This window comes from Streptomyces sp. NPDC033178 (assembly GCF_055577685.1).
In genome coordinates this window covers 171,715-284,373 of the sequence record NZ_JBVIPT010000015.1, presented here as the reverse complement: position 1 = coordinate 284,373, position 112,659 = coordinate 171,715, and the positions used below count along the sequence as shown (strand labels likewise).

The following is a 112,659-nucleotide window of genomic DNA, read 5'->3' as shown; positions in this document are numbered from 1 at the left end:
CGCCAGGCGCAGTTCCGGAGTGGTGGGCAGGTCCGTGAGCAGGGCCCGCTGCAGTGTCTCGGCGATGTCGCGGTTGTGCTCGAAGCGCCGGGCGTTGTCGATGGCGATGCTGGCGCGGCGTGTGAGCTCGATCAGCATGACCGCGTCGTCGGCGTCCCAGCGTTCGCCGGGTGGCGTGAGGATCAGCACCCCCAGCGGTGCCCGCCGCGTCGGCAGCGGGACGCACAGCAGGGGCCGCGTGGGATGCAGCGCCGAGGGTGGCTGGTCGTCGACACCGGGCAGGCCGCCCGGATGGTCGGCGGCGTACTGAGGGCGCCCGCTGCGGGCCGCGACCACGGCGGCGGCCGGACGCGGACTCTGTCGCAGCTCGTCGTCCTCGCCGTCGAACAGCCACACATCGACACTGCGGGCGTACTCCGGCACCAGAAGGCTGGGCAGCCGCCGCACGATCTCGTCGTGGTTGAGCGAAGCGGTGAGTACGGCGCTGGCGTCGGCCAGGAACGTCAGCCTGCGGCGGGCGCTCTCCGCCTCAGTACGGGCCTTCCGCTCGGCGGCGAAGAGCTCACGCTGGGCCCGGCCCGCCGCGTCCAGTTCGGCGTGCAGCGCCAGCACGCCCTGGTTGGTCTGGTGGAGCTCCTCCCGGTGGAAGTCCACCAGCCCTTCCTGCTCGCCGAGCTTCTCCAGGACCAGGGCCGTGTCCTCGTCGGCGCCCAACAGCGCCTCGGCCAGGACCGCGGGATCGTCCGCCGCGGGGCCAACGTCGGAGAGGTCCGCGCCCTCCGGGCATGTGACCGTCATGTGCCACGGCGGCTGCCCGTCGGCGCCGGCGTCGTCGCACGAGGTCACGACGGCCCGCAGGAGACGGTCCCCGGGCGGCACCGAGGGCGTCTCCTCCAGGCGGAGCCGCCACGTGCCGCCCTTCGTGAGGCACTGCCGCAGATGCGCGCTGAGCGCGGTGGTCAGCCGGGTCCGCTCCAGACCGGGCACCCCGTACGCGGCCGTCAGGCGTGCCGTGTCGATACGGGCCCGTGCGGCGTCGGTGACCGTGGTGATGTGCCAGGTACGCATCATGGTGTGCCGTCCGGCGGAACGGGGCTCAGTACGGCGACGGCGGTGTCGTCCCGTACCGGCCGGGCGGAGCTGCTCGCGTCGCGCACCGTCACGGAGGCGATCACAGCCGGGTCGAAGGACGCGAGGCGGGCGTCCGCGGGCGGGGTCCAGCGGCTGGGCAGCCCGTCGCTGTGCAGGACGAGCAGACAGTCCGCTCCCCACCTCGCCCGGTGTTCGGGGATGGTCGTGGGCCGGTGGGCTCCGACTATGCCGGGACGGGACAGCAGGGGCCGCCAGCCCTCACCCGTGCGCAGCCGGGCACCGATGTTCCCGATCCCGGAGAAGGTCAGCTGCCCGGTCTCGCTGTCGAGTTGGGCGACGGCGACCGCGGCACCCCTGGTGGGGCGGAGCTCCGCGTCCAGGTACCGGAGCACTTCGGCCGGCGGCAGATGGCCCGAGCGGCGCAGTGCCTCGACCGCCGCCGACGAGGCGTGAGCGGCGTCGGGGCCGTGGCCCAGTCCGTCGGCCAGCATCAGGGTCGTACGGTGGCCCGCCCGGACCCACGCCCAGGCGTCACCGGAGAACTCCGCGCCGGCGAAGGGGACGTTGACCCCTCCCGCCCGAGCCGTGGCGGCATCTGGTGCGGGCGGGATTGCGTGATCGCGAACGCGGGCGGCACCGATCCGCGCCAGCGCCACCGTGCCCCGCCCCGGCGCGCTGTGGAGGTCGAAGTCGTCGGCGATGCGCCGGCAGGCGCCGAGGCCGGCGCCGAGGGTGGACGCCGTGGAGAAACCGTCACGCAGGGCGGCCGGGACGTCGGCCATGCCGGGGCCGTGGTCGATCGCGGCGATCTGCACCACGGAGGTCGCCTCGTGCCCGGCCGGCAGCACGGGAGGAGGCACGGTCTCTATGAGCAGCTGGCCTCCCTTGGCGTGCTTGAGCAGGTTGGTGGCGAGTTCGGTGGCCACGAGCGCGGCCGCGGCGGTGCGGTTCCTGTCGAGCCCGGCCAGGGCGGCGGCGCCCTCCGCCGCGACCCGCGCGTCGCGCACGCGTGTCGAGTCGTGGACCGGGACGTCCCAGACACGGGGCATCAGGCCTCCTCCCGCTGCCGTGGCGGACGGACGGTCCACGAGGTCACGGTGACCGTGGTGCCGTTCCCGGGGCTGCTGTCGACCGCGAACTCGTGGACCAGCCGCCGGGCGCCGCCCAGACCCATGCCGAGGCCGTCCCCCGAGGTGTAGCCGTCGCTCAGCGCCCGCTCCAGGTCCGCGATGCCCGGGCCCTCGTCGATGAACGCCAGCCGCAGCCCCGGTGCGTGACCGTTCTTCAGGACCGTGGCCTCCACCTCGCCGCCTCCGCCGTGCACCAGTGTGTTGCGGGCCAGCTCGCTCGCCGCGGTGACCAGCTTGGTCTGCTCCACCAGGCCGAAGCCCAGCTGAGCGGCCGTCTGCCGCACATGCTGCCGTACCCACACCAGATCCATGTCCGAGTGGATCGGCAGGCGGGCGTCGACACAGCCGGCTGTCTGCATCACGGACTCTCCCGCCGTGTGCCGCGGGGACGGTGCGACGAGGCCTCCCCGGCCAGGAGGCCCAGGGCGTCCTCCGTGGTGAGCGCGGTGCGCAGACCCGGCAGCGTCAGACCCAGTTCCACCAACGTGATCGCGACCGCGGGCCGCATGCCTGCCACCACGGTCTGCGCGGCGAGGAGCCCCGCCTTGGCCGCGATCTCGGCCAGCACCCGCCCCAGGAACGAGTCGACCATCTCGACCCCCGAGAGGTCGATGACCACACCGGTGGTCGAACTGCTCGCGATGGTCTCGCTGATGTCCTGCTGGAGCTGTTCCGCCGTACTGTCGTGCAGATCGCCCTGGAGGGTCACGAGGAGGACGTCGCCGAGCCTGAGCACCGGGACGGATCCCCACGGAGGTCCGGCGTGCGCGTGGGTCACCGCGTGACCGCCCCAAGGGGCGCCGCGTTCACGATGCCGGAACCCTGCTGGTCGAGCGCGTACGCCAGGGCGTCGGCGAGGCTGGCGCGGGTGAGCACCGTGCCCAGGTCCAGGCCGAGATGGACGATGGTCTGCGCGATGGCCGGCCGGATGCCGGAGACGATGCACTCCGCTCCCATCAGCCGCGCCGCCGCGACCGTCTTCATCAGGTGCTGCGCGACGAGGGAGTCGACGGTCTGCACACCGGTGATGTCCAGGATCGCGAAGCGCGCGTGCTGGTCGACGACGGACTCCAGAAGCGTCTCCATCACCACCTGGCTGCGCGCGCTGTCGAGCGTGCCGATCAGCGGTACGGCGACGATGCCGTCCCAGAGCTTGATCACGGGCGTGGCCGTCTCCAGCAGCTCCATCCGCTGCCGGTCGATGAGGGCCCGGCCCTCGTTCAGCGCCGACTCCATGACCACCAGCCTCAGCGTGCCCATCAGTACGGTCACCGCGGTCGCGCACTCCCGTACGTGCTCGGCGGACGCCTGGGACAGGTCGGCCACGAGGAGGTCCACGACGGGCGGTCGCAGGGCGTCCACCTCGTTCGACACCTGTGCCGAGCCGGCACCGGCGCGCGACCGGGCCGCCGCCGTACGCGTCAACTGCTCGCGCACCACGGTGAATCCGTCCGCCTCGGCGTCCTCGACGCGGCCGGCCGAGGCCACCGCGGCCAGTGCCTCGACCACGGCCTTGCCCGCCTCCACCGCCTCGTCCCTGGACACGGTGAAGACCGTACGGAACAAGGGGGTGTCGGCCCACCGCTGGGCGATCTGCTCGCGGCGGCGCCGCAGGAAGTCCCCGACCTCCCGCGCGGGCGATCCGTGCTGTCCTGCCGTTTCGTGCTCCGGCACCTGTTCCACTCCTCACATGCGTCGAATCGCTCCGAACTTGCCGAAGGCAACGAGAAAGCGATGTAAAGCTTGCCGGATGACAACTGTAGCCGCGGCGCCGTCCGGCACGACACCTCCTACCCTGTGGGCGCCCGCCTAGGGCGCCGACTGCTTTCCGTGCCAGTCGAGACAGACCACCAACGCGTCGTCGTCCGGCTCGGATTCGCCGCGATGCCCCGTCAGTTCCCGCAGGACCGCGCCGGGCACCTCGGAGGCCGGCACCAGGCTCGTGGACGTGACGGCCCGGGCCAGCGCCCGGTCGCCGTAGCGCTCGCCGCCCGGTGCCGCGACCGCGTGGACCCCGTCGCTGACGAGGACGAGCCGGTCGCCGGGCTCGACGGTGAACTCCTGCGCCACATAGTCGGTTTCCTCGAATATGCCCAGCGGGAGCTGCGCCTCCATGCCCACGGTCGTGACGGTCCTGTCGCGCAGACGCAGCATCCGGGGTGAGCCGGCGTCGACGACCCGCAGGCGTCCGGTGGACAGTTCGAGGTCCAGCAGCAGCACGGACAGATGCGCCGCGCCGCGGTAGTGGGCGTACACCGCCTGGTCGGCGAGAGACGCCTGGTCCGCGATGGGGATGCCCGCCCGCCGGGCGTTGCGCAGCGCGTTGATGCCGAGGCTGGTCAGCAGCGAGGCGTCGATGCCCTCGCCCATGCCGTTGGTGATGTAGAGCGTCAGCCGGTCGGCGGTGACGCACCAGTCGAAGTTGTCGCCGAACACGGCGTAGGCGGGCTCCAGTTGGGCGCCGAGTGTGAACTCGGGCCGGGCGCAGGACCGTGCGGGCAGCAGCTGCCACTGCATCTCCGCCGCCAGGGTGAGCCGGTCCCTGCGCCGCGCCAGCAGATAGAGGTCGGTGTCGCGGTCGGCGACGACCACCTCGTGGCCCAGGACCTCGGCCACCTCTGCCAGTTCGGTCCGGCACTCCCCGGCCGCCTCGGCCGAGGGCAGGGTGACGGACAGCACTCCGAGCCGGTCTCCGCGCACGGTGACTGGCAGATGAAGCCGCACGCTCCCGCCGCCGTGGTGCTCCGTGTACGGCTCCTGCGACCCGAAGGCCCTGCCTGCCGGGCTGTCGTGCACCGGCAGCGGGTCCAGGGCGTGCTGCACCGCGGACACGGGCTGCAGCAGGGTCAGTCCGTAGTCGGCGAGGAATAGTTCGGCATCCTGCGCCCCGTACTGGTTGCACAGCACCTCGCGGACCGCGTCCAGCAACTGGTGGGGTGCCGCGGAGCGCAGTGCGCGCTCGGCTGCCACGAATCTGTTCACGATGGTGGATATGCCATTCTTTCCGCGTCGGCGTCGGGTCCGTTTCGTCGGGTACACGACGCCGACGGTCTGTTGTGTGAGTCGGTGACCGGGGGCCGGTCGCCCGAGGCGGCGGGCTGACAGCGTTCGGGAAGCCTGGGAGAGTGTCACCGTGACTTCCTCCTACGCGCGCCCGCGGCCCCAGGAAGTGGCGCGTGTGACCTCAGAGGCGGCGGAGCTGCTGGAAGTCCTGTGGGGGCGTGCCTCGACGGCTCCGGTCTCGGCGTCCCAGCTGCGTGTGCTGTTCATCCTGGAACACCACGAGGGCATCAACCTGCGCACGCTCGCCGACGCCCTGGGTTCCACGCCTCCCTCGACCAGCCGGCTCTGCGACCGCCTCCAGGCCGTGGGGTTCGTCGAACGCAGACCCGGTGCCACGAGCCGTCGCGAACTGCGGCTGTACCTCAGCCGCCGGGGGCGTGCCTTCCTGGTCGACCTGCGCTCCCGCCGTGAGCGGGCTCTGCAGTCCGTGCTGGAGCACATGCCGGCCGCGCAACGGACCGCACTCCTGGAGGGCCTGGTCGCGTTCTGTGCCGCAGCGGCGCAGGAGATCCACGAGGACGACGTCACGGACGCCAGGACGGCCTGACCGCCTGGCGGCACCGGGACCCGTGCGCCCGTACACGGAACCCGTGCGTCTGTACGCGGAACTCGCTCCGCGTGATTGTTCGTTGTCATCCACCGCCCCATCCCGGACCCCCTCCCACGCTGCCGTACTGCTCGCGCTCCCGTTCAGAGCCCGGGCTCGTCCCGCGGCTCGTCCACGAGAGCGAGTGCTTCGTCGACGGTGTCCGACACCGGCACGGTGATGCTGACCCCGGTGAGGTCCAGGATCCGCCGCACGGCCGGCGGCGGCCCGATGATGTGCACGCTCCCCGCGGACTCCCGGGTCTGCTGGTAGGCCCTGATGATGATGTTCATGCCGGACGAGTCCATGAAGGGCACGGCCGAGAGGTCGAGCAGGAAGTGCCGACGGCCGTGCTGGAACTGGTTCGCCAGATGATGCTGCAGCCCTGTCGCGGTGTCGATGTCCAGATGGCCCTCGACCGTGAGCAGGGCGATGCCCTCGCGAGGCAGTGCTACCTCGACGGACAGCGGGTTCTGGGCAATGGACACAGGTACCTCCCGAAGAATTGACGGCTTGGGCCGGTTACCCCCCTGTGCGGATTCGATGCCCGCGGCGGCCGGCCGCACGACGTGATCAGACTCTCGTCGGCGCCGCGGCTACGACACGCGGATGCCGATGATGCAGGTGTCGTCGTCGGTGTCCGACCTGCTGTACGTGAGCAGCCGGTCCAGTTGCTGGTCGAGCGTGGACGGGGCGGCACGGACCATCGTCAGCAGCTGGGTCATGGACTCCTCCATCGAGCGGTCCCGGCGCTCGATCAGACCGTCCGTGTACATCAACAGCGTGTCGTCGACGGCCAGTTGGATCTCGTCCTCCTCGTACGTCACCTGGGGCGCCGCGCCCAGCAGCAACCCCTTGACCAGGGGCAGGGACACCGCCCCCGTGTCGCGCACCAGCACGGGCGGCAGATGACCGGCCCTGGCCCACCGCAACGTACGGTGCTCCGGGTCGTAGAGGCCGCACACCGCGGTGGCGGTCACGGTGCCCGTCAGATGGTGCGCCACGCTGTTGAGCCATGTCAGCAACTGGCCCGGGCCCGCGCCCGTCACGGCCAGCCCCCGCAGCGCGTTCCGCAGGACGACCATGCTGGTCGCCGCCTCCATGCCGTGACCGGCCACGTCACCCACGCACAGGAGCACGAGACCCGACGGCAGGACGACCGCGTCGTACCAGTCGCCGCCCACCAGATGTTCCGTCTCGGCCGGCCGGTAGCGGACCGCCACGTCGATTCCCGGAGCCTGCAACGGATCCTGGGTCGGGGGCATGATGGCGTGCTGAAGCTGCAGCGTGAGGCGGCTGCGTTCGGTCGCCTGCTGCTCGGTGTGGGCGAGTTGGACACGGGTGGCGGCGAGCGCGACCTCCGTCCAGTGCTGGGCCGAGATGTCCTGGTAGGCCCCGCGCACGACGAACAGCCGGCCGTCGGCGTCGAGCACCGGCTCGGCCACCACACGGATGTGACGCGTCACCTCGTCGGGACGCCGGAGCCGGAACGACGCGGACGCCGGTCGCCGGTGATGGAGCACGGTGCGCAGGAAGCGGCCGATGGCGACGGCGTCGTCCGGGTGCGCGTGGACGGGCAGTTCCTCCAGCGGCACGGGCGCGCTCGTCGGAGCCCTGCCGTACAGGGTGAAGAGCTGGCCGTTCCAGGTGATCTCGCCCGTGAGCAGATTCTCCTCGAAGCCGCCGATGCGGCCCAGGCGTTGTGCGTGCTGGAGGATGCTCGCGAGCCGTGCCGTCTCGTCCTCGATGCGCCAGATGAGCAGCACGCTGTTGGCGTGCCGGCTGATGCTGATGTCCGCCACGGCCGACAACGGCACCTGGTCGACGAGAGCCGTGAGGTTCATGCGCTGCGCACGGAACGGCTCGCCCGTGGCGTAGACACGCTCGATCCGCTGGAAGAGTTCGCTCTCCCCGGCGGCCAACGGGTAGGCCTCCAGCAGCATCGCGCCGTTGACGAGCCCGCGCGGCCGGCCCGCGGGATCGAGGAAACGGCTGTTGACGTGATGGATGTGGAAGTCGACGAGCTGCCCGCCGTCGAGGTAGGGCACGAGGACCAGGGCGGGGTCGTGCAGCCCGTCGGCCAGGTCGACCAGTTCGGTGGCGTCGGGGACGACACGCGGCTCGCGGAGGGCTTCGTCGCCGTGCACGAAGGCGTACGTCTCCAGCGTGCGGGCGCACAGTTCCGCCAGGGCCTCGACCTGCCGCACCACCTGGGGCGGTTGCGGTTCCAGTCGGGAGGGCCAGACGATCTCCAGCGCCCCGTGGATGCGGCCTCCGGTGCCGGCGGGAACGGCAGCCCTTCCACCGTCGGGGTACTGGTGCTGGCCGATGGAGGGAAGCCCGGTCTCGGCGAGCGATCCGATCCATTGCCCTGCGCGCTCGGAGAGGCTGGTGCGCGCCACCGTCACCACTGCCGGGGGCACGTGGTGCCAGCGCCCGGCTTCCGCCGGGGAGAACCCGGCACTTCCGGCCAGCGTCAGGGAACCGTCGGAGCGCACGGTCCAGATGGCCACGGCCACCGCGCCGAGCGGGGTCAGCGCGTGCTGCAGCAGGGAGTCGGCAACGGCCTGGGTGTCGGGGGCCGCCAGCGCACCGCTTTCCGCCTCCCGCATCCGTACGGCGGGGGAGTGCGCGTTCGACGACACATCGTCCGTGTCAGCGGTGGTGGACTTCGCGGCGGCCAGGAAGGCGTCGGCCACCTCCGAAAGGCGGTCGCGGGCGGCCTGGTTGATGACCTCGACGGCGAGTTCGAGTGTGCTCACCCCGGCCTGCTCGGTGAGTTCGGCGAGCTGGCGGGCGGCCTGCGCGGGCCCGCACCCCAGCCGCTCCACCAGGATCCCCTTGGCCAGTTCGATCAGGGCACGTCCGTCGGCCTCGGCCTGGGCCGCACGCACCTCGCGGCGCAGGCGTTCCACCGTGGCGGCGAGTCTGCCCACCGGATAGGTCGCGAGAAGGGCGGCCGAATCCTCGGGCGCCTCGTCGGCCGTCTCCTCCGCGGGCTCGTCCGGCGACTCTTCCACGGACTCGTCTGCCGACTCGTCCGGCGGCCGTTCCTCGGCCGGATCAGGACACTGCTCGGTGCGGGTCACGCGGGCAGCCACTGGCGGACGCAGGCGATGAGGTCGTTGGTGTCGACCGGTTTGGTGACGTAGTCGCTGGCCCCCGAGGCGAGGCTCTTCTCCCGGTCGCCGGGCATCGCCTTCGCGGTGACGGCGATGATGGGAAGACCCGCGTACTGAGGCATCTTCCGGATCTCCGCCGTGGCCGTGTAGCCGTCCATCTCCGGCATCATCACGTCCATCAGGACGAGCGAGATGTCCGGGTGCTGGACCAGCTTCTCGATGCCCTTGCGGCCGTTGTCCGCGTGCAGGACGTGGAACCCCTGGAGCTCCAGGATCCCGCTGAGCGCGAAGAGGTTGCGTGCGTCGTCGTCGACCACCAGGACCGTGCGGCCGAGGAAGGCGTCCTCGACGGGGTGCGGTGTCTCGGGCTGCGGTTCCTCGGCGCGGGCCAGGGAGGGTACATCTCCCAGCTCCTCCGCGGAGAGGTGCAGGGCGATGCGCTCGCGCAGTTCGTCGAGGCTCGACAGGAACTCCAGGGCACGCGTGCCCGAACGCGCCTGCAGCGCCTGTTCCTGTGCCAGATCGGCGCGGTGACCGCTGTGGACGAGGACCGGAACGTTCGCGAGCGCGGAGTCGCCGTGCATGGCGTCCAGGAACCGGGTCGCCTCGCCGTCCGGCATGCCGAGTTCCAGAACGACGCAGTGGCACGGTCCCGCGGCCAGCGCGCTCGCCGCCTCCTGTGCCCCGACGGCGGTGATGACGTCGACCGTGCCGCGCGGATCACCGGTGTCCGGGCCATGGGCGACGTCCGCGACCGTGCTCTCGGCGACCAGGGTCAGCAGGCCGCGCTGCCGTTCCTCGACGACCAGCAGACGACGCCTGCGGCTCCGGGGCGGGGCGGCAGGCCCCGAGGGCGGCGCATCCGCCGCCGACTCCTCGGAAGGAGCCGCGGTCAGGGCCTTGTCGGACGACCGGTCGCCGCTCAGGAGGTCCTCGAAGTCGGCGCGCGCCACGGGCAGGAACAGCGTGAACGTACTGCCCTGTCCGGGCGTGCTGGCGACGGTGACGGCACCGCCGAGCAGATGCGCGATCTCCCGTGTGATGGACAGACCGAGGCCGGTGCCACCGTACTTGCGGCTCGTCGTCCCGTCCGCCTGCTGGAAGGCTCCGAAGATCGTCTCCAGATGCTGCTCCGGGATTCCGACCCCCGTGTCCCGCACGCGGAACGCCACGATGGTGCCGCCCCGGAGCACGCCGTCGGGCACCTCGTCGTCGGCCGCCGGTTCGATACGCAGCTCGACACCGCCCTGCTCGGTGAACTTGACCGCGTTCGACAGCAGGTTGCGCAGCACCTGGCGCAACCGGGAGTCGTCGGTGAGGAGGTCGGCGGGTGCGCCGGGCGCGGTGCGCACGGTGAAGTTCAGGCTCTTCTGCGTCGTCATCGGCCGGAAGGTCGCCTCGACGTACTCGAGAAGCTGCCGCAGCGGGACGCGCTCGGGGGCGAGTTCCATCTTTCCGGCCTCGACCTTCGACAGGTCGAGGATGTCGTTGATCAACTGCAGCAGGTCCGATCCCGCGGAGTGGATGATGCCCGCGTACTCGACCTGCTTCGGAGTGAGGTTGCGTGAGGGGTTCTGCGCCAGGAGCTGAGCGAGGATGAGCAGACTGTTCAGCGGGGTCCGCAGCTCGTGGCTCATGTTCGCCAGGAACTCCGACTTGTACTTGGAGGCCAGCGACAACTGCTGGGCGCGGGTCTCCAGTTCCTGCCGGGCCTGTTCGATCTGCAGGTTCTTCGCCTCGATGTCACGGTTCTGCGCGACCAGCAGCGAGGCCTTCTCCTCCAGTTCCTCGTTCGAGCGCTGCAGTTCGTCCTGCTGGACCTGCAACTCCTCCGAACGGGCCTGCAGTTCGGTGGTCAGGCGCTGGGACTCGTCCAGCAGCTCGTCGGTCCGCGCGTTGGCCACGATGGTGTTGACGTTGACGCCGATGGTCTCCATCAGCTGGCCCAGGAAGTCCTGGTGGATCTGCGTGAAGCGGGTGACCGAGGCCAGCTCGATGACTCCGAGCACCTGGTCCTCGACCGTGATCGGCAGCACCACCAGGGCGGTCGGCACCGTCCGGCCGAGCCCCGAGGAGATGGTCACGTATCCCGGCGGCAGCTCGTCCACGGAGATGGTGCGGCGGCTGCGCGCGGCCTGACCGACCAGCGAACGGCCGAATGGGATCCGGACAGGACGCCCGTCGTCGTCGGGCCATCCGTAGGAGCCGACGAGCCGCAGCTCGTGGCCGCGGCCGGCCTCCTCCGCGAGGTAGAACGCGCCGTACTGGGCCGACGCCAGGGGCGCGAGCTCGTCCATGATCAGCTCGGCCACCACGGACAGGTCCCGGTGACCCTGCATCAGGCCGGAGATCCGCGCGAGGTTGGTCTTGAGCCAGTCCTGCTCCTGGTTGGCCCGGGTGGTCTCGCGCAGGGACTCGACCATGGAGTTGATGTTGTCCTTGAGCTCGGCCACCTCGCCGGACGCCTCGACGGTGATCGAGCGCGTCAGGTCGCCCTCGGCTACGGCGCTGGTGACCTCGGCGATCGCGCGTACCTGCCGGGTCAGGTTGCCCGCGAGCTCGTTGACGTTCTCCGTCAGACGCTTCCAGGTGCCGGAGACCCCCTCCACCTCGGCCTGTCCGCCGAGCCGTCCCTCGCTGCCGACCTCGCGGGCCACGCGGGTGACTTCGGCGGCGAACGCGGAGAGCTGGTCGACCATCGTGTTGATCGTCGTCTTGAGTTCCAGGATCTCGCCCCGGGCGTCCACGTCGATCTTCTTGGACAGATCGCCCTTGGCCACCGCCGTCGTCACTAGCGCGATGTTGCGCACCTGGCCGGTGAGGTTGTTCGCCATCGAGTTGACGTTCTCGGTGAGGTCCTTCCACGTGCCCGCCACGTTCGGCACCCGGGCCTGGCCGCCGAGGCGGCCCTCGGTGCCGACCTCGCGGGCCACCCGGGTGACCTCGTCGGCGAAGGCGGACAGCGTGTCGACCATCGTGTTGATGACGTCCGCAAGGGCCGCGACCTCGCCCTTGGCCTCGACCGTGATCTTCTGGGACAGGTCGCCTCGGGCCACGGCGGTGGCGACCTGGGCGATCGAGCGGACCTGGCCCGTCAGGTTGGACGCCATCACGTTGACGTTGTCGGTGAGGTCCTTCCAGGTGCCCGAGACACCGCGGACGGTGGCCTGCCCGCCCAGATTGCCGGCCGTGCCGACCTCGCGGGCCACGCGGGTCACCTCGTCGGCGAACGCCGACAGCTGGTCGACCATCGTGTTGATGGTCTCCTTGAGCGCGAGGATCTCGCCCCGGGCGTCGACGGTGATCTTCTGCGAGAGATCACCCCTGGCCACCGCGGTCGCCACCTGGGCCACGTTGCGGACCTGGGCGGTCAGGTTGCTCGCCATGAAGTTCACGGAGTCGGTCAGGTCGCGCCAGGTGCCCTTGACGCCCTTGACGTCCGCCTGGCCGCCGAGCCGCCCTTCGGTGCCGACTTCGCGGGCCACGCGGGTCACTTCGTCGGCGAACGCGGACAGCTGGTCGACCATCGTGTTGATGGTGTTCTTGAGCTCCAGGATCTCGCCGCGGGCCGGCACGTCGATCTTCTGGGAGAGGTCACCCTTGGCGACCGCCGTCGCCACCTGCGCGATGTCGCGGACCTGGGTGGTGAGATTGCCCGCCATCGCGTTGACCGAGTCGGTGAGATCGGCCCAGGTGCCGGAGACGCCGGGCACTTCCGCCTGTCCGCCGAGTGTCCCCTCGGTGCCCACCTCGCGCGCGACACGGGTCACTTCCGAGGTGAACACGGACAACTGGTCGACCATGCCGTTGAAGACGGTGGCGATGTCGCCCAGCAGGCCCCCGCCGTCGTCCGGCAGTCGTGTGCCGAAGTCTCCGTCCCGTACCGCGGTCAGTCCGGCCAGGAGCCGGCGCAGCTCCGGCTCGCCCGGTGTGCGGCCGACGGGGTCGGTCGTCTGCCTGGTCATGCGCACCCTCGTTCCGTTCAAGACGAGAGTCCCGTGAAAGGGGGGACTCGGAACTTCAGGCCCACTGCCGGACCCCTCCTCGTCGGCGCGGACCCGTGCATTCGGGGCCGCCCGTTGAGGAAGTACGCCGCAGGCTAACGCGAAGGTCATGCCGTGAACAAAGGTCGAGCCAGATTGGTGCCGGGGAGGATGGTCTTCCCTGGGAAGCGCCACATGAGCCGCGCACGACGGAGCCCGCCCTCCGTCTGTCGCGGGGTGAAAATGCTCGCGACAGACGGAGGGCGGGCTCGACGGCCGGCGGTGGGATCAGGCGGTCGGCGGGACGGCTGCTCAGGCCACCGAGGGATCGAGCAGACCGGCGCGCAGCCGCTTGATGATGCGGCTGATCAGTCGCGAAACGTGCATCTGGGAGATGCCGATGACCTCGCCGATCTCCGCCTGGGTCCGCTCCTCGACGAACCGCAGATGGATGATGAGGCGCTCGCGCTCGTCGAGTTCGGCGATGAGTGGGGTCAGGGAGTGGAGGTCGTCCACGAGCTCCAGCGCCCGGTCGTCCTCGCCGATGAAGTCGGCCAGGGCCGTCTCGCCCTGCGAGTCGCCGTCGGAGGTGAGGGCCGCGTCGAGCGATGAGGAGTTGTAGCAGTTCGCCGCCTTGCGGGCCTCGATGACCTCTGCCTCGGGCAGCGACATGAGCTGCGACAGCTCGGCGGTCGTGGGCGTACGCCCCAGACGCGTCCGCAGTTCCTCCGTGGCCTTCGCCAGCTCGACCCGGGCCTCCTGCAGACGGCGCGGCACATGGACGGCCCAGCTCGTGTCGCGGAAGAACCGCTTGATCTCGCCGACGATGTAGGGGACGGCGAAGGACGTGAACTCCACCTCGCGGGTCAGCTCGAACCGGTCGATGGCCTTGATGAGCCCTATGGTGCCGACCTGGACGATGTCCTCCATCGAGTCGCCCCGGCCGCGGAACCGGGAGGCCGCGTACCGGACGAGGGACAGGTTCATCTCGATCAGGGTGTTGCGCGCGTACTGGTATTCGTGCGTGCCTTCCTCCAGCACGGCCAGGCGGTCGAAGAACTGTCGGGACAGATCGCGGGCGTCCTTCGGCTTGATCAGCGACGGTTCGTCGATGAGAGGGAGTGCCGTCTCGTCGACCGCCTGCGTCCGCTGTGCCGTGGCCGTTGCTTCGCCTGCCGTCACGGCTGTCATGCCGTCCACCCCACTCGTCGCCGCTGATGTGTCAAAGCCCGCATGCCCTGCTTGAGGCCGCCCACTCCCTCCGGGAGGAAAGAGAAAGCAACGCCCGGGAGGATCTGGCCGGAAGTCGCCCCTTTGTTCCCTCTCTTGAGGGGGTTTCGGGCGGGCGCCGACCAAGGACGAGGCCTGGCCGGAGCCGTGGTGGGGCGAGGATCTCGCCGCCACGTCGGGTGGTCGATTTCGAGCAGTGGTGTTTTTCCTCGGGAAGCAAGGGCAAGCGGAATTTTGTGCTTCGGACCGGAGGCACGTCCGTGGGAGCGAGTAGGCGTGAGCTCCGGGGGCCTCCGGGCGGCTCGGGCGCCACCACTCCTCCTGCGGCATTCCCCCGCAAGCCAATGTTCAGGAGCGAATCCACATGCCTAGCGATTTGTCTACAAATCGACCTGACAAGCCCGTGAGCACGGAGACGGCCGTCCGGCCGGACTCACCCACCCGGCCGTCCGCCCACTCGGAGCACCCGTCCGCCCACGCGAAGCATTCGCACGACGACGCCCCTGACGCCGCGGCCGCGTTCGCCCGGCTCGCCGAACTGGAGGACGGGCCCGAGCGGGACGCCGTACGCGACGAACTGGTGACTGTATGGCTGCCCATGGCGCACCGGATCGCCGGCCGCTTCCGAGACCGGGGCGAGTCGGTCGAGGACCTGCGCCAGGTCGCGGCCATGGGACTGGTGAAGGCGGTCGACCGGTACGACCCCTCTCGCGGGGCGTTCGAGAGTTACGCCGTGCCCACCATCACCGGTGAGGTGAAACGGCACTTCCGGGACCGGATGTGGGCCTTGCGAGTGCCCCGCCGGGTCCAGGAACTGCGCAACAAGGTGCGGGTGGCCCGTCGGGATCTCACGCTGAATCCCGGATCCCCGGAGCCGACGGTGGCCCAGATCGCGGCGCACACCGGGCTGACCGACGACGAGGTCGGTGCCGGGATGGAGGCGATGGAGAGCTTCAGCACGCTCTCTCTGGACGCCGAACTCGCCTCCGCGGACGACAACTACAGCCTCGCGGACACCCTGGGCGACGTCGATTCCTCGTACGAGCTGGTCGTCGACCGGGAAGCGGCCAGGGAAGGGCTTCGCCGGCTGCCCGAACGCGAGCGGGCCATTCTGTACATGCGCTTCTTCGAGGACATGACGCAGACGCGCATCGCCGACGAGCTCGGCATCTCCCAGATGCACGTCTCACGCCTCATCAGCCGCAGCTGCGCGCGTATCAGGGACGAGGCGATGGGCGGGCAGGAGCCGCGAGCCGGTCACCCCGATGCCGACGGGCGGACCGACACCGACGGACGCACCAGGGCCGCGTGACGCGGAAAGCCGAAGAGGCCGAGGAGGTCGAGGAGTGAGTCCGATGCTGATGCCCCATCCCGCGACCCTGCGCAGGCTCGTGGACGAGTACGAGGCGCTGATCGCCGCCGAGCGCGAGGGCGGCGCCGTGGCGAAACCGGACCAGCGGGCGCAGGACCTTGCCTACACGCTCTGTGTGTCGACCGGCACGCGCGACGTGAGGCGTGCTCTGGAGAGGGCGCGCCGCCATCTCGCGGCCGCCCGGCAGCCCGTGGCGCCGACGGCTCCGCGGGCTCCGGGTACGGGTGGTACCGGCGCGCGTGACGGCGGAGAGACGGTCACCAGGTGAGCCCCGCGGGCCGGTCGCGCAGACGCGCGACCGGCCCGCGGGGTGTGCGGCGACGACTCGGACACGTTTATGGAACGTCAGTGCGACGGCGTATTGTGGCCCCCGGGGTGGCACCGGTGGGCCTGATGGGCAGCACGGACACATCGTTGTCCGTGTCGAGGTCCTGCAGCGGTGGGCCGCCCCGGCCGAGTCGGCCGACGGCCGGCTTCATGCCCGGAGCCCACGAGACCCGGGCCGGGCGGTGGCGGATTGCCCCGGATCCCGGCCCCTACCCCCGAAGACTGTGGGGCGACATGACGACGACGGCCACGGAGGACGCCCCCTTCGTCCATCCCGCGCTCTTCTACCGCGGTGACCAGGAGTACGTGGCCGGGACGGTGCCCTTCCTCCTGGAGGGACTGGCGGCGTCGGAGCCCGTCGCGGTGGCCGCTCCCGTCCCGCGGCTGGAACTGATCGCGGTGGCGCTGGGAGCAGCGGCCGAGGTCGTGCACTTCGTCGACATGACCAGGGCCGGCCGGAATCCCGGCCGCATCATCCCGTCGGTCCTGCGGGCCTTCGCCGACGCCCGGCGCGGCGGCCGTGTGCGCATCATCGGGGAACCGATCTGGTCCGGCCGCACCGCCACGGAGTATCCCGCCTGCGTCCAGCACGAGGCCCTGATCAACGCGGCGTTCCGCGGGCGGGACGTGACCATCCTCTGCCCGTACGACGCACGGTCACTGCCAGACGACGTCCTCGCCGACGCCCACGCCACGCACCCTCTGCTCATCACCGCGGGCCGTCGGTCGGTCAGCGGCGCCTACGACCCGGTGAAGGTGCTCGACCGCTACAACGAACCGCTGCGCTGTCCGCCCGGGGCGGCGACGTTCCGGTTCGACGCCGAAGCCCTGCCCGCCACCCGGGACTTCGCGCTCCAGGAGGCGCGGGAGCGGGGGATGGGAGCCGTCCGCCTGCAGGATCTGGCGCTGGTCGTGGCGGAGTTGACCACGAACAGCGTGGTGCACGCCGGCGGCAGGGGAACGCTGCGCCTGTGGGCGGAGAGCGAGCAGATCGTCTGTGAGGTCCAGGACACCGGCCGGCTGACCGACCCCCTCGTGGGCCGCCGCCCGGCACCCCCCGACCAACTCGGTGGCCGAGGCCTTCTCCTCGTTCACCACCTGTCGGATCTGGTCCGCATGCACACCGATGAGCACGGCACGACGATCCGCAGCTACGTGGCGCGCGCGTAAAGCACGCGGGAAGGCCCTTTCGGCGAAATCGTTGCGAATGCCAGTCCGTCGACAGGGTATTTGCTGCCCGTGGAGTACGACGGCGGCGGATGTCCGGCCGCGGTGCTCCACCCGGGCTCACCCGGGGACGGAACGCACACGGGACGGAAGGAGCGGCGTGGTCACCGACAGAATCTGGTCGTACGCAGGGGACAGCGGGCACACGGAGGGACAGCGGCTCACCGGGTTCACGGTGGTGGCGTCCGACGGCACGATCGGGCGTGTGGACCGGCAGGCCGACGACTCAGGTCTGCGTCATCTGATCGTCGACACCGGAGTCTGGCTGTTCGGCAGCAGCGTGCTGATACCCGTGGGCGTCGTCACCGCCGTCGACGCAGAGGCCCAGGAGGTCAGGGTGGCGTGCACCGAGGAGGAGATCAAGGCCGCGCCGCGGTTCAAGACCGATCGCGAGACGCTGGACCCCGAGTACCTCGCCGGTGTCGGCGACTACTACCGGAGTCTGCCTCCACGACGGGCGACCACGCCCTGACCCGGCACGACGGTCGGGGGATTCGCACCCATGGTCGTGCGATCAGCGGGAAGAGGGATGTGGACGGCCCCGTTCTGGGACCCGGCATCGAGCAAGCAGATCTCAGGGACACGACGGATATGGACCGAATCGACACGACTGCCCTCGCGTCGCCCGGCCGCACGCCCGGTGGGACGTCGATGACGGCGGTTCCGATCACCACCGCGGCGATGGCGCGTGCCCACGTCCGCGCCGTGGTGCTGGAACAGTGGAACTCCCCGTCCCGCAGGGCGACGGAGACCGCTCTCATCGATCTCCTGCTGGTCGTCTCGGAGCTGGCCGCGAACGCCGTCCGGCACGGTGGCGGGCTGGTCGGGGTCGAGGCGACGCCCACGCCTGAGGGCGTGCGGCTGGCCGTGCACGACAACAGTGACGTCGTCCCCGCCGCCGCCTTCGGCTCGGGCGGCCTTCCCCTGGTGCATCTCGGCAACGGCTACGGCTGGCCGCTGATCATCCGGCTGGCGCGGGACATCACCATCGAAAGGCGTCCGGAAGGCGGCAAGACGATCCGCGTCCTGGTGCCGCTGCAGACCATGCCGTAGGGGCACCCGGGGGAAACCTCACCACGGCATGAACACGTGAATGTCCTTGCCCTTCTCGGTCGCCACCACACTCACCTGGTCGCACAGCGTATGGATCAGATGCCATCCCACGCCCCCGTCGTTCCGGCCGGGGCTGAAGGGACGGGGCGCCGGCGGTGTGGTGCTGGTGTCGTGCATCGTCACGTGCACACCGTCGAACGTGCGCCGCATGAACAGCGTGAACGGGCCCGGCGCGTACTGCACCGCGTTGGCGGCCAGCTCCGTGACGACCAACAGGATGTCGTCCCAGCGCTCGGGCTCCGCCGGTGGCGAGGTGCGCGTCAGCGCAAGAAGGAACGCCTCCGCGGCGAGTCGTGAGTCCGTCACATCGGACGGTTCGCCGGCGAATTCGGTGGTCTGGGTGTAAGTCTCCTCAGAAGGCAGTTTGTCGTCCCAACACGGCTCGATCGCCATCACGCCTTCCCCCATCCCACTTCCTGTGGGGCTCTGGCGCTTGCTTTGCTTCCACCGTTGCTGCTTCCCGACGGCAAAGGGACTTACTCGTCCGGTTCCGGTGACGATGGCAGGGACTCCGGAATACGGTGGTCTGCGAGGATTCCGCTGTGGCCGGCGAGTACCACGATCGGCCCGGGTCATGGGTGTCTGATCCGGCCGGGCCGGGGCACTCGGCGAGTGGGAGTGGGAACTGAACCCACTCCGGCAAACCGCAGAGAGGGGAATCCATGCTCGGCATGGCAGCGGCCGTCCTGTTCCTCATCGCGTTCCTGATCAATGCCGCGGAGATCTCGACCAACGACGTCTTCACCTCGACCAATGTGATGCTGATAGGTCTGATCGTGCTGGCCCTGCACCTCGCCGGGGTCGGCAGTGGCCTGGCGACCAGGGGCCGCCGAAGGTGACATACGGAGCACGGTCCCGTATCCCTCAGATCCAGGTGTCGAGCCACATTCTCGAATGCCAGTCGGAATACGGGATCGTCGCACCCGTGTAGATCGGGAAGAAGTAGACGAAGTTCCAGAGGATGAGCAGTACGAGGACACCCGCGCTCATCGCTCCCACGGCCTGGCGTCTCTCACTCGACCCCGGCGGCCCCAGCATCGCGCCCACCAACATCGCGACGGCCAGGCACAGATACGGCACGAAGACGACCGCGTAGAAGGAGAAGACCGTACGGTCCTGGTACAGGAACCAGGGCAGATGGCCGGCACCCACCGCGCACAGGACGGCGCCCGCGCGCCAGTCGCGGCGCAGCGCCCACCGGTAGAGCAGATAGAGCAGCGCGAAGCACGCCGACCACCACAGCAGCGGTGTGCCCAGCGCGAGGACCGCCTGGGAGCAGCCGGACGCGGTGCGGCAGCCGTCCTGTGCGAAGTCCGTCTCGTACGAGTACGCCACCGGCCGTCCGAGGACCAGCCAGCTCCACGGGTTGGACTCGTAGCGGTGCCAGGAGTCCAGCCCCACGTTGAACTCGTAGACCCCGTGCTCGTAGTGCCACAGGCTGCGCAGCGAGGCGGGGATCCACGACCACGGGCCGCCCCGGCCGTCCGCCCAGTGCCGTCCGTAGCCCTTGTCGGACAGGAACCAGCCGGTCCAGGTCATCAGATACGTGACCAGGGCGACCGGCGCGAGGGACAGCACGGACCAGCCGAGGTCCTTGCGCAGCACCGACAGATACGGGCGGCGCGCGCCTGCGACGCGGCGGGAGCCGACATCCCACAGCACGGTCATGACCATGAAGAACGCCAGGACGTAGAGGCCGTTCCACTTGCTCGCGGCCGCCAGGCCCAGAAGTGCGCCGGCCGCGATCCGCCAGGGCCGTATGCCCATCCCCGCATGCTCGCCGGTGTGTTGATGCGGACCCGCGAAGCCGCCCGCGTCCACCGGCAGGGCTTCCGCGAGACGGGCCCGCGCCCGGTCCCGGTCGACCAGCAGGCACCCGAACGCGGCCAGGACGAAGAACATGACGACGAGGTCGAGCAGAGCGATGCGGCTCATCACGAAGTGCAGGCCGTCCACCGCCAGCAGCAGTCCGGCCAGACAGCCCAGTGCCGTCGAACGGAACAGACGGCGGCCTATTCGGCACAGCATCAGCACCGACAACGTGCCGAGCACCGCCGTCATGAAACGCCAGCCGAAGGGGTTCAGGCCGAACATCCACTCACCGAGGGCGATCACCCACTTGCCCATCGGCGGGTGAGCCACGAAGGTCCCGGTGTCGGACAGCGGGATCACCTGGGGGTCCGCCAGGATCTGCGGGTCGGCGATCTTGCGGTCCGGCCACGTCCCTTCGTAGCCGAGCTTCAGCAGTGCCCAGGCGTCCTTGGCGTAGTACGTCTCGTCGAAGGCGACGGACCGTGGCCGGCCGAGGTGCCAGAAGCGGATCGCTCCGGCGAGGACGGCGACGAGGACCGGACCGATCCAGCCCATCGCCTTCGTGACGCGGTGGGTCAGTGCCGGGCTGAGGCCCAGTGCCTCGCCGACGCGCGTGCCGGGCTCCGGGAAGGGCGGGACCAGAAGGTCGCGGGTGTCGGTCCGTGGGCGCCCCGTGTAGCCGAACCGGCGCAGCCGCCTCGCCCAGGGAGGAGGATCCGTCTTCGGGTGGGCGTCGGCGCCCACCTGCGCCGCGATGTCACTGGTCACCGGGTCATCGTAGGGAACGGATGTTCAGCTCATGCGTTTTCGGCCACCCTTGTCCGGTCGCGGAACTCCGTGGCCCAGTAGAGGAGGGCCAGGACGGGGAGTGCGGTGCCGAGGAGGGCCACCGCCGTCCAGCCGCCGGCGTGGAAGGCGAGCGAGCCGAACTGCGAACCGAGGGCGCCGCCGACGAAGAACAGTGCGATGAAGGCACTGTTCAGCCGTGCCCGCGCGTTCGCGTCGAGCTGGTAGACGGTGTGCTGGCCGAGGATCAGCGTGGTCTGCACGGCCATGTCGAGCAGCACGGCGGCCAAGGCGAGCAGGAGGATGTGCCGCCGGCCGAGCCCGGCGACCGCGAAGGCGACGGCCGCGGCGGCGAGCCCGGCGCCGGTCATCGGGCGCACCAGCTTGCGGTCGGCCCAGCGGCCCGCGAAGGGAGCCACGGCCGCCCCGGCCGCTCCGACAAGGGCGAAGACACCGACTCCGACGGGGGAGTAGTGGAAACGCGGGCCCGTGAGGACGTACGAGACGGTGGTCCAGAACGCGCTGAACGCACCGAACATCGCCGCCTGGTAGAGCCCGCGGCGCAGCAACGCCGGGTGGACACGCACCAGTCGGACCGTGGAACGCAGCACCTGGGTGTACGGGATCGCCGTGGTGGCGGCCTGGCGGGGCAGGGCGGCGTGCAGGGCAAGCGCCAGCAGTGCCATCAGGACGGCGGAGCCCAGATAGACGACGCGCCAGCCCGCCACGTCCGAGACCAGGCTGCTGAGGGTGCGGGACAGCAGGATGCCGGTGAGCAGACCGCTCATCACCCGGCCCACGATCCGGCCGCGGGTGTGGTCCGGGGCGAGACTCGCGGCGAAGGGCACGAGGATCTGGGCGACGACCGACGTGCCGCCGCTGATCAGGGAGGCGATCAGCAGCATGGGGAAGCTCGTCGCGAGACCGGCGGCGAGCAGGGCGAGCGTGGTGACCGCCAGCAGCACGGTGATCAGCCGGCGCTTCTCCAGCCGGTCGCCGAGCGGGACGAGCATGAGCATGCCCAGGACGTAGCCGACCTGGGTGAGGGTGATCAGGCCCCCTGCGGCCGCCTCGCCGACGTGGAAGACGTCGCGCAGCGAGGACAACAGGGGCTGGGCGTAGTACAGGTTGGCGACCGTCATGCCGGAGGCGGTGGCCAGGAGCACGACCAGCCATCCCGGCACACCGAGTGCGGCGGTGTCGGTGGACCGGCCCGAAGTGTGGTCGTCGCGCGAACTCTGGAGGACGTTCATGGTTCCGTCAGCGTCCGGGGGCACCTCTGTGCTTCCCTCGCTGCCGCGATGGTTCGAGATGTCAGTCATCTCCTAAGGAGATGACGCCCGGGGGCGATGAACGGACCGGGTCCCGTCAGGTCATGTGCCGCAGCAGCGCGGCGACCGCCGGGGGTGCCTCGCCCCGCGGCCGGACCACCATGACCTTCCAGTTCGGTGCGTGACGGTCGAAGTGGTGGGTCGTCAGGTCGGGGAACCGGTCGGCGATCGAGACGGGCATGACGCAGACACCCAGGTCGTTGCGGACGAGTTCGGAGGCCGCGACGATGTCGTTGACCTCGAAGGTCGGCTCGCGGTCGACGGAGGCCGCCCGGAACGCCTTGTCCACGGCGAGCCGGATCGCCCAGCCGGGAGTGAAGTCCACCAGAGGAAGCCGGGCCGCGTCGGCGAGCGCGACCTTCCCGTCCGTCACGGGAAACGTCCGCCCCGGAGCACTCACCAGCACCATCTCCTCGCGGGACAACAGCCGGGTGACCAGTCCCCGCTGCTGCTGGCGGTCGAGAGCCACCACGGCGAGATCCACCGTGCCCTCGCGCAGCGCCTGTCGGATGTCGACCACGGCCGCCTGCCGCAGCCGCACCACCACACCCGGATGCTCGGCCCGCAGGGCCGCCAGCGGGCGGTGCAGGTCGGCCCAGACCCCCTGCATCGTGCCCACCGTGATCCGCCCGCGTAGCTGCCCCTGTACGACGTCGACGGCAGCCCGCGCCTGGTCCGCGGCCCGTAACGCCGCCCGCGCGGCCGGTACGAAGGCCTCACCGGCCGGGGTCAGGGAGACCCGGTGCGTGGTGCGGTCGAACAACGGGGTGCCCAGCTCGCGTTCGAGCGCGCGCACCGTGCTCGACACGGCGGACTGGACGACGTGCAGCCGCTGCGCCGCCGCGGTGAAGCCGCCCTCCTCGGCCACCGCGATGACGACCTCCATCTGCCGCAGATCCACTGGCTCTCCCGGGGCGTGGTCCAGCTTCTTCAGGCATCTTGATCAGAGATGAGTCTCTTCATCGGTCATCACACCATGAGGTCGCCCTCGACGGAGTGGTCAAAAGAGGAACGTCCGCGAACGCACCTCTGTGCCCGCCGTTCGCGACGGCGGGCACAGAACGGCGGGCACAGAACGGCGGGCACAGAGCTGTGCGACAGAGGGTGCGTCCGGGCGCCCGCTCGGGGCGGCGGCCGGTCCTAGTCGGTCACGTCCGTGACCTTCCAGCGCTGGTTGGAGCCGGAGTTGGGCGTCCACAGCGTGACCGCGGCTCCGTCGTTGGTGGCCTGGCCGCCGACCTCCAGCAGCCGTCCGGTGCCGGCGTTGACAAGGGTCCAGGTGCCGTCGCCGGTCGTCGACATGATCCACTGGGTGGCCTTGTCGCGCGGACCGGAGTCGGCCTCCAGCACCGGGGCACCGTCACGGACCGCCAGACGCTTACCCTCCACCGGGTTGGTGAAGACGTACCGCTGCCGGTTGCCGGTGTCACCGGAGATCTGCCGCAGCTTCCACTCCTGGCCGGCCGCGTCTCCCGCCGAGGTCCTGATGACGAGGCTCGTGCCGTTGTCGGCGACGGTGAGTGCCTTGCCGCTCTGGACGCCGGTCAGCTCGTACGTGTGGCCCTTACGCAGCTCGGCCGCGTCCTTCGCGACACCCGAGACGCCCTTGACGACGAAGGAGGTCACCGACTGGGCGGGCACCGTGAAGGTGGCCTTGCGGTCACTGACCTTGACGGCCCTGTGGCGTTCGAGCTTGCCGTCGGCGCTGGTCACGACCGGGGTGACGGTGGCACTGCGGCTGACCTTGCCGAACTTCGACAGGTCGACGGTGACCGCGCGGGCGTCGGTGGTGCTGTTGACGTGGACGACCGTCGCGCCGTTGCCCTTCTTGGAGACGGCGGCGGCGCTGGAGGTGTCGTCGGTCTTGATCAGCCGGTCACCGGGCTTGATGTAGTGCGTGAAGTTGCGGGCCGTGTCGAACTTCGTGTTCGTGTAGATCGGGCACGACTCGAGGGTGTCCGTCGACGTGCAGCTGAACGGGAGCTGGATGCTGCCCCAGTTGCCGCCCTTGGCCGACTCGCCGCCCGGCTTCATGTTGTCGTAGTCCTCGACGGGCTGCCAGAACACCCAGGCCTTGGGCTCCAGTTCGCGCAGGTCGTCGACGATGCGCTGGGCGAGACCGAGGCCCGGCCGCATGTCCGTGAAGCTCTGGCCGTCGCCCCAGTCGCCCTCGACCTCGCTCTGCCACAGCGGCTTGTCGGCCGCCTTCGCCAGGTCACGCACGGTGGTGCGCTGGCCGGTGCCGTAGGTGTGGACGTTCATCTGGCCGACGAGGTCCCGCACTTCCTGCGGGTAGGTGTTCCAGTTCGTCGAGAAGATGGACGGGTTGGTCTCGTCCATCGCGGAGATCTCCGCCTTGGTCTTCGCCTTCTTCAGCGCCGGGTCCAGGGCCTTGATGACCTTCTGCTGGAGCTCGGGGCCGATGTGCGCCCCTTCCTGGCGGCCGCCGACCGGCTTGCCGTCGGCGCCCAGGCGGGTGCTCCAGTAGCCGGTGTTGGGCTCGTTGAAGGGGTCGATCGTGTCGACCTTGATGCCCTCGGCCTTCTCAAGACGCTTGGTCGCGCCTGCCATGTAGGCGGCGAAGTCGTCGACCGACTCGGTCTTGAGCTGGTCCTCGGTGGCGTTGAATCCGCCGGAGACATAGCCGCTCTTCGTCATGAACCACGGCGGGGAGTTGCTGAACGTCTCCCAGTGGTCGATGTCGTTCTTGATGCGGTCGACCCACCAGCGCTGGGTCGCGTCGGCGTCCTTGTTCCAGTCCGCCGGGTCGTCGGCGCTCCACCAGTCGGTGTCCTCGCGGGTGGTGCCCGCCGGGGCCTTCCACCAGCCCTCGACGGCACCTCCGGCGCGCAGGTAGTCCTCGACGTCCGGGGCGTTGCCACCGCCGATGTTGTAGCGGGCGATGTTCAGCGCCAGGCCGTCGTCCCCGAAGAGGAGCTTGGCGAGCTTCTCGCGTACCTCCTTGGGGTAGTCCCCGGTGGCGTTGGCGAACCAGACCAGGCTGGTGCCCCACCCCTCGAACTTCTCCTGCTCGTACGAGGGGTCGGGCCGCACGGTGACGGCGGCGGTGTCGGCCGCCGTGACCTGTGCGGTGGACGACGGGGCGGAGATGAGGGCGGCCCCGGTGGCCAGTGCGGTGAGGCCGGCGGCTCCGAGGAGCCGTCTGTTGCGGGTGCGGCGTGCCATCGTGTGCTCCCAACTACGGTGTTGGCGCTGCGGTGGACCTCCCGCCCGTCGGGCAGGAGGGATGGCCCTCGAACCAGTGCGGTGCCGTTCGAGGAGTCGGCGGTGGTGCGGGGAGTGGGTCAGCCGGCGGGCTGTCGCACCACGGCGACGTCCCTGGGCCCGAGGACGAGGCGGCCCTCGGTGTCCGTGTCGCCGACCAGCACCTCTCCGGCGAGGCCGGTCAGCGGCACGGTTGTGTCGGTCCGGTTGACCAGGAACAGGAAGCGGCCGTCGGGTCCGCGGCGCACGGTCTGCTCGACCGATCCCTGTGCGTCGGCGGGCAGTTCACTCTGTACGCCGGCCGGGCCGAGCAACTCCGGCAGCAGCCCGGCCAGCCCTTCGACGCCGAGCCGGGTGGAGACGTACGAGGCCGAGCCCTGACCCGCAGCACGGCGGGTGACGGCGGGCATGCCCGCGTATGTACCCGAGCGGTAGTGGGCCAGCACTTCCACCGTCGGGTCGGTGACGGTGATCCGGTCGGTCCACAGGGTGCCCGTGGCGGCGCCGTCCAGGTCGACGCTGTCGCCGTCGAGCAGCGGCCCGAACTCCTCGATACGGATGCCGAGGAGGTCGCGCAGCGCTCCCGGGTGGCCGCCGAGCCAGACGTGGTCGTTCTCGTCGACGACACCGGAGAAGTACGTGGTGACCAGGTGGCCGCCGGTCTCGGTGTACCGCGTGAGCTCCTTGGCCAGCGGCGCCGGGATCACGTGCAGCACGGGCGCGATCAGCACGTCGTAGCGGTCGAGGTCGGCCGTGGTGGTGACGACATCCGCCCGGACGCCGAGGGCGAGCAGGGCGGAGTACCAGTCCAGCGCCTCCTGGCGGTAGTCGAGCAGGGCGGTCGGGTGGGAGTCCTGCTCGCTCGCCCACCACGAGTCCCAGTCGTAGACGATGCCGACCCGGGCGGGCTCGCGCTCGGTGCCCGCGACCGGGGCCAGGGCCTTGAGGGTCCGGCCGAGGGCGGTGACCGCGCGGAAGACCTCGCTGTCGGCGCCGGCGTGCGGCACCATCGCGGAGTGGTACTTCTCGGCGCCGGCCGCGGACTGGCGCCACTGGAAGTAGCACACGGCGTCGGCGCCGTGCGCGACGTGCAGCAGCGAGTCGCGGGCCAGATCACCCGGCCGTTTGGCCACGTTGACGGGCTGCCAGTTGACGGCGCTGGTGGAGTGCTCCATCAGGAACCACGGACGGCCGCTCGCGATTCCGCTGGTGAGGTTCGCGGAGAAGGACAGCTCGTCGCGGTCCTGCGGGCCCGGGTGGACGTAGTGGTCGTTGGAGACGAAGTCGATCTCGCCCGCCCAGTCCGGGTAGTTCATGCCCTTGGTGTTGCCCATCACCATGAAGTTCGTGGTGACCGGCACGCTGGGCGTGACCTCCCGCAGCACGTCCCGCTCCGCGCGCAGGTACTCCTTCAGCGCGTCGGAGGAGAAGCGCTTGAAGTCCAGCTGCTGCGTGGGGTTCGGGTGGGAGGCGGCCAGCCGGGGCGGCAGGATCTGGTCCCAGTCGCTGTAGCGCTGCGACCAGAAGGCCGTGCCCCAGGCGTGGTTGAGGTCGTCGAGGGTGGTGTACCGGTCGCGCAGCCAGTCGCGGAAGGCACGGGCCGCGTCGTCCGAGTAGTCGTAGATGTTGTGGCAGCCCAGCTCGTTGGAGATGTGCCAGGCCACCAGCGCGGGATGGTCCGCGTACCGCTCGGCCATCGTCCGCACCAGACGCAGTGCGTGCTCGCGGAAGACGGGCGAGGTGGGCCGCCAGTGCTGCCGTGCCCCCGGCCACACCGTCTCACCGGAGGCGGTCACCGGAAGGATCTCCGGGTGCGCCGTGGTGAGCCAGGGCGGCGGGGACGCGGTGGCGGTGGCGAGGTCGACCCCGATGCCGTTCGCGTGCAGCAGGCCCATGATCTCGTCGAGCCAGCCGAAGTCCCACTGGTCCCGGGCCGGCTGGATGCGGGCCCAGGAGAAGATCCCCACGGAGACCAGGTTGACGCCGGCCTCACGCATCAGCCGTACGTCCTCCTCCCACACCTCGCGAGGCCACTGCTCGGGGTTGTAGTCGGCGCCGTACGCGAGGCGTGGGGTGGAGTCACCGTCCGGCCCGTTCAGCTGGGACAGGAGGGTGGAGATCATCGTGGTCCTTCCGGGGTGGCACAGGGGTGGGCGGCTTGGGGGCGTGTGCCGAACTAGTCGACGGTGAAGCCCTGTTCCTTGCCGTACTTGATGGAGGCGTCCTGCCAGGACTTCAGGCCGTCGGCGAGCTTGGTGTTGCCGACGTAGGCCTTGCCGACGGTGTCGTTGAAGATCGAGTTGGCGTACTGCTGGAAGGGCAGGTACGACCAGTCGGAGCCGACGTTGGCCGCCGACTCGGCGAAGATCTCGTTGGCCTTCTGGCCGCCGAAGTACTCGAACTCCTTGTTCTGGAACGCGCTGTCCTGGAGCTCGGCGGTGGTCGCCGGGAAGGCGCCCTCCTTGATGCGGGTCGCGACGCCGTCACCGGAGTTCGCGTACTCGACGAAGGCGTAGGCGAGTTCCTTGTTCTTGCCCAGCTCGGGCAGGGCCAGCGAGCTGCCGCCGTTCTCCGCGGTCGCCTTGTCGCCCTTGGTCCAGGCCGGCATCGGCGCCGCGCGCCAGTCACCGGCGGCGTTCGGCACGCCGGTCACGAAGTTGGCGGGCATCCAGGCGCCGGTGGTCAGGGTGGCGATGGTGCCGTCGCCCAGGCCCTTGTACCAGTCGTCGGTCCAGCCGTTGATCGGCGAGACGAGCTTCTCGTCGATCAGCTTCTGCCAGGTGTCCGTGTACTTCTTGGCGCCCGCGTCGTCGAAGTTGACCGACACCTTGGTGCCGTCGACCTTGTAGGGACGCGAACCGGCCTGCCACAGCATGCTGGTGGTGAAACCGGCGTCGCCGGCGTCGTTGGCGATGTAGACCTTGGGGTCGGCCTCGTGCAGCTTGCGGGCCGCCTCGACGTACTCGTCCCAGGTGGTGGGGACGGCGATCTTGTACTTGTCGAAGACCTTCTTGTTGTAGAACATCGCCATCGGGCCGGAGTCCATCGGCAGGCCGTAGACCTTGTCACCCTCGCTCACGGCGTTCCACGGGCCGGGGGTGTACTTGGACTTGAGCTTGTCGGCGCCGAAGGGGGCCAGGTCGCTGAGGCCCTTGGTGAGGGCGTACTGGCTCAGCGCGAAGTACTCGACCTGCGCGACGTCGGGGACGCCCTTCTTGGCCGAGATGGCGTTCGACAGAGCCGTGTAGTGCTTGTCGCCGGACCGCTCGCCGACGAGGTTGATCTTGACCTTGGGGTACTTCTTCTGGAAGTCGGCGGCGACCGACTTCAGCGTGGGCTCCCAGGCCCAGACAGTGACCGAGCCGCCCTTCTTGAGGGCCGCCTGGATGTCGTCGGCGGAGACCGGCTTCTGGCCGGAGCTGTCGTCGTCGGAGCCGCCGCAGGCGGTCGCGCCCAGGGCGAGGACGGAGAGGACGGCGAGGCCGCGCATCAGGCGGCGTGTGGTTCTGCGCATGGAGGTGCTTCCACTTCTTCGTGGGTGGGACAGGGTGAGGGTGAGGAGATGAAGGTGAAAGAGACGGGACTGAGGGGGCCTTGAGGGCGGGTTACTCCTTGACGCTTCCGGCGGCGAGCCCGGACTGCCAGAACCTCTGCAACAGCAGGAACGCGGCGATCAGCGGGATGATGGTGAGCAGCGAACCGGTGATCACCAGGTTGAAGATCACGTCACCGCCGATCGTCTGGGCCTGGTTGTTCCAGGCGTCCAGACCCAGGGTCAGGGGATACCAGTCCGGGTCCTTGAGCATGATCAACGGCAGGAAGTAGTTGTTCCAGGTGGCGACCGTGGTGAACAGCAGAACGGTCACGGTGCCGGGGGCGAGCAGCGGCAGGGCCACCTGGAAGAAGGTGCGGATCTCGCCCGCTCCGTCGATCCGGGCGGCCTCCATCAGTTCGCCCGGGATCGCCTCGGTGGCGAAGACCCACATCAGATACAGGCCGAAGGGCGAGACCAGCGACGGGATGATCACCGCCCACGGGGTGTCGGTGAGCCCCATCTTGCTGAACATCAGGAAGGTCGGCACCGCAAGCGCGGTGCCCGGGACCGCGACGGCACCGATGACCACGGCGAACACGGCGCGCTTGCCGGGGAAGGCGAACTTCGCCAGCGCGTAGCCGCCCAGGATCGCCAGGAGGGTGGCGCCACCGGCACCGAGCACCACGTACAAAAGGGTGTTCAGCAGCCAGCGGACGAAGATGCCGTCGTGGTACGAGAACGTCTCGCTGATGTTGTCCCAGAGGGCGAAGTCGCTGCTGAACCACAGCCCGGACGAGTCGGCGAGCCCTTCCTGGGTCTTGGTGGCGCTGATGACCAGCCACACCAGGGGCACCACGGTGTAGAGCAGGACCAGGCCGGTGAGGACGGTCAGCAGAACGCTGCGCTTGGGGCGCCCGGGAACGTGCCCCCTGCGCGTGCGCAGCCGGGGCGCGCCCTTGGAGCCGCCGGAGTTCGGAGCGGGTGCGGTCTGGGAGGCGGTGGTGACGGAGCTGCTCATGTTCACGCTCCCTTGCGCATGCCGCGGAGCTGCACGACATAAGCGATGACCATGGTGATCAGGCCCATGATGATGGCGACCGCCGCGGAGTAGTTGTGCTGCTGGCCGTTGAAGGACAGCGAGTACGTGTAGAAGTTCGGGGTGAAGTCGGTCGTGATCGCGTTGCGTGCCAGCGGCCGCAGGATGGCCGGCTCGTTGAAGAGCTGGAAGCTGCCGATGATCGAGAAGATCGTCGCGATGACCAGGGCACCGCGGATCGCAGGGAGCTTGATGGCGCTGATGATCCGGAACTGCCCGGCGCCGTCGATCTCCGCGGCCTCGTAGAGCGAGTTGGGGATGACCCGTAGCGCTGAGTAGAAGATCAGCATGTTGTAGCCGATGAACTCCCAGGTGACGATGTTGCCGATCGACGCCAGGACCAGGTCGGACGAGAGCGGGTCGGGCAGGGAGACATCGAAGGCCGAGTTGATGTCGCCCACCAGTCCGTACTTCGTGCCGTACATGAAGCCCCACATCAGGGTGGCGACCACGGCGGGCACCGCGTACGGCAGGAAGATCACGATGCGGAAGAAGTCCTTGCCGTACAGGCGCCCGCTGTCCAGCGCGAGGGCGATCAGCAGGGCGATGCCGAGCATGATCGGAACCTGTACGGCCAGGAAGAGCGAGACCCGTGCGAGCGAGTCCCAGAACTGCTCGTCCTTGAGGGCCTGTGTGTAGTTGTCCAGGCCGACGAAGGTGGTGCCGCCGATCAACTGGTCCCGGAACAGGCTGAGGTAGATCGAGTACACGATCGGGGCCAGGAAGACGAGGGCGAACACGGCCACGAAGGGACCGATGAAACCCCACCCCGTCCAGGAGCGGCGGTCCCGTTTCGCCGGAGGCCGGTCCGGGCGCCGCTTGGCTGCCGCCGGCGGTTGTAGCGTCGTCATGTCGTTCCTCGCTCGTCCCTCTCGCGAACCCGGCGTCGTGCGCCGCTGATGTTTGCGTAAACATCCAGTCCCGAAGCAGGTCGTGGCCTGTTATGTTTACGTAAACATCTGATGGCGGCATGTCTACACTGCCCCGTTGACGGTGGTCAAGGGTCATTTGAGGAAACTGCGGCTCGGACAGCGAGGGAGACGGGTGGACACAGCGGACAACGCCTCGGTGAGCAGGCCGAAGGCGCCGGCACGTGCCGGAAAACGAGCCTCCCGCCGGACGCAGAGCGCGTCCATGGCGGATGTCGCCCGACTGGCGGGCGTCTCCTCGCAGACCGTCTCGCGAGTCTCGAACGGTTACGCGGGTGTGAACGAGGAGACCCGGCAGCAGGTCCTGGCGGCCATGCAGGAACTGGGCTACCGGCCCAACAGCGCCGCCCGGGCGCTCAAGCGCGGCGAGTTCCGCACCATCGGCGTCATCACCTTCGGCCTCTCCACCACGGGCAACGTGCGCACACTGGAGGCGATCGCCACCTCGGCGGCGCACGAGGGGTACGCCGTCACGCTGCTGCCCGTCGCCGTACCCACGCAGGACGAGGTGCGCGGCGCGTTCTCCCGGCTGGGGGAGCTGGCCGTCGACGCCGTCATCGTCATCCTGGAAGTGCACCTGCTCGACGCGGTGGCCCTCACCCTGCCGCCCCACATCCAGGTCGTCGTGGCGGACTCGGACGCCGGTGACCGCTACACCGTGGTCGACACCGACCAGGCCGGCGGGACCCGCGCAGCGGTGCGGTATCTGCTCGACCTCGGCCACGAGACCGTCTGGCACCTGGCCGGGCCCGAGGAGTCCTTCGCGGCCCAGCGCCGCGCCGACGCCTGGCGTGCCGAACTCACCGAGGCGGGCTGCACGGCGCCACCGCTGGTACGCGGCGACTGGTCGGCCGAGTCCGGCTACCGGGCCGGCCTCGAACTCGCCGCACAGCGGGACTGCACGGCGGTGTTCGCGGCCAACGACCAGATGGCGCTGGGCCTGCTGAGGGCCCTGCACGAACAGGGCCGGTACGTGCCCGACGACGTCAGTGTCATCGGCTTCGACGACATCCCCGAGGCGGGTTCCTTCCTGCCTCCCCTGACCACCGTCCACCAGGACTTCGCCGAGGTGGGACGCCGCTGTGTCGAGGGCGTGCTGCGGCAGATGCGCCACGACATGCCGGAGCACGGGACCACGCTCGTGCCTACGCGGCTCGTGGTGCGCGACAGTACGGCGGCTCCGCGGGTGCGGTGAGCGATCCGCGGGGCGGGCTGTGCGTGTGTGCCGTCCGCGGGTTGGCCGTGGCTGGTCGCGTAGTTCCCCGTGCCCCTGTGGGGCGGGACCGTACTGGGCCGGCGAGGAAGGCGTCGCGCGGCCCGGGGGAGCCGTCGGCCGGGGTCAGTTGTCCGGCTGCTCCATGGCATCCACGATCGCGTCCCAGAGACGGGACCTCGCCTCCAGTGCGAGGGCCGCAGTCTCCGCTGCTTCCTTCCAGCGGGCGTCGTCGTCGCGGCAGAGGTCCGCCACCATGGCCATGGCCATGGGTGTGTGCTCCTCGCCGTCCACCTCGATGTGCCGGGCCAGGTAGTCGCAGAAGATCGGGAACCGGTCGGAACCCTCCTTCTTGATCACCTGGTCGAACATGTCCGGGATGAGGTCCTCCCGGGAGAAGGCGAAAGCGGCCGCCTGGCAGTGCAGGGGCCTGTCGAGGATGATCCCGAACGTCGTGGTGACGAACTCGGCCGCGGGGCCGGGTACTTGGGCGACCCGCAGCGCCGCCTGCACGTCGTGGCCCTCCCCGAGCAGTGCGAGGAACGTGTCCAGGCGTGAGGTGTCCGCCCCCGCTTCGGCCATGCCGCCCCGGTAGAGCTCGAAGTGGCTGGTGAAGCCGCCGTCCAGCTCGTCGCTCTCCTCCACCAGCACGATGTCGTTGATGAGGCGTCGGCTCACCTGCGAGCCGCGCGGCACCCAGGGGACGTCCACACACGTCAGCTCCCGCTGGAGGGACTTCAGGAGCGACATGAAGTCCCACACCGCGAAGACGTGGTGCTCCATGAAGGTCGCCATGTCCTCCCGGGTGCTTATCCGCTGGTAAATCGGATGGGCGGTCACTTCTTTTCGGGCCGGTTCGATCTCGGCGCGCACCCGGTCGATTCCCTCGTGGGTCATGCTCCAGTCGTACCTGGACATGGGTCTCCTTCTTGCTCTTTCAGATCCGGCTCATTCGGCTCGACGTACGGCTCTTCACGTCGACTGCGAACGGTGCCCCCGGGAGTGATGGTGCCGCTTTGTTCGATAACCCGGCAAGCGATTTCAGGAATTCACAAATGTTACCGGAAGTACTGCCTGACAAAAGCTGTCAAGGCGGGCAGAAGGGTGACAAAGGGCAGCTTTCCCGGCCGGGCGCAAAAACTCCGTTGAGAGTTGAACATCAAGTCTTCCCTTTCCGTATTCAGAGGCGTGACCAGGAATCCCGTTACCGTCACCGTCGCGTATCGAGTGGTACCGGGCCGCGAGGCCGAGTTCCACTCCTGGGGGTGGGGTGTGCTGCGTGCGACCGCGCAGGAACCGGGCTTTCTCGGCGGTGGCGTACTTGTCGACGGAGAGGCGGAGTGGCATGTGGTCTACCGCTTCACCAGTGAAGGTTCCGCTCTGGCCTGGGACAACTCGGTCGAGCGGGCCGACTGGCAGGCCCGTGGGGAGATGCTGGCCCGTGAGACGGGCCGGCGGACCGTGCAGGGCTCGAAGGCCTGGTTCGAGTCCCTGACCGAAACCCCTTCCGCGACCGCGGCGGCACCACGTCCGCCACCGAAGTGGAAGTTATGGTTCGTGAATATGAGCGCGGTCTTCCCTCCTGTACTCATATTCAATTTGTTGGTGCTTCCTTACCTCGGTGACTTCAACCCTCTCATCCGCACCTTGTTCCTCTGCCTGGCCGTGACGGCCATTGTCACGTGGATTCTCATGCCGCGGCTTCAGCGTTTCTTCAAGAAATGGCTGTACCCGCCGCTGCAGGCAATCCGCGGACGGCACAAACGACGGGCTGCGCAAGGCTGAGAACGACCAAAGGGGGGTGGGCGGGTGAAGACCCTGCTCATCGACAATTATGACTCGTACACATACAACTTGTTCCAGCTGATTGCCGAGGTCAACGGCGAGGAGCCGGTGGTGATCCTCAATGACGCCTCGGCCGACGAGCTTCCGGACCTCCGGGGCTTCGACAACGTCGTGGTGTCCCCGGGACCCGGCCACCCCGCTCACCCGCGCGACTTCGGCATCAGCGCCCCAGTGCTCGCCGAGGCCACGATCCCCGTACTCGGCGTCTGCCTCGGACACCAGGGCATCGCGGCGGGCGAGGGAGCCCGGGTGACGGCCGCACCGGAGCCCCGGCACGGCCATCTCTCCAGAATCCGGCACACGGGCGAGGGCCTGTTCAGCGGACTCCCGCAGGACTTCACCGCGGTCCGCTACCACTCGCTGTCCGTACGGGAACCGCTGCCGGCGAGCCTCAAGGGCACCGCCTGGGCCGAGGACGGCGTCCTGATGGGACTGCGCCACCGCATGCGGCCACTGTGGGGTGTGCAGTTCCACCCCGAGTCGATCCTCACCGAGTACGGCCACCGGCTGTTCCTGAACTTCCGGGGCCTCACGGCGGCGCGCAGTCGCGGGGTCCGCCTGACCAAGTCCCGTACGCGGGAGTCCCGTACCGAAGGCGGCGCCGCCACGGCGTTCGTACCCCGCCCCCGGCGCTCCGCGCCCGTCGGGTACCGGCTGCACACCCGTCGGATCGCGACCGCCGTGGACACCGAGACGGCCTTCACCCGGATGTGCGCCGACGCGCCCAGGGCGTTCTGGCTGGACAGTTCGCGCGTCGAGGAGGGGCAGTCCCGCTTCTCGTTCTTCGGCGACGGCACCGGCCCGCTGGCCGAGTTCGTACGGTACGACGTCGAGTCCGGTGTCTGTGAGGTCGAGCGGCCCGGGCGGCCCCCGCGCAAGGTGCGGGCCAGCGTCTTCGACTATCTGAAGCGGCAGTTGGCGACCCGCCGGGTGGACGCCGGCGAGCTGCCCTTCGACTTCACCGGTGGATACGTCGGCTACTTCGGATACGAACTCAAGGCCGACTGCGGCTCGCCGAACCGGCACCGGGCCGACACCCCGGACGCCTCCTGGCTCTTCGCCGACCGGCTGATCGCGGTCGACCACCAGGACGGCTTCACCTACGCCGTCTGCCTGGCGGAGAACACCCCGCAGGGCGCGCGGGACGCCGCCGACTGGCTCGACAGCGCGGTGGCGCAGCTGAGCTTCGTGTCGGCGGCCGGAACCGCCGCAACCCCGCCGGCCGCCTCCGAGCCGGACCCGCACGCCGCCGAACCCTGGCTGGTGCGCGACCGCGCGACCTATCTCGCCGACATCGAGGCCTGCAAGCGCGAACTGAACGCCGGTACGAGCTACGAGATCTGTCTGACCGACGCCGCCGAATTACCCGCGCCGCCCGACCCGTTGGCCTACTACCGGGTGCTCCGGCGCATCAACCCGGCGCCCTACGCTGCCTTCCTGCAGTTCGGCGACCTGACCGTGGCCGGCGCGTCCCCCGAACGCTTCCTGCGGATCACCCGGGACGGCGTCGCAGAGGCCAAGCCCATCAAGGGCACCGCGCCCCGCGGCGACCGGCCGGAGGAGGACGCCCGGCTGAGGGACTCGCTCGCCGCGGACGCCAAGACCCGTGCCGAGAACCTGATGATCGTCGACCTGCTCCGCAACGACCTGGGCCGGGTCTGCGAGACCGGCACGGTCCGGGTGCCGCGCCTCATGGCCACCGAGACCTACGCCACCGTGCACCAACTGGTCTCCACCGTCGAGGGCCGCCTCCGCGCAGGTACCGAAGCCGTGGACTGCGTACGCGCCTGCTTCCCCGGTGGCTCGATGACCGGGGCGCCCAAGCTGCGCACGATGGAGATCATCGACTCACTGGAGACCGCCGCCCGCGGGGTCTACTCCGGAGCCATCGGCTATCTCGGCTGCAGCGGCGGAGCCGACCTCAACATCGTCATCCGCACCGCCGTCTTCACCGGCGGCCGGATGCACCTGGGAGCGGGCGGCGCCATCGTCCTCGGCTCCGATCCCGAAGCGGAGTACGACGAGATGCTGCTGAAGACCGCCGCGCAGTTACGCGCCCTCCGCGAGTCCACGACCGCCGAGCCGGTCTCCCTGCAGGAGCAGATCCGATGACGCCCACGACCTCCGCCCCGAGCCCCACCGACACGGCCGGTGTCGCCGAGACCGAGGCCGGGAACCTGGCCTCCGGGCTGGCCGCACTGGCCGAGGGCCAGGGCTGGACCGAACGGCCCGCCTTCCACCAGGGCCACCGGGCCTGGACCCACGGCGAGGTGCACGACCTCGCCGCCCGCGCGGCCAGCGTGCTCGCCGACCACGGTGTCTGCCCCGGAGACCGGGTTCTCCTGGCGTTGCCCGACTCCCTCGCCTGGGTCACGGCCTTCCTGGCCGCCGCCCGGCTCGGCGCGGTCGCGGTCCTCGTCAATCCCGAACTGCCCGCGGCCGACCACGAGTTCATGGCCGAGGACGCCGGAGCCGCCCTGTGCGTGACCGGGCCGGGACTGGAGGAGCGGTTCGCCGGCCGGACCCGGCTCGGCGCCGACCAGCTCGTCGCGCTCACCCGCAGCACACCCCCGACCACCGGCGCCCACGCGGCCGGACCGCGCACCCCGCTCTACATCCAGTACACCTCCGGAACGACCGGCACCCCCAAGGGAGTTGTGCACTGCCACGGCGACCCGGCGACGTACCACGAGCTCATCGGCGACCGGCTGCTTCGGATCACCCCGGACGACGTGACCCTGTCGGTGTCGAAGCTGTTCTTCGCGTACGGCTTCGGCAACGCCTTCGCTTTCCCGCTCTTCTCGGGGTCCTCCGCCGTACTGGTCGACCGGCGCCCCTCGCCCGCCGCGGTGGACGAACTCGTCGCCCGCCACCGGGTGACCCTGCTCTACTCCGTCCCTTCGGCGTACGCCGCCCTGGTCGCCGACCGGGCCGACGGACACGCCGCCTGCTTCGCCTCCGTCCGCGCGGCGGTGTCGGCCGGAGAGGGCATGCCCGCCGGACTCGGCGAACGCGTCACCGAACTGCTCGGCGCGCCCGTCCTGGAACAGATCGGCTCCACCGAGGCCGGCCACGCCTTCTGCGCCAACAGTCTCGACGCCAACACCCCCGGCACCGTCGGCCGCCCGGTCCCCGGCTTCGACGTGGAGCTGCGCGACCGAGCCGGACACCCGGTGCCGGACGGCTCGGAGGGCGAACTCTGGGTCAAGGGGCCGACGTTGACACCCGGATACCTGAACCTGGCCGGGGAGACGGACCGCGTCCTCGTCGACGGCTGGCTCAACACCCGGGACCGCGCGCGGCGCGAACCGGACGGCACCTACCGGCACTTGGGCCGCGCCGACGACATGGAGCTGGTCGGCGGCATCACCGTCTCCCCACTGGAGGTGGAGGCCGTGCTGCGCAAGCATCCGGCGGTACGCGAGGTCGCCGTGGCGGCCGTCACCGACGAGCGCGGCGCGACCGCACTGCGGGCCTATGTGGTCATCGGCGTGTCGCCCTCTACGGCTCCCACCTTCGCGGCGAGCCGGTCCGGTCTGGAGGCCGAGCTCATCGGCCTGGCCCGCGAACACCTCGCCGCCTTCAAGGCCCCCAGAACCGTCCACGTCGTGCCGTCGCTGCCCCGCACCCCGACCGGCAAGCTCCGCCGCCACCTCGTCCGCCAGGGCGCGTGGTGACCGTGGCCGTGATCGCGAACACCCCAGAAAGGAAAGGGCACATGCCACAGCCGCAGTCCCTGCTCTCCGATCGTGGGTTCTACCTCGGCCCGATGTTCCAGCAGGCCGCCGCCCGGCACGGAGCCGTCCCGGTCACCCTGGACCGGCCGCTGGACGTCAGCCCCGACCTCGGTCTCGACCTCAGCTACCCGGTCCTTGCCGCCCTGGTCGAGGACCTGTCCGGGCGGCTGTGGGAGGCCGGTGTCCGGCCCTCCGAGCAGGTCGTCGTCCACAAGAGCGACAACGTCGACATCGTCCTGCTGACCTGTGCCGTCTCCCGAATCGGCGCCGTCCCCGTCCTGCTCTCACCGGGCCTGCAGGGCCCCGTCGTCGGGCAGCTCCTGAAGCGGCTCCGCGAGCCCTGGCTGGTCACCGACCGAGCGAAGCTCACCGGACCGCTCAAGGACATCGACGTCGCCCGGCTCGTCCGGCAGACCCTCAGCGTGGACGACGCGCCCGGAGCGGTCCCGCTGGACAAGTACGCCGGCGCCCCGCCGCACGGGCCCGTCCGGCTGCACCCGCGCGAACCCGCGCTCATCACCCACAGCTCGGGCACGACTGGCATCCCCAAGCTCGCCGTGCACTGCCCGAACACCATGTGGAACCGGCTCGTACCGCAGAAGGCCATGGGCTGGCCCACCCGCGGCGAGACGGCCGCGCTGCACATGTCCTTCGTGCACTCGCGCTTCTACCACCTGCTCGGCGTACTGCTGCACTTCGGGAGCCCGCTGCTGTTCATCACCGACCCCGAGCCCGCCGCCGCGGGCCCGCTGCTCGCCCGGCACCGCCCCGGCATCGTCGAGACCCACCCCAACACCTTCGTACTCTGGGAGGAGTTGGCCGACGCGCCCGGCGCGCCGCTGGCCCGCGTCCGCTCGTACGGCAGCACCTTCGACGCGATCCACCCGCGCACCGTGCAGCGGCTGCTCGGCGCGTCGAACCGGCGCTCGCCCTGGCTGATGCAGCTGTACGGGCAGAGCGAGACGGGCCCGGTCGCCTTCCAGTGGTACACCCGCCGCAGCGCGGCCAGGGCGGACGGCCGCCGCGTCGGCATCGGCATCCCCGGCTTCACCCGGACCCGGATCGCCGACAGCGAGGGACGGCGCACACAGCCGGGGACACCCGGCCGCATCGAGGCGCGCACGAGGGGCCGGATCCTCACCTACCTCGGCGCCCAGGACCAGTACGACCGTCAACTGGGCGACGGCTGGTGGCAGATGGGCGACATGGGCTACCGGAACCGCTGGGGCGCCCTCTATCTGATCGACCGCGAGATCGACCAGATCGACTCCGTGCACAGCAACCTGGAGATCGAGGACACGCTGATGTCCCGCCTCGACGAACTGCGCGAGGTCGTCATCGTGCCCGGCGTCGACCGCGAGCCCGTCCCCGTGGTGTGCGTGCGGGGCGAACAGCCCCTCGACCTCGGGCGCTGGCACGAGGCCACCGTCGACCTGCCGAAGATGGCGGGCCCGCGGCAGTGGCGGTTCGACGAACTGCCGATGACCTCCACCTGGAAGGTCAAGCGGGTGGAGATCACCCGCATGCTCACCGAGAGCGCGACCACCACCACCGAGCATCCCGGCGGCGCCTGACGTGAGCCCTGTCATCGTCGTGGGCGCCGGACCCGTGGGCATGTCGGCCGCACTCGCACTGCGCGCCCACGGACTGCCGGTCACCCTCGTGGAAGCGGACCCGCAGGGTCGCGAACGGCCGGGCAGCCGCGCCCTGTTCGTCCACAAGGAGACCCTGCAACTGCTCGAAGGGATGCGCCCGGGTCTTGCCGCCCGCATCACGTCGTACGGACGGACCTGGCAGACCAAACGCACCTTGTACCGGGGCCGCGAGGTGTACGCCAGGACGTTCCCGCCGCCTTCCTTCCCGCCCCCGTTCACCAGCCTGCGCCAGGTGGACACCGAGCGGTTCCTGCTCGCCGCCTGCGAAGCGGCCGGGGTGGACTTCGCCTGGGGCGCGCGGGTCACGGGGGTCAAGGTCACCGACTCCTCGGTCGCGGTGAGCAGCGAGGACGGCCGCGGCTGGACGGGCACCCACGTCATCGCCGCCGACGGCGCCCGCTCCGCGGTCCGGCGGGAGCTGGACATCCCCATGGAGGGCACCCGTTCGGAGGGCTTCCACGTCGTGGTGGACGTGTCCGACATCCCGGGAGCCGACCTGCCGCTGGAGCGGGTCTTCCACTACGAGCATCCCGGCGTCGGCGGCCGCAGCGTCATGCGCGTGCCGTTCACCGGGGGCTTCCAGGTCGACCTGCAGTGCCGTGACGACGACGCGCAGGAGTCCTACGGCACCGAGGAGGCGGTACGTCAGTGGCTGCCCGCGGTCGTGGGGGAGGGGTACGCCGACCGGATCCTGTGGGTGTCGACGTACCACTTCCTCCGCAAGGTCGCGGCGGCCTTCACCGACGAGGAGCACCGGGTGCTGCTCGTCGGCGAGGCGGCCCACCTGTTCCCGCCCTTCGGCGCCCGCGGCATGAACAGCGGCATCGCGGACGCGGCGGCGGCGGCGTCGGCCGTGGCCGCCGGCACCACGGAGGCGGTCGCGGAGTTCGCGGTGGCCCGGCGGACGGCGGCCCGGTTCAACAGCGCTGCGGCCGGCGCCGCCCTGGAGCATCTGCGGCCCAGCCGTCGGACCGTACGGGCGAAGCAGTGGGCCGCGGCGGCCCTGGCACCCGTACTGCCCTGGTGCGGGGCCTGGTTGGAACACGCACCGTACGGTCCCAGGCACGGATCACCGGCGAGCGCCGGCCGGAAGTACTGACCGGAGCACCTTCAAGCATGGCGGTACTGACGGACGTACTGAGAGGGGAAAGTATCTTGATGACACAACCGGCAACCGCAGAGGGGCTGTTGGCGTGGATGCCCGGCCGTGGTCTGATCGCCGGCCTGGCGGCCGACACACAGCTGCTGGTCGCGGACTCCTGGCTGGTCCGGGACGGGCAGGTGCGCGGTCTCGACCGGCACCGCGAGCGGTTCCTGCGGTCCTGCGGCGACTGCGGAGGTCCGTCCCTCGATCAACTCGACGAGTTCTGGCGGGACATGACGGCCGCGCTGCCCCGGACGGGATCGTGGTTCCCGCGCGTCGAACTCGTGGCCGGCTCCCTCCAGTTGCGGCTGCTCCTGCGGTACGCGCCGCCGATCGCTCCGGAGGTACGCGTGTGGGCGGCCGGCCAGCCGGACCCGAGAACCGTGCCGCGCCGCAAGGGACCGGATCTGGACGTGCTGGCCCGGGTCCGTCAGCGGGCCAGAGGACAGGGCGCTGAGGAGGCGGTACTGATCGCCCCCTCGGGCCTGGTGCTGGAAGGGGCGACCTCCAGCGTGCTGTGGTGGGAGGACGACACCTTGTGCCTGCCCCCGCAGCAACTGCCGATCCTGGCCGGTGTCACCACGGGCCTCATCCAGGAGCGGGCCGTGCACAGCGGGATCCGGATGGCCCACCGCGAGCGGACCCTTGAGCAGCTCGCCGGGCGGGAGGTGTGGCTCGTGAACGCCCTGCACGGAATTCGGCCGGTGATCGGCTGGGAAGGCCGGCCGATGGAAGCGGGTCAGGACCTCTTCGCCAAGGAATGGCGGGAATGGCTGGACGGCCTGATGGAACCACTGCCTCCTGCCTGATCCGCCAGCTTCCTGATCCGATAAAGAATCCAATTAGGATCAGGCAAATAAGGGAAAGGTTCGCGCCGGACCGAAAGTATTCGGCCCGGCGCGATTACCTGTATCCGCATTCAGTAATTATCGGAGGTCAATTTTCGGGGATCGATCAAGACTTCTTCTGGGCCGGCTGATAAGCGCCAGGAACCATCCGTGTCGCGATGGCGATGCGGTTGTACGCGTTGATGACGGTGGCCGCCCAGATCAGTGCCGCCATCTGTGCCTCGTCGAAGACCTCGGCCGCTTCCGCGTAGACCTCGTCCGGGACGTGCCCGTCGTGCACCAGTGTCACCGCCTCGGTCAACGCCAGCGCGGCGCGCTCCCGTTCGTTGAAGAAGGGCGTCTCCTGCCAGGCGTTCAGCGCGTACACACGCTGCTCGCTCTCGCCCTTCGCGCGGGCGTCCTTCGTGTGCATGTCGATGCAGAACGCGCAGCCGTTGATCTGTGAGGCGCGAATCCGGATGAGTTCAAGGAGTTCCGGCTCGATCTTGGCGTCCTGCGCCGCCAGAACGGCCGCGCCGTGCAGCGCGCCCATCGCTCCGGACACGTCGGGGGTTGTTTTCTTGAGGGCCACACGGGGTGTGGATTCAATCTTGGGCATGGGCCGACTCTATCCGTCTCATGCACTCCATGAAATGGAAACAGCGCGAATGGTCATGTGACGATTTCCCGCAGGGACGGCTATTGTGCGGCCATGACCGGATCCACGGAGCGTCCACTGCTCTTCCTCGATGTCGACGGTCCGCTCATACCCTTCGGGGCGGCATCGGGGCAGTACCCGGACGGGTATCCGACGTATGGGGCGAACCCGGCAGGGCCCGACGAGAATCCACTCCTGGCCAGGATCGACCCCGGACACGGACCCCGCTTGATGGCTCTGCCGTGCGAGCTGGTCTGGGCCACCACCTGGATGGCCGAGGCGAACGAGACCGTCGCCCCGCGGCTCGGTCTCCCCGAACTGACCGTCGTGACCTGGCCGGAGCCGGACGCCGAGGAGGCCGACGGGGAGGCCGAACGGGACGCGCGGCGCGGACTGCACTGGAAGACCCGCGCTCTCGTCGACCGGGCGGCCGGCCGGTCGTTCGTCTGGGTCGACGACGAGATCACCGACACCGATCGGGCCTGGGTCTGCGCACATCATCGCGGGCGCGCTCTGCTGCACCGGGTCGACCCCCGCCGGGGCCTCACCGACGCGGACTTCGACGTCCTCGGCGAGTGGCTGGCCGCCGAAGCCGCCAGGGGTTCCTGACTCCTGGACCACTGACGGGCCTCCCGCCTCCATATGACGCTCCATATGACGGTGCAATCAAAGCGTCGTTCAATGGGGAAAGTCGTGATCACTCACTGCGGGAGCAGCCCATGTCGCCAACGCGGTCCAGTACAGGGGACGGGCATGGTGCACCGGGGCTGCTGCGCAGGCTGGGGGAGTGGTGTGCCCGGCACTTCGTGATCGTCATCGTGGCCTGGCTGGTCGTGCCGGCCGCCCTGCAGGTCCTGGACCGCTCTTTCGGCGGAGACTACTCGGACGACTTCCAGCTTCCCGGGGTCCAGTCGCAACAGGGCCTGGACGTTCTGAAGAAGCACGACCCGGCGGCGGGCGGCTACAGCAGCCAGATCGTGCTGCACGACGACAAGCAGTCGCTGACGTCGGTGAGCTCGCAGATGAGCCAGACGATCACTGCTCTGCAGAAGCTTCCCCATGTCCTCTCGGCACAGAACCCGTTGACGGCCGCCTCCTCCCAGCAGTCGTCGCAGCAGTCCTCGGGACAGTCGCAGCAGCCGAACGTGGGTCCGCTGTCCAGCGACGGGAAGACCGGCTACATCACCATCCGCTTCGACGTACAGCCGTCGACGCTCGGCGACTCGTACCTCGACGGAGTGGACAGCTCGGTCCAGTCCCTGAGGTCGGCGGGGGTGGACGTCGAGTACGGCGGCCCCCTCGGTGAACTCGCCAGGCCCGCCCCCGACGACCGGATCAGCGAGTTGATCGGATTCGCGGTGGCGATCGTCGTCCTGCTCGTCGGCTTCGGCAGTGTGCTCGCGGCGGGCATCCCGCTGCTGACCGCCCTGATCAGCGCCGTGGGAGGGCTGGCCTGCCTGGGGCTTCTCGCTTCGGCCTTCACCTTCGCCACGGTGTCCCCGACGCTGGCCACCATGATCGGCCTGGGCGTCGGCATCGACTACGCGCTGTTCCTCATCACCCGCCACCGGCAGAACCTCATGAACGGCGACGACCCGGTCCGCGCGGCGGGCAGGGCCACCGCCACCAGCGGCCGGGCCGTACTCGTCTCCGGCTGCACGGTGATCATCGCCCTGGCCGGTCTTTCGGTCTCCGGAGTCAGTTTCATCGGCCTGCTGGGCGTGGCCGCGGCCGTGACCGTCGTCTCGGCCGTCGCCGGCGCGCTGACCCTCGTCCCCGCCCTGCTCGGACTCATCGGCCACCGCATCGACCGCTACCGGGTGCGCCGCCCCGTCGCGGAGACGAACGCCGCACCGGGCGAACCCGTCCAGGGCACCTGGCACCGCTACGCCCAGCGTGTGCAGCGCCGCCCCTGGTGGTTCCTGGCAGGCGGAGCCGCCACGGTCCTGGTCCTGGCGATCCCGGTGTTCTCGATCCAGCTCGGCCACATCGGCGACGGCGCGGACCCCAAGTCGTTCACGGACCGACGGGCCTACGACCTCATGTCGGACGCCTTCGGACCCGGTTCCAACGGCCCGTTGACCGTCGTCATCGACCAGACCTCCGTACCGTCCGACCAGCGTTCGTCGCTGGCGACACAGGCGCAGAAGTCCCTCACCGACGTGCAGGGCGCGGCCACGAGCACACAGCTCACGCCCACCCAGGACGGTGACGTGCTCGTGGGCACGGTCTACTCCAAGGAGGCCCCGCAGAGCGCGGACACCACCGACCTGACGAACCGCCTGGTCGACCAGACCCTGCCCCAGGCGGTCTCGGGCACCGACGCCAAGGGCTATGTCACGGGCACCACGGCCGCCCAGGTCGACTTCCGGGACATCGTCGCCGAGCGTCTCCCGCTGATCATCGCGGTGGTGGTCGCCCTGGCCTTCATCATCATCCTGGTGGTCTTCCGCGGACTGCTGGTCGCGCTCAAGGCGGCCGTCCTCAACGTCCTGTCCATCGCCGCCTCGTACGGCGTGGTCGTCGCCGTCTTCCAATGGGGCTGGGGCGGACCGGCGTTGGGCGTGTCGGGCAAGGTGCCCATCGAGAGCTACGTGCCCATGATGATGTTCGCCATCATCTTCGGCCTCAGCATGGACTACGAGATCTTCCTGCTGTCGCGTGTCCACGAGGCCTGGCTGCGCACCGGGGACGCGAAGGCCGGCGTGGCGCACGCCCTGGAGATCACCGCGCGTGTCATCACCTGCGCCGCCCTGATCATGGTGAGCGTCTTCGCCGCGTTCATCGTGATCGACAACATCGTCGTCAAGATGCTCGGGCTCGGCCTGGCCGTGAGCGTGCTGATCGACGCAACTGTCGTACGCCTGCTGCTCGTTCCGGCCGTCATGACCCTGCTCGGGCGGCACGCCTGGTGGACGCCGGGCCGGCTCGACCGGATCCTGCCGCACGTGGATCCGGAAGGGGACCACGGCTGAACGGACGACGGGGTGCCGTCGCGAGCCGTGCGGGCCTCCGCCTGCGCGGAGGCCCGCGGTCGGTCAGCAGGCCGAGTTCGTCTGGGTCAACAGGCCTAGGCGATAGGGGAGTTGGGAGTAGGTGCCGCCGGCCGAGGGGTTCAGACCCTGGTAGAGGAACTGCAGGCGGCAGGGGTTGATCGTCATGGTCTGGTCGTTGCCGGCGCGGATGAGTTCGCCGTGGCTGATGTCCCTGGTCCACGCGCCGGAGGGGAACGTCACGTTGGTGGCGCGGGCGAACGGATTGGCCTCGGTGGCCGCCAGCGGCTGCCACTGACCGGTGAGTCCCTGGGCCGTGAAGGAGCGGTAGTACCGCCTGCCGTCGCTGCCGATGGCCTCCCACAGCAGCAGATAGGTGTTCGTGCCCTGTACGCGGTAGACGGCGCCGCCCTCGAACAGGGCGAACTTGGAGTCCTGGAGCACGAGTTGGGTGTTGCGGAAGCCGCCGGGGAATTCGCCGACGGTGGTCTCGGAGCGGTACACGTGGCCGTTGTCGTCCGCGGAGAACAGGTAGCACATGGCGCTGTCGCAGATGGTCCAGTAGTCGAGCGTGCCCGACGGGGCGGCGTTCTGGAACGTCCTGGGCGCCGACCAGCTCTGCGGGTTGCCGGGGTCCGTGCTCGTGGAGTACGAGGGCGGACCGGTCTGGTAGACGAGGTACCACACGTTCTTCGGCGCGAAGTGGAACACCTGAGGGGCGGCCCGGTAACCGGTGCCGATGTTGGGGTTGGTGTCGAGGTAGGTGAGTGGGGCCGCCGAAGCCCCCGACCAGTCGGTGAAGCTCGTGTAGGCCAGGCTCCAGGACCCGGCCGTGTTCGCGGTCGTCATGAAGACGTGCCACTTGCCGTTCGCCTGGACCACCGTCGGGTCCTTGACGGAGACGACGGGGTGGCTCGCATCGGGCCTGGGCGAGATCAGCTGGCCGCTGGACGACCACCGGAAGCTGCTCGGAAGTTGCGCCGCGACCGCCGATTCCTTCGGAGGCGGAGCGGAGTACGACCGCGTGGGAACGGCGAGCAGTGACATCGCCAGGCCCAGCAGGAGGACCAGGGCCGTACGGCGGGCGTGGTGGATGTGGTGATGGCGCGGGCGTAGACCGTATAAGGGTGCGGACATGCGGGCTCCCAGGGGAGATCGGGGCTCACCGCACGAACACCAGGTGCGCTCTTCGTCCGGAACTGTGGCGTGTGGGGAGAGCCTTGCCGGTACGGGTGATGCGGGTGCTGTCGTGCCCGGTTCGTGGGCCTTGGATGCTAGAGGGCTCACCAGGAGCGTCAATACCTCCCGCATCATTCGCTTCCAGGAGCGCAGCTTTCGGTGCGGTTTCGTGGGGCCTCCAGGACCCGCTCCGGCCCCGGGGCCCACCTCCGTGTCACGCCCCTTCGGGCCGGGGAACGCGAGTCGTGATCAAGTCGAAACATGGTGAACTCGTGAAGGATTGACGGGAGTTGTGAAAGGTGACAAGAATTCGGATCACTCCACTCCGCTGTGTCTGAAGCGAGTGAAGTGGCGCGAGTGACTCGGTCGCGCACGCCCTCGTTGCGTCCGCCCGCGTCGGTCACGTGCGCTCAGCCACCTCCCACACATTTCGATCCACAGAGGCCCATCTTGTCGCGTTCGCAACAACCCAGGATTCCGGCTGCCCTCGCAGCGTCCGCATTCCTCGCAGTCGCCGCCGTGCCCGTGTTCGGGGCAGGCGTCGCAAGCGCCACGCCCGGCGGGACGTGCCAGTCGGCCACCGTCCAGTACCGCATCGTCGGCGCCGACGGAGGTGTCGTGGGCGCGGACTGGACCTCACAGGGCGGATTCCGTTCCTGGGACACCGTCCCCGGGCCCGTCGAGGTCCGGCTGGCCCCCGGACAGAAGGTCGCGGAGGGCTGCAAGTACCCCGTCTCCCTCGCCGAATACACCACCGAGGGGCCGAACTGGGCCACTTCCGGTCGCCAGACCATGGTGGACAAGGCCACCGTCTACCTCACCGCCGATGACGTGGCCGGCGACGACGACGCGAAGCGGACCTGGCAGAAGCTGGCCGTGAAGCTGCCCGACTGCTACGGCCAGATCGACCTGTACGGCGACGACATCGCCTACGACGGCAAGACGGGCGAGGGGCACGGCCCCGCCCCCTACCAGCCCGACGGCGTCAACACTCCGTACCACCTCATAGCGGCGTGGAACGGAGGCGAGAAGGAGTGCGCCGACAGCCCGCCGGACTCGCCCAGCCCGACCCCGACCCCTTCGGAGCCGACCCCGTCGACTCCCGCGGACAGCACTCCGCCCGCGGAGGAGACGACTCCGCCGACCACCCCCAAGCCCTCCGCGACGCCCCCCACGACACCGGACGTACCGCCGCTGTCCTCGAAGCCGCCCGCCACCCCGGAGCCGTCGCCCAGCGACAGCACGCCGCCGCTGGCGGAGACGGGTGCAGGCGCGCCGGTCGGTCTGATCGCCGGTGGTGCTGCCGTGGTGATCGCCCTGGGCGCCGGTGCGGTGTTCGCGGCCCGCTCGCGTCGCTCATGACGGACGTGCACGGGATCGTCCTCGTGCCGTAGCGCACACCTACGGCTCCGCCTCCCGGCCGACACCATCCGTGCCGGCCGGGAGGCGGAGCTGTTGCCCCGGGGGGTCACGTCACGTTCAGGGAGCGATGCCCACGCCGTTGATCCGGCTCCAGGACTTCTCCTGGGCGGCGCTCATGGCGGGCCAACGCAGCCCGCCCGGACGGGGGTTGACCCGTGTGGCGTATGAACCGGGGAAGAAACTCGGGTCGTAAAAGCAGCCGGTGCCGTACCTTTTGTCGAACGCACCGCAGGACGCCGCGAGCGACTTCGGCGTCGGCTTCTTTCCGGTGCGTACCCAAGAGTCCAGAGTGGAGATCGAGTTGGCGTACTCGGAATTGCTCAGCCCGCTGTGTTCGCTTTCCCGGGTGAAGGACTGCACGAGCCTCTTCTCCCGGTGCGCGCCCCGAAGGCTGTCGCGATAGGCCGCCTCGTGCTCGACGAATGCCGTCGGATCGTCGATGGCGTGGAGTGTGAGGACGGGAATCGCGACCTTGCCCGTGAGGTCGCTGTCGTACGACAGATCGCGAACGGCGGTCGGATCCGCGGAGAACCGTTCGACACCCGCGTTGAGCGCCTTGTCGTCGTGGGACCCGGAATAGCGAACGCCCTTGTTGCTGAACGGATTACGCCCGCCGAGCCGGTTGTGCACGATGTCGCGGAACGTGAACGTCGCGAAGCGCAGATGTGATTCCAGGGTGCGCTCCGGAATGCCCGTGACCGCGAGGATGTCGTCCAGATTGCGCTGCTGCGGCCCGGTCCGCTCCTCGGCGGGGGAGGCGAATCCCGTGCATTCCTCCAGGCGGGCGCGCAGCCCCGCGCTCGTCATGGTCGAGGTCGTCCGCAGCCCCTCCCACAGCGGGTACTGGGGCTCGGTGGGGCGAGGGTGGTTCTGGCAGTAGTACTGGTAGACCACCCGCAGGTCCACGCGGTAGTCGTAACCGCGCGAGCCGCCGCCCAGCACGCCGTTGGTGAGCAGGGCGCCGTCGTAGGGGCCGTGCTTCTTCGCGCCGTACGTCTCCACGACCTTCGCGGCGACGTTGCCGCCCCAGGACTGACCGTGCACGTATGTCCGCTTCGGCCTGTCGAACTTCTCGACGAACAGGCGGCGCAGATTCTCCGTGTCCGCGGCGGCCATTCGCGTTCCGTAACCGCCCCGGCGATACGACGAACCGGCCCACGCATAGCCTTCGTCCACCATCACCGACCAGCGTTCCAGGTCGCCGATGCTGCGGTCCGGGTCGGAGTCCGCGCCGAGGTCGGGGCCCCCGTGCGCGTGCATCACGAGCGAGCCGTTCCATTCCTTCGGGACGGCGATCGCGTAATAGGCGCCGTTGGAATCCTGCCCGGTGTAACAAGTGGCCTTTCCGGTCAGAGTGGTTGGGCACTCCACGGAAGCCGGCCCGCCCGCGGTTGAGGAGGGGGCGGAGACGGCCGACGTCGGTCCGGCGAGTGTGCCGACGAGAATTCCCGCAAGGCCCGCGGCCATCGCTGCACGGCGGCGTCGAAGTCCTTTGGCCCCGTTGCGGATGTCACGGATACCCGACGTTCCGAGTCTCGGCCGGTCCATGGGCGTACTCCTTCTCCTCATCGGCGCACCGTTGCGCGGCGGGGCCGATGCTAAGGAGAGGCCGGGCGAAAACCCATGGCTTGATCATTGCGTTCATAGTGTTCATCCGGCGGTGACCGCAGGCTCGCCGGGCAGCCGCGGCTCACCCGCGGTCGGGACCGCCCAATGGGTTCAGGAGAGCCAGTCCGTGTAGCGGGTGGGCGCGATGTGGGCGTCCTTCGGGGCGATGAGGACGGCACCGCGGACGGCCGCGAACATGCCCGCGCTGTCGTCGGTCGTGACCGTGCGGCCGTCCGGGTGGGCGTCCAGCGTGATCCTGCCGAGCTCGTCGAGCCGGTAGACGTCGGGGCCCGCGACATTGCGGATGCCTCGCAAGGGGGTGCCCGCGGCGACCTCGGCGACCGCGGCGGCGACGTCCTTGGCCGCGATCGGCTGGATCGGTGTGGCGGGCAGGCGGACGGTGTCGCCGTCGGTGGTCCAGGACAGGACCGCGTCGACGAACTCCATGAACTGAGTAGCCCGGACGATCGAGTAGGGGACCGGCCCGGCCTTGAGCACGTCCTCCTGGAGGGCCTTGGCCCGGTAGTAGTCCAGCTCGGGCACCTGGTCCACACCGACGATCGAGAGGATGACGAAGTGCTGGACATCGCTCTTCCGGGCGGCCGCGAGGAGGTTGTCCATCGAGGTCTGGAAGAACGCCGGTGAGGCCTCGTCGAAGGTCGGGGAGTTCGTCAGGTTGACGACGGTGCCGGCGCCCTCCATGGCCTGGTCCAGGCCCTTGCCCGTGATGACGTCGACTCCGGTGGACTGGGAGTGGGGCACCGCGTCGTGCCCGGCGTCGTTCAGTTTCGTGACGACCTGCGAACCGATCAGTCCGGTACCGCCGATCACTGCGAACTTCATGACACGGCCTTTCCGTCTGGGGTCTGTCGCTTGGCATACCAATCCCTCCCGATTCGGGAGGGACCGTACAAACGGTAGAGGAAGGATCCAGCAGCCGCTCGGCATCCGGTGAGCGCCGACGGCCGACCGCGGCGGGTCAGCGCAGATGCTTCTCGAAGAAGTCCATCGTCGTCTCCATCGAGGCCGGCCACTGCGGGGCGAACGTGTGGTGCTCGCCCTTGTACTTCACCAGCTCGACGTCCTTGCCCGCCTTCTCGAACGCGGCGGTGGTCCGCTCCGACCAGACGATGGGGCAGCTCTCGTCGGCCGTGCCGTGGTGGATGAGCAGCGGTTCGGACACCCGGTCGACGTAGGTGATCGGGGAGGCTTCCCTCCAGAACTTGGGGTTCTCCTCAGGGGTGCCGTGCGTCTTGTCGATCTCGGCGACGACCGGGTCGCCGTCGCCTCGCTGGAAGTGGTCGATGTTCTCGTCCGGACGCGAGCTCACGGGGGCGAACACCACGGCGGCGTCGACCAGACCGGGCGCGACCACCAGCGTGTTGTACACGACGCCGCCGCCCATCGACCGCCCCAGCAGGCCGATCCGTTCGCCGTCGATCTCCGGACGTCCCGACGAGCGCAGCGCCATCACGGCGCCGATGGTGTCCTCGGTGTAGCCGAGGCGCAGATTGACGTCATTGTCCGGGTCGTCGTCGGAGCCCGCGTGGTTGCGGTAGTCGGTGTGCAGGACGACATAGCCGCTCCGGGCCAGCAGCTCCTGCTCCCGGGCCAGTCCGCGGCCGCTGGTGTAGACGGCCGGGTCGATGTACCCGTGCGCCAGTACCAGGGCCGGGAAAGGCCCCTTGCCCCTGGGAATGTTCATGATTCCCGAGATCGTCAGCCCGTTGGCCTCGTACGTGACCGCGTACTGGGTGTAGGCGTCGGTCCGCACGCGTACGTTCCCGAGCTTGAGGTCGGAGCCCCGGTGCTCGCGCTCGATCAGCCCCGGGATCGACACGGGGTTGGCCGGAGTCGGAGTCGGGGTGGGCGTCGCGCTGGGGGTCTTGGTGGAAGCCCGGGCCGAGGTCGGCGGACTCGTGGGCCCGGCGTCGCCGTCGCCGCCCCCGGTGCAGCCGACAGCGGCCACCAGCACCAGCCCCGCGGCACCACAGGCCATGCTTCGAAACCGCATACGGCCAGTATCCCCGGATCCGCCGCTTCGAGGGGTGCCTTAGGAGTTCTCGACGGGAGCGGACCGAGTCCCGGCAGGGTTTGGCGGGGCCGCCGGGGAGGGCGATGCCCGGCGGCCGTCCATCAGCCCGGGACGGCGCCCGCGCCGCTGGAAGTGACCTGGTTCCCTGTGCCGGAGAAGATGACCCCGGGTTCGGAGGGCGCCTGGTTCAGGACCCACAGACCGATCAGGGTGGCGAGCGTGAAGACGACCGCGATCAGGACCGCGAGCACGAACCGGCGACGCCGCTCGCGGCGCATCCAGTCGCCGCGGGCCGTGCGGTAGGCGTCGGGGGCCGCGTGCACCCCGCCGGCCAGCGCCTCCAGGGCCTCGCGCAGCTCTTGTTCCGTACGGTCCGGCTCGTGTTCCGTACGGTCCGGAGAGGTGTCGTTCATCGCCGGGCCTCCATCGCCTGGGTCAGGGCGGCGATGCCGCGTGCGGTGTGTGTCTTGACCGATCCGCAGGAGATCCCCATCGCGGCGGCTATCTCGCTCTCCTTCAGGCCGAGCCAGTGGCGCAGCACGAGCGCTTCGCGCTGCCGGGCGGGCAGTTGCTGAAGTGCGTCGATCAGTACGCGCTGGTCGTCGTGGAGCAGTGCGGTGCTCTCGGCGGAGGCCACGACGTCGCTCGGCGGTTTCTCGACGTGCTTGCGCGCGACCTGGAGGTGGCGTATCCGCATCCGGGTCAGATTGCAGACCGTGGACCGCAGATAGGCCTCCGCGGCCTCGGCGTCCCGCAGCCGGCGCCACTTCCGGTAGATCTGGTAGTACGCCTCGGCCACGACGTTCTCCGGGTCGTCGGCGCCGAGCAGCACGGCCAGGCGCAGCATCGAGGAGTAGTGCACCTCGAAGAGCCGGGCCAGGGCGGCCTCCCGTTCCAGGTCGACAGGATCGGCGACCGCGGGGGAGAGGGGCGACTCCCCGGGTGCCCCTTCGCGTACGCCGTCGGGGCGGGGCTCCTCGTCGAGCCCGGGACGGTCCGCGCCCGGCGGCCGGGCAGTCGCCGCGCGGGGAACGCGTGGCTCGGGGAGGGCTGCCGATGCGGCCTGCGCCACCGTCGCATGGGTGTGGTGTCTGCGTCTCACGGGTTGGCAGCTCCCGTCTCGGGCCGGCGCCTGACGGTCAGGCGTGACGGTAGGTCGGTGACATCGGCGCCGCGCGGGACGCCGAGCCGTTCGAGGGCCGCGGTGCCGACCAGGGCGACGGCCAGGTTGAGGACCAGGGCTGCGAGCCCGGCGTAGATCTCCAGCGGCCGGTCGGCGGAACCGAAGGCCACGATCGACGAGAACCCCTCGCGCACCACCAGGAACGTGCCGGCCGTCATGCCCACGGCCCACCCGGCGAGCAGCGCCCGCGGATGCAGCCGGCCGGTGAACAGCCCGACGGCCACGGCGGGGAAGATCTGCAGAATCCATACGCCGCCGAGCAGTTGGAGATTGATCGCGTCCTGGTCGCGCAGCCCGAACACGAAGGCCACCGCCCCCACCTTCGCGGTGAGCGAGACCGCCTTGGCGATCCGCACCTGCCGTTTGGGCGTGGCGGTCGGCTGCACGTACTCGACGTACACATTGCGTACGAAGCAGGTGGCGGCGGCGATCGACATCACGGCGGCCGGGACGAGCGCCCCCACGACGATCGCGCCGAACACCAGCCCGGCCAGCGGCCCCGGCATCAACCGGTCGACCAGCATCGGCACGGCCGCCTCGGCGCCTCCCTCCGGGGCCTGTACGCCCGCGGCGAGGGCCGCGACGCCGAGGAAGCCGAAGAGTGCGAGCAGGCCCGTCCAGGCGGGCAGGGCCACGGCGACCTTGCGCAGGGTGCGCGGGCTGTCGGCGGCGAATCCGGCGGTGAGCACGTGCGGGTACATCAGCAGGGCCAGCGCCGAGCCCAGGGCGAGGGTGGCGTAGGCGGGCTGCTGCTCGGGGGAGAGGAGCAGGGCGGAGTGCGCCGTGTCCGTACCGCCGAGCCGTTGCGCGGCCCGGTCGAAGAGCGGGCCGGGGCCGCCGAGCCGGTCGAGGACCAGCCAGCAGACCGCGGTGAGCGAGACGAAGACGGCCACCGCCTTGAGAGCGGAGATGACCGCCGGCGCGCGCAGCCCGTGCCGGTACGTCGCCACCGCGAGACCCGCGAAGAGCGCCACCATCACCAGATCGCCCGCCGCGCCGCGCGGATAGACGCCCCCGGCGGTGAGCACCGCTCGTATCCCCAGCAACTGCAGCGCCAGATACGGCATCGTCGCAAGGATCCCCGTGAGCGCGACGACCAGGGCCAGCGGCGGCGAACCGTACCGCCCACGGACGAAGTCGCCCACTGTCACATAGCCGTGGCGGCGGGCCACCGTCCACAGGCGGGTCAGCAGGACGAAGGCGAGCGGACAGACGATCACCGTGTACGGGACCGCGAAGAAGGCGGGCGCCCCGTTGCCGTACGCCAGGCCGGGGACGGCCGTGAACGTGTACGCGGTGAAGATCGTGCCGCCCAGCAGCAGCCAGGTCCACACCGGACCCAGGCTCCGGTCGGCCAGCGCCCAGCCCTCCAGGGACGGCAGCCGGTCGGTGGGGCGCAGCCGGCGCGCCGTGACGGCGAGCAGCGACGCTCCGCCGATCACGGCGAGAAACGTCGCGGTCATGGCGACATCCGCCATGGGTCACCGTCCTTGGTGTGCCTGTGCCCTTGCCGGAGAGTTGCGCGGACACCCCACTCGGAGGACAGGGAACCGGCGGGAAATCTTCTGGAAATTCGCTGTCAACCACTTCCGGCCGGTGGGCAACTCTTGCACAGACCGACAAGCACGGGGAGAGGAGCGCAGGTCATGGCACCCACGGGTCATCACCGGCTACGGCGCGTCGCGATCGCCGTACTGCTCCTCGCACCCGCCGCGGGTCTGCTGTGGGTCCCCTGGTACGCCGGCGAGAGCCCACGGCTCGCCGGGACGCCGTTCTTCTACTGGTACCAGCTCGCCTGGGTGCCGGGCTGCTGCCTGTGCCTCCTGGCCGCGTACGCGCTGACCAGGCACGACCGCCACGACCCCTAGGCGTACGTACGACCGCCACGACCCCTGGTTCGTACGTACTCCGCAGTCCGCACCGCCGACCCGTACGCATCCGTACCACCACACATCACCGTAGAGGTGAGGAGCCGCCATGCCCACGTCAGTCATGCCCGAATCCGGTCGCCCGGCGCCACAAGAGCCGCCGCCCGCACGTTCCCGGATGACTCCGCGGTCGATGCTGCTGTGGGCCGCGGTCGCCCTGCTCGGCGCGATCGGCTGGGGTGTCCTCGCGCTGGCCCGCGGTGAGCAGATCTCCGCGGTCTGGCTGGTGGTGGCCGCCCTCGGCTCGTACGCCATCGCCTACCGCTTCTACTCCCGCTTCGTCGCGCGGCGCGTACTGAAGCCCGACGACCGGCGGGCCACCCCCGCCGAGCGCCTGGAGGACGGAGTCGACTTCCAGCCGACCGACCGCCGGGTATTGCTCGGCCACCACTTCGCGGCGATCGCCGGCGCCGGGCCGCTGGTGGGACCGGTACTCGCGGCCCAGATGGGGTATCTGCCGGGCACCCTGTGGATCGTCGCCGGAGTGATCTTCGCCGGGGCGGTGCAGGACATGGTCGTGCTGTTCCTGTCCATGCGGCGGGACGGCAAGTCGCTGGGACAGATGGCCCGGGAGGAGATCGACAGGGCGGGTGGGGCCGCAGCTCTGATCGCCGTCTTCGCCATCATGATCATCCTGCTCGGGGTGCTGGCCCTCGTCGTGGTCAACGCGCTCGCCCACTCCCCGTGGGGCACCTTCTCCGTCGCCATGACCATCCCCATCGCCCTGTTCATGGGCTTCTGGCTGCACCGCATCCGGCCGGGCCGGGTCGTCGAGACCAGCCTGATCGGAGTGGCGCTGCTGCTTCTCGCCATCGTCGGCGGCAGCTGGGTCCAGGAGTCCTCGCTCGCCGACACCTTCACCCTCAGCCCGACGACCCTCGTCTTCTGCCTCGTCGGCTACGGCTTCGTCGCCTCAGTGCTGCCCGTGTGGATGCTGCTCGCACCGCGCGACTACCTCTCCACCTTCATGAAGATCGGCACCATCGCGCTGCTCGCGGTCGGCGTGATCGTGGCCGCGCCCGTGCTGCGGACCGACGCGGTCAGCGACTTCGCCTCCTCGGGCACGGGCCCGGTCTTCGCCGGATCCCTCTTCCCGTTCCTGTTCATCACCATCGCGTGCGGCGCGCTCTCCGGCTTCCACGCACTGGTCGCCTCCGGGACCACCCCGAAGCTGATCCAGAAGGAGTCCCAGGTCCGCATGATCGGCTACGGCGCCATGCTGATGGAGTCGTTCGTCGCGATCATGGCGCTGATCGCCGCGGCCACCCTGGAACCCGGCCTGTACTACGCGATGAACGCGCCCGCCGGGCTGCTCGGCACCACTGCCGAGTCCGCCTCCCAGGCAGTGGCGGGCCTCGGCTTCACCATCACCCCCGACCAACTGACGCAGGCGGCCAAGGCGGTGGAGGAACAGACCCTCATCGCCCGCTCGGGCGGAGCACCGACCCTCGCGGTCGGCATGTCGGAGATCTTCTCCGGCGTCTTCGGCGGCAGCTCGATGAAGGCCTTCTGGTACCACTTCGCGATCATGTTCGAGGCACTGTTCATCCTGACCACGGTCGACGCCGGCACTCGCGTCGGACGCTTCATGCTCCAGGACATGCTCGGCAACGTCTGGAAGCCGATCGGCCGGGTCAACTGGAAGCCGGGCATCTGGCTGTGCAGCGCACTCGTCGTGGCGGCCTGGGGCTACTTCCTCCACTCCGGCGCCACCGACCCGCTCGGCGGAATCAACCAGCTCTTCCCGCTCTTCGGCATCGCCAACCAGCTCCTTGCCGCCATCGCCCTCACCGTCTGCACGACAGTCCTCATCAAATCCGGGCGGCTGCGCTTTGCCTGGGTCACCGGGGTCCCGCTGGCCTGGGTGGTCGCGATCACCTTCACCGCCGGCTGGCAGAAGATCTTCTCCGCCGACCCGCGCGTCGGCTTCTTCGCCCAGCGCGAGCGGTACGCCGACGGCATCGACGCCGGTCAGGTCCTGCCGCCCGCCAAGACCCTCGACGACATGCACACCGTGGTCACCAACTCCACGGTCGACGGCGTCCTGATCGCCCTGTTCCTGCTCCTGGTCGCCGTGGTGATCGCCAACGCGGCCGTGGTCTGCGTACGCGCCGTACGGTCCCCCGTCCCGCTGCCGACGACCGAGACGCCGTACGTCGAGTCCCGCATCGAACTCCCGGAGCAGTCCGCCGAACCGCTGGCGGGAGCCCGGACATGAGCGTCCGGCGATGGGCACGGGCCGTGCGCTGGTACCTGCGCGAGCTGACGGGGGAGGCGGAGTACGACCGCCACTGCGAGCGCCATCTGCGTCAGCACCCACTCGCCCCGGTGCCGACACCACGTGAGTACCAGGCACTGCGAGCGCGGCACCTGGAGGACCATCCGCAGAGCCGCTGCTGCTGACTCGGAGCGCGGAGGGGCCGCGGCGGCCCGGCGTGCCAAGGACGCCGGGCCGCTCTTCCGGCTGCCGGTTCCACTCCCGGGCCGCCGAGGGCCGCTACTCCGTACGCAGAGCCACAGCCGTACGGGCCCTGGCCGCCCACCCTGCCGGGAGCAGGGCGCCCAGCATCGCGATCGCGATACCGGCCAGACCCAGCAGCACCAACTGCCAAGGCACGTACACATCGAGGACCGAGGGCGGCAGGTTGGTCCCGGCCGCATGCCCCATCACCGGCAGCACGATGCCGTGCAGCGCGAACCCGGCGGGCACGCCGACCAGACCGCCGAGCACACCGATCCCGGCCACCGAGGCGAGTACGAGGCCCACGGTCTGCCGCGGCGACATGCCGAGCGCCTTGCAGACACCGAGGTCGTGGACGCGCTCCCGGGTGTCGATGACAACGGAGTTGAGCACACCGAGACCGGCCACGGAGACCAGCATGAGGGTGAGCAGGGCCGCCATCGACTGCAGGATGAGGACGAAGTTGTCCTGTTCCGAAGGGGAGTTGGCCATGGCGTCGCCGCCCAGCGGCCGCACCACCTCGGCGAGCCTGTCGGCGTAGTCGGCGGGAGAGACACCCGGCTCCACCTCGACGAGGAACGTCCGGGGCTCGGCCGCGGGGAAGTCGGCCATGCTCGCGTGGAGTTGCATGCCGTCGTCCTCCGTGTCGAAGGCCTCACCGACGATCCGCAGGGTCCGGGTAGCTCCCTGGTGGGTCACCCGGACGGTGTCACCGACCTTGGTGCCGGTCCGTTCCAGGAAGCCCGTGGCCACCACGACCTGCCCCGCGCCGTCGATCCAGTGCCCGCTGATCATCTCGTAGCTGCCCGAGCGGGAATCTCCCTGGTAGAGGCAGATCGTGACCGAGCCGGTGCCCCCGGCCACGGTGGCTTCCTCCTGGGTCGTGGCGTAGTACGAAGCGGTGCCTTCCTGTGCTTCGACGGCGGCGCGTATCCGTGCCGGATCGGCGGGCTGGGCCTCGGACCTGCCCTCGGCCGGGGCTCCGGGCCCGCCCTCGGTCGGCGGGGGTCCGGGGGCGCCGGGCGGTCCGCCGGCGAACACGGTGACCGCGGCGCGGTCCTCGGGATCCTGCGCCTCGCCGACCGCCGTGAGGGACGAGGTGAGGCCCACCGCGAAGGTCGCCGCGACCGTACCGAAGGCCACCGCGAGCAGCATCGCGACCGTGCGGACCGGATGCGCGAAGGGGCTCGCGAGGCCGTACGTCACCGCCCTCGGCAGCGGCAGCCGACCCGCCACCCGGTGCGCCCACTGGCCGCGACCCGTCCGCGGGGCCCGGCCCACCGCGATGGCCTCGACCGTACGCAGCCGCCCGGCCCGCAGCGCGGGAACCAGCGCGGCGACCCCGACGACCACCAACGCGGCGACCGGCACCACGACGTCCACCCACCAGGCCACCGTCAGTGAGGCGGTCCCGTACGCCTGCTCGGTGTCGTCGAGGAGCGGCACGGCCAGCAGGTTCCCCAGCATGACGCCCAGCGCGATACCGACGGCTGCCGGGATCAGCGCCTGGGCCACGTATGCCCGTACGACCTCACGCGGCGTGAAGCCGATGGCCTTGAGGATGCCGATCCTGCGCAGGCTGGAGCCGACCGCGCCGCTGGTCACACTGCCGACGATGATCACCGACATCACGATGCCGAGCACACCGAAGGCGATGAGGAAGGGGATGGTCGGGGCGGCACCCTGGTCGGCGGCACGCTTGGTCTCCAGATAGGACTGGCTGCCCAGCAGCGCATCGGACGGCACGGCCGCGGCGAGCCTCTTCCGGCCGTCGGTGATCTGCTTCTCCGTCCCGGCCGAGTCGAAGCGGTACAGCATCTGACTGGTGAGCGGGTTGTCCGCCGACGCCAGCGCCCTCGTCTGCGAGGGAGTCGCCCAGGCGTCGGCGGTCTTGCTGACCGACAGGGCGAAACCGACGACCGTCAGGGTCGAACTGCCCTCCGAGTCCGAGGACTTGAGAGTGGAGCCGAGCTTGAAGGCGGGGCCCGAGAACGACGCGTTGAGCACGATCTCGCCCGCCTTCGCCGCCCACCGGCCGGACTTGAGGTCCAGATCGTCCACGTCCGCCTTCGGACCGGACCGCCCGACGAGCGTCAGTTTCGGCATCCGCCGGCCCTCCGAGTCCTCCGGCTGGATCGTCGTGGAGGGGTACGGACCCGCGCTCGCGGTGACGCCCGTCTGCTCCCGGGTGGCCTTGAGCTGCGCCGCACTCGCCCTGGCCGGATCGAACTGGGCGGTCAGATGGGCGCCCCGCTGCTTCGCGAAGGCGTGGTCGAAGGGCGCGTTCGCGGCGACGATGAGCGACCCGGCGACCACCGCCGAGGCCACGGCCATCATCGTGGCCACGGCGATCACCACGGTCTGCACCCGGCGCCGCCCCACACCGGAACGTATGACCCGGCCGAGCGCACCGCCGCCGAAGCGGGTCATCGGACGGCCCCCGCCCGGGTGTCGAGGGCGAGATGACCGTCGACCAGGTGGATCGTCCGGCTCGCACATGCCTCGGCGAGCGCGAGGTCGTGCGTGACCAGCACGATGGTCTGCCCGCCGCGGTGCAGCTCCACCAGGAGTTCCCGTACGTCCTGGCCCGAGGCCGTGTCGAGGGCGCCGGTCGGCTCGTCGGCGAGCAACAGCGCCGGCCGGTTGACCAACGCCCGGGCGACCGCGACGCGTTGGCGTTCGCCGCCGGAGAGCCGGCCCGGGTAGGCGCGGGCGTGCTTCCGGATGCCGAGCACCTCCATGAGCTCCTCGGCGCGGGCCGCGCTCTTACGCCGTGCGGTGCCGGTCAGTTGGGCGGGCAGCTGGATGTTGTCGGCGACGGTGAGGTCGTCGAGCAGATTGAAGAACTGGAACACCATGCCGATCTGCTCGCGGCGGAACCGGGCCAGCGCGTGCTCGTTGAGAGCGTTCAGCTGCCTGCCGCCCACGGACACGGTGCCCTCGGTCGGCTTGTCCAGGCCCGCGACGAGGTTCAGCAGCGTGGACTTGCCGCTGCCGGACGGGCCCGTCACGGCAAGGGCCTCGCCCTTCTCGACGGAGAGCGTGAGAGGTCCCAGCGCGGGCGTGCCGACGCTGTCGTAGCGCTTGGCCACGTCCTCCAGTTGGATCACCTGTGTCATGGGAGTCGACCGTCCTTCGGATGGCGTCGGTTCGCTTCGGGTGGGTTGGTCGGGCTCAGCGAACCTAGGAGCGCGGGGTGTTGGGGCGCGTCGGCCGCGGCACCGACATCGGGACCTCCCCGCGAAGGACCCGGCCGCGAGGTCATCCCTGCGACGTACACCTGCGGGACGGGACTCTGGTCGTGCAGACGGACGCGGACCGGGGCGGGGAGCCACACAATGAGCCGATGGAGACGGAGGACCGCCGCGACAGGCTCCGGCAACTGCGTGACGCGCTACGGCCGGAGGAGAGACGCGCCCCGTTGTCGCGGTGGGCGGTACGCGCGGACGTGGTGCTGGCGATCGTGCTGACCGTCGTCGCGTTGGTCGTGGCGGCGCGCTTCCCCGGCGACGGGCCGGCACGCGTCTCGACCAAGTCCGAGCAGCGGACGGAGCAGCGGACCGACCGCCTGCCCGAGGTGCCGGTGCCGGTGCCCGTGCCGCCACGACCGCCCGTACCTGGTCCCGGAGTTGTGGAGCCGGAGCCCCGCACCGTGCCGTGGCCCCTGGTCGTCCTGTCGGCGCTGCCGCTCGCGGCGAGGCGGCGGTATCCGCTGGTCGCGTTCGGGGTCGTGATGGGCGCGGCGCTGCCCATCGGTGACGACGCCTCCTGGATCAACGTGCTGACCTGCGTCATCGGTGCCTACAGCGCCGTCATGTACAGCCGTTATCAAGTGCGGGCGTTGGCGGGCATGGTCGTGGCGGCCGTGCTCGCCGGGTTCGCGTTCCGGGAGACGGATCCCGTGCTCCCGGGCTGGTCGAGCCCCGCGGTCGTGCTGCTGGTCGCGGGGGTACTGGCCGGACTCGTCCGGGTCGGCGGTCGGCGGCTGACCGCCAGCCGGGACCGGTTCACCCAGCTGCAGCGGGCCCAGGAGGAGGCCATGCGCCGGGCCGTCGAGGAGGAACGGGCCCGCATAGCGGCGGAGTTGCACGACGTCGTGACCCACAATGTCAGCGTGATGGTGATCCAGGCGGGCGCGGCCCGCAAGGTGATGGACACGGCGCCGGAGCGGTCGAAAGAGGCACTGCTGGCGGTCGAGGCCGGGGGGCGGGCTGCCATGTCCGAACTCCGGCATGTGATGGGGCTGCTCGCCGCCCCGGACACCGGCCGCCCCGACAGCCCCGCCGACGGACTCGAACCGCAGCCCGGTCTCGGGCACCTCGACGCATTGATCGAACGCGTACGCGCCGCCGGGACACCGGTCGCCATCGCGGTGTCCCTGCCGGCGGAGCCGCTGCCGCCCGGGGTGGACCTCGCGGCGTACCGGGTCGTGCAGGAGGCACTGACCAACACGATCAAACACGCGCCCGGCGCCGATGCCTCGGTCACGATCGGCCACACCGACGACTGCCTGGAGATCGAGGTCACCGATACCGGAGCCGCCCACGACGCCCTGTCGACGGGCGCCAATGGCACAGGCACAGCCACCAGCAATGGCACTGGCGGTGGCAACGGCCGCGGGCTGATCGGACTGCGCGAGCGGCTGACGGTCTACGGCGGCGAACTGACGACCGGGCCGACCCTCGCAGGCGGATTCCGGATCAGCGCCCGAGTCCCGTGGCGGACCGCGTGAACGGGCCGGCCCTGCGCGCCGTCATCGCCGACGACCAGGCTCTGGTCCGTACGGGGTTCGGGATGATCCTCGCCGCCGACGGCATCGAGGTGACGGCGGAGGCGGCGGACGGGGCCGAGGCGGTCGCAGCCGTCCGGCGCACCCGGCCCGACGTCGTGCTCATGGACATCCGGATGCCGCGGATGGACGGCATCGAGGCGACCAGGCGGATCCTCGGGGACGAAGGCCCGGGCGACACCCGGGTCATCATCCTCACCACGTACGACCTCGACCACTACGTCTACGCGGCACTCACCGCCGGCGCCAGCGGCTTCCTGCTCAAGGACGTCACCCCGGAGCACCTGGTGGCCGCCGTCCGCCTGGTGCGGTCCGGCGACGCGCTCCTCGCGCCCACCATCACCCGCCGGCTGATCGAACGCTTCGCGCACCGCGAGGAGCCCCGGCCGCCGACCCTCCACCGCGACCTGTCCGGCCTCACCCCGCGCGAACTGGAGGTGCTCCGGCTGCTCGCGACAGGCCTCAGCAACGCCGAACTCGCGGACCGCCTGTTCCTCAGCCCCACCACGGTCAAGACGCACATCGGCCGCATCCTGTCGAAGCTGGACCTCCGAGACCGCGTCCAGGCGGTCGTGCTCGCCTACGAGACCGGCCTGATCGCTCCAGGAGACCCGACACCCGACACGGGCTGACAACGACCGGGCCTCCGGCCACCCTCATCACCCCGAGGTCTGAGTCACTCCCGAGGCTTGATGAATTCGGTGACAGGGCGTTCGAGCCGCTCCCCGTCGACCGTGATGTCGACGGCCTCGTTGAAGAAGGCCACACGGTCCTTGATCACACCCACGGCCGAGAGCGGGTCGGGATAGCTCCACGCGATGTTCGGCGGTACGTCCTCGCCGGGCCATGACCAGTATGCGGTTGCCACGCCCTTGTAGGGGCAGCGGGTCGTGAGGTCGCTGGGAGTGAACTGATCGAGGCGTACGTCCTCGCGCGGGATGTAGTACCGAACGGGCAGACCGGTCTCGAAGAGGAGGACCGGCGCTCGGGTGTCCGCGACGACCGTGCCGTCGATCTCGACCTGGACATGCCGTGAACTGGGCAGCGCGTCCACCCGTTTGTGCGGGTCACGCGGATGGACGAAGATCTCCTCGTCCTCCTCGTACCAGTGGTCGAGCACCTCCCGCCCGAACCACTCGAACGAGATGCACGAGCCCAACTCCTCGCCGGGATACGTCCAGGCCGCGCCGGCGATGGTCTCGCCGCCGATGTCGAGGTCGTAGAAGAGCGTCGTCCCGGCATGCGGCCGCCCGGCGGACTTCTCCGTCTCCCGCAACAGATCCGTACGCACGTCCTCACGCGGAAACGCGTACAACGGCACCGGCCGGCCCGGCTCCCAGACGAGGACCGGCCGCCGACTGTCGACGACGGTGACTTCGCCCTTCGTCCCGCGCACCCAACGCTCGCTGGGTTCCCACAGGAGGCTGCCGGCGGGGGCAGGCGGGTGGCGCAGTACGGGAATGTTCTGTGAGGTGTTGCCGGGGGAGTTCATGACTGCCTCCTTGCCGAACATGGGGCGTCGAACGTGTGGCTCGGGCCGGGCACAGGGTGCCTCGGACAGCAGCCTAGACGCCGACCTCGGCAGAGCCGTCGACCGTCGACGGAGGTGTCGTGATCACTCTCACGCCGGCCTCGTGCAGGGCCGTGCGGGTCGCGCCGTCCGCCGACGCGGTGGTGATGAGCACGTCCAGGTCCTCCGGGCCGCAGATCTTCACCATGCCACTTCCTGGGAACTTGCTCCGGTCCGCCAGCAGCGCCACCTTGTCGCCGGCGGCGATCATGGCCCGCCTGGCGGGCACTTCGGCGACGGTGGTGTCCATGACCTGGCCGCCGGAGCGTACGCCGCAGGCGCCCATGAAGGTCCAGTCGGCGTGCACCTGGCGGAGGTTGTCCTCGGCCATGAAGCCGTCCAGCATGCGTGACTCGCGAATGACCATGCCGCCGAGCAGCATCAGGGCGATGTTCTCGTCGGTGGTGAGTTCTTCGTACACGGCGAGGCTGTTGGTGATCACGGTGAGCCGGCGTCCGTGCAGTCGGCGTGCCAGCCGGTGGACGGTCGTGCCGCTGTCGAGGATGACCGACTGGCCGTCCTCGATCAGCTCGGCCGCGCGGGCGGCTATGGCGTCCTTCTCGGTCACCTGGACCTCGGCGGCCTCGTCGAACGGCGCACGGTCCTCCTCGATGACCGCACCGCCGTGCACGCGGCTGAGCAGCCCGTCCCCTTCCAGCTTGAGGAGGTCGCGGCGGACGGTCGCCGCACTCACGTCCAGTTGCTCGGAGAGGTCGATCACGGAGGCGGTGCCGCCGGAACGCAGGGCCCGCAGGATGAGTTGGTGTCGTTGTTCAGCCAGCACGCGACGGAACACTACACACCATCACCAGGCGTAATCTGCCTACTTTCCGCTCACTTCCGGCCGACGTCGAGGCGCCGCCGCACGATCGTCTCGTTGCCCGCGATCGCCTCCACCACCTCCAGGAGAGCCGCCAGGCTGTGGCCGCTCACGAACGCGTCGCAGTGGGGGAGCGCGGCAGCCATGCCGGCGGTACGCGGGGCGTACCCGGGGGCCGCCTTGCGGGGGTTGACCCAGATGATGCGGTGGGCGAGGCGTGCGAGGCGGGCCATTTCGCGGCCGACGGCGGTGGGGTCCTCGCCCTCCCAGCCGTCGGAGAAGATCACCACGACGGCGCCGCGTGCCATGCCCCGGCGGCCGAAGCGGTTGTTGAACTCGGCCAGCGCGTGGCCGATGCGGGTGCCGCCCGACCAGTCGGACGCGGCGGCGCCCGCTCGGCGCAGTGCCGCGTCCACTCCGGACGGGCCGGTGTGCCGCAGCACGGGCGTCAGCCGGGTGAGGCGGGTGGCGAAGACGAACGCCTCGGCCGCCGCACCGGCCGTCGCTCGTGGGAAGAGGCGCAGGTAGGCGCGGGTGTATGGCTCCATGGAGCGGGAGATGTCACACAGCAGCACCAGTCGTCGCCGTCGTAGCCGGTGGCGGGTGCGGGCCAGCGGTACGGCTTCGCCGCCGGTGCGCTGGCCGGTGCGCAGGGTTCGGCGCAGGTCGATGCGGCGGCCCCGACGGTCGGTCTCCTGGCGGCGGCCGCGGCGCAGCGGTGCCTTGAGCGTCAACAGGGCGAGGAGCCGGTTGAGTTCGGCCAGTTCGCCGGGCTCGAGGGCGGCGAAGTCCTTGTGGGAGAGGACTTCGGCCGGACTTCCCGCCGTCGGTAGTTCCGAGGTCCGCCGGTCGCTGTCCTTGTCCGGGGGTTGAGTACGGTCGCGGTCCGATGCCTCGCCGACGGTGCCACTCGGCAGGGAAGCGCTGGTGGGATCCGGGCCGGTTCCGGAGAGCGGTGGCGGCCGACCGGGGGCGGTGTCTGGCGCGGGTTCGGATTTTCCACCGGCTCTGCTGACGACCACCGAGCGTGGCCCGCCCGCGAAGACCGCGTCGAAGACCCTCTCGAACGGTTCGATCTGCTCGCGGTCCGTCACGAACGCCAGCCGCGCCGCCCAGTACAGCGCCGTGCGGTCCACCGGCGGCAGCAGCACCAGCGCCTGAAGGAACCGCACCGACCGCTCCGGGGTCACGGTCACCCCGGCCCGCCGCAGTTCCGCGCCGAGCCGGCCCGCGAACTCTGCCCGGTCGAAGAGGGGAACCGCCGCAGTGGTCACGGCTGTCGGTCCGCCACCAGCCAGTCCAGGCCGCGCTCCCGCACCAGCTCCTGGTCCTCGCGGTACTTCAGCAGGGAGCCGAGCGTGCGCCCGGCGACAACGGCGTCGAGACGGGGCACGCCGAGCAGGTTCAGCGCGGAGATCCAGTCGATGGTCTCGGCGACGCCCGGTGCCTTCTGCACGTCCAGGGCCCGCAGCCGCCGTACGGCCGCCGACACCGCGACCGCCAGCTCCCTCGACGTTCCGGGCACCCGGCGACGCACGATCTCGACGATCCGTTCCGTGTCCGGATAGTCGATCCAGTGGTAGAGACACCGGCGTTTGAGCGCGTCATGGAGATCGCGGGTGCGGTTGGAGGTCAGCAGCACGACGGGTGGCACGGCGGCCCGGACGGTGCCGATCTCCGGGATGGTCACCGCCGCCTCGGCCAGCACTTCGAGCAGGAACGCCTCGAAGTCGTCGTCGGCGCGGTCGATCTCGTCGATGAGCAGCACGGCGGGGGCCGGACCCGGGTGCGTGAGCGCCGCCAGCACGGGCCGCCGCAGCAGGTACTCCTCGCTGAACAGATCGGCCTCACTGAGCTGCTCGTACCGGGACTCGGCGAGGCGGATGCCGAGCAGTTGGCGCGGATAGTTCCACTCGTACAGCGCCTCGGCCGCGTCCAGGCCGTCGTAGCACTGCAGCCGGATCAGCGGGCTGCCCAGGATCGCGGCCACCGCCTTGGCCGCCTCGGTCTTGCCGACGCCCGCCTCGCCCTCCAGGAGCAGCGGCTGGGGCAGGCGCAGGGCGAGGAAGAGCGCGGTGGCCAGACCGTCGTCGGTGAGATAGCCCAGCGAGTCCAGCGCGGCGCGCAGACTCTCCACGCCCGGCAGACAGCGTTCGACATACTCGCTCACGAGGCATCGGCCTTCGCGTGGCGGGCGGGATCCTTCTCGTACGCGGCACGACAACCGGCACAGCAGAACCAGCGCCGCCCGTCGCCGCCCTCGTCGGAGTACGGGGTGCTGTCCGCGATGGAGACCGTCATCCCGCACACTGGGTCGACGGCGGTCACCGAGCCGCTCTCCGTAGGCTCTTGCACTGCCACCTCCGCCGCTACGTGCGCTTCAACGGAGCGCCCCCTCACCGCCTGAATCACCTCCGCGAGGATCGACACCGCGATCTCGCCCGGTGTGCGAGCACCGATCCACAGCCCCGCCGGTGTGTGGATCCGCGCGCGCTGCCCGGCATCGAGCGTCAGCCCGTCCAGCACCGCCGCCCCGCGTCTGGGGCTGGCCACGAGCCCGATGTACGGCACCCCCGCGCGCACGGCCGAGACGAGCACCGGCTCTTCGCCCCGGCCGTGCGAGGCGATGACGAGAGCCTGAGCGCCGGCCAGGTCCTCCGGCGTGATCCCTTCGGCGCCGGACGACTCCGTGATCTCGTAGCCGAGCGCAGGCCCGAGGGCGAGCAACGCGCGGGCGATGGGGGACTCGCCCAGGACCACCACGCGCGGCACGGGCCGCAGCGGCTCCAGGAAGATCTCCAACTCGCCGCCGGACAGGCACGGATTGGCGACGCTCACCGCGCCCTCCTCGACGACGGGTTCCCCGGTGCCGTCCGCCGTCTCCTCCGGCGAGATCCGCAGCAGCAGCGACTCCCCGCTGCGCAGCGTCCGCAGCGCCTGCACCCGTACGGTGGCCTCCGCGCAGGCACCTCCGACGAAGCCCTCGACGCGGCCGTCCGCGAGGACCAGCGCGGTGTCGCCCGGCCGAGCGCTCGCGGGACGGCGGGCGCGCACCACGGTGGCCTTCACGAACGGCACGTGGTGTCCCGTCAGTTCGGCCATGCGTGCCTCAAGTGGGGGTGCGGCGGGGCTCATTGGGGTGCCTCCACCTCGCCCCGGTGCAGCGCCTGCCACACCCGGCTCGGGGTCAGCGGCATGTCGGCGTGGCGTACGCCGATCGCGTCGAGGACCGCGTTGACGACAGCCGGCGGTGAACCGACCGTCGCGGACTCGCCGATGCCCTTCGCGCCGATCGGATGGTGCGGGGAGGGCGTGACGGTGTGGTCCAGTTCCCAGGCCGGGACCTCCAGCGCGGTCGGCAACAGGTAGTCCATGAAGGACCCGGACAGACAGTTGCCGTCCTCGTCGAAGCTGATCAACTCCATCAGCGCCATACCGACGCCGTCGGCCAGCCCGCCGTGCACCTGCCCCTCGATGATCATCGGGTTGATACGCGTTCCGCAGTCGTCCACCGCGATGAAGCGCCGCACCTTCACCGTGCCTGTGCCGGAATCGACGTCGACCACGCAGACGTACGCGCCGAACGGGTACGTGAGATTGGGCGGGTTGTAGACGGTCGTCGCCTCCAGATGACCCTCCACCCCCTCCGGCAGTTCCAGCGCTCCGTGCGCGGCGAGCGCGATCTCCTGGATCGTCTTCGTCATCGCGGGGTCGCCCGCGACCGACCAACGGCCCTTGGTCCATTCGAGGTCGTCGGGGGACACCTCCAGCATGGCCCCGGCGATGATCCGCGCCTTGTCCCGCACCTTGCGCGCGACCACTGCAGCGGCCGCTCCTGACACGGGAGTTGAGCGACTTCCGTACGTGCCGAGCCCGAACGGCGTCTGGTCGGTGTCGCCGTGCACGACGTCGATGTCCTCGGGCGGGATGCCCAGTTCCTCGGCGACGATCTGCGCGAACGTCGTCTCGTGGCCCTGCCCCTGCGTCTGCACGCTCAGCCGCACCACCGCCTTGCCGGTCGGATGCACGCGCAGTTCGCAGCCGTCGGCCATGCCGAGACCAAGGATGTCCATGTGCTTGCGCGGCCCGGCGCCGACCGTCTCGGTGAAGAACGACAGCCCGATGCCCATGAGTTCGCCGCGGGCCCGCTTCTCGCTCTGCTCCTTGCGCAGCTCCTCGTACCCGGCCAGGTCCAGTGCCTTGCGCAGACAGGCGGGGTAGTCGCCGGAGTCGTACGTCCAGCCCGTCTTGTTCTCGTACGGGAACTGCTCCGGCCGCAGCAGGTTCCGCATCCTCAACTCGGCCGGATCTGCGCCGAGTTCGGCCGCAAGACAGTCCACCATCCGCTCGATCAGATACACCGCCTCGGTGACCCGGAAGGAGCAGGCGTACGCGACCCCGCCGGGCGCCTTGTTCGTGTAGACGCCGGTGACCGAGCAGTGCGCGGCCTCGATGTCGTACGAGCCGGTGAAGATGTGGAAGAAGCCGGCCGGGTACTTGGTGGGCTGCGCGGTGGAGTTGAACGCGCCGTGGTCGGCGAGGACCTTGACCCGTACGCCCAGGATCCTCCCGTCCCGGGTCGCGGCGATCTCGCCGGTCATGTGGTAGTCGCGGGCGAAGGAGGTGCTCATCAGGTTCTCGGAGCGGTCCTCCATCCACTTCACGGGCCGCCCGGTGACGATCGAGCCGACGACCGCGCACACGTAACCCGGGTAGATGCCGACCTTGTTGCCGAAACCGCCGCCGATGTCCGGGGAGACGACCCGGATCTTGTGCTCCGGGATCCCGGCCACCATCGCGTAGAGGGTGCGGTGTGCGTGCGGGGCCTGGGTGGTGGAGTAGAGGGTGAGTTTGCCGTCGACCGGGTCCATGGAGGCGACCGCGCCGCAGGTCTCCAGCGGGGCCGGGTGGACCCGCGGGTAGAGCATCGTCTGCTCGACCACGACGTCGGCCCGCGCGAACACCTCGTCGGTGGCCGCGCTGTCTCCCGCCTCCCAGTCGAAGATGTGGTTGTCCGTACGGCCTTCCAGGTCGTCCCGGATGACGGGTGCGCCGGGGTCGAGGGCATGGCGGGCGTTGACCACCGGGTCCAGCGGTTCGTACTCGACGTCGATCAACTCGATCGCGTCGCGCGCCGCGTAGTGGTCCTCGGCGACGACGAACGCGACCTCCTGCCCCTGGAAGCGCACCTTGTCGGTGGCGAGTACGGCCTGCGTGTCCATCGACAACGTAGGCATCCAGGCGAGGCCGAGGCCCGCGAGCGTCTCGCCGGTGATCACCGCCTTGACCTTGGGGTGGGCCTCGGCGACCGAGGTGTCGATGGAGACGATGCGGGCGTGCGCGAACGGGCTGCGGAGCACAGCGCCGTGCAGCATGCCGGGCAGGTGGATGTCGTCGACGTAGCGGCCCTTGCCGCGTACGAAGCGAGGGTCCTCCTTGCGCTTCATCCGGCCGAAACCGATGGGCCGCTCCTGAGGGGCTGCGGCCGGTTCCTCGACGGTGGTCATGTCTGACTCCCCGCAGCCTCGTGGCCGTTCCTCGCCGCCCACTGGATGGACTTGACGATGTTCAGATAGCCGGTGCACCGGCACAGCTGACCGGAGATGGCCTCACGGATCTCCTGCTCGGACGGATCCGGGTTGCGGTCCAGGAGCGCCCGGCCGGAGAGCATCATCCCCGGGGTGCAGAACCCGCACTGCAGACCGTGCTGCTCGATGAACCCCTGTTGCACCGGGTCCAGTTGGTCTCCGTCCGCCAAGTCCTCGACCGTACGGATCTCGTGACCGGCAGCCATCACCGCGAGGACCGTACAGCTCTTGACGGGCTCCCCGTCCATCAGCACCACGCAGGTACCGCAGTTGCTGGTGTCGCAGCCCCAGTGGGTGCCGGTCAGTTCCAGGTCGTCGCGGAGGAAGCGCACGAGCAGATGCCGGGGCTCGACCTCCCGGGTGTGGTCGTCGCCGTTGACGTTGACGGTGATCCGCATGCGCCTCACGCCTCCCTTGCCGTGGACCCGATGGGCCGCCCGGCCCGGGCGACCGCCCGCCGCAGCGCCCGCCGGGTGAGTTCGCCTGCCAGATGCCGCTTGTACTCGGCGCTGCCCCGGCCGTCGGTGACCGGCGAACAGCTGTCGGACGCCACCCGGCCGGCCTCCTCGTACAGCGCCTCGGACGGTTCGCTGCCGTTCAGCAGGGTCTGGACCGCGTGGAGGTTCAGCGCCCCGGCGCCGACCGCCGCCAGACCCACGCCCGCGTCGGCGATCCGCCCCTCGCGCAGCGTCAGGGCGACCCCCGCCGCGGCGACGGCCCAGTCCCCGGCCTTGCGCTCGACCTTCTCGTACGCGCTGCCCGCACCCGGCAGGACCGGCAGCCGCACCTCGGTCAGCATCTCGCCGACGCCCACGGCTGTTTCGTACGGGCCCTGGTGGAAGTCGGCCATGGAGACGATCCGTTCGCCGCCCGCCCCGCGGATGACGGCACGGGCGTGCAGCGCGCCGCACACCGCCGAGAGGTCCTCCGACGGGTCGGCCTGGCAGAGGGAGCCGCCGATCGTGCCCCGGTTGCGGACCGGCGGGTCGGCGATCACCTTCTCCGCGTCGTGGACGATGGGAAAGTACCGGCCGACCAACTCCGACTCCAGCAGTGTGCGGTGCCGGGTGAGGGCGCCGACGCGCAGTTCGTCGCCGACCAGGGCGATGTGGTCGAGTTCGTGGAGGTCGTTGATGTCGACGAGGACCTCGGGGGAGGCCAGGCGCAGCTTCATCATCGGCAGCAGACTGTGTCCGCCGGCCACGACCCGGGCCTCCTCGCCGTAGCGCCGCAGCAGTTCCAGCGCCTCGTCCACGCTCTCGGCGCGCTGGTAGTCGAACGAAGCGGGTACCTGCACGGCACGCTCCCTCCCGGACCGGGCCCGCCCGGCACGCCCGGGCGAGGCAGCGCGCGCGGGAGCCGTCCGTCGATTGAGGACCTGGCCGGTTTCCGGCGGTCCGGGGGAACAATTGCGCGAAGACATGGGGCGGTCAACGGCGACTCAAGCGAATGCTTAAGAGACCTGGGCAACGGAGGGGGTCCTACCGGTCGAACAGCCGTTGTAATGGCGGACATGACGTTGACTCAGCTCCGCGCATTCGTCACGGTGGCCCGTCTGGGCTCGGTCAAGGGCGCCGCGGAGTCGCTCGGCGTCACCGAGGCGGCGGTCTCCGGGGCGGTCGCCGCGCTCCGCCGTGAACTTGGGGACCTGCTCTTCATCCGGGCCGCCGGCGGGATCAGTCTCACCCCGGGCGGCAGACGCCTCGCCGCGGGAGCCGCCGAGATCGTCGGCCTCGCCGAGGAGACCCGTCACCGGGTCCGCCAGGCCGGGTCGGGGACCGCCCAACTACGGGTGGCGTCCACCGAGGCCGGCGCCGAACAGGTCCTCCCCGCGCTGCTCGCGGCCTTCGGGCGGCGACAGCCCGACCTGGACGTCGACACCCTCGCCGTGCCGGTGGCGGTCTTCGGCGACCTGCTCCGCGACCGGCGCGCCGATGTCACGATCGGTCCGTCGCCGCGGCCGGAACCGGGCATCGAGTCGATCCCCTTCCTGCGCTTCCAACTGGTCGTCGTCGCGGCGCCGGACCACCCGCTCAGGCACCGGAAGCGGCTCGCCCCCGCCCAACTGGCCCACGAGCCATGGCTGTTGGGCCCGGCGGGACTGGACCCGGACAGCGTGTCCGGCACCTTCCTCTCCCACATAGGAGTCGAAGCCGCCAAGGCCAAGGCGTTCCCCAGCGTCACGGCCTCTCTCAACGCGGTGGCAGGCGGGGCCGGGCTGTCCATCGCCTTCCTCCACGTCGTACGCGACGAGCTGCGCCGCGGGTCACTGGTCGTCCTCGACGTCTCCGGCGCCCGGCTCGGCGGCATGCTGTACGCGAGCGCGCTCACCGGCGAACGGCGCTCGACGACCGCCGCAGCGCTGTGCCGGTTCGTCACGACACCGGCTGCGACACAGGCCGTGCTGACCCGGTCCAAGGGCGTTCCGATGAACGAGTTCCGACCACCGGTCCACGTGACGATCTGGAGCTGACGGGACTCGGGGAGCCGGCGGATCATGGGTTCCGGCGTCCTGGGCGCGGCGTCTTAAGCAAACCCTGAAGAGCTCATTGACGGCCGGGCCGCCCGCGCCCATCGTGTGTCCGTCATGGACTTCACGAACGAGTTCCGAGTGAACCTGCCGCCCGACCAGGCCTGGTCCCTGCTGACCGACGTGGAGCGGATCGCTCCCTGCATGCCCGGCGCCCAGCTCACCGGCGTGGACGGCGACACCTACAACGGCGTCGTCAAGGTGAAGGTCGGCCCCATGACCGTCCAGTACAAGGGCGTCGTCTCCTTCGAGGAGAAGGACGACGAAGCGCGTACGGCGGTACTCCACGCGCGTGGCCGCGACACCCGCGGCCAGGGAAACGCCGACGCCCGCGTCACCGCCCGGCTCGTCCCGGACGGCGACGGAACGCGGGTGACGGTGGACACCCACCTCACCATCACCGGCAGGATCGCGCAGTTCGGCCGAGGGGTGATCGAGGAGGTCAGCGGGAAACTGCTGGCCCAGTTCGTCACCAACCTGGAAGGCCAACTCGCGGCGGAGAAGAAGCAGGAACAGGCACAGGCGCAGCAGTCGGTCACACCGACGCCGGAGCCCGCGACGGGGACTGGGACCCTGGCCGGAGCCGGAGCCGGAGCCGGAGCCGGAGCCGGAGCCGGAGCCGGAGCCGGAGCCGGAGCCGGAGCCGGAGCCGGAGCCGGAGCCGGAGCCGGAGCTGAGACCGAGATCGGCGCCGGGGTCGTATCGGGCGTCACGCCGGAATCCGCTGCCGCCGAAGGAGCCACCGCGGACAACGCCCCCGCCACCGGAGCCCCGAGCAAGACCGCTCCAACCGCTCCCTCCGTCCCCGCCTCGAACGGCGTCCGCCCCACGGAAGAGCCCGCAGTTTCCCGTACACCGGCCGCGGCCGCACCTGAGCCCCTGGACCTGATGAGCGTCGCACGCGGTGCCGTGCTCAAGCGCGCTCTTCCGGCGGCGATCGTCCTCGCCGTGGTCGTGGTCGTTCTTGTCGTCTGGCTCACGCGATGATGGGGGCATGACCGACATCCGTACCCCCCGTCTTCTGCTGCGCCGCTGGCAGGACGACGACCTCGTACCCCTCTCCGAGATCCACGCCGACCCGACGGTGATGCGATGGATCGGCGACGGCACGCCCCGCTCCCTGGAACAGACCGCCGAGGACATCGAGGCCTGGGAGGAGGAGTGGGACGAGGAGGGCTTCGGGGTCTTCGCCGTCGAGCTCCTCGGATCGGGGGAGCTGGCCGGGGCGGTCGGACTCTACGTTCCTGGTTCCCCGCCCGAGGTCGAGGGGCAGGTGGCCATCACCTGGCGGATGGCGCGCGTCTTCTGGGGTCAGGGCTATGCCTCGGAGGCGGCCCACGCCACACTCGAATTCGCTCTGCAGGACCGCGGTCTCGACCGGATCGTCGCCGTGTGCCGAACGGCCGACACCGCGTCGTCGAACGTGCTGGACAAGCTCGGCATGCAGGCGGAAGGCGCGACAACGGACCCGGTCTACGGGCACGACGTGCGGCTGTACGGGATCGACCTGACGGAGTTCGAGGGCTGACCGGCTCCTCGGTGGTGCCCCGACCGACCGGGCGGCCGACCGTGACCGGACCGCCATGGAGGCCATGATGCAGATCCCTTCGTTGCCCTATCGCGACGAGCACACCACCGTCGTCGCGGCGGAAGCCGATGACGTGTGGCGCAGTCTGGGCGACACACTGGACCGGTCCTTCTCGCGTCCCGGCGCCAACGGCTACGCGCGGCTGGTCGGATGCGCGGACCGCGCGGCGTCGGGTCCGCGGCCGCTCGCCGAGGGCTCGACGTTTCCCGGGTTCCGGGTGGCGGCCGTGGTCCCTGGGCGGGAGCTGGTCCTCGGCGGGCGCCATCGCTTCTCGTCGTACGCGCTGATCTTTCGCCTGGAACCCGCGGGTCCGGGCCGGTCACGGTTGACCGCCGAGACCCGGGCCACCTTTCCCGGCCCGGCGGGCGGCCTCTACCGGTTGCTCGTCCTCGGGACAGGAGGGCACGCGGTGGTCGTGCGCCGCCTGCTCGCGGCGGTCCGCCGCCGGGCCGAGTCATGAGGGCAGCTGGTCGCGGGCACGGGCACGGGCACGGACTCAGGCGGGCTTGAGCCCCTGGTCGCCCGCTTCGGTGACGAAGGACGCGGCAGTCGTGATCGGAGCCCCGGGCGTGGTCACGGCGGACACGGTCTTGAAGTCCGCCCGCGCCGCCTGTGGCGTCAGCCGCACCCTGACGTAACCGCGCTGTCCGTTGTAGAACTTCAGGTGGGGGTTGGCGCTCAGATAGGTGGACCAGTTCGTGGGTCTCACAATGCCGTCCCCTCCGCTGGCGATGGACGGGGTGACGATCTCCGTGCCCAGGGTCCTGGACGTGGGGTTGTCGAAGTCGTCCTTGATGTCGAAGGCGTACCCGACGTGCACGTCCCCGGTGAGCACCATGAGGTTGTCGATGCCCGCCGCCTTCGCCCCGGCCAGTACCCGGTCGCGCGAGGCCCGGTAGCCGTCCCAGGCGTCCATGGACACCTTGGCGACAGGGCTGAGGTCCAGCTTCCGCTGGGAGAAGCAGACCTGTTGGGGCATCACGTTCCACACGGCGTCGGAGGTGCGCCATCCGTCGAGCAGCCAGCGTTCCTGGGCGGCGCCGGTGATGGTGCGTGCCGGGTCGTCCGACTCCGGGCCGGGGATGTGCGGCCGGTCGCCGTAGGCCTGGTCGGAGCGGTACTGGCGGGTGTCGAGGACGTCGAACTGCGCCAGCGTGCCCCAGTGCAGACGCCGGTAGAGCTGGGCGTCGGGCCCGTTGGGCAGCTGGGAGGCACGCAGCGGGTGGTTCTCCCAGTGGGCCCGGTAGGCGGCGGCGCGCCGCAGCAGGAACGCGGCCGGCGGGGTGCCGTTCTCGTCGGTGTCGGCCGCGTAGTTGTTCCCGGTCTCGTGGTCGTCCCAGGTGACGATGAACGGGTGCATGGCATGAACGGCTCGCAGGTCCGGGTCGCTGCGGTAGAGGGCGTAGCGCAGCCGGTAGTCCTCCAGCGTCACGGTCTCCCGGTTGAAGAGGCCGGGCAGGACACGGTCGGTGTACTTGCGGGCGCCGCCGACGGCGTCGACCGCGTACTCGTAGAGGTAGTCGCCGAGGTGGAAGACCACGTCGATGTCGTCGTCCGCGAGATGCCGGTGAGCGGTGAAGTACCCCTCGTGGTACGCCTGGCAGGACACGGCGGCGAAGGTGAGCGCGGAGGTGGGGCCGGCCGTGGCGGGAGCGGTGCGTGTGCGGCCCGTCGGGCTGATCCAGGTGCCCGTCCTGAAGCGGTAGTAGTACACGCGACCGGCGTCGAGACCGTCCACCTCGACGTGCAGGGTGTGGTGGACCTCGGGGTGGGCGATGGCGGTGCCGCGCCGGACGATCGCGCCGAACCGCTCGTCGTCGGCCACCTCCCATTCGACGACGACCCGCTGCTGGGCCAGGCCGCCGTCGGCCTGGTACGGCTCGGGCGCGAGCCGCGTCCACAGCAGTACGGAGCCGGGCCACGGGTCACCGGAGGCGACGCCGAGCGTGAAGGGGTCGTCGGTGATCCTCGCCGCGTCGAGTTCGGTGGCGCTCGCCGCGCCCGTGGCGGGCAGATGTGTGCCGAAGGCGAGCGCGGCGGCCGCCGCGCTGACGGTCAGGAAGCGACGGCGTGCGAGATGGCGAGCGGCCGCACGCAGTTCGGGGGCATGCTGCGACGACGGTCTCTGGCGGCCCGGGGGCATGGCTCTATCCCCTCACGGTGTTGGCGCAGGGCAGCCCCGGCAACGGGTGCTGCGGGGCTTGTGAATGCTAATCAGATGAAGATCATGAACCCGGCAGGCGCGGCGTCCCGAGCGCAGGCGGCGTAACGGTCGAGGCACGCCGCGGGCCCACCGGTGCGGTGCGGCGCGCGAACCGCCGATCCGGTACACCGACGGCTCGCGCGGCCGGATGGGCGCGACGTCCGGGACCGGTCGCTTGGACGAGAAAGCCCCGTGGCTTGGAACACAACGAGGAATGGCCGGAGTTCGCCCTGGCTGCTCCCGCCGGACGTACATACGATGCGACCGCTCCGGTCTTCACAGCTCCTTCACAGGGCCGGGCTCGTACGGTCATGTGTTTGGCATGTACATGACCATTCAACGACTGTGCTCGATGTCCGATCCATGCCTGATCCATGCCTGATCCAACGCACCTGGTCCGCGACGGCTCTTCGCGTACGCGAAAGCCGCACCCCCCAATTCGCGGCGGGGCACGTTCGCCCGCCGCCGGAACACCGACGCAACGGATTGGAACACCATGGCTGGTGCGATGCTTCTGAGCGGTGCGATCGCCGCTCTCTTCGCCACCGCGCTCCCCGCGCACAACCCGTCCACCGGGATCGTCGACCCGCCCCCGGACAAGATCGTCATCAAGGTCGCCACGGTGAACGGCTCCGGCTGTCCCCAGGGCACCGCCGCCATCGCCGTGTCCCCGGACAACACCGCGTTCACGGTGACCTACAGCGACTACCTCGCCCAGGTGGGAGGCAACTCCGATCCCACCGCGTTCCGCAAGAACTGCCAGCTCAACCTGACCGTCGCCGTGCCCGGGGGCTTCACGTACGCCATCGCCAGCGCGGACTACCGCGGCTTCGCCTCGCTCAAGGCGGGGGCGACCAGCACCGAGAAGGCCTCGTACTACTTCCAGGGTTCGCCGAACACGGCCTCGATCACGCACCCCTTCAGAGGCCCCTACGACGACAACTGGCAGGCCACGGACACGACGGAGTGGGCGCAGCTGGTCTGGGCGCCCTGCGGTGTGCAGCGGAACTTCAACATCAACACCGAACTCCGCGTGAACGCGGGCACCTCGGCTCCCGGCAGTACCAGCTTCATGACCATGGACTCGACCGACGGTGACATCAGCACGATCTATCACCTGGCCTGGAAGGAGTGCCCCAGCTCCTGACCCGACCGCCTCGGCCGGCTCCACCGCACCGGAGTCGGCCAAGGCACGGCATCCGCGCGTACGATCCTGTCCGTCTTCGTGGCCGCCGGCCGGATACATCGTCTGGTCCGATGAAAACATGGCCCCGAACGAGGGGTGTGTGCTCGCTCGATCCGGTGCCCCTGGCGGGTGAGGGCGTACCACCGGCGCACGCGCCCCGTTGCACGGACATGGACAGCACATTCGCCACAACGGGGCCCTTCCTGGGCCGCGAGGGTCAGGACCGGCCGTCCGTCGAACTCGTCGGCGCCCACTGGACGGACCCGCCGATCTACGCGGCGCTGGTCGCCGACTGGCAGGCCCGCGGACGCGTGGTCCCGCGGCGGCACGAGGCGCGTCGGCCCGGCTTCACCGCCCTGCGCGTCACCGACGTTCGCCTCCCCGGTCCCGGGCGGCATCGAAGCGAGGGTCCGGGGCCGAACGGTTACTGAGGGGCCCTGCGCGGCCACAGGCTCGGCCGTATCTGCCCTCTCTGCCGTCTCTGTCGACCCTGCCGTCCCTGTTGTCTCAGCCGAGTCGATCGCGGCCCGGCCCGGGACGTACCGCGCTGCCGACCGGGCGTGCCCGTTCCCCGTTCACCAGGGCGGAGAGCATCTCGGCGGCCTGATGGAGCGCCACCTCCAGGGCGGTCGGGAGATGCAGGGCGCCCTGGCCGTCGGGCGGAACCAGCCAGCGCAGCGTGCCGGTTGTCCGGCGGGGCGAGGGCACCGCGATCCAGGATCCCTTCCCGGAATACCGGATGTCCTGCCCCACCCAGTAGCTCTCCGGGTCCGGGGGAAGGAAGAACCCGACCCGGTGGGCGCCGAAATCGGCGAGCGTGGGGCCGGGCATCGGCAGCGGGAGGCGCAGAAGGGCGTCCAGGGCGAACAGGCCGATCTCCTCCGGCACGCTGAGGACGTCCCAGAACCTGCCGGCCGGCAGCAGCGCGGCACCGCTCGCCCCGTGTTCCCATTCGCGCTTGCAGGCCCGGGGGTCCACCGCGGCTGCTGCGAGCCACTCCACGGCTTGTTGGTGGGGAGCGCTTCTCATGTCTCTCCTCTTCGACCGCAGGTCCGTGTGAGCGGACAGTGATACCCCCTCCGCGGGCGCGGCTCCGTGCGCCATTCCCGAGGCGATGCCCAGAGTCATATTCGTAGATATATCTATCCATTGGAAGGGGTGGCGCGCCGTGGCGTTTGTCCGTAGAACACCCGAACTTCGGACGCGAGTTCGGTCCTTGGGTGTGAGTGGGAGTGTCGTCGCGATGGCCGGAGTCTCCTCGCTGGCCTTACTGGCGCGAACGTGCCGGCGAAGTCTCCCTCGACGCTTCCGATTTGCCGGCTTCCGATTTCCTGGCTTTCGGCCAACCCGCTTCGGGCTTCCTCGCAGAGACCCGTTGGCGCCGCTGGTGAGAACCGCGCGCAGTCTGAACTACGGCGCAGGGGAGTTCCTCGGCCCGGCCGATGCGGATGACGACGACGTCTGACGGATGCGCTACCCCACGGTCGGGACCGCCTGCCCACGCAGGACCATCAGTGAGCCCTCCAAGGCCGCCACCATGGCGAAGGGAAACCGGTCGAGCTCAAGACAGAGCTCAACGTCATCGGGATGGACTCCTTTTCGCACCCCCTCCGCCAGTTCGGCGGCGGCTCGTGACTCGGCGGCGCGGCGGAGGAACCCGGCGGCATCCGTCCCGGGCTCGGTGGTCCTCCGGGCGATGTACTGAGCACACGCCAGGTCTTCATCGGCCTGCCCGTCCTCGCCGGTGACCACGAACGTGACACTCTCGCTCCCGCGCGCACGCAGGACCTGAGCCGTTGCCTCCGCCACCACGAAGCCGGCGCACAGCACGAGCTGCGCCTCCTTGACCGCCAGGGCACCGACCGTCCCTGCCGTGGTCTTCTGCACAACGGTCCGTCCGCCGAGGCCGATCGACCGCAACAGGCCCGGGGAGTTGACGGCGTCGAACCCGGGCGCGGGCGGACCGTCCTTGAGCGCCACCCAGTCCGGATGGCGGGCCTTGAGCGCCAGGGCTTCGTCCAACGACTCGGCAAGAACGATCTTCTCCGCGCCCTGGGCAAAGGCCCAGGCAGCCACCGTGTACGCACGCATGACGTCGACCACGACCGCCACGGACGGGGTTTCGACCAGATCAGCGATGCCGAGAAAACGAGTGTCCATTCCGATCATGATTCCGCACGCCCGACCCGAAGCGCCCGGAGAGTGGTACGCCTCATATCGGCGGTCTCGACAACGGCGGGTCGGAACGGTGGGTCAGAACCAGCCGGTGCACTCGATGGCGCCGCCCGGGCCGTTGGTGCCGCAGGCTCGCATGACGAGGCCGGCGTCGTTCCACTGGGTGGTGTACGCGTCGTTGCCCGAGGTGATGGTGGTGAACCCGAGCATCGGGGACCAGGTCGCGCCCCCCGTCGGCACTGCGGTCGACCCAGATCTCGTCGCCGGGAGCGCCACCGATGATGCGACCCCAGGCGCACTGGGTGGTGCCGTTGTAGCGCAGCTCCACGGCGCGGCCGAAGACAGTGGTCGACTTGGCCGTCCAGGCGCCCGTGGGGTTGGGCTCCGTACCGTCGCCGCAGGACGTGTTGCTCTCCGCGCCGGCCAGTGTGCCGCCGATCTCCGGATAGTCACCGCAGGACGGAACATCCTTGAGCACGGCCGGACCCTGTACGAACAGGTTGCTGATCCAGCTGTGGTAGTCCGGCAGGAACGACCAGACGTTGTTCACCATGCCGTCGACCGTGGCCCGCTCGCCCACCCGCTGGCACAGCACGCGCGCCTGTACGGAGATGCCGTTGCCGTTGGTGAAGTTGATGCGGCTGCTCGTGTTGGAGTCCTGCCGCAGGTTGGGCTGGCCCCAGGTCTTGTGGTACGAGCCGTGGCCGTCCCAGGACCAGACCATCGGTGTGACGTCGGCGTGCGGGCGGAACGCGCCCTGGTAGCACTCCCAGCGGGCGCTGATGTTGTTGACCTGGATCTGCGCGCCCGACTGCGGTGCCTCGACCATCTTGCCGTTGCCGAGATGGATCGCGACGTGCGTCGGGCCGAATCCCGTGGCTCGACGGCCGCCTGTGCCGCGGCGCTCGCACCGGACTGGAGCGGTGCGTACCCCGTGGCGGCGGCCGCTGGAGGGGCCGAGACGGCCGGCAGGCCGAGACTTACCACCGTCACGAGCGCGGTCACGAGGAGCCGTATGCGGCGACCCCATGACCGCTGTCCCCGCTGTCCCCGCCCCGTTCTTCCGGACTCCGTTCCTCCGGACCCTGCTCTCGCGGTTCCTCGGATTCTGCGAACTCTGCTGATCACGGCACGCACTCCCCCTGGTGTCGGTGGTCTCCCGCGAACGTGCGGACTCCACCCGCCTGCCGGTCCCTGTCATCTGTCAGGATGCGAGCCCCCGCCGCGGCGGCCCGTCAGTGACCGGGCCGGCCGCGGGACCGGCGTACCCCTTGACTTCACAAGACCCCCGCGCCAGATTCCTGACTCCGCATCAGAACCGGGACGCCACAGACAAGTTGCCTCCCGGGGCACAGCACGTCCTCATCTTCCTTCGCCCTGTTGGAGTGCTGCATGTCGACGAACGCGGATCCTGCGAGACGTACCGAATCCCCCTCACGGCCCGGCCCTGCACAGCCCGGTCCCTTCCAGCCCGGCCCGTCGCGGCGCCGGGTGCTCGGCGCCGCGACGGCGGGCGGGCTTGCCCTCGCGGCCGGCCTCCCGAGCGCCGCCGACGCGGCCGAACTGCCCCTGCTCGGCACGTACGACGTCGTCGTGATCGGATCCGGAGCCGCCGGGATGACCGCAGCGCTGACGGCCGCGAAACAAGGACTGAGCTGCGTCGTCGTGGAGAAGGCGGCCACCTTCGGCGGTTCGGCCGCGCGCTCCGGCGCGGGAATCTGGATTCCGAACAACCCGGTGATCCTCGCCGCCGGAGTCCCCGACACCCCGGCGAAGGCGGCCGCCTACCTGGCCGCGGTGGTCGGCCCGGACGTCTCCGCGGAACGACGGCAGGCATTCCTCGGGCAGGGCCCCGCGATGATCTCCTTCGTGCTGGCCAACAGCCCGCTGCGCTTCCGCTGGATGGAGGGGTACAGCGACTACTACCCCGAGCTGCCCGGCGGACTGCCCGGCGGTCGTTCCATCGAACCCGCCCAGCTCGACGGGAACATCCTCGGCGCCGAACTCGCCCGGCTGAACCCGCCGTACCTGACCGTCCCGAGCGGCATGGTCGTGTTCAGCGCCGACTACAAGTGGCTCGCGCTCTCCGCGGTCAGTGTGAAGGGCGCCGCCGTCGCCACCGAATGCCTGGCCCGAGGCACCAGGGCGGCACTCCTCGGCCAGAAGCCCCTCACCATGGGCCAGTCACTGGCGGCCGGCCTGCGCGCGGGACTGCTCGCGGCCCAGGTGCCGGTCTGGCTGAACACCCCGCTCACCGACCTGTACACGGAGAACGGAGTCACCGCGGGAGCGGTCGTCACGAAGAACGGCACCCCGGGCCTGATCAGGGCCCGGCGGGGAGTGATCGTCGGCTCCGGCGGCTTCGAGCACAACGCGGGCATGCGCGCCCAGTACCAGCAACAGCCCATCGGCACCGAGTGGACCGTCGGAGCCAAGGAGAACACCGGCGACGGAATCCAGGCGGGCCGCCGGGCCGGTGCCGCGCTCGACCTGATGGACGACGCCTGGTGGGGCCCCGCGATCCCACTGCCTGACGAGCCCTACTTCTGCCTCGCCGAACGCACCCTTCCCGGCGGGCTCCTCGTCAACGCCGCCGGAGCCCGGTTCGTCAACGAGGCGGCCCCCTACAGCGACGTCGTCCACACCATGTACGAACGCAACGAGACCGACCCGGACATCCCGGCCTGGCTGATCGTCGACCAGAACTACCGCAACCGTTACCTCTTCAGGGACATCGCACCGACGTTCACGTTCCCCGACGCCTGGTACGGGTCCGGCGCCGCCCACAAGGCCTGGACCCTCGACGCTCTCGCCGCGAAGATCGGCGTGCCCGCGGCCGCCCTGCGGGCCACGGTCAACCGCTTCAACGGCCTGGCCCGCAACGGCACGGACACCGACTTCCACCGCGGCGACAGCGCCTACGACCACTACTACACCGACCCCGCGATCCTCCCGAACTCCTGCCTGGCACCTCTGTGGCTGGCCCCCTACTACGCCTTCAAGATCGTCCCGGGTGACCTGGGCACCAAGGGCGGTCTGCGCACGGACGCCCGGGCACGCGTACTGCGCCCGGACGGATCCGTCATCCCCGGCCTGTACGCCGCCGGAAACGCCAGCGCGGCGGTCATGGGCCACAGCTACGCCGGCGCGGGCTCGACGATCGGACCGGCGATGACCTTCGGCCACATCGCGGCACGGGACATCGCGGCAGGGGCCACGGCCTGAACCGCGGGACACGATCCACGGAACAGTCGCGTCACCACGCCCGGTGCGAGCTCCGGCGGGCGAGCCAGACCGGACGGACCCGGTCGGCTCACCCGCCGGAGCTCGCACAGATGACTTCCGGCGGCCGGAACGAGCGGCCGTCGGCGGACTCCTCGTCCACCTGGACGCGTACGGTCTCCAACTGCCGCAGCAGCGAGTCGAGATGCTGCTTGGAGGGATCCCGGAAGAACTCCAGGACCGCACGGTGGAAAGCGTCCCGGAGTTCCGGCGGCATCACGTCCGACGCGTCGAAACAGAGCGTACGGGCGCGTGAGTTGAGCAGGTCGTCGATCTCCTGCTCGACGGGGTTCGCGGGCACCGCGGGCGGCAGACCGGCCGTGTTCGGGAACAACGGGCGCACCCCCGGGTCGGCCTCCGACTGCCAGCGCTTGCGCCCGGCCGGGCTCGACAGCCGCTCCACCAGCTCCTGGGCCGCCGGGTCGTCGCTGAAGACGGCAGCCATGTCGCCCGCGACCTCGTACGTGTCGCGGAACTCGGCCCGCCCGCCCAGGAACCGGGCCGACGGCTCCACACGGACGTCCTCGCTCGCGTACAGGTACCGGATGAAGGCGCTCTGATGCTCGTACGTGCAGTCGAACCCGGGGGAGTCCAGCAGCCCGCGGGGCCCGCCCGGCCCGGGCACTCCCTCGTACGACGTGGTCAGGGACCGCTCGATCGACTCCGGCGAGCGGTCGCCGAGCAGCTCCGCCCAGGTCGTCCAGGCCTGCCGGACCGCAGGGTCGAGCCAGCTGAGCCTGCTGGTGGCCCACTCCTCGTAGACGGCCGGGCCCGCCTGGTGGAGCAGGATGTCCTCGATCCAGTCGGTGCCCGGCCAGCCCGAGGTGGCCTGAGAGGCGAGCCCCACGCACCATGCCGGATCGTCGCTGGACGTGCCCTCCTTGCTCCACACCAGACTCTTCAGATCAACCTTCAGCGGCACCCAGTACGTACGGCGCCTGCCGTCCACCAGAAGCGTCGGCGCCCACGGCGGGTACGCGCGCTCGGCGGTCTCCTCGACCAGGGGCTTCAGCTCGTCGCGGCGCGCGTACTCGGTGAGTTCGCCGATGCTGTTGAGGATCGCCACGTCGGGCGGGGCGTCCGCCTCCAGCTGCGAGACGAGCGTCTCGCGCAGCGAGCGGGTGCCCTCGTACGTGTACGTCCTGCCGGTCCCGTCGTCGAGCCGGTTCAGCGCCGCCTCGAAGGCCTTGCCCTCCTCGCCGGTCCACGGGCCCAGCACGACGAGCGGGTCGGGGGTGTCCGACGTACAGCCGGGGACGAGCGTGAGCAGACAGACAGCGAGGACGATGCGCAGGCCACGGCTGGCGGCACGGTTCACGGGTCGGCTCCCGAGTCGGTTCGCGAGTCGGTTCACGACACGGCTCCCGGGCGGGCGACCACCAGATACTCGCGCCGGTACGCGTGCAGGGCACCGCCGGCGACGACCGCGCTGACCAGGCCCGCCGGGAACACGAAGGGCGCGACCCCGTCCAGGAAGGCGAGCCGTCCGTCCGACAGCCCGTCGTCCATGCGCGCCTCCAGCACCTCGATGGCCCGCGGGTCCGGGCCGTCGAACGGGCGCTCCTCCGCGATCGTCTCGGTCTGGGGCGAGGTCCGTTTCGCGAGCGCGTCCGCCAAGGGGACGGCCTCCTTCTGCGCGTGCCGCGCGAGCAGCGCGTCGGTCGTCAGCAGTGGTACGGCGAGCAGCGGCAGGGCGGCGACCACCAGCGGGACACTGAGCCGGATCCGGAAACGGCGCCGCAGGAACGACACCGTGCGCCAGAGCCCGGCGGCGAGCAGCACGAGGGCGAGTCCGCAGACCACGGCGGCGACGAGCACGGTCCCGCTCCAGTCGGCCCGGTCCGCGAGCCGCTCGCGCAACTGCCGTTCGAGCCCGGCGACCCGGTCCACGATCGAGGTCGCGGCGGAACCCACCGTGGGGCTGCACGGCGGATAGCGGTCCTGGCGGTCCGCGACCGCGACCGGCGTCGAACAGAGCATGCTGCGCGCGTACGTGAGCTCCGCGTCCCGCAGCACGGGGTCGGCCACGTGGTTCTGCGCCCGGCCGATCCAGCCCGTGTAGTCCACCACCAGCGCGGACACCACACGCAGTTCCTGTTCCTCTGCCACCGTCAGGGCTCCGCTGCGCGTGACCTGGTTCAGGCTCTGCGTGGCCCGCGCCACCCGGGTCCGGTACCGCTCGCTGAGCCCGCTGAGCTCGGCGGCCCGTCCTTCGGCGAGATTCTCCTCGGCCTCGCCCTGTGCGATGAACAGTGACGCCTTCGCGTTCGCGAGACCGACCAGCGCGGGCGCCAGCCGGTCCCGCACATACGCGGAGTCGTCCCGCACACCCGAGTAGGCCCACCCGAGCGTCCCGAACGCCACCACGGCGAGCAGCGGCAGCGCGACGAGCCGCTCCCGCAGGTAGGCGCGGTTGCGACGGCCGGCCGCCGACGGCCACACGTAGAGCCAGACCCGGCGGGCGAGTTCGGCCGCGACGAGACGTGCCGCCCGCGCGGCACGCAGGACCCGTGCGGGCGGCACGGCGTCGTCCGCCGCGGGCTGCGGGTGCGCGGCTCCACTCACTCGCGAGCCGTCCGGGTGTTCTTCCCCGGTGCCGACGCCGAGGGCGGTGCCGGTGGCGGCGTACGGGCGATCGTCCGGAGCCAGGTCGTGACTCTCTTTCCGAGCCATGGGCTGTCCCTGTGGTGTCGGAAGGCGAGCGGGCGGACCTCGTAGGCGCGGTCCAGCAGTGTTTCGGCGACGGCCGCGTCCTCGGGCGAGGCGGAACGGGCGGCCTGGTGGGCGAGGGTGAGGTAGAGGCGGGAGAGGGCCTTGCGCAGACCGGGCCCGTCGGACGGGAGGCCGAGCCGTTCGTCTGCCCCCGCGGCCAGCGCGGCCAGGCCCGCCGCGTCGACGGCACCCCGGGCGAGCGCGCCCCGCACGGCCTCCCACACCTCCGCCGTCATACGGACCCGGGCCTGCTCGTCCGTCAGCCCGTGCGCGTGGAAGAGCCGGGCCAGCCGCTCCAGCACCTCACGCAGCCGCTCGGTCACCTCGTCGGTGCGCTCGGCGGTCCGCACATGCTCGACGCCGACGCGGACGGCGGCCGTGCGCGCGGCGGTTCGGTGCCGCGAATGCTGCGGCACGACGTCCAGGGCCCGTACCGCGTCGTCCCACGCCCGCTCACCGCCCAGCGCCAGGCGCGCCCGTACCGCGCCGAACGCCGCACTGCCCAGCGACGGATTGCGCAGTCGTACGGCCTCGTAGAACGTCAGTGCCTCCTGCCACCGGCCGAGCCGCTCGGCGCAGTAGCCGAGGGCGAGTTTCGGCGCGTACTCGCCCGGGATCGCCGCGAACACCGCGTCGAAGTGCCGCCGGGCCACGGCCACTTGGTCCCGGCCGAGCGCGAGCAGCCCGCGGTGCCAGTCGAGCCGCCAGTCGTGAGGAGCGCGCTCGGCCCCGATCAGCGTCTCGGCGGACCGCAGTTCGCTCTCGGCGGCCGCCGTCCCGCCCCCGGCACCGCGCAACCGCAGTCGGCAGCGCAGCAGATGAACCTCCGGCGAGTCGCGCCAGTCCCCGGTGTGCTGCAGCAGCGCCTCCGGCGCGGCGTCGGCCAGCCTGCTCAACTGCGCGTGGTGGTAGTCGTGCCGGTCGGGCCGCGGTACGGGCAGCCGCTGCGCGGCCTCGGAGGGCGACGGCGGCGCGTACGGGGCGGGAGCGTTCGGTGTGGCCCACCGGGCGAGGGGCGGCGCGGAACCGAGGGCCGCGTCCAGCGCGTACGACGACTGGAGGAAGAGCGGCGACGGTTCGAAGGTCTCAAGGCCGGTCCGCAGCGACCGTAACTCCCGGAAGACGCCCCGCAGTTGCTCCTCCATCTCCCGTGCGGTCGCGAACCGCTCGGCCCGCTCGCTCCGGGTCGCGCGGTGCAGCACCCGGACGAGCGACACCAGACCGAGCCCTACGGGAGGTGGCGCCGTCATCGGATGCGTCTGCGCGGTCTCGGGCTCGCCGCCCGGTGCGCCGAGCCCGCCGATCACGTCCAGGTGGCCGAGCTCCGCCAGATCGTCCGGCGATCCGCCGAGCCCGCTCAGCCGCCGCAGTGTCTCGCCCAGGCTGAACAGGTCGTCCTGGCCGGTGGATTCACCGCTGCGGCCGACGGTCGGGGCGCGGTACCCCTCCGTGGTGTGGCCGGGCAGACCGGCCATACGGACGCTCCCCACGTCGATGATCTTCGTGGTGGTGCCGTCGTGCATGACGTTGTCCGGTTTGAGGTCGCCGTAGACCTTGCCGGGCCAGTCGCCGTGCAGATACCCGAGTGCGGCCAGGAGCCGTATCCCGTAGGCGAGTACGAACTCGTGGAAGCGGCCGCCGCCGAATTCCCCAGGGTTCACCTGCGCCCGCGCCCGTACCTCCTCCAGGGTGAGCCCGTCCACGTACTGGAGGACGAGGAAGTCACCGATCTCGGGATGGTGCCCGTAGTTGAAGACGCGGATGATGTCGTCGTGGCTGAGGTCGACCAGCGCCCGCCGTTCCTGGGCCAGGGCCTCCGCCGCGGCCGCTGCCTGCTCGCCGCGCAGCACCTTGATCGCCACCTCGCGGTTGTCGACCTTGGTGTCGAGCGCGAGGTACACCTCGCCCATACCGCCGTAGCCGAGCGGGCGGATCATCCGGTACTGCCCCGCGAGCATGTGCGGCGGCGGCAATGGCAGTCCCTCCGGGTCGCTCCCGCGGGAAGCGGCGCGCTCCAGCAGCGTGATCGAGGGCAGCAGGACGGGGTCGGGATTCTCCTCGGGCAACTCGACGCGCGCGGCCCGCAGGATCACCGGTTGCTGTGGCGCGATGAAGAACGGCTCGCTGGATTCCGGCAGTTCACCGGTCGCACCTCTGCCCGCAGCCCCGTCCATGCGTCCTCAGAATAGACGCGGGGGCCCTGAATGGCTGCGGGCCGAGGCGAAGATGATGTGCGGAAGTGACCCCGAGCAGGTGTCCCACCGTCTCGGGTCGGGAATTCCGTGCGTGATCTCGGGCCGGCTGCCCCGTACGATCCGCCGGGGCTCACGTCGGCCCGTCGGATCAGCCCTCCTTGGCCTTCGCGTACTCCGTTGCCATGCCTCCGGCGAAGTCGTACACCACCGCGGGTTCGTCTCCCACGACCCAGGCGTCGTGACCGGGAGGGCAGACGAAGACGTCGCCGGGGCCGACCTCGGACTCCGCGCCGTCGTCCATACGGATCCGCATGCGGCCCTCGACGACGTAACCGTTGTGATGGACCTGGCAGCTCTCGGTGCCTGCGATCGGAGCCACGGACTCGGACCAGCGCCAGCCCGGTTCGAACGTCGCCACGGCGAAGTCGAGCCCGGTGAGGTGGACCGCTTCGAGGTGGCCACGAGGGAAATCGCGCCGCTCGTCCGGCTTTTCGACCGCCTTGACCTCGATCATGACGGCTCCTTCCCGTCTGGCCTTGCTCAGCATTGGCGGGAGGTCGGTCACCGCCTCGCGACGACCCGGCCGAACCTCTCCTCTCCATCGTCTGCCCGTCCGCCCCGTTCCGCCATTCGGGGGACGGAAGCCCGGCGGAAGGCAGCAGGGAGACGCAAGCCTTTCTACAGGGGGATGGTCACCTCGTCCTCGACCGGCGGGTCGAGTTCCTGCTGCCGGTTGCCCGTCGCCGAGAAGCAGCGCAACCTGACCGAGTCCGGAGTGACGTCCAGGCGCAGGAAACACTTGAAGAACGGCGGGCTGTACGTCGCCGACCCCGGGGACAGCAGCTGCGTATACGCCTTGCGCACGGGGAGGCGGAAGCGGGCGGTGCGGTCCGGACGGCCGCCGGCGCCCAGCAGACTCGCGACCAGGCGGGTACGCAGGGTGACGCGAGCGGGCGAGACCTGAGCGCGGGTCGGGCGGATACCGAGCCGCTTCGCGATGACAGTGGTGGCTTCGCCCTCGGTGAGAGTGAAGAAGCGCCGCATGCGCAGCCGGCGTCCGTAGAGCCTGCTGTAGAAGGCGAGCGAGTCGCCGCGCAGCGGGTAGCAGCGGAAGTCGTCCTCGGAGACACCGGCGACCGAGACGCGCGGAATGGTGTGCGTGGCGTGCATGAAGGCTCCGCCGCCTCCGGCGACCACGTACTGGATGGTGCGGCCGTCCACCGTCACCGGATAGCGCTGGTAGTTGTGGATGTCACCGCCTATCGCGGCCACATAGTGATGGTCCGGGTCGCGCACGATGTCGTCGACGGTCCCGCCGCCGTCGATCGGGCAGGGGTGATGCTCGGCGTCCACGTACAAGGGCGAGCCGGTGATGAGGATCTTCGGGGCGTCTCCCTTCGACACCTCACGGAGCCAGCGGCCCTGATCGGCGTCGACCGTCCCCAGCAGACCGGTGTCGATACCTATGATGCGCACCGGCCCGGCGTCGACGGCCCAGTACGGGCCGGGCTGCACAGCCCGTTGGGCCGGCGCCGAGCGCAACTTCCTTGCCTCGGCCAGGCGTTGCTCGTCGATGGCACGCGGCTTGTGCCACAGCCGCGACCGCAGCCAGGCGGGCGTCAGGGTGCGGGGCGTGTCTTCCGGCGGGAGGGGCGGGGCCTCGCAGAAGACCCGCATGAAGCCCTGCAGGTCCTCGTACCAGTCGTGATTGCCGGGTATCGCGTAGATGGGTGCCTGGTAGTCCTTGTACGGGCGGTAGAACTTCGTGCCGTAGTCGTCGGTGGTGCCGACCGGATAGACCACGTCACTGGCGAGAACCGCGAACCGCGTGTCCTGACTGACCTTCAGAAAGCCGGGGACGACGGCGTACTGCGGGTCGTCGCCCTCTCCCGTGTCCCCGATGACCATGAAGGAGAAGTGGTCCGGATCGTTGCGCCGGACCACTTTGTCGGCGGGTGCCCGAGCGACGGTCCGCAGTTCCACCCAGCGGTTGCGGGTCCGGCCGGTGGGATCGCCGAACCAGGAGGCCAGTACGCCGTTGCGGGCGGGCCAGAGCGTCTTCGGGTTGAGCCAGGAGAGCTTCTCGACCCGGTGCGGCATCAGCTGCTTGTAGTAGCCGCGTTCCGCGGTGCCCCAGCCGGCGCCCTCGGCGGTGTCGCGTGAAGAGTGTGCCATCGGTGCACGGTAACAACGCCCTCGTCCGATGATCCTGTCGGGGCCGTCGAGCGGCAGGCAGCAACTACCGTGCTGTGTATGGACATCAGTGTGGTTGCCGCGGCACGGGAGGACGACAGCCCGGTCGACGAGCCGTTGCGGGTGGCCGCGCTCGCCGACCGGCTCGGATACCGCGAGGTGTGGGCCGGTGAGGGGCCCACCTGGGACGCGTTCGTACTGGCCACGGCGATCGGGCTCGCCACCGAGCGCGTCACGCTGACCGCCGGACCCGTCCCCGTCTCCGTACGGGACCCGCTGACGATCGCCAGAGGCGCGGCGTCGGCCGCCGCGGTGATCGGCCGACCGGTCGGGGTGGCGCTGGGGACGTCCAGCAAGCGGGTGGTCGAAGGCGTCCACGGCCGGCCCCGCACCCGGCCCGCCGCCGCACTGGCACAGTCCGCCGAGGCGGTACGCGGCCTGATGCACGGCGAAACCGGCGAGGAGATCGTGCCCGGAAGCACCTTCCGCCGACGTCAGCAGCCGCCCGGAGGCCCGCTCACCGTGGCGGCGTTCGGGGACCGCGCGATCGCCGCGGCCGCCGCACACTCCGACCGCATGCTGCTCGACGTCGTCTCCCCGGAACAAGTCCGCACCCTGCGCGCCAAGTTGACCGCAGCCGCCGAGCTCGCCGGACGGACACCGCCGAGACTGGGCGCCTGGCTGCCCGCGGCCGTCGACCCCGAACCCGAGTCCCTCCGGCAGATCCTGCGGAGCATCGTCGGCTATCTGACCGTTCCGGGATACAACGACGTGTTCGCCGCGGCCGGCTTCGGCGAGGCGGTCGATCTCGCCCGCTCCGACGCGACCGCGGACACCCTCCTCGCAGCACTCCCACCCGAGGCCGCCCACACGCTCGCCCTGGTGGGAGATGCCCCGACCGTCCGTGCCCGCATCGACGCGTACGCCGCGGCCGGCCTGGACGAGATCGCGGTTGTGCCTGCTACCGCGGGTGACCCGGCGGGGGAGCGGACACTCACGGCGTTGGCGGACCTGGTGTCCGGGTGATGGAGACGGACGAGGCCCACCCCTGCATCATGGCCGGATGAGTGATCGTGAGGAACTGCCGACGGCGGTCGACGCGGAGGCGCTGCTCGCGTTGGCCGAGGGATACCACGCCCGCGGGACACGGGCGTTGGGCACCCGCGAGGCCAGTGGGCATCTGGTGAAGGTGTACGCGATCGAGGCGCCGGGGCGCGTCGTGACGGAGCGGGACGAGGCGGCGGCGCTGCGGATCGCCGGAGCGCATCTGGCGCTCGGGCGCATCCGGGGGTCGCTGGGACTCGCCGTCCTGCTCGTGCACGCGGGAGGCGACGGGGACTATGTCCTTGTCTCCGACTGGATCGAGGGGTACATGTCCGACCTGGCGGTCTTCTCCGGTCCGGCAGGACAGCCCGACCTGTTGCGGCCCGGGCGGGTCGGCCTCGCCCCCTGCGTCTGGGAGGCCGCCGTCCTGGCCCATGAGCGCGACGCGTTCACGCGGCACGTTCTTGACGGCAGTGGCCCTGTCACGGATCGGCTGGCCGCGTGGGGTGCTGACACCACGGCGGGAGACGTCCGATGACCGGCGCTCCACGTGTGAGGCACGCACGCCCCGCCGACCTGCAGCGTGTCGCCGAACTGGCCGCGGAACACGCCGCGTACGAGAAGTCCGCACCGCCCGTTCCCGACCTCGCCGAACGGCTCCAGGTCCTCCTCTTCGGCACGCCGACACCGCGGTTGCGGTGCCTCGTGGCGGAGTTGCCCGACGGCGAGGTCGTCGGCTACGCCACCTGCGCGCCCGAACTCTCCACCTGGGAGGGCCGCGAGTACCTCACCATGCAATGTCTCTTCCTCCGCGACGGCAACCGGAGCCTGGGCCTCGGCGCCGCGCTGATGGACGCAGTGGTGGCCGAGGCACGGGACCTCGGTCTGACCGAGGTCCAGTGGCAGACCCCCGCGTGGAACGAGGGCGCGATCCGCTTCTACGACCGCCTCGGCGCACGCGCCAAGGAGAAACTCCGCTACTTCCTGCCAGTGCAGGGCTGAACCGGCAAACCGCCGAACCGTCCGCTCGCCCGCCGCGGGCCGGCTTCTTCCTGCTCAGGAAAGGGGCGCCGTCGACCCCCTGATCACCACCCGGCAGGGCAGGGTCTCGATCCCCGAACGCCGCGCTCCGGCGATCGCGGTGAACAGGGCGTGCGCGGCGGCGACGTCTGTACGGCGTCCGGCTCAGGACTGCGGGCCGGACGCCGAAGCGGACGGGCCTGGGGCGGCCTACGGCCAGTGGACGGGGGTGCCGTTCTTGTGATCCCCGAGAAAGATGACGCGTTCCGGCTCGTCGATGAGGCCGATGTCCGCGCAGGGGCCCTCCGGTTCCTTGTCGGCCGTCTGGAAGTGGCGTGCCTCCCAGCCGTCGAGGCCGTACCGGGTGAAGAGCTCGCTCATCACCTTCCTGAGCTCGGGGTGGGGGATGCAGGTGCGATCGGCGAAGCGTTCCTTGAGGTCGGCACGGAGGCGGGAGAGGCCGAGCTGTTCCCGCGTCGGCCCGAGGTAGGGGTCGGCACGGTGGCGTGCGCACTGGTCCTTGCCGCCGGGGTAGACCTTGATGGAACCCTGCAGAGAGCTGTCGACGCATGCGGTGAGCACGTCGGGCGCCGGTTGGCCGAACATCCCGGACCACTGCTGTCGGCATACGGCCACCGGATCGTCCGCCCCGGGGTCGAAGCCGACGACAGCATCCCCCTGGGCGGGGCCCACGCAGACCAGTCCCGTCGAATCCAGGGTGTGTCCCTTGCCGTCGCCGGCCACCCAGGCGTACGTCCCCGCGGTCGCGCCCGCCACGACCAGCGCCACCACCGGAGCCATGATGAGGGTGCGCCTGCGCCGCTGCCGGGTGCGTCGGCGCACTTGGGCGAGAATCCGTTCCGCGGTGGGCGAGTTGGGGTCCGTGGCCGAGTCGCCGGGATCCGGATCGCTGTTACGGAGCATTCGATCGAGCACGTCATCGCTCAGCATGGTCCTTCTCCTTTGACGGATCCTGGTGCGGGTTCGCCGTGGCGAGGCGTTGACGCAGTCGCTGTCTGGCCCGGTGGAGGCGGGTGTCGACGGCGCCGACGGAGATGCCCAGCACGGTCGCGATGTCGTTGCGGGACAGGACGTCCCAGTACGCGAGGCGCAGCAGTTCCCGGTCGGCGTCCGAGGCCTGTGCGAGGGCCGCCGCGAGGCCGTCGCCCGCGTCTTCCGCGCCATACGGGTCGGCGGCGGGCGGCGGATCAGGCTCCGCCCGTTCGGCGACCCGCATCAACAGCCGAGCCCAACGCCGTTGACTGCGCGCCTGGTTGGCCAGCACCCGGCGTGCGATGCCGAGCAGCCACAGCACTGCTTCCTCGTCATCGGCGGGCAGTTGCCGCCTCTTGCGCCAGGCCACCGCGTACACCTCGGCGACCGCGTCGTGCGCCGCCGCCTCACTCGCCCGGCGCAGGCAGTACGCCATCACCCGGCGGAAGGTCTGCCGGAACAACTGCTCCAGCCGTTCACTCCGCTCATCCGCGTTCATGCCCAGCAATGTCCACCACGCCCCGATGCCTTACGGCTCTCCGTCACCTTCCTGATCCGACCATCGTCCTGATCTTGACCACTGGCGGCCCGCAGCGGTGTTGAGGCAGATACCGGGGCCAACGCCTTCCGGCTGGGGTGGGCTCTCCTGAGGTCCGCCGGTCCCGGCCCGGGCGCTGTCCGCCCAGGCCGGCGACCTGCCCTCGCCCTCGCTCCCGGCCCGATTCAGGACTGGTACGGCTGCTGCTGCGGCTGCCCGTACGGCTGACCGCCCTGACCGCCCGCACCCTGAGCCTGCAGCTGCTCCGCCTGCTCCTTGGTCACCTTCTGCTCCGCACCGCAGAAGGTGCACTGCGTCTGGTACTTCGTCGAGAACGGGAACAGCGGCACGAAGAACAGCGTGAACTTCGTGACGCGCTTCCTGAGCGTGTGCGCGGAGGGATTGCCGCAGTGCCCGCACACCAGCGTCAGTATCGCGAGCTGGTACAGATATCCCTTGGTACCAAAGATGATCATGCTGTCGTTTCCTCCCGGGTCAACGCCCGCCGACACACAGCCGACGAACAACGAGGCGCACTCACACAGGACAGTCTCGTGCACGTCGATCTGTCCGGCGGAGGCCGTCCATATTGTCGCTGAGCAGAGGCGCCGCCTGCTTCGAGGCGATCAGTTGCGGGACGCTCGGCCCGAGTGGGGCTCCCTCGCTAGCATGGCCAAATGGCCGTCGACCTGTTTGCAGGGATTCCCGTCAGTGACTACGCGAGGGCGCTGGCCTGGTACGAGCGGTTGTTTGGAACTCCGCCGACATACGTAGCCGGCGACACCGAGGCTGTGTGGGAGCTCGCGGAGCATCGTTCGGTGGCCGTCGAGCATCGGCCTGAGCATGCGGGCCACGCCCTTCACACCGTCTTCGTCGATGACTTCGACGCCCGTGTGGCAGGGATGGCCGACCGGGGAATCGAGCCGACGAAGCGGGAGACGTACGGCAACGGTGTGCGCAAGGCCACGTATCACGATCCCGAGGGGAACGAGATCGGGTTCGGTGGGGCTCCGGTCTGATCGGCAGCCTTGGACGCAGGGGACCGGACTCGGGCCGAGAGGCGCTCGCCGGCCGCTGCCTTGAGGGTCCTTTGCTCGCCCACTGGAACCTGATCTTCGGACTGCGCGTCGTACAGGGCACATCGTGCTCATGGATGTGGCGCGGGGACGGGGCCGGGGCAGATGGGCGGGACGTGGGGGAGCAGGCGAACAGCCGGGTGGCGTCGGGGGCGAAGGCCGTGGCGGTCCGCCGGTGGCTGAGGGCCGTTGAATGGCGGCGGTTGGGGAAGGGCACGGGAAGCCGGTCGGCCTGGGCTCGTGGGCGTGTTCTCGCGTTGTTTGCCGTGCTGACCGCCGGGCTGATGGCGTTCCACTCCGTCGTGCCCAATGCGGTGGGCCGCCTCGGCAGCCTGCTGGAGACGTTTCTGCCCTGGCTCGGCCTGGCCGTACCTTTGCTGCTCGTCCTGGCGCTGCTGCGCCGCTCGGCCGTCGCGCTGGTGGCCCTGCTGTTGCCCGTGGCGGTCTGGGGGAACCTCTTCGGCGGGATGGTGCCGGCCGGGGAAGACCGTGACGCGCACGACATCGTGGTGGTCCAGCACAACGTCAGTGACGAGAACAGCGACCCCGAGAGCACCGCGAGTGCCCTGATCGAGGCCGCACCGGACGTCGTCGCTCTGGAGGAGCTGACGCCCTCCGCGTTGTCCGTCTACGAATCGGCTCTAGGAGCGGACTACCCCCACCACGCGGTCGAAGGAACCGTCGGACTCTGGTCGAAGTATCCGCTGTCGGACGTCCGGCCGGTGGACATCAAACCGGAGGGGATCCCGGAGGGCTGGAACCGCGGCCTGCGGACCACCGCACGCACGCCACAGGGCGATATCGCGGTGTACGTCGCCCACTTGCCCTCGGTCCGCATCCGATGGAACGGCCTCGGTTCCGGTTGGCGGGACGAGAGCGCCGGCCTGCTGGGCGAGGCCATCGCCGCCGAGAAGCTGGCCAAGGTCATCCTGCTGGGCGACCTCAACAGCACGGTGGACGACCGCGGGCTGGACCCGGTCACCGAGCGGCTGGACTCGACAGGGCGAAACTTCGCCTTCAGTTGGCCCGCGACCCTCCCCGTCGCCCGTATCGACCACGTCATGACCCGCTCGATGGTGGTCACCGACATCCGCACCCTGCCCGCCACCGGCAGCGACCACCTCCCGATCGCCGCCGACATCGAGTTCGGACCCTGAACCCCCCGCACGCGAGCGATCAGGTAGTGAGCTCGACAGGCACGCGATGATCCGGCTGCCCGTCCTTGGCGAGCATCGAATGCTCATCGGCGACCGCGCGGTAGAGGGCCAGACCGGAGACGCCTTGAGCGTCTTCGATGTCGTCGACCGTCCACACCCGGCCGCCATGTGTGACCGAGCGGCGGGAGAAGACCGCAAGCGCGTCCTCCGCGTCCGCGGCGTCCACCGCGGCAGCGACGGCGGACATGTACACGCCCTGTCCGGTACCGATCGCCACCGAGGAGTCGAAGACCACGATGCCCACCTGAGGGTGTACGGCGATGTTGCGTGAGTGGGTGGCCCGCGGCGAGGAGACCCAGAAGAACTCGCGGTATCCGCGGTGGGCGAAGTACACCGGGGAACTCCACGGCATTCCGGCGTGGTCGGCGGTGGCGAGCACCATGTACCTGTTCGCGTCGACGATGCCGCGTGCGACCTCGGCCGGTGATCCGCTGAACGCCATCTCAAAGACTCCTGCGGTAGGTGAGCGCGAAGTCGTGCTCCCAGGTGGTCGAGTCGTCGTGCGAGGTCTCCCAGGTGCCACGAATGGTGGTGCCGTCGTCACCGACCTGTCCGGTGAACCGCTGCCGGAAGTCCAGCGGCGAGAAGTCCGGCGTCTCGCGCAGCAGTCGCCACACTCCGTCGGCGAAGCTCATCGCGTACAACCGGGAGACGCCCCGTGAGTCGAAGTAGTGCTGCGTGTACGCGCCCGTCTCCGGGTCGGTCGCGATGATCGCCATGCTGTCCGGGGCCTCGGCCAGCGAGATCTCCGTGCGCTGGACCAGGAAACGTCCGTCCAGGGTCCACTCGAAGACGCTGCGCGCGGCAGGCGTGTCCAGGCCGGGAAAGTCGGCCTCCACCACCCACTCGCCGACCAGAACGTCCAGCCTCTCCAAGGTTTCCTGCCGTGCCGATCCGTCCATGGTGGACATCTCCTCCTTGTCACTCGCCGACGCTCGTCGGATGTAGGACGACCTCGGCGGGAGAAACTCATCGGTCCCACGCCGGGCTACGCCGCTCACACGAGCACGGGATCAGTCGACGAAGTCCGTGACGAGGGCGGCGAACTCGTCGGGCGTGGCCAGCCGGACGCCGAGGGATTCGGCCTTGGCACGCTTGGATCCGGCGCCCTCACCGGCGACGACCATAGTGGTCTTCTTGGAGACACTGGAGGATGAGCGGCCCCCGGCGCGTTCGATGAGCTCGTTCATCTGGTTGCGGCTCAGCTTCTCCAGCGGCCCGGTCATCGCACCGGTGACGACCACGGTCATCCCCGCGAGCGGCCCGGCCGCCTCGCCCGCACCGCTCTCCTCGCCCTTCTCCGCGACGCTCCCCTCGCCGCTGTCCTCGTTGCTCTCCGCGGCCGGCTGGGGCGGGGTGGCGCCGGGCTCGGTCATGTTCACCCCGGCCGCGGCGAGTTTGTCGATCAGCGGGGCCAGCTCGGCAAGTTCGGCGACGATCGACGGGGCCTTCTCGGTGCCGATGCCCTCGACCCGCTGCATCGCTTCGGCGTCGGCGGCGCGGATGAGGTCCATCGTGGCGAAGTACCGGGCGATACGCCGGGACATGGACCGGCCGGTGCCGCGGACCCCGAGTGCGCACAGCACCCGCGACAGCGGTCTCCCCTTCGCCGTGTCGAGCGCGGCAAGGAGGTTGTCGGTGCTGGTCTCGCCCATCCGCTCCAGACCCAGCAACTGGTCGCGGGTGAGGGAGAACAGGTCGGCGAGATCCTTCACCAGGCCCGCCTCGACGAGCTGCACGACGCGCGTGTGGCCGAGGCCTTCGATGTCGAGCTGGTCGCGGCCGGCGGCGTACGAGAGGGCGGCGACCAGGTGACAGTTGCGGCCGTTCTCGCAGCGCCAGCGCTGCTCGCCGGTGTCGATGCCGGCACCGCAGCGCGGGCACACCTCGGGGAAGACGATGGGCTGTTCGTCACCGGTGCGTAGATGGGCGACCGGGGCCTCGATACGCGGGATGACGTCACCGGCGCGGTGAACCATGACGTGGTCGCCCAGGCGCAGATCGCGGCGGGTGATGTCGGCCGGGTTGTGGAGGGTGGCGTACGTGATGGTGGCGCCGTCGATCTCCACCGGTTCCAGCACCGCGCGCGGGGCGATGATGCCGGTGCGGCCGACGTTCCACTCGACCTCCAGCAGCCGGGTGATCTTCTCCACGGCGGGCAGCTTGTAGGCGATCGCCCAGCGCGGGGCGCGTGAACCGGAACCGGCGGCCTGCTGGTCGGCGGCCAGGTCCGCCTTGATGACGATGCCGTCGATCCCGAACGGCAACTCTGCCCGCAGCGCGGCGATCTCGCGCACCCGGTCCAGCACCTGCTCGGCGGTCTCCGCGGTGACGCCCGGCACGGCAGTGGTCGCGGTGGTGTTCACCCCGAGCCCGGCGGCCCGCACCATGAGATCGCTGTGCGCGCTCTCGCCCAGCCGCTCCGCGAGCTCCGCCTCGGTGTCGGCAAGAGGCAGCAGGCCGTAGCCGAAGAACGTCATCGGCACCGTGTAGGCACGCTCCTTGGCCCGCAGGGTGCCCGCCGAGGCGCCGCGCGGATTCGCGAACGGCTGCCCGCCGTGCGCGGTCCGCACCTCGTTGGCGTGCTCGAACTGGGTGGTGGTCATGAGGATTTCGCCGCGCACCTCCACGGTGACCGGCTCGGCCAGCTCCTGCGGCAGTCCCTCGATGGTGCCGATCGCGTGCGACACGTCCTCCCCGGCCGTGCCGTCGCCCCGGGTGATCAACCGGTCCAGACGCCCGCGCGTGTAGCGGGCCGCGATCGCCAGACCATCCAGCTTCGGCTCGACACTGAACCGCTCCGCCTCGTGGCCGATGCGCCGGGCCAGCGACGCGGTCCAGGCGGTGAAGTCCTCGGCCGAGAACACGTTGTCCAGGCTCAGCATCGCCACCGTGTGCGGCACATCCCCCTCCACCGCGCCCCCGGCGACCTTCCCGCTCGGGGAATCGGGCAGAACCTCGTCGGGATGGCCGGCCTCCCACGCCGCGATCCCGCGCACCAACCGGTCGTAGGAGTCGTCGTCCAGCACCGAGGTGCCGCCCGCGTAGTAGGCGGCCGAAGCCTTCACCGCGTCCTCGACCGCCTGCGCGTAGGCGGCGGCATCCACGATCACTGCAGCTGGTGTCGTCATGCCCGTCATCTTGCCTGCCACCACTGACAACGCCCCGGTGTCGGCGTACCCGCCCATGCATTCAGCCGCCTCGGTGAGCTCGCGGTGTGCGATAGGGCGCGGCACCACGGCCGACGCCCTTCGCGCGGCATCCCGGCTGGCACAATGACGGCGCATCAGCCCCGAGACACCGCCGCCCGGGAGGCATCGTCGTGCCGCAGCAGACCGACACCGACTCCGGCTTCGCCGAGCTCCTGGAGCCGTACCGCCGCGAACTGCAGGTGCACTGCTACCGCATGACCGGCTCGTACGACGAGGCCGAGGACCTGGTCCAGGAGACGTTCCTGAAGGCCTGGCGGAGCCGGGAGGCGTACGAGGGCCGGGCGAGCGTACGCACCTGGCTGTACCGCATCGCCACCAACACCTGCCTGGACCACCTGCGCCGCCACCAGCGAACCCCGCACCCGTACGAGCGGCTGCCCGGTATGGAACACGGCAAGGGCGAGCCGCCGACACGGATCGAGTGGCTGCAGCCGTACCCCGACGAGCTGCTCGCCGACATCCCCGCCGAGGAGGCGGGCCCCGAGTCGCAGGCGCTGTCGCGGGAGACGGTCGAACTGGTCTTCCTCGCCGCGCTGCAGCATCTGCCGCCGAGGCAGCGGGCGGTGCTGATCCTGCGGGACGTGGTGGGCCTGCCGGCCACGCAGACCGCAGGGCTGCTGGACCTGTCCACCGCCTCCGTCAACAGCGCCCTGCAACGCGCCCGGCCCGCACTGCGCGAGCACCTCCCCGCGGGCCGCCGTACGGAATGGGCGCCTGCGGCCGCGCCGACGCGGGAGGAGCGCGAGGTGGTCGAGCGCTACCGGGACGCGGCCGAGCGGCTCGATCTGTCCGCGATGGCGGAGCTGCTGACCGCCGACGCGAAACTCACCATGCCGCCGAACCCGTTCTGGTTCGTCGGACGCGACGCGATTCTCGCCTTCGTCGGCCAGACCCTCGACCCGGCCTCCCCGATGTACTTCGGCAAGTGGCGTCACCTGCCGACCTGGGCCAACGGGTCCCCGGCGGTGGGCGGATACGTCCAGCGGCCGGGGACGACCGTCTACCGCGCCCAGACCCTGGACGTCCTGCGCATCGAGGACGGCCGCATCGCGGAGATCACCACGTTCGAGCCGCACCTGCTGCCGGCTTTCGGGCTGCCGCTGAAGATTTCCGAACAGGAGCGATGACTGACGCGTCCGCCGTGCGTCTGTATGGCCGACATCTTCGGATCACGACAGCTGCGGACCAGGAGCCATCATGCTGCTGCAGGACAAGAACGCGATCATCTACGGGGCCGGCGGGGGCATCGGCGGTGCCGTCGCCCGGACCTTCGCCCGTGAGGGCGCCCGTGTCTTCCTCGCCGGGCGCACGGCGGCCAAGCTGGAGGCGGTGGCCAAGGACATCGAGGCGGCAGGCGGCCGGGCGCACGCGGCCGTGGTCGACGCACTCGACGAGCGGTCGGTGGAGGAGCACGCCGACACCGTGCTGGCGGACGCGGGCTCGGTCGACATCTCCTTCAACCTCATCACCCGCAACGACGTGCAGGGCACGCCCGTAGTGGACATGTCGGTGGCCGACTACACCGCCCCGGTGACCGCCGGCATCACCACCAACTTCATCACCGCCCGGGCCGCGGGCCGCCGCATGGCCGAGCAGGGCTCCGGAGTGATCCTCGCCCTCAACAGCGGCTCAGCGCACGCCAGTCCGATGATGGGCGGTACGTGCCCCGCGGACGCGGCGATCGACACGCTGATCCGCGCACTGGCACAGGAGCTCGGCCCGAAGGGCGTACGGGCGCTCGGACTGTGGGTGGCCGGAGTACCGGAGACCCTGACACCGGAGAAGCTGGGCGCCGTGAACCCGGCGATGGCGAGTCCCGAGGCACTGCGGGGCATCCTCGACACGCTGGACGGCCTGCGCATGCTCCCCGCGTCACCGCGGCTCCAGGAGGTCGCGGAACTGGCCGCGTTCCTCGCCTCGGAGCGGGCCGGAGCGGTCACCGGAACGTGGGTGAACGGGACCGCGATGTTCACGAGCTGAGGCGTCCGGCACGTGAGGACGAGGTCTGCCGCGCCCACCGGAGAACACCGGCCCGGCGACGACCGAGCGGGTTCGGGTGACGCGGCGGCCTCGGCTCGTTCGTCACCGGTGGCCCGAACGCCGCTGGGCACCCACGCCCTACGCCTCCGCGGCCGGGCTCCCCGGCCGCGTCGCGTAGCGGCTGCGCATGGCATCGCCGGCCGCCGGCCCCGCCGCGAAGACATAGTCGTCGCTGTCGTCGAGCCGACGGCCGGTCCTGGCGTCGACCACGACGGGCTCGACCTCCTGGCCACTGTGCGCGTCGACGAGGATCATGCTGCGCTCCGCCGCCGGGAGCCGGGAGTTGCCCCACGCGGCCAGGGTGACGATCACCGGGCGCAGGGAGTAACCGAGTTCAGTCAGTACGTACTCGTGGCGGACGGGGTTGGTCTGGTAGGGCCGGCGCTCCAGCAGCCCGTCCTCCACGAGTGTCTTGAGCCGGGTGGTGAGCATGCTGGAGGAGATGCCGAGGCTCTCCTGGAACTGGTCGAAGCGGGTGTAGCCGTCGAAGGCGTCATCGGCCGCCATCGCCGGACGCCTCGCCCGGGCCGGTGCGACCGTGCTCGTCACCGCCCGCAGCCGCCCCGGCGACGTCGAGGAGAAGACCTTTGTCGGAGCCGATCTGTCCACCGCCGAGGGTGCCGCCCACGTCGTCGCGGAGGCGGGCGCTCGTCTGGGCGGTGTCGACATCCTCGTCAACACCCTCGGCGGGTCCCGGGCACCTGCCGGCGGCTTCGCGGCGCTCGGCGAGGACGACTGGAGCAGGGAGCTGAACACGAACCTGCTGGCCGCCGTCCGTCTGGACCGTGCCCTCCTGCCGCACATGATCGCCGCCGGCAAGGGCGTGATCGTGCACGTCACATCGATCCAGCGCCGCATGCCGCTGTGGAACGGAACCCTGGCCTACGCCGCCGCCAAGGCCGCCCTGACCACCTACAGCAAGGGCCTGGCCAACGAGGTCGCCCCGCAGGGCGTCCGCGGCAACTCCGTCTCGCCCGGCTTCGTCCAGACGTCGGCCGCCGACGACCTCGTCGTCCGGATCGCCCGCGAGGCAGGCATCACCGAGGAGGCGGCGCTGGTCCGGCTCATGGACTCCCTCGGCGGTATCCCGCTCGGCCGCCCCAACCGGCCCGAGGAAGTCGCCGAACTCGTCGCCTTCCTCGTCTCCGACCGCGCCTCGGCCATCGTCGGCGCCGAGCACGTCATAGACGGCGGCACCACCCCCACCGTCTGTCCCGTCCCCACCATCACCCCCTCCACAAGGAGTGCCATGCACGCCAACCAGCCCCGGACCATCGCCCTGGACGCCCTGCCCGAGGTGATCACCCGCTATCTGACGGCGCACCGCGCCCACGACACCGCCACCGCGGTCACGGCGTTCACCGGCGACGCCACGGTGGTCGACGACGGCAAGACGTACGAGGGCGCCGCAGCGATCGAGGGATGGCTGGGCGGAGCCGCCACCGAATTCACCTACGCCATCGAGCTCACCAACGCCCGGCAGACCGACGCGGACCACTACATCGCCACCCAGCACCTCGAAGGCGACTTCCCCGGCGGCACCGTCGATCTGCACTACCGGTTCACGCTCCGCGACGGCCTCGTCGAACGCCTGGTCATCGAACCCTGAGGCCGCGGACTCGTCGGCTGCCATCCGTTGCCGGGCAGCAACTACCGCGGCTGCGTCAGCCCTTGGGGCGGTGTCCCGTCGCGACGAGTGCCTCGGGCAGGTCCCCGACCTCACCGGCGGCCGCCGTGTCCGCGGCTGCTGCCTGCGCCGCCAGTCGCTTCGGGGCGTGCGCGAGCCAGGCGCGACGCACCCAGTGGTTGAGCTGCTGATCGTTGACGTCCGCGATCGGAAGGCGTACGCCGATGGGCGTCGCGCCGCGGGTCAGCCGCGCGGCGGTCGGGTGCGCGGCAAGGACCTCGTCCGCGTCTGCCGCGGGGAGGTGAAGGTGCATGTGGTCGTCCCTGCTCAGCGCGGCGAACCGCTTGTCGCGCACGGTGAACGACTTCGTGCCGGGGCCGGTGCTCCGCTCCGCCGTCCCGGGGAGCGAGAGCGCCGTCCTGCGCAGCGGGGCGAGGCTGGTCATGGGGGACGGATCCTTACGCCTGTGGCTGGGCGCGGGCGATGAGCAGGGCCACGTCGTCGTGGTTGTCGGGGTGGTGCAGGGTGCTCAGGAGCAGGTCGCAGACGTCCTCCAGGGGGCGCGTGGGGTCGCCGAGGAGGTCCAGGAACGTGTTCAGACGGTCGTCGAGGTCGTGCTGGCGCGTTTCGACGAGTCCGTCGGTGTAGAACACGAGCTGGTCACCCGGATCGAGATCGACAGTGGTGGTGGAGAAGGCGACGCCGCCCACGCCCAGCGGCGCCCCGGTGGGCAGGTCGAGCAGTTCGGGAGGGTGGCCGACGCGGACGCGGGCCGGCGGCAGGTGCCCGGCGTTGGCGATCCTGCACTGGTTCTTGTGGGGGTCGTAGACGGCGTACACGCAGGTGGCGATGGACTCGTCCAGGCCCCCGGTGGTCTTGTCGAGGTGCTCCAGGAGCCGGGCGGGATCGAGGCCGAGCGAGGCCAGGGTGCTCGTCGCGGTGCGCAGCCGGCCCATGGTCGCGGCCGCGTTGATACCGCTGCCCATCACGTCACCCACGACGAGCGCGGTCTTGTCGCCGTCCAGGGGGAGGACGTCGAACCAGTCGCCGCCCACCTCACCGGCCGCTCCGGCGGGCTGGTAGCGGGAGGCGACCTCCAGACCGGCGGTCATGCGCGGGTGGCTGGGCAGCAGACTGCGCTGCAGGGCGACGGCGGTGTTGCGGGCGTTCTGGTACCAGCGGGCGTTGTCGATCTGCACGGCCGCACGGGACGCCAGCTCCCGGGCCAGCACGAGGTCGTCGTCGCTGAAGGGCAGCGGGTTGCGCGTCCGCTTGAGATCCAGTGCACCGAGCACCTCGCCGCGCGCGACCAACGGCACCGCCAGGTACGAGTGGACGCCCGCCCGGCCCAGGAGCACGGCCGCCTGGGGGTCCTGGGCGATACGGAGCAGGTCCTCGTCCTTCACCTGCGACACCATGACCGGGCTGCCCGTGCGTATGCACTGGGTGACGAGGCGGTCGGAGCCGTACCGGGCCGTCTGTCCGCGAGGAGCGGCCTCGTCGGTGGCCTCGGTGGCGGCGTGATCGGCCCGGACGGCCAGAGTGCGGATCAGGGTGGGCTCCGTGGGGCCGAGGTCGCTGCGGCGGCCTTCCACCACCGCCTCCAGCAGGTCCACGGACGCGATGTCGGCGAGCTCAGGCACGGCGACGTCGGCGAGTTCACGGGCGGTGCGGTCCAGCTCCAGCGTGGTGCCGATCCGGGCGGAGGCGTCGGCGATGACCGTGAGGCGTCGTCGCGCCGTCTCCGCCTCGATCGCCGAGCGGTGCCGCTCGGTCACGTCGACGACCGAGACGGCGACACCCAGCACGGTCTGCAGGGAGTCCTCCAGCCGGTAGTACGAGGCCGACCAGGCATGGTCCTCGTCCGGGTCGGCCGGGGTCCGGCCGATCGTGGGCTGTTCGACGACAGGGACACCCGTATCGAGGACCTGGCGTGCCGCGGACTCTATGGCCTCGGCGTCCAGGAACGGCAGGGCCTCGCGGATCGTCCGGCCGACGTGCTCCGCGGCGGAGATGCCGTTGATCCGCTCCAGGGCCGGGTTGACCGACACGTACCGCAGGTCCCTGTCCAGGACCGCCAGCCCGATCGGCGACTGCGAGACCATCTGTACGGAGAGCGCGACATCCCGTTCGAGGCGGTGCACGGTCGACTGATCGGCGGCGAGCCCCAGGGCGTAGACGCCACCGCGGTCGTCCAGGAGCCGCATGTTCCGGAACTCCACGAGCCGGGTGGTGCCGTCCTTGTGCCGGACGGGAAAACCGCCGGCCCAGCCGCGACCGGTGTCCATGACGTCGGTGAACAGCTTCACGGCCAGGTGGACGTGCTGCTCGTGCACCATCAGCCGGGCCGCGTACTCGCCCAGTGCCTCCCGTGCCGTGTAACCGAACAGTTCCTCGGCCTGCGGGCTCCACAGCACGACGCGTCCCTCGGCGTCCAGCACCACCGAGGCCACGCCCAGCACGTCCAGCAGCGCGCTCGGCCGTAACGGCCCGCGGACCCGTTCGTCGTCGTCGGACACGGGAATTCCGGCTGCGCTCATTGCAGGCACCGCTTTCGCCCGTTTACGCGGCACGCCGTTCCCTGTGCCGACTGTCCCCTGTTCTACCGTGCCCACCGTTTCCTCCGGTGCCGTTCTCGTCTGCCTTCACCATCTCCCAACACAGCAGTGGTTGTCCGGCGAAGACGTCACGGAAATGGCGGGGAGATCCGGGCGCAGGGCACCGCGCCTCCGCGCGGGCCACCACTCCGACAGCGTGATCAGGGGTCTCAGGCGTCACAGTGGTCACTGACCGCATGCGAAAGGTCGCGGTCCGTGCGGGCCCCGGGGCGCGCTTCCGGTGGGTCCGTTTCCGCGGGGGAGCGGGGGAGCGGCTGATGCCGACGGGCGCCGTGCCCGCCGGCATCCGGGAGGGGTGTGGAACCCGGTGGGTTCAGACGCCGTCGGTCAGGGTCGCCCAGACCGCGTGACCCCCGGTGAGCGTGGAGCGGTCGACTCCCCAGGTGTCGGCCATGTGCTGTACGAGGAGCAGCCCGCGGCCGTTCTCGTCGTCGGGGCCCGGATCGCATCGGGGCAGGAGGCGGCCCGTGCGGTCCTGGTCGTGCACCTCCAGGCGCAGGCCCCCGTCCGCGATGAGCCCGACGCCGCACAGAATCCGCGTACTGACCGTGTGCAGTACGGCGTTCGTGGCCAGCTCGGACAGGAGCAGTACGGCGTCCTCCCGCAACTCGCAGGGCAGGCGCCAGGCGGTTAGCCGCTCGCCCAGCGTGTTGCGGGCGATCCTGACGCTGGTCCGGTGCGCCGGGAGTTCGAGCCAGTGTGCTGTGTCCGGGTTCGTGGAACCTAAGAGCCGAAGGGAGGGGGTCGTGTGGGGGGACACGGTTATTGCCTTCCAACAAGGAGGAGTGCTGGGAGAGTTGGGGATCACGACCTTCGGCTCCGTCCGGCGGGGTGTTCCGGCGGCCTGCGGTCCGAACGCTGGGGTGCGCCAACTCCACGGGGCGTGGCGGGTGTTGACGACGATGCGCGCGCGTTCGGTGGGATCGCTCACAGAACTAACTATGCTCGTAGCTCAGTTCACGCTGCAACCGTCTCCCTGATAATTTCAGCAAGGCGGTATCTGTCTGGTGGCATCAGCAAGTCGATGTCAGACTCGTACTGGTGACAGTTCCTCAGGAGGTAGGGCGTGAGCGAAGCTCGTTCGGGCGTCGGCACCAGTGCACCCACCGTTCTCCGCATGATCCTGGGCAGGCGGCTGCAGGAGCTGCGGCAGGGCGCGGGAGTGTCGCTGGACGACGCGGCGAAGGCCCTGCACGTGAAGCCGCTGACCATCCGCCGGCTGGAGAAGGCGGAGGTCGCCCTCAAGACCCTCTACGTCGAGAAACTGCTCCAGACCTACGGGGCCGCGCAGCAGGAGGTCGACGAGTTCGTCACCCTGGCCGAGCGGGCCAACGAGCCCGGCTGGTGGCACGCGTACCGCGATGTCGTGCCCGACTGGTTCAGCGCGTACGTGAGCCTGGAGACCGGCGCAAGGACACTGCGCACCTATGAGCCGCACTACGTCACCGGACTGCTGCAGACATACAACTACGCGCGTGCCGTGCTCCGAGGGGGCTTCCCCAACGAGAGCGACGAGGACCTGGGGCGGCGGGTCGATCTGCGGCTGCGCCGGCAGGGCCTGCTGGAGAGACCCGACGCGCCCACGTTATGGGTCGTGATGGAGGAGACCGTACTGCACCGGATGGTGGGCGGTGCCGAGGTGATGCGGGAGCAGATCGAACGGCTCCTGGAGGTCTCGGAGCTGGACCATGTGAGCGTCGACGTCGTGCCGTTCACCGCGGGGGCCCACGTCGGGGCCTGCGCCCCTTTCACCTACTTCCGGTTCGAGGAGCGGGAACTGCCGGACATCGTCTACAGCGAGATCCTCTCCGCCTCCGTGTACCTGGACCAGCGCTCCGACGTCGCCGGTCATCTGGAGGCGCACAACCGGATGTCCTTGCTCACCTCGTCCGCGGACAGCAAGGCCCTGTTGAACCGCATGCGCAAGGAGTACTCATGACCACCACCGACGGAAGTGTGTACAACGGAATGCCCGCGTCGGAACTCGGCGAGCAGGGCTGGGAGCGTCCGTGGAGCGGCCCCAACGGGGGGCAGTGCGTGGAGACGAAGCAACTCGCCGACGGCCGCGTGGCGCTGCGCCAGTCGACCGATCCCGCCGGCCCCGCGCTGATCTACACACCGCAGGAGATCGCCGCGTTCGTCGCCGGCGTCAAGAAGGGCCTCGCCGATCATCTGGCGGCCGGCTGAACCACACCACGAACGGGCAGAACCCGGGTCGGCCCTGGCTACGACCCGCCCGGCACGCCGACGTACACCACTGAAGGGGCAAGAATGAGCAACTCCCAGGCCGCGCGGGACATCGACACCAGCAGGCCGCACTCCGCCCGTATGTACGACTACTACCTGGGCGGCAAGGACCACTTCGACATCGACAAGCAGGCGGCGGAGTCGGTCGCGGCGGCCTATCCCGGCATCTTCGTGTGCGCCCGCGAGAACCGGGCCTTCATGCACCGCGCCACCCGGGTCCTCGCACGGGAGCACGGCATCCGCCAGTGGCTCGACATCGGCACCGGTATCCCCACCGAACCGAACCTCCACCAGGTCGCCCAGAGCGTGGTCCCCGAGGCCAGGGTGGTCTACGCGGACAACGATCCCCTCGTCCTCAAGTACGCCGAGCGCCTGATGCGCAGCACCCCCCAGGGTCGCACCACGTACATCGAGGCGGACGCCAACGACCCCGAATCACTCCTGAACGCCCCCGAGTTGGCCGACGTCCTGGACCTGGGCCGACCCGTCGCGCTGTCCCTGAACGCCCTGATGCACTTCGTCACCGACGCCCAGGACCCGTACGGGATCGTCGGCCGCCTGCTGGCCGCCCTGCCCTCCGGCAGCGCGCTGGCCCTGAGCCACTGCACACCCGACTTCGACCCGCCCACCTGGGAGAAGGTCACCGCGATCTACACGGGCGCCGGCACGCCCGTGCAGTTCCGTTCCCAGAAGGACGTGGCCCGCTTCTTCGACGGCCTCGACCTCCTCGACCCCGGCATCACCGTCGGCCACCGCTGGCGCCTCGACGCACAGGATGACAACGCTGCCACGGAGCACCCGCCGACGGACGCCGAGGTCAGCCTGTGGACCGGCGTGGGCGTCAAGCCGTAGCCGGGGTCGGGCGGTGTGGCGCCGGCCCGGCGGCCGGTGCCGCTGTGACGCTCGCCCGTGAGGGCGTGGTGTGACGGATGAGGGTCCGGTGGGCCACTGAGTGAAGTCCGGTGGCCGCTGCGGTCCACAGACGCCTACCGCTGTCGCTGCCACTCGGTCCGGGTGAGTTCGTACTCGACCTCGCCGTGCTCGGAGCCCGCGAGCGCGTCCGGCCAGTCCTGGGTGAAGGTCCGGACGAAGGACAGCCCCGCCTTCTCCATCACCCGCCGGGATCCCGTGTTGACCGTCATGGTGTTCGCGGTGACCCGCTCGACCCCGAGGTCGGCGAAGCCCTTGTCGATGAGGGCCCGCGACCCCTCGGTGGCGTAACCGCGGCCCCAGGCGGCCTTGTTGAGCCGATAGCCGAGTTCGACCACGGCCGGGCTGTCCTCGGCGAGCGGCCGGAATTCGAACCAGCCCAGGAAAAGGCCGGTGGCCTTCTCCTCCGCGGCCCAGTAGCCACGGGTCCCCAGGACCGGATGGTCGTGCAGGAACCGCGGCAGGGTCTTCGCCCGGATCTCCTCGCGGCTCACCGGACGGCCGCCGTTGATGAAACGCATGACGTCGGGGTCTCCGTCCAGCGCGAGCAGATGGTCGACGTCGCCGTCGGTGAACGGCCGCAGCACGAGCCGGTCGGTCTCCAGGAAGATGCCCATGCCGTGATGGTCACCGCAGCCGGACGGGGCCGCCACCGGATTTCAGGAAACGTGGGGCTGACAGGCGGCCCCCGGGCTGGGCACGGGGCTTCATCCGTCGACGACCCGGAGAAGGTCGGCCCGTGAGGGTCCCGGCGGCATGTGCTGCTCCACCTCGGGGACGAGCCGGGTGACCGCGTCGGCGAGGGCCGGAGCCCGTAGCAACTGGCGGGCGCCGGGCAGGAGATGGGCCGCGGCTCGTTCCGCGCGCAGTGCGTCGGTGTCGCGCCGGGCGAGGAGAGCGAGTGCTTTGGCGCGGGTCCATTCCGGGTTCCGGTAGGGGACCCCGGCCGTGTGCCCGTCCATCTCGGCGAGGCGGTGGCGGGTGTAGGCGGCGGTCTGCTCGTAGATCCGTCCGAGGCGTTCCCTGGTCGCCTCGGCGAACCGGGTGACGAGTTCGACGGGGAGGGCGGTGCCGGTCTGCCGCAGGGCGTCCCGCAGGAGCAGGCTGTGCTGCAGGCTCATGGCCAGCCCGCGTCCCACGGTCGGCGTGGTGATGGCCCAGGCGTCCCCGACGGCCACCAGCCCGGCGACGAGGGGGCGTTGGGTGTCGTACAGGGGCCGCTTGCGGTCCGTGAGGCCGGCCATGATCTGGATGCCGTCGGTGACGGGCTGTCCGTCGAGCCAGCGGTCCGCGCCGGGGAACAGGCGCACGGCCGCGGACCAGGCGCGTTCGTTCCGCAGCGCCCGGCGAAGCTGTTGGTCGTCGCTGCGGCCGATGAGACAGAGCGAGTAGGTGCCGCGGTCGGCCGGGATGCGCAGGAGGCCGAGCGATCCGTGCTCCACCACCAGGGGAAACCGGTCCGTCGGCAGCGCGCCGTCGGCGGACCGGAAGTACTGGCTGTAGTAGGTGAAGCCGCGCCGGCCGGACTCGTCGACCGGACACGGCACGCCGATATCCCGTAGCCAGGAGGGGAGTTGGGACCTGCGCCCGGTGCAGTCGACCACCAGATCGGCCACCGTACAGCCCGCGTCGGTCTCCACTCCGGTGACCTGGGGAACGCGTTCGCCGGACCCGCCACCGTACGAGGTCCGCAGGCCCGGCGAGCTGCGCAGTCCGCGGCAGATGGTGCCCCGCCCGATGCGGATGCCCGACTCCTCGGCGACGCGCGTCGCGACGGATTCGAGGAGGGAACGCCGTGCGGCGAGGGTGTCGAACCGTTCGTCCCCGGCCGTCGGCGGACCACGGAAGGCCGGCTCGGGCGCCAGCACATTCATCCGGACGGCCCCCGCCTCCGTCATCTCCCGGACCAGGTCCGGAAGGTGGGCCTCGGCCAGCTGAAGCCACCGCGCGAGCGGGAGGTGCGTCTGGCGCAGCTGGGCGATACCGGGGCGTGGCCACTGCGACCACGCGGGTTCCGCGTCGGGCGGCGGGGGCTGCGGATCGCGTTCCAGGGCGGCCACGTCGTGGCCGTCCTGTGCGAGAAGCAACGCTGTCTGCAGGCCGCCGAGCGCGGCACCGAGTACGACGATCCTCGCCATGGTCGGTTCCCTTCCTCCAGAGATGAGTCCGTCAGAGGTGAGTCCGTCAGAGGTGAGCCCGTCGGTCGAGGCGGCTGCCTCACCATCCCCTGCCTATCCACGGCAGGGGATGGTTGGTCCTGAAGCGGCGCCCCAGACTATGAGTCATGAACGGAAAGCGGCCCCTCGGGGAGTTCCTGCAGAAACGCCGGTCCCAGGTGCGGCCGGAAGACGTGGGGCTCCCCACGTACGGGGAACGACGGCGGGTGCCCGGCCTGCGTCGCGAGGAGCTGGCGCTCCTGGCCGGTGTGAGCTCCTCGTACTACACCAGGCTCGAACAGGGACACTCGTCGAACGCCTCACCGGAGGTCCTCGACGCCATTGCCCGGGCCCTGGATCTGGACAACGCCGATCGCCTCCACCTGCACGATCTCGCCGTGGCGCAGCGCCGCCCGGCGAAGCCGCGAAGGGTGCCGCCCGAACAGGTGGCGGCGTCGGTTCGCCAGTTGGTGTCGGCCCTGACCGATGTGCCCGTGGTCGTTCTCGGCCGCCGCTGCGACGTCCTGGCCTGGAACCGGACGGGGCACCTGCTCTTCGCGGGGCATCTGGACCCGGAAAGCCCGGACCGGCCCGCGGAGCGGCCGAACATGGCGGAACTGGTCTTCTGCGACGGCCATACGCGGGATCTGTACGCCGACTGGCAGCAGAAGGCCCGCGATGTGGTCGGAACGCTGCGCCTTGCGGCCGGGCGCCATCCGGACGACCCGAGAATGGCCTCACTCGTCGGGCAGCTCCTGCTGGAAAGCCATGAATTCGAATCACTGTGGGCCGACCACCGGGTCCGTGCCTGCCCTGTCGCCGTCTACACCATGCGGCATCCGTCGGTGGGCTCGATCGAGGTGACGCAGCAGACCCTCCAGGCCGAGTCGGACCAGCGGATCGTCATGGTCACCGCGGCGCCCGGCTCGGCCTCCGCCCACGCACTCGCCCTTCTCTCCCGCACCGCGCATTCCTTGCCCGCGCCGCGCATTCCCGTTCCCACAGCGGGTCCACCTCCGCGGTGACCTCCCGCCGGATACCCCTGTTCTGATCCGGCATCAATCGCCCCACGCAGAAGCATTTTCGTCCCTGGGTCTCCTTGTCATGCCCGAAAACCTGAAGGAATCATGAAGAACACTCTCAAGAGCGCAGTACTCGCCGCCGCCGCGGCGGGCCTTTCCCTCGTCACGGTCGCCACGGCGACGGAAGCGGTGGCTGCCACCGCGCCGCTGGCCCAGGCCCGTATCGTCAACCACTTCGACCTGGCCCAGGGCCAGATGCCGGAGAACGCCGTCATCGAACCGAACGGCTCCGTGGACGTCACCTTCGCCGCCGCCCGCCAAGTGGCGCGCATCGACCGGGATGGCGCGACGCAGATCCTGGCCACCCTGCCGGCTCCCTCCGACGGTGGTGTCCACACCCCGGTGCTCGGCTTCCCCCTAACCACCGGGCTCGTCCGTACCGACGACGGAACCCTGTACGTCCTCTACGCCACCGGCACCGCGGACCTGACCGGCCTGTGGCGGCTGAAGCCGGGGCGCAAAGCGCCGGAACGGATCGCGGCCCTCCCCGCCGACGGCCTGCCCAACGGACTTGCCTTCGATCCCCGCTCGCGCGCCTTCTACATAACGGACTCGGTCCTCGGCACCGTATGGCGAGTCCCCGCGAACGGTGGACGAGCGACGCCCTGGTCGACCGCACCGGAGCTCGCCGCACAGGGATTCCTCGGGGTCAATGGCGCACGCGTGCACGAAGGCGCGCTGTGGGTGACCAATCTCGACCAGGGAACCGTGCTGAGCCTTTCCCTCCGCGGCGGCCACCACGCGGGCACACCGACCGTCAGGGCCACCGGACTTGAGGGCATCGACGACTTCGCCTTCACCGGCCGGGGCAACGAGATCCTCGCCGCGCTCAACGGGCCCGGCACGGTGGTGCGCATCCAGGACGACGGGACGCACACCACCGTCCTGGACTCCTCCGACGGACTGCAGAACCCCACCTCCGTGGCGATCCGCGGCAAGGACGTCTACGTGCCCAGCGCCGCCTACCTCACCGCCACCGATCCCAACCTGCTCCACGCCCGCCTGAACCGTCGCGGCCACTGAGTGCGGCAGCGACGTGGGTGTCACACTCTCGCCCCCGGCGGTGTCTTCATGCCGAACAGGTCGAACAGGCCGAACAGGCAGATAGGCCTCCGGACAAGGAGAACATCGTGACACTGCGCATTCCGAAGGCGGAGCTCCCCACCGAGCTCAGGGAGACC

General features: G+C 70.4%; 101 protein-coding genes and 1 pseudogene (2 of these 102 cut by a window edge). 43 read left to right on the top strand and 59 right to left on the bottom strand.

Annotated elements, in window-relative coordinates; genetic code table 11:
* The 6 genes from ACZ5VQ_RS33500 to ACZ5VQ_RS33475 all read right to left on the bottom strand — a co-directional run.
* Positions 1-1,071, bottom strand: the 5' portion of a protein-coding gene (locus ACZ5VQ_RS33500; RefSeq protein ID WP_469108227.1) for a PP2C family protein-serine/threonine phosphatase. 693 nt of this gene lie to the left of the window's left edge; 1,071 of the gene's 1,764 nt are visible here — the first part of the coding sequence; it begins with the start codon at positions 1,069-1,071; its stop codon lies off the left edge, out of view.
* Positions 1,068-2,141: an anti-sigma regulatory factor gene (locus ACZ5VQ_RS33495; protein WP_469108226.1), complete on the bottom strand. Its 1,074-nt coding sequence runs from the start codon at positions 2,139-2,141 to the stop codon at positions 1,068-1,070. Before ACZ5VQ_RS33495 ends, ACZ5VQ_RS33500 begins: the two co-directional genes overlap by 4 nt.
* The gene (locus tag ACZ5VQ_RS33490) at positions 2,141-2,581 is read right to left on the bottom strand and encodes an anti-sigma regulatory factor (protein WP_469108267.1); all 441 of its coding nucleotides are present in this window, start codon (positions 2,579-2,581) and stop codon (positions 2,141-2,143) included. The genes ACZ5VQ_RS33495 and ACZ5VQ_RS33490 overlap by 1 nt, the downstream gene beginning before the upstream one ends.
* The gene (locus ACZ5VQ_RS33485) at positions 2,581-3,000 is read right to left on the bottom strand and encodes an STAS domain-containing protein (RefSeq protein WP_469108225.1); all 420 of its coding nucleotides are present in this window, start codon (positions 2,998-3,000) and stop codon (positions 2,581-2,583) included. The genes ACZ5VQ_RS33490 and ACZ5VQ_RS33485 overlap by 1 nt, the downstream gene beginning before the upstream one ends.
* Positions 2,997-3,896: an STAS domain-containing protein gene (locus tag ACZ5VQ_RS33480; RefSeq protein ID WP_469108224.1), complete on the bottom strand. Its 900-nt coding sequence runs from the start codon at positions 3,894-3,896 to the stop codon at positions 2,997-2,999. The genes ACZ5VQ_RS33485 and ACZ5VQ_RS33480 overlap by 4 nt, the downstream gene beginning before the upstream one ends.
* A 135-nt stretch (positions 3,897-4,031) precedes the next feature.
* The gene (locus ACZ5VQ_RS33475) at positions 4,032-5,204 is read right to left on the bottom strand and encodes a PP2C family protein-serine/threonine phosphatase (protein ID WP_469108223.1); all 1,173 of its coding nucleotides are present in this window, start codon (positions 5,202-5,204) and stop codon (positions 4,032-4,034) included.
* Between the two features lie 196 nt (positions 5,205-5,400).
* Here ACZ5VQ_RS33475 and ACZ5VQ_RS33470 point away from each other — a divergent pair, with 196 nt between their 5' ends.
* The gene (locus ACZ5VQ_RS33470; RefSeq protein WP_383387702.1) at positions 5,401-5,832 is read left to right on the top strand and encodes a MarR family winged helix-turn-helix transcriptional regulator; all 432 of its coding nucleotides are present in this window, start codon (positions 5,401-5,403) and stop codon (positions 5,830-5,832) included.
* A 143-nt stretch (positions 5,833-5,975) separates the two neighbouring features.
* On the opposite strand, the gene ACZ5VQ_RS33465 is transcribed toward ACZ5VQ_RS33470, so the two are convergent.
* From ACZ5VQ_RS33465 to ACZ5VQ_RS33450, 4 genes are all read right to left on the bottom strand, one after another.
* Positions 5,976-6,359 (bottom strand): STAS domain-containing protein, encoded by a 384-nt coding sequence (locus ACZ5VQ_RS33465; protein WP_469108222.1) that lies wholly within the window; start codon positions 6,357-6,359, stop codon positions 5,976-5,978.
* 108 nt (positions 6,360-6,467) lie between these two features.
* Positions 6,468-8,891 (bottom strand): SpoIIE family protein phosphatase, encoded by a 2,424-nt coding sequence (locus ACZ5VQ_RS33460; RefSeq protein WP_469108266.1) that lies wholly within the window; start codon positions 8,889-8,891, stop codon positions 6,468-6,470.
* A gap of 65 nt (positions 8,892-8,956) precedes the next feature.
* Complete coding sequence (locus ACZ5VQ_RS33455) at positions 8,957-12,958, bottom strand: HAMP domain-containing protein (RefSeq protein ID WP_469108221.1); 4,002 nt, start codon at positions 12,956-12,958, stop codon at positions 8,957-8,959.
* 330 nt (positions 12,959-13,288) lie between these two features.
* The gene (locus ACZ5VQ_RS33450) at positions 13,289-14,167 is read right to left on the bottom strand and encodes an RNA polymerase sigma factor SigF (protein ID WP_469108220.1); all 879 of its coding nucleotides are present in this window, start codon (positions 14,165-14,167) and stop codon (positions 13,289-13,291) included.
* Positions 14,168-14,570: 403 nt separating this feature from the next.
* Here ACZ5VQ_RS33450 and ACZ5VQ_RS33445 point away from each other — a divergent pair, with 403 nt between their 5' ends.
* The 5 genes from ACZ5VQ_RS33445 to ACZ5VQ_RS33425 all read left to right on the top strand — a co-directional run bounded on the left by ACZ5VQ_RS33445 (position 14,571) and on the right by ACZ5VQ_RS33425 (position 18,185).
* On the top strand, positions 14,571-15,518 hold the full coding sequence (locus ACZ5VQ_RS33445) for a SigB/SigF/SigG family RNA polymerase sigma factor (protein WP_469108219.1): 948 nt from the start codon (positions 14,571-14,573) through the stop codon (positions 15,516-15,518).
* A gap of 43 nt (positions 15,519-15,561) precedes the next feature.
* Positions 15,562-15,846, top strand: a complete 285-nt coding sequence (locus ACZ5VQ_RS33440) for a DUF5133 domain-containing protein (protein WP_469108218.1) — start codon at positions 15,562-15,564, stop codon at positions 15,844-15,846.
* Positions 15,847-16,139: 293 nt separating this feature from the next.
* A complete protein-coding gene (locus ACZ5VQ_RS33435) occupies positions 16,140-17,075 on the top strand; it encodes an anti-sigma factor RsbA family regulatory protein (RefSeq protein WP_469108217.1) in 936 nt (311 codons plus the stop codon).
* Positions 17,076-17,232: 157 nt separating this feature from the next.
* Positions 17,233-17,604: a PRC-barrel domain containing protein gene (locus tag ACZ5VQ_RS33430; RefSeq protein ID WP_398891312.1), complete on the top strand. Its 372-nt coding sequence runs from the start codon at positions 17,233-17,235 to the stop codon at positions 17,602-17,604.
* Positions 17,605-17,723: 119 nt separating this feature from the next.
* Positions 17,724-18,185: an ATP-binding protein gene (locus ACZ5VQ_RS33425; RefSeq protein WP_469108216.1), complete on the top strand. Its 462-nt coding sequence runs from the start codon at positions 17,724-17,726 to the stop codon at positions 18,183-18,185.
* Between the two features lie 18 nt (positions 18,186-18,203).
* Here ACZ5VQ_RS33425 and ACZ5VQ_RS33420 read toward each other — a convergent pair whose 3' ends face one another.
* Positions 18,204-18,638: an ATP-binding protein gene (locus tag ACZ5VQ_RS33420; protein ID WP_469108265.1), complete on the bottom strand. Its 435-nt coding sequence runs from the start codon at positions 18,636-18,638 to the stop codon at positions 18,204-18,206.
* A 269-nt stretch (positions 18,639-18,907) separates the two neighbouring features.
* On the opposite strand from ACZ5VQ_RS33420, the gene ACZ5VQ_RS33415 reads away from it, so the two are divergent.
* On the top strand, positions 18,908-19,084 hold the full coding sequence (locus ACZ5VQ_RS33415) for a hypothetical protein (protein WP_107102281.1): 177 nt from the start codon (positions 18,908-18,910) through the stop codon (positions 19,082-19,084).
* A gap of 25 nt (positions 19,085-19,109) precedes the next feature.
* Here the strand turns inward: ACZ5VQ_RS33415 and ACZ5VQ_RS33410 are convergent, their stop codons facing one another.
* The 8 genes from ACZ5VQ_RS33410 to ACZ5VQ_RS33375 all read right to left on the bottom strand — a co-directional run bounded on the left by ACZ5VQ_RS33410 (position 19,110) and on the right by ACZ5VQ_RS33375 (position 30,881).
* Positions 19,110-20,825 carry a dolichyl-phosphate-mannose--protein mannosyltransferase gene (locus ACZ5VQ_RS33410; RefSeq protein ID WP_469108215.1) on the bottom strand — a complete coding sequence of 572 codons (1,716 nt, stop codon included), beginning with the start codon at positions 20,823-20,825 and terminating at the stop codon, positions 19,110-19,112.
* A gap of 29 nt (positions 20,826-20,854) precedes the next feature.
* Positions 20,855-22,027, bottom strand: a complete 1,173-nt coding sequence (locus tag ACZ5VQ_RS33405; RefSeq protein WP_469108264.1) for an MFS transporter — start codon at positions 22,025-22,027, stop codon at positions 20,855-20,857.
* 184 nt (positions 22,028-22,211) lie between these two features.
* Positions 22,212-23,075 carry a LysR family transcriptional regulator gene (locus tag ACZ5VQ_RS33400; RefSeq protein WP_469108214.1) on the bottom strand — a complete coding sequence of 288 codons (864 nt, stop codon included), beginning with the start codon at positions 23,073-23,075 and terminating at the stop codon, positions 22,212-22,214.
* 239 nt (positions 23,076-23,314) lie between these two features.
* Positions 23,315-25,360, bottom strand: a complete 2,046-nt coding sequence (locus ACZ5VQ_RS33395; RefSeq protein WP_469108213.1) for a glycoside hydrolase — start codon at positions 25,358-25,360, stop codon at positions 23,315-23,317.
* Between the two features lie 119 nt (positions 25,361-25,479).
* The gene (locus ACZ5VQ_RS33390; RefSeq protein WP_469108212.1) at positions 25,480-27,522 is read right to left on the bottom strand and encodes a beta-galactosidase; all 2,043 of its coding nucleotides are present in this window, start codon (positions 27,520-27,522) and stop codon (positions 25,480-25,482) included.
* A gap of 53 nt (positions 27,523-27,575) precedes the next feature.
* A complete protein-coding gene (locus ACZ5VQ_RS33385) occupies positions 27,576-28,913 on the bottom strand; it encodes an ABC transporter substrate-binding protein (RefSeq protein ID WP_469108211.1) in 1,338 nt (445 codons plus the stop codon).
* Positions 28,914-29,004: 91 nt separating this feature from the next.
* A complete protein-coding gene (locus ACZ5VQ_RS33380) occupies positions 29,005-29,952 on the bottom strand; it encodes a carbohydrate ABC transporter permease (RefSeq protein ID WP_469108210.1) in 948 nt (315 codons plus the stop codon).
* Positions 29,953-29,954: 2 nt separating this feature from the next.
* Positions 29,955-30,881, bottom strand: coding sequence for a carbohydrate ABC transporter permease (locus ACZ5VQ_RS33375; protein ID WP_469108209.1), 927 nt, complete (start codon positions 30,879-30,881; stop codon positions 29,955-29,957).
* A 283-nt stretch (positions 30,882-31,164) separates the two neighbouring features.
* On the opposite strand from ACZ5VQ_RS33375, the gene ACZ5VQ_RS33370 reads away from it, so the two are divergent.
* Positions 31,165-32,154: a LacI family DNA-binding transcriptional regulator gene (locus tag ACZ5VQ_RS33370; RefSeq protein WP_469108208.1), complete on the top strand. Its 990-nt coding sequence runs from the start codon at positions 31,165-31,167 to the stop codon at positions 32,152-32,154.
* Positions 32,155-32,298: 144 nt separating this feature from the next.
* Here the strand turns inward: ACZ5VQ_RS33370 and ACZ5VQ_RS33365 are convergent, their stop codons facing one another.
* Positions 32,299-33,090: a DUF3050 domain-containing protein gene (locus ACZ5VQ_RS33365; protein WP_469108207.1), complete on the bottom strand. Its 792-nt coding sequence runs from the start codon at positions 33,088-33,090 to the stop codon at positions 32,299-32,301.
* A 234-nt stretch (positions 33,091-33,324) separates the two neighbouring features.
* Between ACZ5VQ_RS33365 and ACZ5VQ_RS33360 the strand changes: the two genes are divergently transcribed.
* Genes ACZ5VQ_RS33360 through ACZ5VQ_RS33335 form a run of 6 tightly spaced genes read left to right on the top strand, consistent with a single transcriptional unit; the run spans position 33,325 to position 41,362 of the window.
* Entirely contained in the window at positions 33,325-33,957 is a 633-nt protein-coding gene (locus ACZ5VQ_RS33360) for an antibiotic biosynthesis monooxygenase (protein WP_469108206.1), read from the top strand.
* Positions 33,958-33,981: 24 nt separating this feature from the next.
* The gene (pabB, locus tag ACZ5VQ_RS33355) at positions 33,982-36,129 is read left to right on the top strand and encodes an aminodeoxychorismate synthase component I (RefSeq protein ID WP_469108205.1); all 2,148 of its coding nucleotides are present in this window, start codon (positions 33,982-33,984) and stop codon (positions 36,127-36,129) included.
* Entirely contained in the window at positions 36,126-37,694 is a 1,569-nt protein-coding gene (locus ACZ5VQ_RS33350; RefSeq protein ID WP_469108204.1) for an AMP-binding protein, read from the top strand. The genes pabB and ACZ5VQ_RS33350 overlap by 4 nt, the downstream gene beginning before the upstream one ends.
* Before the next feature lie 41 nt (positions 37,695-37,735).
* Positions 37,736-39,328 carry a class I adenylate-forming enzyme family protein gene (locus tag ACZ5VQ_RS33345; protein WP_469108203.1) on the top strand — a complete coding sequence of 531 codons (1,593 nt, stop codon included), beginning with the start codon at positions 37,736-37,738 and terminating at the stop codon, positions 39,326-39,328.
* Position 39,329: 1 nt separating this feature from the next.
* Positions 39,330-40,508, top strand: coding sequence for an FAD-dependent monooxygenase (locus ACZ5VQ_RS33340; protein WP_469108202.1), 1,179 nt, complete (start codon positions 39,330-39,332; stop codon positions 40,506-40,508).
* A 59-nt stretch (positions 40,509-40,567) separates the two neighbouring features.
* Positions 40,568-41,362 (top strand): aminotransferase class IV, encoded by a 795-nt coding sequence (locus ACZ5VQ_RS33335; protein ID WP_469108201.1) that lies wholly within the window; start codon positions 40,568-40,570, stop codon positions 41,360-41,362.
* Between the two features lie 145 nt (positions 41,363-41,507).
* Here ACZ5VQ_RS33335 and ACZ5VQ_RS33330 read toward each other — a convergent pair whose 3' ends face one another.
* The gene (locus ACZ5VQ_RS33330; protein ID WP_469108200.1) at positions 41,508-41,999 is read right to left on the bottom strand and encodes a carboxymuconolactone decarboxylase family protein; all 492 of its coding nucleotides are present in this window, start codon (positions 41,997-41,999) and stop codon (positions 41,508-41,510) included.
* Between the two features lie 93 nt (positions 42,000-42,092).
* Between ACZ5VQ_RS33330 and ACZ5VQ_RS33325 the strand changes: the two genes are divergently transcribed.
* The gene (locus ACZ5VQ_RS33325; RefSeq protein ID WP_469108199.1) at positions 42,093-42,647 is read left to right on the top strand and encodes an HAD domain-containing protein; all 555 of its coding nucleotides are present in this window, start codon (positions 42,093-42,095) and stop codon (positions 42,645-42,647) included.
* A 110-nt stretch (positions 42,648-42,757) separates the two neighbouring features.
* On the top strand, positions 42,758-45,013 hold the full coding sequence (locus ACZ5VQ_RS33320) for an MMPL family transporter (protein WP_469108198.1): 2,256 nt from the start codon (positions 42,758-42,760) through the stop codon (positions 45,011-45,013).
* Between the two features lie 63 nt (positions 45,014-45,076).
* On the opposite strand, the gene ACZ5VQ_RS33315 is transcribed toward ACZ5VQ_RS33320, so the two are convergent.
* Entirely contained in the window at positions 45,077-46,168 is a 1,092-nt protein-coding gene (locus ACZ5VQ_RS33315) for a glycoside hydrolase family 62 protein (RefSeq protein ID WP_469108197.1), read from the bottom strand.
* Between the two features lie 561 nt (positions 46,169-46,729).
* On the opposite strand from ACZ5VQ_RS33315, the gene ACZ5VQ_RS33310 reads away from it, so the two are divergent.
* Positions 46,730-47,572: a hypothetical protein gene (locus tag ACZ5VQ_RS33310; protein ID WP_469108196.1), complete on the top strand. Its 843-nt coding sequence runs from the start codon at positions 46,730-46,732 to the stop codon at positions 47,570-47,572.
* A gap of 117 nt (positions 47,573-47,689) precedes the next feature.
* Here the strand turns inward: ACZ5VQ_RS33310 and ACZ5VQ_RS33305 are convergent, their stop codons facing one another.
* From ACZ5VQ_RS33305 to ACZ5VQ_RS33280, 6 genes are all read right to left on the bottom strand, one after another.
* A complete protein-coding gene (locus tag ACZ5VQ_RS33305) occupies positions 47,690-49,099 on the bottom strand; it encodes a hypothetical protein (RefSeq protein WP_469108263.1) in 1,410 nt (469 codons plus the stop codon).
* A gap of 252 nt (positions 49,100-49,351) precedes the next feature.
* Positions 49,352-50,083, bottom strand: a complete 732-nt coding sequence (locus ACZ5VQ_RS33300; protein ID WP_469108195.1) for an SDR family oxidoreductase — start codon at positions 50,081-50,083, stop codon at positions 49,352-49,354.
* Between the two features lie 136 nt (positions 50,084-50,219).
* Positions 50,220-51,254, bottom strand: coding sequence for an alpha/beta hydrolase family protein (locus tag ACZ5VQ_RS33295; RefSeq protein ID WP_469108194.1), 1,035 nt, complete (start codon positions 51,252-51,254; stop codon positions 50,220-50,222).
* Between the two features lie 122 nt (positions 51,255-51,376).
* Positions 51,377-51,688 (bottom strand): hypothetical protein, encoded by a 312-nt coding sequence (locus ACZ5VQ_RS33290; protein ID WP_469108193.1) that lies wholly within the window; start codon positions 51,686-51,688, stop codon positions 51,377-51,379.
* The gene (locus ACZ5VQ_RS33285) at positions 51,685-52,377 is read right to left on the bottom strand and encodes a sigma-70 family RNA polymerase sigma factor (protein WP_469108192.1); all 693 of its coding nucleotides are present in this window, start codon (positions 52,375-52,377) and stop codon (positions 51,685-51,687) included. The genes ACZ5VQ_RS33290 and ACZ5VQ_RS33285 overlap by 4 nt, the downstream gene beginning before the upstream one ends.
* The gene (locus ACZ5VQ_RS33280; RefSeq protein ID WP_469108191.1) at positions 52,374-53,936 is read right to left on the bottom strand and encodes a sodium:solute symporter family protein; all 1,563 of its coding nucleotides are present in this window, start codon (positions 53,934-53,936) and stop codon (positions 52,374-52,376) included. Before ACZ5VQ_RS33280 ends, ACZ5VQ_RS33285 begins: the two co-directional genes overlap by 4 nt.
* Before the next feature lie 168 nt (positions 53,937-54,104).
* Between ACZ5VQ_RS33280 and ACZ5VQ_RS33275 the strand changes: the two genes are divergently transcribed.
* From ACZ5VQ_RS33275 to ACZ5VQ_RS33265, 3 genes are all read left to right on the top strand, one after another.
* The gene (locus ACZ5VQ_RS33275) at positions 54,105-54,326 is read left to right on the top strand and encodes a DUF3311 domain-containing protein (RefSeq protein WP_200400835.1); all 222 of its coding nucleotides are present in this window, start codon (positions 54,105-54,107) and stop codon (positions 54,324-54,326) included.
* Between the two features lie 109 nt (positions 54,327-54,435).
* Positions 54,436-56,604, top strand: coding sequence for a carbon starvation CstA family protein (locus ACZ5VQ_RS33270; RefSeq protein WP_469108190.1), 2,169 nt, complete (start codon positions 54,436-54,438; stop codon positions 56,602-56,604).
* Entirely contained in the window at positions 56,601-56,789 is a 189-nt protein-coding gene (locus ACZ5VQ_RS33265) for a YbdD/YjiX family protein (RefSeq protein WP_469108189.1), read from the top strand. Before ACZ5VQ_RS33270 ends, ACZ5VQ_RS33265 begins: the two co-directional genes overlap by 4 nt.
* A 94-nt stretch (positions 56,790-56,883) precedes the next feature.
* On the opposite strand, the gene ACZ5VQ_RS33260 is transcribed toward ACZ5VQ_RS33265, so the two are convergent.
* Both ACZ5VQ_RS33260 and ACZ5VQ_RS33255 read right to left on the bottom strand, forming a co-directional pair.
* Positions 56,884-59,277, bottom strand: coding sequence for an ABC transporter permease (locus ACZ5VQ_RS33260; protein WP_469108188.1), 2,394 nt, complete (start codon positions 59,275-59,277; stop codon positions 56,884-56,886).
* Complete coding sequence (locus ACZ5VQ_RS33255; protein WP_469108187.1) at positions 59,274-59,966, bottom strand: ABC transporter ATP-binding protein; 693 nt, start codon at positions 59,964-59,966, stop codon at positions 59,274-59,276. The genes ACZ5VQ_RS33260 and ACZ5VQ_RS33255 overlap by 4 nt, the downstream gene beginning before the upstream one ends.
* A gap of 227 nt (positions 59,967-60,193) precedes the next feature.
* Here ACZ5VQ_RS33255 and ACZ5VQ_RS33250 point away from each other — a divergent pair, with 227 nt between their 5' ends.
* Together ACZ5VQ_RS33250 and ACZ5VQ_RS33245 are read left to right on the top strand one after the other, a co-directional pair.
* Complete coding sequence (locus ACZ5VQ_RS33250) at positions 60,194-61,579, top strand: sensor histidine kinase (protein ID WP_469108186.1); 1,386 nt, start codon at positions 60,194-60,196, stop codon at positions 61,577-61,579.
* A complete protein-coding gene (locus tag ACZ5VQ_RS33245) occupies positions 61,576-62,268 on the top strand; it encodes a response regulator (protein WP_469108185.1) in 693 nt (230 codons plus the stop codon). Before ACZ5VQ_RS33250 ends, ACZ5VQ_RS33245 begins: the two co-directional genes overlap by 4 nt.
* Before the next feature lie 44 nt (positions 62,269-62,312).
* On the opposite strand, the gene ACZ5VQ_RS33240 is transcribed toward ACZ5VQ_RS33245, so the two are convergent.
* The 8 genes from ACZ5VQ_RS33240 to ACZ5VQ_RS33205 all read right to left on the bottom strand — a co-directional run bounded on the left by ACZ5VQ_RS33240 (position 62,313) and on the right by ACZ5VQ_RS33205 (position 70,911).
* The gene (locus ACZ5VQ_RS33240) at positions 62,313-63,128 is read right to left on the bottom strand and encodes a DUF427 domain-containing protein (protein WP_469108184.1); all 816 of its coding nucleotides are present in this window, start codon (positions 63,126-63,128) and stop codon (positions 62,313-62,315) included.
* Positions 63,129-63,201: 73 nt separating this feature from the next.
* A complete protein-coding gene (locus ACZ5VQ_RS33235; protein WP_469108183.1) occupies positions 63,202-63,990 on the bottom strand; it encodes a DeoR/GlpR family DNA-binding transcription regulator in 789 nt (262 codons plus the stop codon).
* Between the two features lie 50 nt (positions 63,991-64,040).
* On the bottom strand, positions 64,041-65,300 hold the full coding sequence (locus ACZ5VQ_RS33230; protein WP_469108182.1) for a vWA domain-containing protein: 1,260 nt from the start codon (positions 65,298-65,300) through the stop codon (positions 64,041-64,043).
* Positions 65,297-66,196 (bottom strand): AAA family ATPase, encoded by a 900-nt coding sequence (locus ACZ5VQ_RS33225; protein WP_469108181.1) that lies wholly within the window; start codon positions 66,194-66,196, stop codon positions 65,297-65,299. The genes ACZ5VQ_RS33230 and ACZ5VQ_RS33225 overlap by 4 nt, the downstream gene beginning before the upstream one ends.
* Positions 66,193-67,161 (bottom strand): XdhC family protein, encoded by a 969-nt coding sequence (locus ACZ5VQ_RS33220; RefSeq protein ID WP_469108180.1) that lies wholly within the window; start codon positions 67,159-67,161, stop codon positions 66,193-66,195. The genes ACZ5VQ_RS33225 and ACZ5VQ_RS33220 overlap by 4 nt, the downstream gene beginning before the upstream one ends.
* Entirely contained in the window at positions 67,158-69,533 is a 2,376-nt protein-coding gene (locus ACZ5VQ_RS33215) for an aerobic carbon-monoxide dehydrogenase large subunit (protein ID WP_469108179.1), read from the bottom strand. The genes ACZ5VQ_RS33220 and ACZ5VQ_RS33215 overlap by 4 nt, the downstream gene beginning before the upstream one ends.
* Positions 69,530-70,012 (bottom strand): (2Fe-2S)-binding protein, encoded by a 483-nt coding sequence (locus ACZ5VQ_RS33210; protein WP_469108178.1) that lies wholly within the window; start codon positions 70,010-70,012, stop codon positions 69,530-69,532. Before ACZ5VQ_RS33210 ends, ACZ5VQ_RS33215 begins: the two co-directional genes overlap by 4 nt.
* A 5-nt stretch (positions 70,013-70,017) precedes the next feature.
* The gene (locus ACZ5VQ_RS33205; protein WP_469108177.1) at positions 70,018-70,911 is read right to left on the bottom strand and encodes an FAD binding domain-containing protein; all 894 of its coding nucleotides are present in this window, start codon (positions 70,909-70,911) and stop codon (positions 70,018-70,020) included.
* 216 nt (positions 70,912-71,127) lie between these two features.
* Here ACZ5VQ_RS33205 and ACZ5VQ_RS33200 point away from each other — a divergent pair, with 216 nt between their 5' ends.
* The 4 genes from ACZ5VQ_RS33200 to ACZ5VQ_RS33185 all read left to right on the top strand — a co-directional run bounded on the left by ACZ5VQ_RS33200 (position 71,128) and on the right by ACZ5VQ_RS33185 (position 74,192).
* Positions 71,128-72,087, top strand: a complete 960-nt coding sequence (locus ACZ5VQ_RS33200; RefSeq protein WP_469108176.1) for a LysR family transcriptional regulator — start codon at positions 71,128-71,130, stop codon at positions 72,085-72,087.
* 114 nt (positions 72,088-72,201) lie between these two features.
* Positions 72,202-73,131: an SRPBCC family protein gene (locus tag ACZ5VQ_RS33195; RefSeq protein WP_469108175.1), complete on the top strand. Its 930-nt coding sequence runs from the start codon at positions 72,202-72,204 to the stop codon at positions 73,129-73,131.
* 7 nt (positions 73,132-73,138) lie between these two features.
* On the top strand, positions 73,139-73,672 hold the full coding sequence (locus ACZ5VQ_RS33190; RefSeq protein WP_469108174.1) for a GNAT family N-acetyltransferase: 534 nt from the start codon (positions 73,139-73,141) through the stop codon (positions 73,670-73,672).
* A gap of 67 nt (positions 73,673-73,739) precedes the next feature.
* Positions 73,740-74,192 carry a hypothetical protein gene (locus tag ACZ5VQ_RS33185; RefSeq protein WP_469108262.1) on the top strand — a complete coding sequence of 151 codons (453 nt, stop codon included), beginning with the start codon at positions 73,740-73,742 and terminating at the stop codon, positions 74,190-74,192.
* 36 nt (positions 74,193-74,228) lie between these two features.
* Here ACZ5VQ_RS33185 and ACZ5VQ_RS33180 read toward each other — a convergent pair whose 3' ends face one another.
* Positions 74,229-75,875, bottom strand: coding sequence for an alkaline phosphatase D family protein (locus tag ACZ5VQ_RS33180; protein ID WP_469108173.1), 1,647 nt, complete (start codon positions 75,873-75,875; stop codon positions 74,229-74,231).
* Between the two features lie 556 nt (positions 75,876-76,431).
* Here ACZ5VQ_RS33180 and ACZ5VQ_RS33175 point away from each other — a divergent pair.
* Positions 76,432-77,082: a DUF4360 domain-containing protein gene (locus tag ACZ5VQ_RS33175; RefSeq protein ID WP_469108172.1), complete on the top strand. Its 651-nt coding sequence runs from the start codon at positions 76,432-76,434 to the stop codon at positions 77,080-77,082.
* A 209-nt stretch (positions 77,083-77,291) separates the two neighbouring features.
* On the top strand, positions 77,292-77,552 hold the full coding sequence (locus tag ACZ5VQ_RS33170) for a hypothetical protein (protein ID WP_469108171.1): 261 nt from the start codon (positions 77,292-77,294) through the stop codon (positions 77,550-77,552).
* 76 nt (positions 77,553-77,628) lie between these two features.
* On the opposite strand, the gene ACZ5VQ_RS33165 is transcribed toward ACZ5VQ_RS33170, so the two are convergent.
* The 3 genes from ACZ5VQ_RS33165 to ACZ5VQ_RS33155 form a co-directional block, all read right to left on the bottom strand.
* On the bottom strand, positions 77,629-78,150 hold the full coding sequence (locus tag ACZ5VQ_RS33165; protein WP_469108170.1) for a hypothetical protein: 522 nt from the start codon (positions 78,148-78,150) through the stop codon (positions 77,629-77,631).
* Positions 78,151-78,594: 444 nt separating this feature from the next.
* Entirely contained in the window at positions 78,595-79,281 is a 687-nt protein-coding gene (locus ACZ5VQ_RS33160) for a 2-phosphosulfolactate phosphatase (protein ID WP_469108169.1), read from the bottom strand.
* A gap of 52 nt (positions 79,282-79,333) precedes the next feature.
* Complete coding sequence (locus tag ACZ5VQ_RS33155; protein WP_469108168.1) at positions 79,334-80,125, bottom strand: DUF2690 domain-containing protein; 792 nt, start codon at positions 80,123-80,125, stop codon at positions 79,334-79,336.
* Between the two features lie 563 nt (positions 80,126-80,688).
* Between ACZ5VQ_RS33155 and kstD the strand changes: the two genes are divergently transcribed.
* A complete protein-coding gene (kstD, locus tag ACZ5VQ_RS33150; RefSeq protein WP_469108167.1) occupies positions 80,689-82,521 on the top strand; it encodes a 3-oxosteroid 1-dehydrogenase in 1,833 nt (610 codons plus the stop codon).
* An 88-nt stretch (positions 82,522-82,609) separates the two neighbouring features.
* Here the strand turns inward: kstD and ACZ5VQ_RS33145 are convergent, their stop codons facing one another.
* The 5 genes from ACZ5VQ_RS33145 to ACZ5VQ_RS33125 all read right to left on the bottom strand — a co-directional run bounded on the left by ACZ5VQ_RS33145 (position 82,610) and on the right by ACZ5VQ_RS33125 (position 89,660).
* Positions 82,610-83,896, bottom strand: a complete 1,287-nt coding sequence (locus ACZ5VQ_RS33145; protein WP_469108166.1) for an alpha-glucoside ABC transporter substrate-binding protein — start codon at positions 83,894-83,896, stop codon at positions 82,610-82,612.
* Positions 83,897-83,928: 32 nt separating this feature from the next.
* Entirely contained in the window at positions 83,929-85,251 is a 1,323-nt protein-coding gene (locus ACZ5VQ_RS33140; RefSeq protein WP_469108165.1) for a hypothetical protein, read from the bottom strand.
* Positions 85,140-87,464 (bottom strand): tetratricopeptide repeat protein, encoded by a 2,325-nt coding sequence (locus tag ACZ5VQ_RS33135; RefSeq protein WP_469108164.1) that lies wholly within the window; start codon positions 87,462-87,464, stop codon positions 85,140-85,142. The genes ACZ5VQ_RS33140 and ACZ5VQ_RS33135 overlap by 112 nt, the downstream gene beginning before the upstream one ends.
* Positions 87,465-87,633: 169 nt before the next feature.
* Positions 87,634-87,999: a cupin domain-containing protein gene (locus ACZ5VQ_RS33130; protein ID WP_359718653.1), complete on the bottom strand. Its 366-nt coding sequence runs from the start codon at positions 87,997-87,999 to the stop codon at positions 87,634-87,636.
* A 164-nt stretch (positions 88,000-88,163) separates the two neighbouring features.
* Positions 88,164-89,660 carry a metallophosphoesterase family protein gene (locus tag ACZ5VQ_RS33125; protein ID WP_469108163.1) on the bottom strand — a complete coding sequence of 499 codons (1,497 nt, stop codon included), beginning with the start codon at positions 89,658-89,660 and terminating at the stop codon, positions 88,164-88,166.
* A 78-nt stretch (positions 89,661-89,738) separates the two neighbouring features.
* Here ACZ5VQ_RS33125 and ACZ5VQ_RS33120 point away from each other — a divergent pair, with 78 nt between their 5' ends.
* The 3 genes from ACZ5VQ_RS33120 to ACZ5VQ_RS33110 are packed head-to-tail and all read left to right on the top strand — an operon-like array spanning position 89,739 to position 91,724.
* Positions 89,739-90,704: an LLM class F420-dependent oxidoreductase gene (locus ACZ5VQ_RS33120; protein ID WP_469108162.1), complete on the top strand. Its 966-nt coding sequence runs from the start codon at positions 89,739-89,741 to the stop codon at positions 90,702-90,704.
* 37 nt (positions 90,705-90,741) lie between these two features.
* Positions 90,742-91,260, top strand: coding sequence for a hypothetical protein (locus ACZ5VQ_RS33115; RefSeq protein WP_469108161.1), 519 nt, complete (start codon positions 90,742-90,744; stop codon positions 91,258-91,260).
* Complete coding sequence (locus ACZ5VQ_RS33110) at positions 91,257-91,724, top strand: GNAT family N-acetyltransferase (protein ID WP_469108160.1); 468 nt, start codon at positions 91,257-91,259, stop codon at positions 91,722-91,724. Before ACZ5VQ_RS33115 ends, ACZ5VQ_RS33110 begins: the two co-directional genes overlap by 4 nt.
* A gap of 228 nt (positions 91,725-91,952) precedes the next feature.
* On the opposite strand, the gene ACZ5VQ_RS33105 is transcribed toward ACZ5VQ_RS33110, so the two are convergent.
* The 3 genes from ACZ5VQ_RS33105 to ACZ5VQ_RS33095 all read right to left on the bottom strand — a co-directional run bounded on the left by ACZ5VQ_RS33105 (position 91,953) and on the right by ACZ5VQ_RS33095 (position 93,749).
* On the bottom strand, positions 91,953-92,693 hold the full coding sequence (locus ACZ5VQ_RS33105; protein ID WP_469108159.1) for a hypothetical protein: 741 nt from the start codon (positions 92,691-92,693) through the stop codon (positions 91,953-91,955).
* A complete protein-coding gene (locus ACZ5VQ_RS33100; RefSeq protein ID WP_469108158.1) occupies positions 92,680-93,234 on the bottom strand; it encodes an RNA polymerase sigma factor in 555 nt (184 codons plus the stop codon). The genes ACZ5VQ_RS33105 and ACZ5VQ_RS33100 overlap by 14 nt, the downstream gene beginning before the upstream one ends.
* Positions 93,235-93,458: 224 nt before the next feature.
* Positions 93,459-93,749, bottom strand: coding sequence for a zinc-ribbon domain-containing protein (locus tag ACZ5VQ_RS33095; RefSeq protein ID WP_189841982.1), 291 nt, complete (start codon positions 93,747-93,749; stop codon positions 93,459-93,461).
* A 201-nt stretch (positions 93,750-93,950) separates the two neighbouring features.
* On the opposite strand from ACZ5VQ_RS33095, the gene ACZ5VQ_RS33090 reads away from it, so the two are divergent.
* The gene (locus ACZ5VQ_RS33090; protein ID WP_469108157.1) at positions 93,951-94,292 is read left to right on the top strand and encodes a VOC family protein; all 342 of its coding nucleotides are present in this window, start codon (positions 93,951-93,953) and stop codon (positions 94,290-94,292) included.
* Between the two features lie 341 nt (positions 94,293-94,633).
* The gene (locus tag ACZ5VQ_RS33085) at positions 94,634-95,506 is read left to right on the top strand and encodes an endonuclease/exonuclease/phosphatase family protein (RefSeq protein ID WP_469108261.1); all 873 of its coding nucleotides are present in this window, start codon (positions 94,634-94,636) and stop codon (positions 95,504-95,506) included.
* Between the two features lie 19 nt (positions 95,507-95,525).
* Here ACZ5VQ_RS33085 and ACZ5VQ_RS33080 read toward each other — a convergent pair whose 3' ends face one another.
* The 3 genes from ACZ5VQ_RS33080 to ligA all read right to left on the bottom strand — a co-directional run bounded on the left by ACZ5VQ_RS33080 (position 95,526) and on the right by ligA (position 98,697).
* Entirely contained in the window at positions 95,526-96,008 is a 483-nt protein-coding gene (locus ACZ5VQ_RS33080) for a pyridoxamine 5'-phosphate oxidase family protein (protein WP_469108156.1), read from the bottom strand.
* 1 nt (position 96,009) lies between these two features.
* Entirely contained in the window at positions 96,010-96,477 is a 468-nt protein-coding gene (locus ACZ5VQ_RS33075) for a hypothetical protein (protein WP_469108155.1), read from the bottom strand.
* A gap of 102 nt (positions 96,478-96,579) precedes the next feature.
* Positions 96,580-98,697, bottom strand: a complete 2,118-nt coding sequence (gene ligA / locus ACZ5VQ_RS33070) for an NAD-dependent DNA ligase LigA (protein WP_469108154.1) — start codon at positions 98,695-98,697, stop codon at positions 96,580-96,582.
* Positions 98,698-98,888: 191 nt separating this feature from the next.
* Here ligA and ACZ5VQ_RS33065 point away from each other — a divergent pair, with 191 nt between their 5' ends.
* Complete coding sequence (locus ACZ5VQ_RS33065; RefSeq protein ID WP_469108153.1) at positions 98,889-99,905, top strand: sigma-70 family RNA polymerase sigma factor; 1,017 nt, start codon at positions 98,889-98,891, stop codon at positions 99,903-99,905.
* 70 nt (positions 99,906-99,975) lie between these two features.
* The gene (locus ACZ5VQ_RS33060) at positions 99,976-100,758 is read left to right on the top strand and encodes an SDR family NAD(P)-dependent oxidoreductase (protein ID WP_469108152.1); all 783 of its coding nucleotides are present in this window, start codon (positions 99,976-99,978) and stop codon (positions 100,756-100,758) included.
* A 138-nt stretch (positions 100,759-100,896) separates the two neighbouring features.
* Here the strand turns inward: ACZ5VQ_RS33060 and ACZ5VQ_RS33055 are convergent, their stop codons facing one another.
* A complete protein-coding gene (locus tag ACZ5VQ_RS33055) occupies positions 100,897-101,325 on the bottom strand; it encodes a winged helix-turn-helix transcriptional regulator (RefSeq protein WP_469108151.1) in 429 nt (142 codons plus the stop codon).
* Between ACZ5VQ_RS33055 and ACZ5VQ_RS33050 the strand changes: the two are divergent.
* Positions 101,303-102,028, top strand: a pseudogene (locus tag ACZ5VQ_RS33050) (SDR family oxidoreductase); the annotation flags it as partial. The gene ACZ5VQ_RS33055 and the pseudogene ACZ5VQ_RS33050 overlap by 23 nt on opposite strands.
* Before the next feature lie 454 nt (positions 102,029-102,482).
* Here ACZ5VQ_RS33050 and ACZ5VQ_RS33045 read toward each other — a convergent pair.
* The 3 genes from ACZ5VQ_RS33045 to ACZ5VQ_RS33035 all read right to left on the bottom strand — a co-directional run bounded on the left by ACZ5VQ_RS33045 (position 102,483) and on the right by ACZ5VQ_RS33035 (position 105,823).
* Entirely contained in the window at positions 102,483-102,890 is a 408-nt protein-coding gene (locus ACZ5VQ_RS33045) for an MmcQ/YjbR family DNA-binding protein (protein ID WP_469108150.1), read from the bottom strand.
* A 13-nt stretch (positions 102,891-102,903) separates the two neighbouring features.
* Positions 102,904-104,985: a SpoIIE family protein phosphatase gene (locus tag ACZ5VQ_RS33040; protein ID WP_469108149.1), complete on the bottom strand. Its 2,082-nt coding sequence runs from the start codon at positions 104,983-104,985 to the stop codon at positions 102,904-102,906.
* Positions 104,986-105,376: 391 nt separating this feature from the next.
* Positions 105,377-105,823, bottom strand: coding sequence for an ATP-binding protein (locus tag ACZ5VQ_RS33035; RefSeq protein ID WP_469108260.1), 447 nt, complete (start codon positions 105,821-105,823; stop codon positions 105,377-105,379).
* A gap of 306 nt (positions 105,824-106,129) precedes the next feature.
* Between ACZ5VQ_RS33035 and ACZ5VQ_RS33030 the strand changes: the two genes are divergently transcribed.
* From ACZ5VQ_RS33030 to ACZ5VQ_RS33020, 3 genes are all read left to right on the top strand, one after another.
* Complete coding sequence (locus tag ACZ5VQ_RS33030; protein ID WP_469108148.1) at positions 106,130-107,002, top strand: helix-turn-helix domain-containing protein; 873 nt, start codon at positions 106,130-106,132, stop codon at positions 107,000-107,002.
* Complete coding sequence (locus tag ACZ5VQ_RS33025; protein ID WP_143642426.1) at positions 106,999-107,250, top strand: DUF397 domain-containing protein; 252 nt, start codon at positions 106,999-107,001, stop codon at positions 107,248-107,250. Before ACZ5VQ_RS33030 ends, ACZ5VQ_RS33025 begins: the two co-directional genes overlap by 4 nt.
* A gap of 84 nt (positions 107,251-107,334) precedes the next feature.
* A complete protein-coding gene (locus tag ACZ5VQ_RS33020; RefSeq protein WP_469108147.1) occupies positions 107,335-108,162 on the top strand; it encodes an SAM-dependent methyltransferase in 828 nt (275 codons plus the stop codon).
* Positions 108,163-108,296: 134 nt separating this feature from the next.
* Here the strand turns inward: ACZ5VQ_RS33020 and ACZ5VQ_RS33015 are convergent, their stop codons facing one another.
* A complete protein-coding gene (locus tag ACZ5VQ_RS33015; protein ID WP_469108146.1) occupies positions 108,297-108,857 on the bottom strand; it encodes a GNAT family N-acetyltransferase in 561 nt (186 codons plus the stop codon).
* Positions 108,858-108,947: 90 nt separating this feature from the next.
* Complete coding sequence (locus ACZ5VQ_RS33010) at positions 108,948-110,378, bottom strand: FAD-binding oxidoreductase/lyase (protein ID WP_469108145.1); 1,431 nt, start codon at positions 110,376-110,378, stop codon at positions 108,948-108,950.
* A 146-nt stretch (positions 110,379-110,524) separates the two neighbouring features.
* Between ACZ5VQ_RS33010 and ACZ5VQ_RS33005 the strand changes: the two genes are divergently transcribed.
* The 3 genes from ACZ5VQ_RS33005 to ACZ5VQ_RS32995 form a co-directional block, all read left to right on the top strand.
* A complete protein-coding gene (locus ACZ5VQ_RS33005; RefSeq protein WP_469108144.1) occupies positions 110,525-111,421 on the top strand; it encodes a helix-turn-helix domain-containing protein in 897 nt (298 codons plus the stop codon).
* 102 nt (positions 111,422-111,523) lie between these two features.
* Positions 111,524-112,501, top strand: coding sequence for an SMP-30/gluconolactonase/LRE family protein (locus ACZ5VQ_RS33000; protein WP_469108143.1), 978 nt, complete (start codon positions 111,524-111,526; stop codon positions 112,499-112,501).
* Positions 112,502-112,608: 107 nt separating this feature from the next.
* Positions 112,609-112,659, top strand: partial view of a carboxymuconolactone decarboxylase family protein gene (locus tag ACZ5VQ_RS32995; RefSeq protein ID WP_469108142.1) — the start only. It continues 531 nt past the right edge of the window; only the first 51 of its 582 coding nucleotides appear in the window; its start codon is at positions 112,609-112,611; its stop codon lies beyond the right edge, outside the window.

Bases quoted from the DNA above. Each gene is read 5' to 3' on its own strand.
- ACZ5VQ_RS33370 (WP_469108208.1), top strand. From the start codon at position 31,165: ATGGCGGATGTCGCCCGACTGGCGGGCGTCTCCTCGCAGACCGTCTCG.
- ACZ5VQ_RS33015 (WP_469108146.1), bottom strand. From the start codon at position 108,857: ATGGGCATCTTCCTGGAGACCGACCGGCTCGTGCTGCGGCCGTTCACC.
- ACZ5VQ_RS33165 (WP_469108170.1), bottom strand. From the start codon at position 78,150: ATGAGAAGCGCTCCCCACCAACAAGCCGTGGAGTGGCTCGCAGCAGCC.
- ACZ5VQ_RS33305 (WP_469108263.1), bottom strand. From the start codon at position 49,099: ATGGCCGCGGGCCTTGCGGGAATTCTCGTCGGCACACTCGCCGGACCG.
- ACZ5VQ_RS33080 (WP_469108156.1), bottom strand. From the start codon at position 96,008: ATGGCGTTCAGCGGATCACCGGCCGAGGTCGCACGCGGCATCGTCGAC.
- ACZ5VQ_RS33270 (WP_469108190.1), top strand. From the start codon at position 54,436: ATGCCCACGTCAGTCATGCCCGAATCCGGTCGCCCGGCGCCACAAGAG.
- ACZ5VQ_RS33240 (WP_469108184.1), bottom strand. From the start codon at position 63,128: ATGAACTCCCCCGGCAACACCTCACAGAACATTCCCGTACTGCGCCAC.
- kstD (WP_469108167.1), top strand. From the start codon at position 80,689: ATGTCGACGAACGCGGATCCTGCGAGACGTACCGAATCCCCCTCACGG.
- ACZ5VQ_RS33255 (WP_469108187.1), bottom strand. From the start codon at position 59,966: ATGACACAGGTGATCCAACTGGAGGACGTGGCCAAGCGCTACGACAGC.
- ACZ5VQ_RS33290 (WP_469108193.1), bottom strand. From the start codon at position 51,688: ATGAACGACACCTCTCCGGACCGTACGGAACACGAGCCGGACCGTACG.
- ACZ5VQ_RS33495 (WP_469108226.1), bottom strand. From the start codon at position 2,141: ATGCCCCGTGTCTGGGACGTCCCGGTCCACGACTCGACACGCGTGCGC.
- ACZ5VQ_RS33420 (WP_469108265.1), bottom strand. From the start codon at position 18,638: ATGGCGATCGAGCCGTGTTGGGACGACAAACTGCCTTCTGAGGAGACT.
- ACZ5VQ_RS33490 (WP_469108267.1), bottom strand. From the start codon at position 2,581: ATGCAGACAGCCGGCTGTGTCGACGCCCGCCTGCCGATCCACTCGGAC.
- ACZ5VQ_RS33170 (WP_469108171.1), top strand. From the start codon at position 77,292: ATGGACAGCACATTCGCCACAACGGGGCCCTTCCTGGGCCGCGAGGGT.
- ACZ5VQ_RS33265 (WP_469108189.1), top strand. From the start codon at position 56,601: ATGAGCGTCCGGCGATGGGCACGGGCCGTGCGCTGGTACCTGCGCGAG.
- ACZ5VQ_RS33115 (WP_469108161.1), top strand. From the start codon at position 90,742: ATGAGTGATCGTGAGGAACTGCCGACGGCGGTCGACGCGGAGGCGCTG.
- ACZ5VQ_RS33125 (WP_469108163.1), bottom strand. From the start codon at position 89,660: ATGGCACACTCTTCACGCGACACCGCCGAGGGCGCCGGCTGGGGCACC.
- ACZ5VQ_RS33130 (WP_359718653.1), bottom strand. From the start codon at position 87,999: ATGATCGAGGTCAAGGCGGTCGAAAAGCCGGACGAGCGGCGCGATTTC.
- ACZ5VQ_RS33365 (WP_469108207.1), bottom strand. From the start codon at position 33,090: ATGTCCAGGTACGACTGGAGCATGACCCACGAGGGAATCGACCGGGTG.
- ACZ5VQ_RS33455 (WP_469108221.1), bottom strand. From the start codon at position 12,958: ATGACCAGGCAGACGACCGACCCCGTCGGCCGCACACCGGGCGAGCCG.
- ACZ5VQ_RS33440 (WP_469108218.1), top strand. From the start codon at position 15,562: ATGCTGATGCCCCATCCCGCGACCCTGCGCAGGCTCGTGGACGAGTAC.
- ACZ5VQ_RS33450 (WP_469108220.1), bottom strand. From the start codon at position 14,167: ATGACAGCCGTGACGGCAGGCGAAGCAACGGCCACGGCACAGCGGACG.
- ACZ5VQ_RS33300 (WP_469108195.1), bottom strand. From the start codon at position 50,083: ATGAAGTTCGCAGTGATCGGCGGTACCGGACTGATCGGTTCGCAGGTC.
- ACZ5VQ_RS33105 (WP_469108159.1), bottom strand. From the start codon at position 92,693: ATGCTGAGCGATGACGTGCTCGATCGAATGCTCCGTAACAGCGATCCG.
- ACZ5VQ_RS33195 (WP_469108175.1), top strand. From the start codon at position 72,202: ATGGACTTCACGAACGAGTTCCGAGTGAACCTGCCGCCCGACCAGGCC.
- ACZ5VQ_RS33415 (WP_107102281.1), top strand. From the start codon at position 18,908: ATGCTCGGCATGGCAGCGGCCGTCCTGTTCCTCATCGCGTTCCTGATC.
- ACZ5VQ_RS33090 (WP_469108157.1), top strand. From the start codon at position 93,951: ATGGCCGTCGACCTGTTTGCAGGGATTCCCGTCAGTGACTACGCGAGG.
- ACZ5VQ_RS33085 (WP_469108261.1), top strand. From the start codon at position 94,634: ATGGCGTTCCACTCCGTCGTGCCCAATGCGGTGGGCCGCCTCGGCAGC.
- ACZ5VQ_RS33160 (WP_469108169.1), bottom strand. From the start codon at position 79,281: ATGGACACTCGTTTTCTCGGCATCGCTGATCTGGTCGAAACCCCGTCC.
- ACZ5VQ_RS33045 (WP_469108150.1), bottom strand. From the start codon at position 102,890: ATGACCAGCCTCGCCCCGCTGCGCAGGACGGCGCTCTCGCTCCCCGGG.
- ACZ5VQ_RS33095 (WP_189841982.1), bottom strand. From the start codon at position 93,749: ATGATCATCTTTGGTACCAAGGGATATCTGTACCAGCTCGCGATACTG.
- ACZ5VQ_RS33060 (WP_469108152.1), top strand. From the start codon at position 99,976: ATGCTGCTGCAGGACAAGAACGCGATCATCTACGGGGCCGGCGGGGGC.
- ACZ5VQ_RS33445 (WP_469108219.1), top strand. From the start codon at position 14,571: ATGCCTAGCGATTTGTCTACAAATCGACCTGACAAGCCCGTGAGCACG.
- ACZ5VQ_RS33055 (WP_469108151.1), bottom strand. From the start codon at position 101,325: ATGGCGGCCGATGACGCCTTCGACGGCTACACCCGCTTCGACCAGTTC.
- ACZ5VQ_RS33190 (WP_469108174.1), top strand. From the start codon at position 73,139: ATGACCGACATCCGTACCCCCCGTCTTCTGCTGCGCCGCTGGCAGGAC.
- ACZ5VQ_RS33320 (WP_469108198.1), top strand. From the start codon at position 42,758: ATGTCGCCAACGCGGTCCAGTACAGGGGACGGGCATGGTGCACCGGGG.
- ACZ5VQ_RS33260 (WP_469108188.1), bottom strand. From the start codon at position 59,277: ATGACCCGCTTCGGCGGCGGTGCGCTCGGCCGGGTCATACGTTCCGGT.
- ACZ5VQ_RS33295 (WP_469108194.1), bottom strand. From the start codon at position 51,254: ATGCGGTTTCGAAGCATGGCCTGTGGTGCCGCGGGGCTGGTGCTGGTG.
- ACZ5VQ_RS33395 (WP_469108213.1), bottom strand. From the start codon at position 25,360: ATGGCACGCCGCACCCGCAACAGACGGCTCCTCGGAGCCGCCGGCCTC.
- ACZ5VQ_RS33185 (WP_469108262.1), top strand. From the start codon at position 73,740: ATGCAGATCCCTTCGTTGCCCTATCGCGACGAGCACACCACCGTCGTC.
- ACZ5VQ_RS33110 (WP_469108160.1), top strand. From the start codon at position 91,257: ATGACCGGCGCTCCACGTGTGAGGCACGCACGCCCCGCCGACCTGCAG.
- ACZ5VQ_RS33135 (WP_469108164.1), bottom strand. From the start codon at position 87,464: ATGGACGGGGCTGCGGGCAGAGGTGCGACCGGTGAACTGCCGGAATCC.
- ACZ5VQ_RS33120 (WP_469108162.1), top strand. From the start codon at position 89,739: ATGGACATCAGTGTGGTTGCCGCGGCACGGGAGGACGACAGCCCGGTC.
- ACZ5VQ_RS33435 (WP_469108217.1), top strand. From the start codon at position 16,140: ATGACGACGACGGCCACGGAGGACGCCCCCTTCGTCCATCCCGCGCTC.
- ACZ5VQ_RS33000 (WP_469108143.1), top strand. From the start codon at position 111,524: ATGAAGAACACTCTCAAGAGCGCAGTACTCGCCGCCGCCGCGGCGGGC.
- ACZ5VQ_RS33350 (WP_469108204.1), top strand. From the start codon at position 36,126: ATGACGCCCACGACCTCCGCCCCGAGCCCCACCGACACGGCCGGTGTC.
- ACZ5VQ_RS33210 (WP_469108178.1), bottom strand. From the start codon at position 70,012: ATGCGGATCACCGTCAACGTCAACGGCGACGACCACACCCGGGAGGTC.
- ACZ5VQ_RS33180 (WP_469108173.1), bottom strand. From the start codon at position 75,875: ATGCCCCCGGGCCGCCAGAGACCGTCGTCGCAGCATGCCCCCGAACTG.
- ACZ5VQ_RS33425 (WP_469108216.1), top strand. From the start codon at position 17,724: ATGGACCGAATCGACACGACTGCCCTCGCGTCGCCCGGCCGCACGCCC.
- ACZ5VQ_RS33345 (WP_469108203.1), top strand. From the start codon at position 37,736: ATGCCACAGCCGCAGTCCCTGCTCTCCGATCGTGGGTTCTACCTCGGC.
- ACZ5VQ_RS33325 (WP_469108199.1), top strand. From the start codon at position 42,093: ATGACCGGATCCACGGAGCGTCCACTGCTCTTCCTCGATGTCGACGGT.
- ACZ5VQ_RS33215 (WP_469108179.1), bottom strand. From the start codon at position 69,533: ATGACCACCGTCGAGGAACCGGCCGCAGCCCCTCAGGAGCGGCCCATC.
- ACZ5VQ_RS33100 (WP_469108158.1), bottom strand. From the start codon at position 93,234: ATGAACGCGGATGAGCGGAGTGAACGGCTGGAGCAGTTGTTCCGGCAG.
- ACZ5VQ_RS33335 (WP_469108201.1), top strand. From the start codon at position 40,568: ATGACACAACCGGCAACCGCAGAGGGGCTGTTGGCGTGGATGCCCGGC.
- ACZ5VQ_RS33280 (WP_469108191.1), bottom strand. From the start codon at position 53,936: ATGGCGGATGTCGCCATGACCGCGACGTTTCTCGCCGTGATCGGCGGA.
- ACZ5VQ_RS33390 (WP_469108212.1), bottom strand. From the start codon at position 27,522: ATGATCTCCACCCTCCTGTCCCAGCTGAACGGGCCGGACGGTGACTCC.
- ACZ5VQ_RS33025 (WP_143642426.1), top strand. From the start codon at position 106,999: ATGACCACCACCGACGGAAGTGTGTACAACGGAATGCCCGCGTCGGAA.
- ACZ5VQ_RS33140 (WP_469108165.1), bottom strand. From the start codon at position 85,251: ATGGCTCGGAAAGAGAGTCACGACCTGGCTCCGGACGATCGCCCGTAC.
- ACZ5VQ_RS33275 (WP_200400835.1), top strand. From the start codon at position 54,105: ATGGCACCCACGGGTCATCACCGGCTACGGCGCGTCGCGATCGCCGTA.
- ACZ5VQ_RS33250 (WP_469108186.1), top strand. From the start codon at position 60,194: ATGGAGACGGAGGACCGCCGCGACAGGCTCCGGCAACTGCGTGACGCG.
- ACZ5VQ_RS33315 (WP_469108197.1), bottom strand. From the start codon at position 46,168: ATGTCCGCACCCTTATACGGTCTACGCCCGCGCCATCACCACATCCAC.
- ACZ5VQ_RS33380 (WP_469108210.1), bottom strand. From the start codon at position 29,952: ATGAGCAGCTCCGTCACCACCGCCTCCCAGACCGCACCCGCTCCGAAC.
- ACZ5VQ_RS33040 (WP_469108149.1), bottom strand. From the start codon at position 104,985: ATGAGCGCAGCCGGAATTCCCGTGTCCGACGACGACGAACGGGTCCGC.
- ACZ5VQ_RS33075 (WP_469108155.1), bottom strand. From the start codon at position 96,477: ATGTCCACCATGGACGGATCGGCACGGCAGGAAACCTTGGAGAGGCTG.
- ACZ5VQ_RS33385 (WP_469108211.1), bottom strand. From the start codon at position 28,913: ATGCGCAGAACCACACGCCGCCTGATGCGCGGCCTCGCCGTCCTCTCC.
- ligA (WP_469108154.1), bottom strand. From the start codon at position 98,697: ATGACGACACCAGCTGCAGTGATCGTGGATGCCGCCGCCTACGCGCAG.
- ACZ5VQ_RS33375 (WP_469108209.1), bottom strand. From the start codon at position 30,881: ATGACGACGCTACAACCGCCGGCGGCAGCCAAGCGGCGCCCGGACCGG.
- ACZ5VQ_RS33155 (WP_469108168.1), bottom strand. From the start codon at position 80,125: ATGGTCGAGGCACCGCAGTCGGGCGCGCAGATCCAGGTCAACAACATC.
- ACZ5VQ_RS33175 (WP_469108172.1), top strand. From the start codon at position 76,432: ATGGCTGGTGCGATGCTTCTGAGCGGTGCGATCGCCGCTCTCTTCGCC.
- ACZ5VQ_RS33010 (WP_469108145.1), bottom strand. From the start codon at position 110,378: ATGGCGAGGATCGTCGTACTCGGTGCCGCGCTCGGCGGCCTGCAGACA.
- ACZ5VQ_RS33020 (WP_469108147.1), top strand. From the start codon at position 107,335: ATGAGCAACTCCCAGGCCGCGCGGGACATCGACACCAGCAGGCCGCAC.
- ACZ5VQ_RS33005 (WP_469108144.1), top strand. From the start codon at position 110,525: ATGAACGGAAAGCGGCCCCTCGGGGAGTTCCTGCAGAAACGCCGGTCC.
- ACZ5VQ_RS33330 (WP_469108200.1), bottom strand. From the start codon at position 41,999: ATGCCCAAGATTGAATCCACACCCCGTGTGGCCCTCAAGAAAACAACC.
- ACZ5VQ_RS33220 (WP_469108180.1), bottom strand. From the start codon at position 67,161: ATGAGCCCCGCCGCACCCCCACTTGAGGCACGCATGGCCGAACTGACG.
- ACZ5VQ_RS33200 (WP_469108176.1), top strand. From the start codon at position 71,128: ATGACGTTGACTCAGCTCCGCGCATTCGTCACGGTGGCCCGTCTGGGC.